Below are 89,040 nucleotides of genomic sequence, written 5' to 3' on the forward strand. Positions count from 1 at the left end.
CTCCGTCGCCCCTGGCCAGGCAACATCAACCATGCTTCACTAACATTCGATCTGGAGCCGCCATTGGGGGCCGGTCACCGCCTCCAAATACACATACTTTTTGAATGGTTTTGACTATTTAACACACACAGGGGGGGGGTAATCAAAGAACAACTATTGCGAATGAACCGCAATATAATTTCGCATAGCTCTAAATCGTCGGATTTGTCCGCATTTGCTATTCGCCAACTACAGCACCTCAACCGCAGCTCTCATCATCTGGTCGTTAACCTTCAAGTGGCGATCTCGCCGACGAGCATTCCAGCTTATAAGCTGAACATCACGGCGATGCGCGTGCATCTCTGCCTTGGTCTGGAAATGACAGCAAAAATCTTTTAGAGTTTATGCAAATCGATGGCCACAGAGCGGGCATTTTTGTGCCCAGCAATTTTTCGAGGGCGGTAAATGAATACGGTAAAGACTGCGGTGATTGTTGACGACAATCCGCCCACACGCACTTTGATTTTCGAGGTCCTTAATGGCATCGGCATCAAGGATATCGTCCAGGCGATTAATGGTGAAGATGCGATTGCCAAGATCCGTGAAACGTCTCCTCACTTAGTCATTATGGACTGGAAGATGGACGTGATGGATGGGCTTGAATGCACTCAACGCATTCGCTCAGGGATTGATGGCATTGATCAAAAAATTCCAATCGTCCTACTGACTGGGATGGTGGGCGCAGATGCGGAAAAAAAGGCATACGAGGCAGGTGTGGACTTGTTCTTGGAAAAGCCATTTTCGATCAAAAAGCTTCATTCTGGGATAATCAAAATTCTTGGGCCAGCTTGACCGAAAGCAGGTCGCATACATTCGTATTTGTTTTCCGTTCATCACGGTGGCGCATATGTCTGAAAACATAGAACAGGATAAGGTACCCGATGGATGGTCGGCTGACTTGTCCGTTGGCGTGGACATCATTGACGAGGACCATCAAGCCTTCTTTAGGCTGGCAGGGCTGCTCCGCGATGTTATAGAAGGCCCAGAGGAAGGGAATGACTACCTAATCGAAACGGCGATTAATGTACTTGAAGAATACGTTGAAGGCCATTTCCTGCGCGAAGAGATGGCAATGGCCGCCGTGAACTATCCCTATTTGGCCGAACATCTTGCTGCACATGAAGCTTTTGCCGCGAAGGCGCATCAAATCGCTCAAGATTATAGAAATGGAAATAAAGATATTGCGGCAACAATGAGCGGCCTCGTCGAGCGATGGCTCGTGGGACATATTCAAACTATTGACAAACAATACAGTGGCTATCTGACAAACGACAACGTAGACAGCCGCCCTTTAATTTATCTATCTGATGAGGATGGCAATGAACTTGAGGTTTAACCTCTATGCCAGCTACAACACCTCCACGGCAGCTTTCATCATCTGGTCGTTGACCTCGATATAACGCTGCGTGGTGGACAAGTGGCGATGGCCTGCCAGCGTCATGATGACCTTCGCGGAAACGCCGCTGTGGGCCAATTGCGTGATAAACCATCGCCGACCGCTGTGGCTGCTCGCGCCATCAATTCCGGCTAGTGCGCAGATCTGGCCGAATAACTGGCAGAGCGTGTTGGCCCAAATGACCGTCGCCTTTGACCACCAGCATCCCCGTCTTACCCCCATCGGCCACCCCACGATTCCCCTCAGCCAACATGGCGGCATAGACACACAGCCCTTGGGTCTTCCCGGTTCCCGTGGGTGGCTGAAGGACTCTCCAGGTCGTCTCGTCGTCAGTCCCATGGGCACCGATGGCTTGACCAAACGCCTCCGCCAGTTGCCGCCAGATGGCCCTGAGCTTCTCACTCGACGCATTCCCCAGGGTCTCGACCCAGTGCTTCTCCATCCTGTCCATGAAGGCGTTGGGCGATACTGTCGGTGAAGCAGAAGCTGGTCCTGGGGCAGCCATCGGGTTTCCTCTCAGGGATTAAATAGGGGGGTGAACGCTCTATAGGAGAGAATGAGAAGTCCATCCCCCTATTAATCCTCCCACAAGATCCACGCCCCGTCACCTGGGACAGGAGCGGACAGGACCACCGAAAGGGAACCGATGGGGAGCCCCTCGGAGACCTCAAGGTGCCCCTTGGGTCCCTGATTATTCTGGAACAAAAATCTCAGCCCCATATCGCACCTGGGGTCCCAGCTCATGTCCCCCGTGGCGAGGCATCTGGGACTCGCTTAGCCCGAAGATGACCCTGGGTAGCCTCAGGACCATTCCGCCTGTCAGTGAGTCTCCCAGGGCGCCCTAGGGGCATCCTGGAGGGTAGACCAAACGGTAGACCAGAAGTGCCTCTGGACATCGAACCTGGAGATACCTAGACTCTTGAAATCGTTGGAATCAGGGGCCTGTAGGGTGCCTGTGGTGGGAAATGACCCTGAACCTGAGATGGCCTGGGGCACCATTTTTCCTAGAGTCACCCATGGTAACCCCATGATTTCCAACGGTTTCGTCAAGATTCCGTCTGGAGCGGTAGACCTCCAGGCTCAGACGATCATCTCCATCCACTTGTGCAGAACCTGGATCGGGTAGCCTTTGCCATAGGTTTCGCCGATACCATCCACGGTCCAGCCGCCAAGCCGATCAACGATATCCCTAGGGCATTCAACGGCTCGCAGGCGATCCCGAAGGCTGTGCCGGAATGAGTGGACGACGCCCCCCTTGGACACTCTCGGAGACATCCACTTGTTTAGGGCTGCACTGGCCGAGTTGGCCTTGCATTCCTGGTCATTGCAGTACTTCGGGAACAGAAATCCGTTGGTCGAGGCTGAAACAGCCCTTTGGGCGGCCCACAGTGACACGCCCACCAGTGGTATGATCCTGGCGCTGCCTTGGGTCTTCAGAGAACGCCAGGGGTGTGGCCTCAGCTTGATGTGGGGATGTTTGTCATCAAGGACGACATCCTCCGTGACCAACCCAGCCGCCTCCGCAAGACGCATCCCGCTGTCGCTGATCAGGCCTATCAACCATCTTGGCTGATCGTCAAGTTCCCGGCAGAGGACTTGGATGGTCTTGAGTTCAGAATCCCCGAAGGACGACCGCTTGGCTTTCGCCTCGGCTTCATCCTCACCGAAGTAGATAGAGGAGAAGGTCCGTATCTCATCCAGGCCAACTTCCCTCGCTACGAAGTTCACCATGGCCCTGATGACATTGAAGGCTCGCTTGATCGACGCCGTAGTAAGGCCCTTGGCCCGGAAAGCATTGCGCAGGGCGTTCGCTTCTTCACGGGTGAAGGTGTCGATGGGTTTGTCACCCGCCACCGCAATCATGCGTGATACGACCCGATCCACCGCCTGATGAAAGGTCTGGGGGCGGCCTTTGCCTTTTTCCTCGACATAAACCTTGGCCGCTTCCGACAGCGTAGGGGCGCTGGATACCAGCTTGGCGGCGACGACTCGATCCGACAGGAACCTGGAGAACTGATCTTCCTTGCTCTGCCAGCGGAGGGAAAGCCAATCCTGGTCAAGCTTACCTCCCAGGGCCGCAGCTCGTGCCTGGGCTGCTCGCAGAGATTTGGTTCTCAGGGAAATGGTGATCCGGTCGCACCGATAGTGCCCTGCGAGGTCAGCAGGGATGCGCCGCGAGAAATAGAAGATGCCTCTCTTGGTGAAGAGGAATGGTGCCGCTTTGGTCTTCCACATGGTCTACCGCTCCAGACGGAATCTTGACGAAACCGTTGGAAATCATGGGGTTACCATGGGTGACTCTAGGAAAAATGGTGCCCCAGGCCGGACTCGAACCAGCACGCCGTTGCCGGCAACAGATTTTGAGTCTGCCGCGTCTACCATTCCGCCACTGGGGCACCGCAAGAATGGTGGCGGGATCATAGCGAAGGCGGGAGGCGGGTCAATCGGAAATGGAGGGGCGGAGCCCCTCCATGCCCAATGAGATCAGCGGTCGGCGCGCAACGGCGAATATTCCAGCGGCACCCAGGCGAAAGCCTTGCCCTCGGCGCGGATATGGCCGATGCCGGGGAAGGGCAGATGGGCGCCCGCCACCCACAGCTTTTGCCGGGCGGCGTCGGCGAACACCGCCTTGCGGGTCTTCACCGCCTGGGCCTTGTCGCTGTCATATTCAAAAGCGGCCTCGGGGCGGGCGAACTGGACGGCGTGATTGTGGATCAGGTCGCCCAGCACCAGCAGGCTCTGCCCCTGCGAGGTCAGCAGATACGAGGTGTGGCCGGGGGTATGGCCGTGGGTGTCCACCGCCGCGATCCCGGCGGGCAGGCCGACCTGGCCGGTGAAGGCATGGAACCTGCCCGCCGACTTGTAGGGCGCCACCGCGTCGCGGGCCATCTTGAAGAACACCTGGGCCGATTGCGGCGCCTTGGCGGCGATGGCTTCGTCCAGCCAGAAATCGGCCTCGGCCTTGGCGGCCCAGACCTCGGCATTGGGAAAGGCGGCGGTGCCATCGGCGGTCAGCAGGCCCGCCGCATGGTCGGGGTGCAGATGGGTCAGCAGCACCGTATCCACCTGGGCGGGGTCGTAGCCCGCCGCCTTGATGTTGGCCAGGATAAAGCCCAGCGTCGGGCCGAAGGCCTTGGCGGTGCCCGCATCCACCAGCACCAGCCGGGTGCCGGTATGGACCAGATAGGCGTTGACGGCGGTCTGCATCCCCTTGCCGTAATCCACGAACATGCGCCGGAGCAGGCTTTCTACCGTCTTGCCCTCGATATTGAGCAGGGTCTTGCGGTCGAGGTCGATATAGCCGTCATAGAGCGCCGTGACCTCGAACCCGCCCAGCTTGAAGCGGTGCCAGCCGCCCACCTGATCGGCGCGCTGGGCAGGCGGATCGGCCAGGACCGGCGGGGCGGCGGCCAGGGTGAGGGCCATACCCAGCAGGGCGGCCTTGACGAGAGAGGACAGGGACATGGGCGGCTCCTCGGTTGGGATAGGCCGCCATCTCAACGGTTGCGGCGGGGGAGGTCAAAGGAATTCCTTTCACCTCCCCGTGACGGTTTAGACGCTGAAATACTTGGCCTGGGGATGGATGGTGACGATGGCCGAGGTGCTTTGCTCGGGCTCCAACTGGAATTCATCCGACAGGGTCACGCCGATGCGATCGGCGCCCAGCAGGCTCAGCAGGGCCGCCTGGTCCTCGATGCGGGGGCAGGCGGGATAGCCGAACGAGAAGCGCGAGCCGCGATAGCTCTGCTTCAACAGCTTGTCCATGTCGGCGGCATCCTCGGCGGCGAAGCCCAGTTCCGAGCGGATGCGCTTGTGGACGTATTCGGCCATGGCTTCCGCCATCTCCACCGACAAGCCGTGGAGATAGAGATAGTCCTGGTACTTGTCGGCCTTGAACCACTCGGCGGCCACCTCGGTGGCACGCTTGCCCATGGTCACCACCTGCAGGCCGATGACGTCGCGCACCGGGTCCGAGACCGGGCGGAAGAAGTCGGCGATGCTTAAGCCCCCGTCCTTGGCCTGGCGCGGGAAGGGGAAGCGGGCCGCCTCGGTGGTGCCGTCTTCCTGGAACAGCACCACGGAATCGCCGTCCGACGCCGCCTTCCAGTAGCCATAGGCGGCCTGGGGCCGCAAAATCTCTTCCTTGGCACAGCGCTTGAGCATGTCCAGCGCGATGGGTTTCAACTCGGTCTTGGCCCACTCCTTGAACTCGGCGATGGATTTGCCCTGCTTCCGATAGCCCCAGTGGAACTGGTAGAGCATGGTCTCGTTGAGGAAGGGGATCAGGTTCTGCAGCGGCGATGATTCGATGACCCGGGCGCCCCAGAACGGCGGCGTGGGGACCGGAACCTCGCGGTGCAGCTCGGCGCGGCGTAGATTGATCTCGTCCCAGTCCACCGGCCGGATGGCGGCATCGCCGGGCTGGCCCAGGGTGCGCGACGGCGAGCCGGGACGGTGGGGCGCGGCGGCCTTGGCCGCCACATGGGCGTCGAAGTCACCCGCTGCCACCTTGGCCATGAGGTCGAGGCCGTCGAAGGCGTCCCGCGCATAGGCGACGCGGCCCGAGCCATAGGCGGCGCGGCAATCCTCCTCGACATATTTGCGGGTCAGGGCGGCGCCGCCCAGCAGCACGGGGATATCGAGCCCGGCTTCGGTCATCTCCGCCAGGTTCTCCTTCATGATCACCGTGGACTTGACCAGCAGGCCCGACATGCCGACGGCGTCGGCCTTGTGCTCCTTGGCGGCCTTGATGATCTCGGCCACCGGCTGCTTGATGCCGATATTGACCACCTTGTAGCCGTTGTTGGTCAGGATGATGTCCACCAGATTCTTGCCGATGTCGTGGACGTCGCCCTTGACGGTGGCCAGCACCATCACCGCCTTGGCCTGGCCCTCGGCCTTTTCCATATGGGGTTCGAGGAAGGCCACGGCGGCCTTCATGGTCTCGGCCGACTGCAGCACGAAGGGAAGCTGCATCTTGCCCGAGCCGAACAACTCGCCCACCACCTTCATGCCGTCCAGCAGCAGATTGTTGATGATGTCGAGCGGCTTCCAGCCCTCGTTCATGGCGGCGGCCAGATCGTCGTCGAGGCCGGTGCGGTCGCCATCGATGATGCGCTGTTTCAGGCGATCCTCGGTCTTGGCGGGCAGGGCCGCCTTGACCTCGGCGGCCTTGCGGTCGCCGAACAGGGCGATGAAGCGGGCCAGGGCTTCGGGGGCGCGATCGAAGATCAGGTCCTCGGCGGCCTTGACCTCGTCCTCGGGCAGGGTGTGCAGCGCCAGGATCTTGGAGACATGGACGATGGCGCCGGTCATGCCCGCCTGCATGGCATGGTGCAGGAACACCGAATTGAGGATCTGGCGCGCGGCGGGCTTCAGCCCGAACGAGACGTTGGACAGGCCCAGCACGATGCCGCAATCGGGCATCTCGGCGCGGATGGTCCGGATGGCGTCCAGGGTCTCCATGGCCAGCTTGCGGTCGTCCTCGTTGCCGGTGCAGATGGTGAAGGTCAGCGGGTCGAACAACAGATCCGAGGCGGGCAGGCCGTGGGTGTTGACGGCGAAGTCGTAGAGCCGCCGGGCGATGCGCAGCTTGGCCGCCGCGTCCTTGGCCATGCCGTCCTCGTCGATGGTCAGGGCCACCACGGCGGCACCGAACTTGCGGGCCAGCTTCAGGCGGTCGGCGGCATCCTTCTCGCCATTCTCGAAATTGATGGAATTGAGGATGGCCTTGCCGCCATAGAGCTTCAGGCCAGCCTCCAGCACCGGCAATTCGGTGGAATCGATCACCAGCGGCGTGGTGACGGCACCCCGCAGGCGGGTGAGCACCTCGGTCATGTCGCGCACCTCGTCGCGGCCGACGAAGGCGGTGCAGACGTCCAGGGTGTGGCTGCCTTCCTTGACCTGTTCGCGGGCCATGGCGGTGATGCCGTCCCAGTCCTCGGCGTCCTGCAGGTCGCGGAACTTCTTCGAGCCGTTGGCGTTGCAGCGCTCGCCGATGGCCAGGAAGGCGTTCTCCTGCCGCAGCGGCACCTGGGAATAGAGCGAGGCCACCGCCGGAACCCAATGCACGTTGCGCTTGACCGGGGCCGGGCGATATCCGGCGCCGATGCGCTTCAGCATCTCGTTGGTGGCGCTGATATGGGGCGGCGTGGTGCCGCAGCAGCCGCCCAGCAGGTTGGCGCCTTGGGCCACGAAGCGCTCATGCCACACCGCCAGCTCGTCGGGAGCCAAGGGATAGCGGGTCTTGCCGTCCACCAGTTCCGGCAGACCGGCATTGGGCTGGATGGAGACGAAGCCGGTCCAGTTGTCGATCAGCCACTTGAAATGCTCGCCCATTTCCTGCGGTCCGGCGGCGCAGTTCAGCCCCATCAGCGGCACCTTCAGCGACTGCACCACCGTGGCGGCGGCGGCGATGTCGGCGCCGACCAGCAGGGTGCCGGTGGTTTCCACCGTCACCTGGACGAAGATGGGGATGTCCTTGTTGGCTTCGGCGCAGGCGATCTTGCAGCCGTTGACGGCGGCCTTGATCTGCAGCGGGTCCTGGCAGGTCTCCACCAGGAAGGCCGAGACATGGCCCGCGATCTGGCCTCGGGCCTGGACCAGATAGGCGGCTTCCAGCTCGTCATAGCCGATATGGCCCAATGTGGGCAGCTTGGTGCCCGGGCCGATGGCGCCCAGGACGAAGCGGGTGCGGCCGTCGCCCTTGAAGCGTTCGGCGGCTTCCCAGCCCAGCTCGATGGCCAGCCGGTTGAGTTCCTCCGCCTGATCCGCGATGCCGAATTCGGCCAGGGTGATGGGCGAGGCGCCGAAAGTGTCGGCCTCCACCATGTCGGCCCCGGCCTCGAAATAGCGTTCATGGATGCCCCGGATCACGTCGGGGCGCGACTTGACCAGGATCTCGGTGCAGTTCTCCAGCCCGAGGAAATCCTTGTCCACCGACAGGTTCATGGCCTGGACCAGGGCGCCGGTGCCACCGTCGCACAACAGAACCCGCTGGGAGAGATGATCGAGAATATTGGTCATGATCGCTTTCCGTATCCGTCATTCTCCCCCTCGCCCGCTTGCGGGAGAGGGGGTGGGGGGTGAGGGCCTGGATGCCAGAGTGGCCAAAATCGTTTCCAGGACCCCGCTCATGTTTTCCGTCACGTCGTTATTCCAGAACCGCAGGACAACGTATCCCTGGTCCTTCAAATATCTCGTTCGCCTCTCGTCATGAGCGATCCGAGTCTGGTCGGCGTGCTGGCCGCCGTCCAGTTCAATCACCAGCTTGGCCTCGAGGCAGACGAAGTCGAGGAAATAGGGACCCGCGGGATGTTGGCGTCGAAATTTAGCCCCGCCGATCTGTCCCGCCCTCAGTCTTTGCCACAATAGCCTTTCAACGTCGGTGGCGCGTTCCGTCCGAAGATTGCGAGCCCTGGCGATAACCGTTTTCGGCTTCCACGTCACCATTGCGGCTCTCACCCTCCCCGGCCCTCCCTCTCCCGCAAGCGGGCGAGGGAGGGAGTTCACGCCCTCGGCCGAACCCCCAGGATATGGGAGATGGCATAGGCGAGGTCGGCGCGATTCAGGGTATAGAAATGGAAGTTGTCCACGCCCTCGGCGGCGAGGATGCGGCACTGCTCGGCGGCGACGGTGGCGGCCACCAGGCGGCGCGTCTCGGGGTCGTCGTCCAGCCCGGCGAACAGATCGGCCATCCATTCGGGAACGCTGGCGCCGCAGGCGGCCGAGAACTTCTGCACCTGGGCGAAATTGGTCACCGGCAGGATGCCGGGCAGGACCGGCACGGTGATGCCCGCCTTGGCGCAGCGCTCGCGGAAGGCCAGGAACACCGAGGGATCGAAGAAATACTGGCTGATGGCGCGCGAGGCACCGGCGTCGATCTTGCGCTTGAGATTGTCCAGGTCGAAACCGGCGTCGGGGGCGTCGGGGTGCTTCTCGGGATAGGCGGCCACCGAGATTTCAAAGTCGGCGATGCGCTTCAGGCCCGCCACCAGGTCGACGGCGTAGGCATAGCCATCGGGATGGGCGGCATAGGGGGCGCCGTCGGGCATGTCGCCGCGCAGGGCGACGATATGGCGGATGCCCTCATCCCAATAGCGCCGGGCGATGTCGTCCACCTCGCCCCTGGAATGGCCGACGCAGGTTAGGTGGGCGGCGGGCTTCAGCTTGGTCTCGCGGGCGATGCGCACCACGGTGTCGTGGGTGCGCTCGCGGGTAGTGCCGCCCGCGCCATAGGTCACCGAGACGAAGAGCGGCGCCAAAGGCTCCAGGCGCTGGACGCAGTCCCACAGCGCCTGCTGCATCTTCTCGGTCTTGGGCGGGAAGAATTCGAACGAGACGCTGACCGGCCGCTTGGAAGCGGCGGCGATGGGCAGTTCGGAAGTCACGTCTGGGGGCTCCTTGAGGCGGGTTTGTCCGCCGCCCACACCACGACGGTGAGCGGCTTGCCCGGCAGATGGGCGGCCGGGAGGGGGGCAAGTCCAGCGGCCCGCAGCCACCCTTCCACCTCGGCATCGGCAAAGCCAAGGCGGCGATGGGCGTGCTGGTCGCGCAGGTTTTCCTGATCGTGGGGTGCGAAATCGACCATGGCGAGGCGGCCGCCGGGTTCCAGCACCCGGGCGGCCTCGGCCACCAGCTGGGCGGGCTCGGCGGCATAATGAAGCACCTGATGGATGGTCACGGCGTCGGCGCAGGCGGCGGGCAGCGGCAGATGGGTGATGTCGCCCTGGCGGACCATGCAGTGGCGCAGTCCGGCCCGTTCGAGATTGGCACGGGCAACGCTCAGCATCTCGCGCGACAGGTCGATGCCGACGGCGCGCTCCGCCTGGGGGGCCAGCAGTTCCAGCATGCGGCCGGTGCCGGTGCCCATGTCCACCAGATCATGCAGGCCGCGCCCGGCAAAGATGTCCAGCAGGGTCTTCTCCACCTCGGTCTGGTCCACATGCAGCGAGCGGATACTGTCCCAGCGCTGCGCGTTCTCGCTGAAATAGCTTTGCGCCCGCTCGGCGCGACCCGCCCGCACCGCTTCCAGACGCTGCTGGTCGGTGGCCAGGGTCTGGTCGTCGGCGGGCAGCAGGTCCAGCAGATGGCGGGCCAGGCTGGCGCCGCGACCCTTGGCGGCCAGGCGGTAGAACACCCAGGCGCCCTCGGGGAAGCGGTCCAGCAGCCCGGCATCGCACATCAGCTTGAGATGGCGCGAGACGCGGGGCTGGCTCTGGCCCAGGATGTGGGTCAGTTCGGTCACGGTCAGGTCGCCCTGGGCCAGCAGATGCAGCAGCCTGAGCCTGGTCGGCTCGGCGGCGGCCCGCAATCCCGTCAGCACCGATTCCACGCGTTACGCCTCCAACAACATATAAACATATCTTTATACGAAGTTTCGGCCCGACGCCATAGGGTCTTATCCCCATGATGCCGATTTGCAACAGGCTGGGGATGGGTGTGTGGCAAATCGGACTCAGGCCTAGCCTTTCCGTGCGGACTGTGTTACCTCGAAAGTTAGGGATTTCGCGGCTCCGAAGGGCTTGGACCCGGCTAGCCGCCAGGTGGAACATTAGGGTGCCAGAGCTATGACCGTGATTCATGCAAGCCGCTATGCCGTCACCCGCGTCATCGGGTCGCTGATGGCCCTCGCCCTGGTCGCTGGGTGCGCCACGCCGCCGCCCGCCGACGACAAGGAGGCCGTGGCCGAGTGGGAGCAGATCAACGATCCGCTGGAGCCCTTCAATCGCGGCGTGTTCGACTTCAATCTGGCCGCCGACAAATACGCCTTCAAGCCCGCGGCGCAGGCCTATCGCTACGTGATGCCGAAATTCGGCCGCGACCGTGTCCACAACGTGCTGACCAATCTGAACAGCCCGTTGATCTTCGCCAACGACCTGCTGCAGGGAGAGGCCGACCGGGCGGTGCAGACCCTGTTCCGCGCCATGATCAACACCTCGTTCGGCCTGCTGGGCTATGCTGACGTGGCCGCCGAGGCCGGCATTCCCCCGCATGAGGAGGATTTCGGTCAGACCCTGGCGGTGTGGGGTGTCGGCGAGGGGCCGTTCCTGATGCTGCCGGTGTTCGGGCCCAGCAATCCCCGCGACGGCATCGGCCTGGTTGCCGAATTCTTCGCCGATCCCTTCGACATCGCCATGGCCAATGCGGGCAAGGAGTGGATTTCCTATACCCGCTTCGGCTTCACCGGATTGGACAAGCGGGAAGGCCTGCTCGACACCCTGGATGAGATCGAGCGGACCTCGCTGGACTTCTACGCCTCGCTGCGCTCGCTCTATCGCCAGCACCGCGCCTCCGAGATCAAGAACGGCCGTGGCGGTCCCGCCAAGGTGCCCTCGCCCGGGATGACCGGCAGCGCGTCTCCGTCCCGCAATGCCGAACTGTCCCAGAAGGCCCAGTGATCCCATGATGCTTCGCAGGACTTTTCTGGCGGCACTGACCGGTCTGATGCTGTGCCTGGGCCATAGCCCGTCCTCGGCCTCGGCCGCCGAGCAGGACCCCAAGGTTTTCGTGACCGACCTCGCCGCCAAGGCCATGGAGACCATGACCGCCAAGGGGCTGTCCGATCATGATCGGGCGATGCGGTTCCGCTCCCTGTTCACCACCGAGGTGGATGTCCACGAGATCGCCAAATTCGTTCTGGGGCGCTATTGGCGCGCCGCCAGTCCCGAACAGCAGCAGGAATTCCTGAAGCGGTTCGAGGATATCGTGGTCCTGACCTGGTCGACCCGGTTCAAGGATTACGGCGGGGATCTCCGCCATACTGTTGGTGCCGTCGCCCAGGAAGGCGAGCGCGATATCGTCGTCGCGTCCAAGGTCGAGCGGCAGAACCAGCCTCCCATCGCCCTGCAATGGCGCCTGCGCCAGGGCGAGACCGGCCTGCGCGTGGTCGACCTGTTCGTCGAGGGGTCGTCCATGTCCATCACCTATCGCTCGGAATACGCATCGGTGATCCAGTCCAATGGTGGCAAGGTGGATGGGTTGTTGGCCGCCATGCGGACCAAGATCGCCCAGTTGAAGGCGGAACCGGCCAACAAGGGCAACTGAGCTACTCCAGCCGTCCGTTCACCAGCCGCACCTGACGCGTCGCCAGCCGCTCGCGCACCTCGCCGTCGTGGGACACCACCACCATGGCCAGCGGCAGCGAGTCCAGGATTGCCAGCAGCCGCTCCCGTGTCGCCTCGTCCAGGGCGTTGGTGGGCTCGTCCAGCAACAGCGCCCGGGGCCGCATGGCCAGCACGGCGGCCAGCGATACCAGCCGACGCTGCCCGCCCGAGAGCTTGTGGGTGACCCGCTGCTCCAACTCCTCCAGCCCCAGGGCGGCCAGGGTCTCGTGGACGATGGCGCGGGCCTCGGCCCGGCTCTTGCCCTGGTTCAGCGGCCCGAAGGCCACGTCCTCGGCCACGGTGGGGCAGAACAGCTGATCGTCGGCATCCTGGAACAGCAGTCCGGCCTGGGCCCGCACCTCGACGAAATCGGCTTCGCTGCGGCGTTCACGGCCAAAGGCGACAATGCGGCCGGACCCGGGCCGCACCAGCCCCACCATCAGATGCAGAACCGTGGTCTTGCCCGCGCCGTTGGCGCCGTTCAGCACCACCCGCTCGCCCTCGGCCAGATGGAAATCCAGCCGCTCCAGCACCGGGTGGGCGGGCTCGTAGGCGAAGGTGACGGCCTCCAGGCGGATCACAGGCCCAGGCCCACCACCAGGAGCAGCGCGGCGGTGGAGGCGGCGCCGACGCCCAAGTCCAGGGCGCCCGGCCGCTCCGGCCCGTGGTCGTCCAGCAGATGGAAGCGGCCGGTAAAGCCACGGCAGCGCATGGCGGCGTCGATGCGTTCGGCCCGCTCCAGCGACCGCACCAGCAGCATGCCGAACAGATGGCCCAGCGAGGTCCAGCAATGCAGGCCGGGGCCGGGGCGGAAGGCGCGCGCCCGCATGGCCAGGCGCAGACGGCCGTATTCCTGTTCCAGCACCCCGATATAGCGCACGGTGAACAGGAACAGATGCACCAGCCGCGACGGCGCGCCCAGCCGCGCCAGGGCACGGCCCAGGGCCACCACCTCCAGGCTGCCCAGCAGGGCGGCCAGGGCCACCGCCACCGCATTGGCGCGCAGGGCGATCTGTGCCGCCTGGCGCAGGCCCTCGGCGCTGAGGCCGAAGCCCAGCGGCTCGGCCAGGATACGGCCGGGAACGGTGAAGGGCAGCAGCGCCAGCACCACCAGCATGAAGCCTTCCAGGGCCAGCAGGCGGCGGAGGGTCAGGCGCCAGGGCAGCCGGGCCAGCAGGGCGAGACCGATGGCCACCCCCAGGGCGATGGACAGGGCCGACAGGCTCTCGGCCAGCACCACCGCCCCGGTGAAGGCGACGGCCAGCAGCACCCGGCTGCGGGGATCGAGGCGGGCCACCAACGCCCGCCCCTCGCCAGCTCGGGCGGCGTCGAGGGCGGAACCGCGGGCGCGGGCGGCGGGGATCACGCTCATGGGCTCCTCCTCCTGGCCGACAGCCAGGCCATGATGCCGAACAGGCCGAAAATGGTGCCGATGCCGCCCAGCAGGTCGTGCAGCCGCACCCGTTCCTCATAGGCGTCGATCTGACGGCGCAGCGGCGCGATCTGGCGCGCCACCGCCGCCTCCACCGCTTCCAGCTCGGCGGGGGCGGCGATTCCCGGCGGCGGCACCGTCCGGCGGGCGGCGCCTTGGGGCAGGGATGCGGGCAGATCCTCGGCGGCGATGGTCAGGCTGGCGGCATGGCCGTCGCCTGACTCCACGGTGATGAGATGGTCCATACGGGAACGGGCCTCGACGCGGAAGCCGCCATCCTCGCCGGTGACGAAGCGCGCCAGCTCGGCGCCATCGGGACCCTGGACCACGCCCGGAACGCCAACGGCCTTGGCGCCGCCGACGAAATAGACGCTGCCGCTGATCACGGCGCCGTCACTGGAGGCGAACAGCTTCAGCTTGTGCGCCTGGGCGGGGGCGGCGGCCAGCAACAGGCCGAGGATGAGGAGCGCCGGGCGGATCATGTCGGCCTCGCCAGCATGTCCGGCTTGACCCGGGCCAGCAGCGAGACCACGGCGGCGGTGAACACCGCCTCGATCCCCGCCACCGGCAGATGGGTCGCCACCACCAGCTTGGCCGCCGTCTCGAATTCGCGGCCCGACAGGGCCATGACGGCGGCGACCATGACGGCGGTCAGCAGCACCGATCCGGCGGCGCAGGCGCCTCCCAGCAGGGCGGCGCGGCGCGGCGCGCCCTGGTTCCAGCCCAGTCGGAACAGGCTTGCCGCCAGCAGGGCGGGCACCGCCATGTCCATGGTGTTGACTCCCAGCACCGCCAGGCCGCCGAAGCCGAACAGCACCGCCTGCAGCAGCAGCGCCACCAGCAGGGCGGGAAAGGCGGCCCAGCCCAGGATGATCCCGGCCAGGCCGTTGAGCAGCAGATGCACCGAAGCCAGACCGGCGGGGAAATGCACCAGCGAGGCCACGAACAGCACCGCCGACAGCACAGCCACCCGGGGTGTCCGCGTCGGGTCGAGCCCCCGCAGCCCCAGGCCGACGCCCACGACACTGACCGCGCCGCCGACGGCGAGCACGGGCAGGGACAGGACTCCGTCGGGGATATGGGCCAAGCGGGATGCTCCTATTTCATATCGACGGTGCGCAGCCAGATCAGGCCGCCCAGTTCGGCCTTGGCGGGCTTGCCCTCGGGCGACTTGACCGGCTTGTCGCCGTCCACCAGGGCGGCGAAGCCCCACCATCCGGCGCGCGGCATGGCATAGGCGAACTGGCCCTGGGCGTCGGCCTTGATCACCTGGGTCACGAAGGGATCGGCGGGGGCGGTGACCGAGCCGTCATTGCGCCATTCCACCTCGACGGTGGCGAAGGGCACCGGCTTGCCCGCCTTGCGCACGATGCCCCGGAATAGATTGCCGGTCCACAGCCCGTAGGGCCGCGCCAGCGGCTCGATCTCCACCGGTAGCCCCACCAGCCGGTCCCAACCCTCGCCCGAGGCGAAATCCACCACCACCTTGGTGTAATGGGTGATCCACTTGCCCTCGCCCGCCTCCCAATAGGGGGCGGGTTCGACGAAGAAGACGTAGTCGCCGGGGGCATCGGGGGTGAAGGCGGCCTCGAAGGCGGTCTTGTCGCCCAGCTTGCGCGGCTTCAGCGTGGATTTGAGGTCGCGGGTCTTGCCGTCCGCCACCACGCCGAAGCGCACCGGCGGCGCCATCTCCATCACCGGGCCGCGCTCCATGGGATGGGTGAAGGCCAGGTCCAGCCGAACCGCGCGGTTGCCCTCGGCGCCGACGATGTCGGCGGACGGAATCAGTTCCAGGAAATGCGCCCGCGCCGGGGTGGGGGCCAGCAGTGCGAGTGCCACGGCCAGGCTCGCGGCGGCGGCCCTCGGCCCGGGGGAAAGTTTATGCGACAGCGTCATAGAGCGTCCCGGCATGCAAATTTATGCGACTTTGTCTGACAGACACCCGGAGAATACCCCCAGCCGAGCGGCGAGACCAAGCGCAAAGCGCGACGCCGAGCTATTTTTCCAACCGCCGCCATACCGTGGCCAGCCAGGGCTGTTGGGCCGGTGGCAGGCCCGGCGGGCGGAAATAGTGTTCCAGTTCCTCGAATCCGGCGGCACCGACCAGGCGGCGCCAACCCTCCAGGTCGTGATAGCTGCCGAAGCGCTCGCCCTGCCATCCCTCGGTGTTGTCGCCGCGCGGATTGGAGCTGAACAGCACCCCGCCGGGCTTGAGCGCGGCCCGCAACTGCCCCAGCACCCGGGGCGTCTCGGCCAGGGGGACATGGAACAGCGAGGCATTGGCGAAGATGCCGTCGAAGGTGGCCTCGGGCAGGTCGAGGGCGAGGAAATCCTGGTGCCAGACCTCGCAGCCGCTATGGGCGCGGGCCATGGCGACGAAGGCCTCGGTGCCGTCCAGGCCGATGGCGCGATGCCCCTGGCTGGTGAAGCTGACCAGATCACGCCCCGGCCCGCAGCCGAAATCCAGCACGAGGAACGGCGGCTCGGCATGGATATGGCGCAACAGGGCGCCGATGTTCTGGCTGACGTCGTGGTCGCGGGTTCCCGCCCAGAAATCCGCCGCCCGGCGGCCGTAATGGGCCAGGGTGCGGGCGGAGGTCTCCGGAATCTCTCCTGAACGGGTGAAAAGGTGGTGAGAACGGGGTTGCACGGTCTTTTTCCCTCGTGTAGGTTCTCGCCCTTCGCAGGCCCCTTATACCACGGGCGGACTGTGTTGCGGAGGGGTGGCCGAGCGGTTGAAGGCGCACGCCTGGAAAGTGTGTATACGGTGTTGAGCCGTATCGAGGGTTCGAATCCCTCTCCCTCCGCCATTTATTCAATCTAAGGCATTGTTATTGCTTGTATTGTGGCGGGGTGGCGGCTCTCAACCCACAAATGAGCCCACAAACCCATCTCGGATTTAGGCGGATATCACGGGACATTGCAGGACTCAATCGGTTCTTTCCCGCACCGTCTTGACGGATTCTCGGCATTCCTGGATCAGCGTCCTCAACTCCCGGCGCTCAGCTATTGCCTCGGCAGTGTAATAGCCGTGACGGTAGTTCCCATTGGCTTTGCCCTTGGGTGCCCCGGTAGATTTCCCCCCGTGCAGCTTACAGCGTCCGTTTGCCATGCCGGGTTGCTGGCACGGCGCACCGCTCCTTGTCTTCGCCCCGCATCGGGGAGACTGGTGCATGGGTAATGGACTGGACATGGGCTTGATCTCCGATTTCCAGGGTAACCCCTCCCCCATCCCCGTTGGGGGCGTTGATGCCGATCACCGCCTTGTCGGCACTGATTCCGACATGCTGGTGTTGGACGATCACCTGCTGTTTGCCCCCGTGGCGGTACCGGCCCAGCGCTTCCACCTGAGCGGTATAGGTCCGCAACAGCTTGGCCGCCCGACTGACGATCCCATCGCAGACCTGGGCTGAGGGCTGATCCAGCATCGCCCGCTTGAGCATTTCCATGGCCACGTTGTGGGTGGCGATCATCTGCACCGCCAGCATGGATTCCACCTCATCACGGGGAGCGATACCGGCAACCCCGGCCAGAATTCCATTCAGAACATCGACTTTTGGGGCAGGATCATCACCCTTGATGCTGGCTTGGACGGCATGGTTGATCTGGACGCTGGCGAAGGCATGATGTGTGGCTCCGAAGGCCGCCGTGGTGGTTAATGCCCAGGTGCCGATATGGGGATGGATAGGATCGACGCTGACGTGTTTTCCTTCCCTCACGACCTTCATCCGAGGGGCTGGGATGGCGGCTTCCTCCTTGGCCAAATACTCCGACAAGACGACCCGTTCTCGCTCGGTCGGCATGTAGGGAGGCTTCTGGGCGTCCTTTGCCTTGTCGGATTTCTTCATGGCAGCATTTCCCAAAGAGGGATCTGCCCCGGCTGATCCGGGGCCCGATAGATGGTCAGGCGATGTCCGTCACGGCCCTGAATGGAAACCGAAGTCGAGGTAATTGCGACAATCCGGCGGCCATTGATCTGTGGAACGATGCCCTTGTAGTCCTGGCGCCTTTCCGAAGCATGAGGGTGGACCCCAAACACTCCCAAGGTCGTCCACTCCAGCGCGGCCAAGTTACCCGCCCAGTCAGCCATCAGCCGCTCAGCGTCGTCGATGATCCGGTTCCATCGGCTCTGGCTATACAGGCTGGGGGCCGCCAGAGAACAGAGGCGCTCAAAGCCGACAGCCCATTCCGCCGGGACTGACAGAACGACGGCAGCGGGAGACGTCACTTCTGCCAAAATCACGTTTCCGGCGGGAGGGCTGCTAATCTCGCTAAAGCTGCTAAAGCTCGGGACGCTGTCGCCCCGCCCCAAGCAATAGGTCGGAACAAACGGGGTGAAGGCGATGGCAGCCATTTCTCAGCCCTCCCTCACGATCTTCCAGGCATCCTTGCGGCGCTGATTGCCGATCAGTGCACCACCGGGAATCGGGATCAGCCAGCCGTGACCCTCAAGAATGGTGACCAGTTTGCGGGCCGTGCCCTGATCACGAACATGGTTCGGCCCAAGCTGGTAAACGTCGGGCAGAGAAATCGCGTCCCCATGCCACTTGGTCTGGAGCCAGGTCAGCAGTCGAGCGGCGCTCATCAGATCGGAATTAATCCGACTGGCGCTGAACAGGCGCAACGCCTCGGAGAGATAGTGCTGGGCGATGACGATGCCCGCCCCCATATGATGGCCCGACACCTCGGTGGCCTCGATATTGTCCACCAGTTGCAGGACAGCGGCGATGCGAGCGGCATGCTCGGGCAATTTGTTCGCCAAGCCCCTGACCGGTGCCAAATCGCCATCGGGGCCGATCTGGCGCTCGATGCAGTCGACGAACTTGGTCCAATCCCGGCGGGCGGTCTGAGACAGGGGAAGGATGCGGGGCTGCAATTCGTTGGTCTTGCCCTGCATCAAGGGAAGCGGAGCCTCGTAAATTGTCAGCAACCGGGCTCCATACCGGCGAATAGCGGCATCGGCCTGTTCCGGGGCCTCCTTCCACAGGCGCATTCCCGCCGTGGACATGGGATAGGTGACCAGCAGTCTGGACAGCATGCCCTGGTCTTCCAAAACCCGATCCGATAGCATCACGGTGGCAACATCGGGCTGCGCCATCAGGTGCATGGCAAGGCGACGACCGGGAAGAATGGTGGCGCCATCTCCAACCCTGACGCGCCGAATGGGTGAGCCGTCCCACATTTGCGAAAGCCCGGCAATGGTCCGCAACTTGTTGTCATCGGCCATGCCATGGCCTCCGATGAACTGGCCGCCTTCCGCGCTGAACACGCCAACGCTGGGCTGCCCTCCGGCCAGCATGCGGGCAAGGCCCTCGATGGTCGGCTCGTCGCAGGTCAGCATCGGAATCAGCGGCGCAGCAGGCGGCGGCCCCAACTCGTCCAACGCGGCCTTGATGGCGTTGCGGCATCCCTTGCCGCGCTTGATCGCCGCCTGACGGGCGCGATCCCAGGCTTCCTGGTCGTTGACGTAACCGGGATGACCCCGGTCGTACTGTTCGCGCAAAGTCCGTTCGCGGGTCCTGGTGGGCCAATTGGCCTCGGAATCCACCGCCGACTTGCGCTCACCAGTCGCGCCGACGGTGACAAAGAAATTGGACAGAGGACGGGCGTGCCCGGTGGGCAGTTCCACATCGGCATGAGCCTGGGTGGCAAGAGTGGCCACCGCCAATACGGACTGGGCGCACATGGCGACAGGCGCCTGGATTTTGCCCTGAATGCCCATGGCGGCGTCGGACAGGATCGTTCCCAGGGTTTCAACCGGAAACGGCTGCGCATCCGGCATCGCGCGGATCAAGGGACGGGGCGGTTCCGGCGCATGCTCCTTGGCATCCGTGAAGGCTGACCTGACGTTTTCGGCAGACATCAGTGAGCCTCCATCAGCAGATCGTTGAAATCAGTATCCGGCTTGGGGGGCATGGCGATCTGAACCGCACGGCCTTCATGAGCCAAGCGGTCGGCACAGTTGGACGCCGCCCGCTGGCCGACACCGTTGGCATCATTGTCGGCAGCGATGAAAACCTGCTGAGCGAAAGGAAGGGGAGGCAGAACGACGGATTCCAATCCTCCAGCGGAGATGCAAGCCCAGGCCGGGTCGCCGGTTGCCTGCATGACGCTCAGCGCCGTCTCGATGCCCTCGGCAAGGATCAGTCGGTCGCCGACATCACCCAGCCTGATAGCGCCACGGGCAATGGGGCCTAGTGTCATCTTGGCTGGGGTGATGCTGGCTTTCCCGACCCCATTGGCTGCGATATAGGTGCGGTGGACGGCCACCACCTTATCCGACAGCCCCACCGTCACCGCCGCGATCATGGCTGGATGGGCGGTATTGGTCTGGTTGTGGGGGCAATGCCTGAGAAACCGCAAAGATGCGGGAATCGGAATGGTGATCGCCCGAGACCGCAAATAGGTCTCGACCAGGGTACCCGTGGCGGCGAAGGCGCGGTCCCACAGTAGCGCGGGAAACACCGTGTCTTTAGCAGTCTTAGCAGCTTTAGCGGGGGGCAAACCCGAGAATTGATTTTCGCGGTTATCACCCCAGAGGCCCCGGTTCCGAAGCGCATCCAGAACTGCATTTTGATCACGACAGCAGGCGCACCAGACCAGGGTCTTTCCATCCGTCTCGCTGACCGAGAACGCACCCTTGTACCCACAAGAAGGGCAGGCACCAACGTAGCGCTGTCCGGTGCGGCGCAGCCCCAACGTCAGACCAATGGCGGCGGCGTCCATGGCTACAAGGCCTTGGTGGCAAGGGTCGAGCGTGAGGAGAACTTCGCCAGCCCGGCGGCCCAGCGCTCGGCGGATTCGCGGGTGATATAGGTGCGGCTGCCGACCTTGACAGCCTCGATCTCACCGCGCGCCAGCATAATGTAGGTCTGGCTGCGCGAGGGACCGAACTCGCTCCGGAATATGGACAGGGAAAGAAGACGGGGTGACATGGCAACCTCCACCGATGGACATGGGTGGAAGGTCTGCCAAACCCACTGCCTAAAATAGGCGTCACGAATTATCGGTGGTTCGAATCACTATTCGGACGACTTCTTCTTTGGGCCGGTCTTGATCCACGGCGCGGCCAGTTCTGGACCGACATCGGCCAGTGCATTGCCCCAGGCCCGGTCAAAGGCCCGTTTGCCGATTCCGAAATCCTTCTGGTAGTCGGCCTTAGGCTTCTCGGGCGGGCCATTCCGCATAAGTGTGGCGAGCTTTTTTCTGCACGCATTCTCGGCAGCGATAGTCGTCTTGCCGCCAATGCTAAGCGGCGCTTCATCCGACTCAGCCAAAACCGATAACGGGTCCGGCCATTCCGCGAGCACTTCCGCCTTCAAGAATCTTAGGCCGGTCCATTTAAAGCTGAACCTGCGCTCGATGTCTTGCGGGGCGGCGTAAATGGCCTCGTGACGGTCTTCATAAAACCCTAGATCGCACCACTGGACGGGGTCGATCAGCCGCAGTTCATCGCTACCGTCCCGGATACCCCAGGCCCGTATGCGTCCCGCCTGCAAGGCTTCCAGGATCGCAGCCTTAGCCTCGTCAAAAGACTGTGATGCCCCAAATAGCGCGGCAGCCACAGCCAGCCTGGACAATCCAGGCTTTCCCAATGTTCGCTCGACCCACGTGTACTCACCATTGGTGAATTTGTGCCGCTCAAAGAAGGTCCGAAGCTCGTGGCTGCCATCAGAGGCGATCAGCACGGAATGCCGGTCTCCCCGGTAGACCCAAGCGAAAAGCTGAGCAGCGTTCCAGTAGGTGATGACGAACGGATCAACCTGCCGTGCCATGCGCCCCCTCCTCCAGGAGTTTACTGACCATCTCATCCATCACCGAGGCCCAATCCCCCAGCTTAGGTTGACGGAATAGCCGGGCGTTTGGATACCAGGGCGAGTCGGTGCGACCCTGGAGCCAGCGCCAGTCGGCGGTGGCTGACAGCATCATCCACAGTGGCACGCCGAGGCCTCCGGCCAGATGAGCGGGAGCGGTGCAGGAACTGATGACCAGATCGAGGTTGGTCATGATGGCGGCGGTATCCTCGAAATCCCTGATCTCAGGCCCCAGATCGACAAATGAAGCAGGCAGGGTTAGCCCATCCAGATCGGCACGGGCGTCACCCTTCTGGAGCCCGAACACCGTGACGTTGGGCACCTGCATCAAGGGCAGGGTCTGAACCAGTCCTGGCGAACGCCATGTATCGCCATGAAAATCTCGCCGTCCGCCCCAGATCAATCCAACCGCCTTGGTGGTGCCTGCCCTGCGGCGGATGATCTTGCCCCAACGCCCCACCAGATCACGCCTGGGGGTAAGGTAGGGGATCGTGGCGGGAATGGTGTCGAGACGGGTCTTGAACGCCCTGGGCAGCGACAACAGCGGACATTGCACATGGATGGGCTCGGCGGGCTGCTCCTCGCGGGTGATCAGCACGTCCCAGCCCGGCACTCGTGACGCGATGCCCTTCAAGTCCCGGATCACCTGGAAGATCACCCGTGCCCCCCTGGCCTTGACCAAGGGCAGATAACGGATGAATTCCAAGGTGTCGCCAAAGCCCTGCTCATCATGGATCAGGATGGTCTTGCCCCGAATGTCCTCTCCGTCCCACTGGGGCGCATCGACAAAAGTCCGTTTCAGCACCTTGGTGCGGGGCAGGTCATAGCGGCATTCATAGAGGCCCCAGCCCTTGTCGTACTCACCGTTCTCCAGCAGGCTCTCGGCGTGCAGCAGGACGGTATCCACGTTGGACGGATTATCCTTCGCCGCCCTGGCGATCTCGCGCCGCCACTCGGCCCAGCGGCCAGAGGCGCGCAGCATCAGGGCATAGTTGGCGCGGCAATCGGCGTGGTCGGGCAGGAGGCGCAGGCCCTCGGCATAGGCGTCACAAGCCTCTTCGACTCGCACCTGATTGCGAAGCGCATTGCCCAGATTGATCCACACCGCCCCGAAGCCGGGCTCAATAGCGATGGCCTTGCGGCATTGGGCCTCGGCCTCCGGGTGCCGTTTGAGGCCGTTGAGCGCCGCCCCGTGATGGCTGAGATAGGATGGATCGTCACCACGCAGCGACAAGGCCGTCTCGATCTTCTCGGCGGCGATCTCCCACTTCTCCACCTGGAGGGCGATGACCCCCAAAAGGTGATGGGCGTCAGCGTTGTCGGGTTCGCATTGGACGACGCGGGTATAAATCCATTCCGCACCGCCCAGATCGCCCTGGTGGTGCATCTTCTGGCCCAAGGCCAGGGCCTCGGCGGAGGAGAAGCTGACCGCCATTACTTGATCGCTCCCAGACCCTCGGCCAAGCCGTTCACTGACACCGGCATCTGCAACACCTCTGTCCGCCCGAACGGCACGATACCGATCACCATGCCCTTAGCCAACGTCATGGCCTTGAGCGCAGTATCGTCCAAGCCCGCCGCCATGCGGCAGCCATCGGGCGTACAGGTCAGCGGGCGCAGATTGACCTGGGGGCCGGGATCAATCTTGGCCGCTGCCCCCAGGGTAAGGTCGAGGCCCAGCGGCACCTCGGCGACGATCATGGGCTCGGCCTTTGGCCCCAGCTTGCCGATGCGGACCAGCAGCAGGCGCTGACCACCCTGCACCATCTGGTTCTGGAATAGGTGACACGCCTGTCCCTTGGCCTCGGGGCGGGGCTCGCAGGCCACCCGCCAGTCGCCATACGCCTTGCCTTCCTCGGCGGCGATGGCGGCCCAGGGAGCGGCGGCAAGCAGCAGGGCAAGGGCGAGACGGCGCATGGTCACGGGCTCCGGCAGATGGGAATGGGGGCAGGCCAAACGCTCTCCCAGCCGTCATCGTGGCTGGCTTTGGGCAGACGGGTGATGGTGACGCAGCGTTTGTCCCCCAGGCGAGAAACAAAGTCCTCGGCGATGAAGGGCGGCACCACCTTGTCATCACCTCCCACCAAATGGGTCTGGGGCAGATGGGCGAGGCGTGGCGCCACGTCGATGGGATTGAGGGAGGCGGGCATGGCCGAGACGCCGTGATGGCGGTTGATGCCCTCACTGTCCAGATTGCCCGCCACACTGCGTAGGGAAAGAACGTCGGAACGCCGCGCCGCCGCCAAGGCCGCCACCGCCGCGCCGCCGGAATAGCCCACCAGGTGGAAGCCGCCCGTGGCTTTGAGCTGATCCAGCGCCGTGCTGGTGGCGGCGATGACCTCCTCGGCAAAGCGGCGGTCGGTCCAGTAGGCCACCTTGCAGGCCGACCCCCAACTGTACTGGCAGGGCCGCGCCAGATAGGCCACGTTCGGGGATCGGTCGAGGCCTGCCAGCCTGAGGCCCATGGGGTGGCGCGGCGTCGGGTCCTGCGACGGCTCCGAGCGTGACCGCCACGCGGCCCCATCGCCCTCCACGTAGACCACCACAGGCTGAGCCGGATCACGGACCCGGACATAGGCGGTGAGATCGAACGGCCCGGTCTTGATCACCACGCGGCGCAGGCCCGCCGTGGCGGCGATGGACTCGGCCGTGGCGGAGCGGTCCTGCGCGGCACAGGCCGTTAGAGAGGCCGCAAGGGTGGCGAGGACGAGGATATGCAGGCGCGTGGTCACGCTCAGTAGCTTAACCGCACTTCCAGCTTTCCGGTATGGCCCACATAGTCCGGCTTGACCTCGGCATCGTAATTGCCCGCCAGCGATACGTCATTCTTGCTCAGGAAGGTGAGTCCCACGCCGATATTGGCGCCATCCTTGGTGGGCTTGACGCCGGTGCTGGTGAAGCTGGACCCGCCCACCGCATAGGACGAAGTGGTGCTGGAGGCCTTAGTGTCCATGTATTCGTGCAGCCACTGGGCGCGCAATTCCGGGGTCAGCTTGCCGAACTCAAAGGTGATCGGATGGGTGATCTTGGCACCCAGGCCGCTTCGCAGCGAATTGGTGCGACTGGACGGATTGGTCAGATTGGACCCGCCGCCCCCGGTCTCGGTATAACCGTTTTGATTCAGGCGGCTATAGGTCACGGAGGCGATGGGCGTCACCACCGTGTCGGTGGGCAGCACCAGGGGATAGCCGCCATCCAGCTTGGCCACGTATTGGTTGGCGGCCCAGTCACCCTTGGGATTGGCGTAGTAGTTGGTGAAGGAGACGATACGGCTGGCATTGTAGAGGTGGCGGGTATAGCCCAGCGCCGCGCCGAGATACCAGGGCGAGCCCTCATAGCTGCCATACAGGGTGCCGCCATAAGAATTGACGCGGGTGCCATTGCCCGCGCTGGCGTCGGATTCATCCACCCGCGTATTGGCATAGGACAGCGCCAAACCGACGCGGGCGGCGTCCAGCACCTGGACATCGGCGCCGAAAGCGGCGCCCGATGTATCCGAGCGATAGCCGTCGGTATCCTTGCGCCGTCCCTGCATGGCGGTGCCCGCGAAGCCCTGGACCCAGACATCCAGGCCCTTCATGGCCTCGCCGGTGGCGACACCCGTACCGCCGCTTTGCGCCAGACGGATGGAATCGACCCGCAATCCCACCGCCCCCAGGACCCGGTTCAGGGCCGCCATGGCCGCCTTGGTGTTGGCCCCGGTGACACTGGGCGCCAGCTTCTTCGCCGCCGCGTTGATGAGTGTGGCATCGCTCAGGTTGTTCAGTGCCGTCTGCAAGCTCAACATGCCCGCATCCGTCCCAGAATAGTTGCTGGGGCCATCCACCACCGTGGATGCGGTGCCTGAAACGCCGGAGACGTTGTTGGCGCCGACACTGGCGGTGATATAGATGTCGCCCGCCCCGATGCTGGACACCCCATAGGCGTCGGTCACCGCACCCGTGGCAACCGAGGCCGTCCATCGCGTCGATCCAGATGTGGTGACGCTGATGGTGCCGCTGTTGGTGGTGGTGCTGGAGGCATGGGCATTCAGGACCAGGAACTTGTCATTGTTCTTCACCGTATAGCCCGACACCGTGGGCGTGACGGTCAGGGTGCCGGTGTTGATGGTGTTGTTGACGTTGGTCGAACTGAAATCGATCTTGCCGTTGGACGAAGCGCCGATGGTGAACTTCACCGTCGAACTGGCCGCCTGATAGAAGCCGCCACCGTTCACGGTGGTGCCCTGGCCGGTCAGGGTATAGGCCCCCACATCCAGGGTGCCGCCATTGAGGTACAGGCCCTGGGCGGTGTTGGAGGCCATGGTGACATTGGTGGACAGCGCGGTGGTGCCACCGTTGAGGCGCATCTGGTTGGTATAGAGGTTGTGGCCGACATTGACGGTGCCTGCCGTTACCGTGGTGGTGGCAAGGTAGCCCGAGGCACTGTCGGCGCCAATGTCGCCGCCGGTGGTGAAACTATTGCCCGAACCGGGATTGAAGGTGAGGTTGGTCTTGTTGCCCGTCGCTGTAGTGATCTTGCCCGTGATGGAGCCGCCGGTGATGTTGATGGTGCTGCCACCGGTGCCGCCCTTGAAGGCGATGGCGGTGCCTGTGGATGAGCCACCGGTAATGGTTCCGCCGGAGATACTGACGGATTCGATTTGGGATGCTATCCCGTTGCTGCCAAATTCTATTGCTGCAGATGTGCCCGTTTGCCCGATCACGCCATCAGATACACTAACAGATATGGTTGGCGCTACCGCGCCTCCAAAGTATATTCCAGAAGAGTTCCCGCCACCGCCAATTATTGTTCCGCCTGAATTACTTACAGTAATGACCGGCCTTGTTCCAGAGTTTATCCCAACACTAATTCCGTGACCAGAGGACGATCCGCCTATTATTGTTCCAGCATTATTATTAACAATTCCCATATTGTTGTTTGTAGCGTCCTCATACGCCAATCCAGAGCCACTTCCAGATCCAATTATATTTCCAGTATTTACAAGACTAAATACAGCAGACTGAGATCCTGCAGGAGTAAATGAAATTGCTGATACGCCAGTACTGCTAATAACGCCGCTGTTATTTACAATAATATTTGTTGCGCCAGTATTATTTAATTGAATTGCCGTGACAGCGTAACCTGATCCGGTGATTGTTCCCGAGTTCACAATTGATAATGTGCCGTTGTCAAACGTATCGCCAACTCTAATTCCGACCCCAGTGCCTGTAATTGTACTTTGATTGTCAATTGTTGCTGTGAAGCCGCCCGTACTTATGCTGTATGCAGGGTTACCGGAATTAGCCGACGAGACCGTCGTCGTCCCCGCCGAATTGATCGTAACCGTCGCCGCCTGCGCACTCGCCACGGCTGTGAGCAGCGCCAGGGCCGAGACCGAGCCCGCCAGCGCCAAACGCTTCGATACCGACATGCCCATCCCCCGCTTTCGTTCCTTCAACCGACGCGCCGCCGCACCTTAACGAGAGCAGCAACGCCGAGCGTCACCCATTTGGATGATGTCGGGCGAAATACCACCAAATGCGCAGCCCTCATCCTATGCCCTCATATGAGGTGTCGGACGCTGCCGATTTTGGGTAATACAACCAGGGGGGGGGTGTCAATTGATGATCTGGCTAATTCCATAAAAATACAGGGGCATTATCAATCATGGAGGTCATTGTTGACCGGCTTGACCGCCCGAGTTTGCCTCAATCATAATGATCAGTATGATTTATGGAGGCGCCGATGATCACCGAGACCAATGCCGTCACCTTCCGCCAGAACCTGGGCGAGATGATCAATCAGGTCCAATACCGCCACGACAGCATCGTCATCAACAAGGACGGCAAACCCGTCGCCGCGCTGATCGATGCCCGCCTCTTCGGTCGTATTCGGCGGATGCAGGACCGGTTTGATACCCTGGCCACCCGCATGGCCGATGCCTTCGCCACCATCCCCGTCGAAGAGGGCATGGCCGAGATCGACAGGATCGTCGCCGAAGGTCGGAAGCGCTGATCGTGCCCACCTTGCGCGTGGTTCTGGACACCAATGTCCTGGTGTCTGGCCTAGCCTATCCCAACAGTGTGCCGGGTCGGATCGTGACAGCGTGGCGGCAGGGCGGTTTGGACGTGGTTCTGTCCCGATATATCCTCGACGAGTTGGCCCGAGTCCTGCCGCGCCTGAACCACCGTCTGAACTGGACGGACGCCGACTTCGCCGATCTCATGGACATCCTGGCTTTGACCGCTGATCTGGTGGAACCGGATACTGGAACAGATGCCCGCCTTCGTGATCATGCCGATCAGCCTGTGCTGGGCACCCTGGTCGCCGCCAAGGCGGATTATCTCGTCACCGGGGACCGCGATCTGCTCGCCCTGGCTGAGCACTACCCGATCATCAGCCCTGTGGCTTTCTGGGAACGGCATGGCTAGGAGCCGCTGGAAGTCTCCTGCCTTTGTCGGGAGGTCTGCCCCCGCGCCATCACGCCCCAAACGCCAAGATAAAGATCATGCCGCCAACCCTGGTCCACTGAGTCCTTGAAGTTGGTGGCCTTGATGGCGCGCACCGCATCGGCCATCACCTGGGCGACATGTTCGCGGTCAACGAGGGCACGGAAGCGATAATCGGTCCCCGCTCCCTCGGTCACCTTGGCCTCGGGGAAAGCCTTCTCGATGTCGCCGGGGAATCGCCCCCGGACCTTGAGGACATCCGGCCTTCCTTTCTCGGCCACCACGGACAGGAATGCGTTGTTCAAGAAAATCCACATGCGGCTCCGTTCTCCTTGATGAAGGTCGCCAGATCGGCGGCGATGGTCCGATCAACCGGCTTGTTGAGAAATTCTCCCAGCCGATCCAGGGGGACCAGTTTGACCGCCATGCTCTCCCATCCGAAGGTGGCAGGGCTTCCCCCGATCCGGCGGGCGATGTAATAGCGCCCGACGCTGGTATCACGCTGATAATCCCCAAGCAGGGCCAGTAACCCGACCCGAAGGCCGGATTCCTCGAAACCCTCCTTGATCGCCGTGGCCTGGAGGGAAAGGCCAGGTTCCCTGGTGCCCTTGGGGAAGGTGTGTTGGTAGCCGCCAAAATGGCCGCTGGGTTCCACGATCCAGACTCGCCGATCCGGTTCGACGATAACCACTCCAGCCGATTGGGTCTTGCCCGGAGGTACATTCATGACCGGCTCCACCAAGTCTGACCGCTGACCCTCGACAAGCGCCCAGGCGGCTGGAGCACTCGGGCGACCAACCCACGGGCCAAACGGAATCCCGTTGAGCGATCTGGGGACTGTTGCATCCCTGGTAAAGATCAGGATTTCGGAATTGGGGTTGTCATCCACGGGTCACTTTGCCTTCTTGATGGGATGAACGTTGCCCTTCTTTACGGGCATGGCGCAGAAATTCCCCCAGTCCTGCATCAGGCGGGTTCTTTTCTCGAACAAGTCACCACGGCGATAGGCGGCTTCGACCTTGTTGCCAATGGTGTGGGCCAGGGCCATCTCCTCGACATCGCGGGGATAAGCGGTCTGTTCGGCGCACCAGTCCCGAAAGGTGGAGCGGAATCCGTGCGCCGTGAGGTCGCCTCTATTCATCCGCTTGAGCAATTGCAGGAAAGCCATCCCGGAGAGGGGACGATTGTCTTTCATGCCGGGAAAGACATAGTCGGAAACCTTAATCGTCTTCATGGCCTCGATGATGGCCATGGCGGCGGAGGAAAGCGGCACCCGGTGTTCCCGGCCAGCCTTCATCCGCTCACCGGGGATGGTCCACACCTTCTTATCGGCATCGATTTCCGACCATTTGGCACCGTAGGCCTCACCCGGTCTGGCCGCCGTCAGAATCTGAAATTCCAGTCCCCGTGCGCCAACGCTGTCTTGTGCGCGCAAGGCCTTCATGAAGGCGCCCATCTCCTCATAGGGTAGGGCGGCATGGTGCTGCACCTTCTGAACCTTGCTGCGTGGGGGCAGAAGCTTGTCCAGATGCCCCCGCCAACGCGCTGGGTTCTCCCCACGCCGGAGCCCCCTGGCAGTAGCCCAGTCCAAGATCGACTCGACCCGTCCCCTGACCCGGCTGGCGGTCTCCGTCTTGGTCTGCCAGATCGGCTCCAGAACCTTGAGCACCAAACCGGTATCGACGGACTTTACCGCCAACGAGCCGAAAACCGGATACACATAGGTTTCCAGTGTCGAGCCCCATTGGGCTTTGTGCTTGGCATTCTTCCAGCCAGTCTTGTGGGCATCGATATAGGCTTCGGCACACTGCCGGAATGTCATCGCCTTGGCGGCGTCCAGGGCTGCCTCAAGTTGCCGCGCTTTCCTCTCTTCAATGGGGTCTTTTCGGTCCCGTAGCTGGCGACGGCATTGCTCGGCCTCCTCCCTGGCATTGGCCAACGGAACCGTGTCAACCGACCCCAGCCCCATCTCTCGGGCTTTGCCATCCAGCATGAAGCGGAACAGCCACGACTTGGTCCCGACCTTGGACACCTGGAGGTAGAGGCCGCCACCGTCGGCGTAGCGTCCGGCCTCTTTCATCTTGGAAACTTGTAGCGCCGTGAGCTTTCCAGCAGCCATCCGCCAACATCCTCAACCCACAAATATACCCACAAACATGCCATGGATTTTCCGGTGCAGCAATGGACGGCCTTGGATAAGCGATCGGAATAATCACTATATATCAGCTACATTTATGGGCGATTGGAGATGCTTATGGATATAATATTGGCGGACTCTCCCTCCGCCATTACTTCTAAAGAATAGATTCTCTGACGCACAGAGCCTTGGGCTAAAGCCCAAGGCTCTGCGGCGTTTCAAGTATGTAGCTGTTGACCTTCTGGTCTTGTGACAGCGCATTTTTAAACAATTTTCTCTTCTCTCCCGCCCTGTTTCTCTGGAAGCTGTTGACTGCCGCCAAACGGTACGGATTTAAAAGTTGCAAGTTATTCAAAGAGTTGCGGGGCCAAAAGCTGTTGACCTTTTCGCAGTTTTTGCTGGCGCCGGAAAGAGTCTGGGAGTGGAATGGGCGGTCAACAGCTTCTCGTCCTGGCTGATGTGGAGGCCGCCATTCAAGTCTCGGCCATCGGGGGCCTCCTGTCTGTAGGGTGGTTGGGAAACCAATCCTGTCAGACCGGAGCCTTCGACGTCACTTCACACACCAATATCGCTGTAGCGGTTTTGTTCAATCCCGAATCTCAACAGATCCTAAAACACCCCTCGCTCGTTCAGGAATTCCCCATATCGCCGGTCTTCGATCAGGATGTGCTTTACGATCCAGCCATGAAGGAAGGCCAAAATTTCATCAGCTGGAATTGATGCTCCTCCAGCAATCCGGCTCTGTAATTCCTCAACCTGCGCCACCAGTCCAGCGTGGGCCCTTGAATGCCCAAGCTCAGCCGGGTACTGGTATCCATGAAGCAACTCCTCTTCAGCTTGGAAGTGATAGCGCGTGTAATCCACCAGCTTGGAGAGCGCCTCGGCCACTTCGCCGACTTCGGTCTTTCGCTCCACTGCGTCCAGAACGCGATTGGCGGAGGCAAAGAGACGCCGATGCTGCATATCGATCCATTGGATATGGACCGAATACTCGTCATGCCATTTGAGAAGGTTCCGGCCATCCAATTGACACGCCGAAGGCTCTACACTTGTCCGTCGGCCGAATGTTTCAAACAGCTTCCACCGCACATTGGGGATTTCCCCCAGCTGGCTGGTGGGTAGCTGATACAGCACAACCTCGGTATCGCACTTGAACGACGCGATCACCGGCACATCGAACACAGCCCTCTCCTCTCCAAAGAAATCTCCGGGTCCGAGACTTTCCAGAAGCTTTTCTCCCAGGATGCGAGATATGCGGCCAGTTTCGATCAGGTATACGGCAGGGGCGGCTTGGTCGATCTGCATGCCTGCAGCAACTCGGATGGTCTTAGCATTCTTGGCGATAGCATTTAGCGTCCCCGTTGATACCACGTCGCCCAACAGCCACGTCCTACTGAGGAATTCCCGCGTTTCAAAAAGGCGCGATATCCCGGCGAATAAGTCATGACGCATAATGAAGGCGCGGTACAGATCCGCAGGAAGTGCCAATGCCTGAACGAAACTTAAGGCCCGGATAGTTTCTAAGGCTGGCATGTCCTGAAGGCCCGACATTTCCCCCAAGAACGCCCCTGCCGACAACTCAGCACGAAAATCCGACTCTTCGTCTAGGAGTTCGACCAATCCCGTCAGCAGCAGATAGATACGATCATGCTGGTTGCCGCCACGTAGAAGGATGCTCTCAGGATTGAAGGTAACAACAGGTCCATTGAGAAGGCCTCCCAATTCAGGAGCAGGCACTCCGGATAGATGATCCGCCAAGAAATGGAATGCGGCACGGCTCAGAAAATCACGATGGCTGGGGATCAGAACGTCAACGGAACCGAATGACGACCCGGAACCGATCCGCTTCTGCTCCCGGGTTAATGGTAATGATGTGTGAGCGAGAATGATCCGACTGGAGTGATCTGAAGTGAAGTCAGTCGCCTCTCCATGGATCATACCGCCGCCAATATCGATCTTCTTGATGTCCGAGGGTTCTGCGTAATCGGCAACGATCTGATCATACAAGGAGCGATCAAGGCCGGGCTTCGACGGATCGTCGGTGATCATCCCGGCCAATGTCTTCAAACCCACCACATCAGCAAAATGGGCATAACTCCGATAGCCACCTTCGGCCAACGCCCGGAAATGGAAAATGGTGGTCTCCACCGGATGCGGCGAGAAAACAGGTTTTACCTCCATGCCATCAAGGTTGTTCCATTCGCCGAGCCGAAGATCGACCACATTAAAGTAGCTGGAAAAGTCGCGTTCCTCGATATCCAGCAGTGCCGCGAGCTTCTTGGTCACGGCCGCCCGCACCATCGGCACGGCAAAGAATTTGACCCGCCGATCCGCCCGCATCAGCGTTGTCAGGCCGGCGATATGGTCGTCGTGGGAATGCGTGACGAAAACGCCTTCAATTTCATTGACGCCCACACCTAGGGCACGCAAAGACGCGGACAAATTCGGCCCCGCATCGACCAGATTGATCTTTCCTTGATAAACGACAATTGACCCCATGGTGGCTCGACGGATATCCCATCCATCCCCCTCGCCAAGATGAACGACGGCGAAATACTCACGGGGAAACTGCGTTGCGCCCAAGGAGTAAGGACACTCATAAGTCTGGAACGCGCCAAGATTGAGATCGACCTCTAGAGCCTCTTGCCCAGCGCGAAATTCAAAGACATTTGGCCGCAGGCGACGAAGCTCGACCCCCGGTCGGATCTCGACGGATCCCTCGCCCAGCGCCACCCCATCCAGCAAATCGCGGGGATGGGCAATCCGGCCAAAGGCGAAGCGGAGCTTGAGCCGCATCATTTGGTGCGCCTGGTTCGCAGGCACTCCAGCTGCCAGAATCTCCTCCTCCGATATCAGGCCGTAATTGCCTCGGAAGATGTACTGCATCTGGGCCTCGACCCGTTCCCGCCCACCGATCAGCATGGGCTTTATGCCGGTGTTGTTAGGGTGACCTGGCAGCAACATCCCTTGGCGATAGAACATCTGCAGCACCGGGAATTCCGCCAGATTGGCAAAATCTCCGCCCTGGACCATCACATCGGACAGTAGAATGGCATTGGGACCGGTTTCACAGGCGACGCCCTTGACCACGGTTGGCCGAACAAGGCCGCGCCGGATCAGATGCTTGATCGTATCCGCCGGACACCCGCATAGAATTCGCAGGTCAGCCTCGGGGATTTCAACCCAGGCGACTCCTGGTGTCACATCAATCTTGAACATCGATCAACCTCCGGTGAAGCCCCTTGAGGAATACAGCCCAACTTTTCAGCTTTCTGCGTTCCAGGCCGAACCTGCCGAGGCATAATGGGAGCATACTTCCGCCTTAGCCTCTAGGCATATTTGGAATTCCACCCGTGTGGCGCAATAGCGGTTTCGCCCACTCTGCTTGACACCCTAGACTGCGCTTCAATCCGTTGCGCCCTAACTACCTTAGATGTAGGGTTTGTTCCTGAATTCTCTCGGGAGCCCCCCATGCCTAACAAGATCGAGTGGTCGGAAGAACTCCTCGTAAACGTCACCGCCATCGACTGCGATCACCAGAAACTTTTTGTCCTAATGAATGATATTTTTTCAACAGCACATCACGGCGCGGCAGCCATCAATACTGCCATCGGGGCACTGTGCAGCTATACCAAGGAACATTTCGCTCGTGAGCAGGAAAGTATGCGCCGGGCAGATTACCCGGCTTTATCTGCCCATACATACGAGCACGAACACCTTGTTTTCCAACTCGAGTCCATGATTAATCGCCTCATGGAAGTGGGGCCCGATGCAGTTGATGAGGCGCTTGCTTCCTTTCTCGAGGAATGGCTCACCAGCCATATTCTTAAGTTTGATATGGAATACGCTGCATATTTGCGAAAATCCGGTCAGAAGGGCTGATGTCGGCCAGCGGAATAGAAAGTTTTACTAGGACGCCATGGTCAAGCGATTGCGACCGGATTCCTTGGAAACATAGAGCTGCGCATCAGCTGCCTCGATCATCTGCTTAGGCGTCGTTCCCTCGTTGGGAATAAGGGATACGCCGCCGATGCTCAGCGTGATGATGTCGATGGCTTTGGAAAAAGCGTGGGGAATGGCTAGGCCCCGAACTGCATCTAGGATGGCATTGCCAACCGCTTCGACACCACTGTCATCGGTATCGGGCAGGATGCAGACCAGTTCCTCGCCGCCGTAGCGGGCAGTCAGATCGGGGGGGCGCTTAACGATGGACTGCACCTCTTGGGCCACCGCCCGCAAGCAGTCATCGCCTGCCGAATGGCCGTAATTGTCATTGAACAGCTTGAAGCAATCGATATCCATCAGAAGCAGGCCTACACGGGTTTTTGACCTGACGGCGCGGGCCAGTTCCTGAGCCAAGGACTCGTCGAACCAGCGACGGTTGGCGATGCCCGTTAGGCCGTCGGTGCGCGACATGGCGAGCACGGCGGCGTGGGCCACGGCAAGTTGGCGCTCAGAGCGTACAAACTGCTCCACCAGTTCGGTCAGCAGGTTCTGGTTGATCCGTTGATCGGCAAGTTGCGCCTGCTGCTCTAATACCTTTGACATCAGAGTGCCAACCGAATGACCGACGGTGGTTTCAAGTGTGAAGTCGATCCCGCTTAGTTTGGCCATAGCCTGTCCTCACTCCGGAACCGAAGCTGCATCGGCAATACCATCAATACCTATGTCATTCATGCTTTGAAGGCGAATGATGGCCGCCTTGATATCTTCGGCCCGATACAGGATAGAACCATGTTGGGGAGCTACCATGGTCGCGCCGATAGAGTTGATCACATTCATGGCATGCCTGAGTTGCCGGTTGCCTGGCATCACCTTGCGATGAAAATAGTGCATGCCGCTCCAAGGACAGGGGGTGCCGGTATCCTCGCAGGGTTCATCGGGACGATCTGGCCAAGCCACCTCGCAGGCTAGACACTTATGATCGAAGTCGGCGAATAGTCGCCAATTGCTGAAGGCCCCCGAACTACCAAATAGATCGCTAGTGAAGAGGATGCCGCTGGTCTCGTCATATGTGATGAAGCTACCAGCAGAATGTGCGTATGGCGTGTGGAAGAACCGAAGCGTCCGCCCGGATCGCGTTGTCAACTTCCGCTCCATCCGGTCGATGCACAGGAGTGGAGACTGAACAGAATAGTGCTGGATGAAAGGATTGTTCTCAGCATGAGAAATTATTTTCAGATCGGTTGAGTCAATGAGGCTTTCGAGATTGGGGATAGAGCCGCACAAGTCGGGGTCATAGTGTTGGTAGATCAGGTGGCTGATCTGCTTGGGAGATATCCCAGTCTGGAGGACCTTGCGCATCACTGTGCTGAAGTCGGGTCGGGACCCGCCGTCGATCAGAATAGCCTCATCACCATCGACGACCAGATAGGGATTGCACTGCAAGCGCCCTTCTAGATCGGCGAAACCAACCCAGAAGATTCCCTCTGCCAGCTTTACCGGCCTGTCATAATCGATGTTCTGGTCAAGAATGCTCATTCCGTTTTCACCCCACATCTGGATAGAGCTTCACACTGGGAGTATAGCCCAAAGGTTATGAGCATCCCATGCCGATAGTACATGCGCTTACAAGTATGACGCAAAGAGGTTATTGCCATTAATCTCGAGCATGGCCAGGGACAAGCCAATGCCGCACGGTCCGATTTTGTCGGATGGCGCCAAAATCTGTTGACCTTTTCGCAGTTTTTGCTGGTGCAGGAAAGAGTCCGGGCGTGAGACAGACGGTCAACAGCTGGTACGGGAGTGGTCGCCGACCTGCCCGTGTCACCATTTCCCCAGCAAAAATTCCACATCGTTTTCGCCGATGTCGAGGGTGCTTCCTGCCTCTGGATCGAATAGATCGTCGGCCAGCGCCTGCTTGCGGGTTTTCAGTTCGGCCATGTGCGGCATCGCCTTCATCGTGGTGATGGCTGCGTATGCCATCTTGGAAAGCCAGCGGCGTACAGATCGCCAGCTTCTGCGAGAGATGCATCAGTGGATCAAGGACAATTGCTGCTATTGCGACATTTGCCGAGCGGCAGAAACTGCATAATTGGACACCGCATGCGGCCAAGATATGGTCCCAGTTTCTGGATTCGATGGTCAACATCGTCACCAATGAAATCCCCGCCTAGCTGCGCCACGTTGGGGGCGAGAAAGTTGATCCCGTTGCTCCGCACCGTCATCGGCTGGATGCACGAAATCTTGGCCGTCGCCAACGAGATCACCGGCTGGCGTCGGAGAAGATATTAGCGCGATTCCATCGCCACGGCTTCGAACAGGGAACGACACGCGATCGGCGACGAGACGAGGAGTTCGAACAACGACGTCCCGGCATCGGGTTCGTCCGCGAAGGATGCGGCGCCACGGCTCCGGACCCCCATGGTCCATCCCGCGAACAGGCGCCGGATCAATTTCCCTTCGCACACCAGCGTCACGCCGGTGTGCCGCGGGTCCTGACGGATCATGGCGTAAAGACGCCGGATGTCGACTTCCCCTCCCTCCAGATACTGCAGGAAGGTGCCGTCGAAATGGATGAGATGGCCGCTGATCCCGTTCAGTTGGTTGAAATCCCGCGCTTCGGCGACGATGGCTTCGAGAAGGAACGGCGTCACCTTGGCGGCTGGACGGCTGACGTAAATCAGGAACCGAAGGTTGCCGCTGGCACGTCCCTTGGCACGGCGGGAATTGGCCGCCGCGGTCAGCAATTCGTCAGCGGGCATGGGACGATAGAACAGATAGCCCTGGATGGAGTCGCATCCGAACGCACGAAGGGCATTCCGCTGATCTTGGGTCTCCACGCCCTCGGCCACTACGCTGAGGTTGAGGGATTTCGACATCCGGCACAAGGCAGAGACGATGGTGCCGCTATCCGGATCGGTGTCGATGCCTTGGATGAATTCCTTGTCGATCTTGAGGACGTCGACGTTGAGGCGCAGCAATTGCGATAAGGACGAATAGCCGGTGCCGAAATCGTCTACGGCGATGCGCATCCCCAACCCAGCCATCTTGTCGATGATTTCGCGGTTCGTGTTGGTGTCGGCCATCAGGGAGGTTTCGGTGATCTCCAGCAGCAGGCGGCGGGGGTCAGCCCCGGTTTCCTCGATGATTGAGGCGAAGCGCTCCACAAGCTTCGGGTCCGCCATCTGGCGCGTCGACATGTTGAATGAGACGTAAGGCGCGTCGTGGCCCGCCTGCGCGTGCCAGCGGCGCTCGGTGCGGCAAGCTTCCTTGAAAGTCCAATAGCCGATGTCGACGATGGAGCCGTTCATTTCGGCGACGGGGATGAAGGTTGCCGGAGAAACCTCTCCGGCGACCGAACGCCACCTCAGCAGCAATTCGGCGCCGACTACCACCGACGACCGCGTGTCGACGATGGGTTGGAATACGGTATAGAACTCGTCCTTTTCCAAAGCCGAGCGCAAGCCGATGGAGATCGACAAGCGAAGATGGGCTTCTTCCTGTAGTCCTTCGTTGAAGAAGCGCCATCCCGCACGTCCCGATTCCTTGACGGAATACATCGCAGTGTCGGCCGCCCGGATTAGGTCGTCGGCGGCGTGGGTCGAGCCGTGTCCGGCGGCAATGCCGATGCTGGCGGTAACGAACATCTTGTCGGTCCCGTAGAGGACCGGTTGCTTGGCGGCGGCGAGTATTCTTTCCGCCAAGGACGATAGCATGGCCGGAGAATCCACATGTTCGCACAGGATGACGAATTCGTCGCCGGCCAGCCGGCCGACAGTATCGCCAGGGCGCACCACATTGATGAACCGCTGAGAAATCTCCTTGAGCAATTGGTCTCCGGCTTCGTGGCCGAACTTGTCGTTGACCGCCTTGAAGCCGTCCAAATCGATGAACAGGATCGCGATGTTGTCACCGCGGGTCTTCGAGCGATGCAGGGCCTTTTCGAGGCGCTCATGGATGAGGGCGCGGTTCGGGAGACCGGTAAGAGTGTCGTGTGTGGCGCGGCGGGTCAGCTCTGCCTCAACCTCTTTCACCGCCGTCAGGTCGCGCATGGTGGTGACCAACACCCAGGTCCCGTCTGCGCCGAACTTGGCGATGGACGCTTCCAGGGGGAAGAAGGTGCCGTCCTTGCGGTATCCGGTGATTTCTCCGCGCTGGCCCATCCGCCGTTCGGTTTCGTGGCTTGCCAGGAAACGGGCCAGATGTTCCTGATGAAGGCTGCGGATGTGCGGCGGGACCAAAAGATTGACCGACAGACCGATCAATTCGCCTTCCATGTAGCCAAACATCTCGCTTACGGTGCGATTGGCGTCGGTGATGAAGCCGTCCTGGTCGGTGGCCAGAATAGCCATGTCCGCGTGGGACAGGATTTGCTTCGCCGTTCCAATTTTCCGGTAGGCGTCCGCAGCCTCGGATGCCAAGCGAGCCGCCACCTGAGGATTGGATGGCGATTCGGTGAAGTGCGGATTGTCGGGAGGTGACCGATACCGTGCCGGGATCACTGGCGGGATCGGGCCGAATGCCCTGACGACCTCGAAGGTGCCGTCTTCCCGGCAACGGGTTAGATAGGAATTGACCGTTGCATGATGGGTCAGGGAATCCATCGAAACCAAGCCTTGCGGACTGGAGACTTGCATCGTCTCAAGTGCTTGCGCAAGGGCTTCCGGCTCCAGGCTGCCGGCCATGCGCACGGCTTCGGCGAAAGCCTTGACGCAGACATAGGTGCCTTCGCCAAAATTGGTCAGCACGCCGTTTCCGTTGGGCCACAATCCCGAGACATCCGGCAATTCACGTAAATGCGAGAGGTATGCCCGCGATTCCGGCGTGTCGACGGACATGAAGTAGGTGTTGCTGGAATAGAGTCCCTCTCGGGCTTTAGGTGCCAGGCGACCGGCGATGATCTCGTCGAAATGTCCCATCGCCACCGCCATGCGATCCTTGATGCCCATTTCGGCGAACCGGGACAGCAGGGTGATCTGGTCCGCCCCGGCGAAGTAAGGAACAAAGACGTCGGCACCGGAGCGGGCCACCCGCTCCAGCAAGAGATCGATCTCTTCGGTGCGAACACCGAGGGGCAGATACTCCTCGCCGACGATCTCGCCGTTCAGAGCTGCGAGAGAACGTTTACAGGCGTCGATCGATCCTCTTGGCCATTCATAATTGTTGCCGGCGAAAAACATCTTTAGGCCGTAGCGCTCGGCCATGAACGGGATCATCTTGTCAATCTGCTGGTTGGGCAGAGCGGCAAAGTGAAAGAACCAGCGCGACGAGATGCTGCCTTCGTAGAAGGAGAAGTTCAGGTAGGGAATGCCCAAGGGATCGGCGACCTTGGCCGCCACGTCGATTCGCGCGTTCGAGAGCAGGTTGCCGATGATGGCGCTGCACTTGTGCTGCTCGACAAGCCGCCGCGCTGCCGGGACCGCCGTCAACGGCAGGCTGCCGTCGTCTTCGACGATCAATTCCAAGGGCACCCCCAGGACGCCGCCGTTTTCATTGATCTCCGCACAAGCAATCGTTGCCGCCCAGACAATCTCCTGGCCGTACATGTCGACCAAGCCGGACAGTGGGGGCATCAAGCCAAGGCGGATGGAAGGACTCGTCATATCTGATCATACAACTGGGGTTGGTTCAAGGCGGTACATCGGCTCCTGATTGAGGCCAGAATAGCCTAATCCTGGCCCGCCTGGAAGGTGGAGCGGCAGGGCAGCGCGTGGGCCGCAGCGTACCCGCCTCGTCGGTCGGGAGGGGCCACCGATTGCCGAAACCGCGCCGTCAGGGTTTGGCGGTTGTTCTTGCCGGTCCGGCTGTCGGCCAGTATCTGCCCTGCTATCTCGGTCACGCCAAGAATGTTATCAAGTTCCCGAAAAGCAAGTAGTCCAACGTCGGCGGTGACCTTCGTGCCATGGAACTCCAGCATGAGGCGGCGGTAGGAAGCGACCCGCAAAAAGCCCGATTCCGCTTTACCCACCGCCATCTCCAACTAGGCGCCTATACCGCATTAATTCCTATAGCAGAGTTTCCATATCTCCTGACGAAATGGCTCGGGCATATGGAAAATCCGGGCTTAAAATCCGAGCTTCTCCCGCTGCTGGTTCCATTCCACCGGCATGTCGTCCATCAGGTCGGCCAGCTGCACGGCCCGCATCTGCCGGTCGCCGAGCATGGCTTAGACCCCGGCCGCCTTTACGCCGCGCGGCCGAGACGCTGCCTGACTTCCTTGACGAGGGTCCGCACATGATCGACGGAAAGGCGATCCCGCACCAGAAAGGCATGCATGGTTGGATCGTCGAGGAGATCGTCCAGCGACGGCTCCCATATCCACCGATCAAGCCCGAAGTCTTGCGCCCGCATTTGCCCCTCCCAAGGTCTGCTATTCTCGACGACGGCTGATGTCTACACCGCATCCGCCCGCTCGTCCGTGAACATTTGCACACAATTACTACCCAGCCGCCGAAGGCAGAATGGTCAATCACAATTCAGTTTTCGGCCTTCGGCACGGACCCCAGACGCTGCAGAAATTCAGGCTCGTCGTAATCGCCCATTTCAGGGTCGGCGGTCTGACGGACAACGTCCACGCCGGCAACGCTGCCACCCTCCATCATGCGGCTGGCACGTTGCAGGGCCTGTGGCTCGGTCTTGTAAGAAATGGGTGGTTGGGGCTTCAGCCCTCCCCTTTTGCCGAGGATGTACGGCTGGCAGATGAACAAGGTTTCCAGGGCCATGGCGGGATTCCTGCGGCAAGGTCGACTACCGCAGAATGTTCCCATTTCGTTCTTTTGTCAATATGCGTGGTCCCGCCGCCATTCGCGCTCCCGGTCACCGCGCAGTAATCCCGAATCTTTCCCGCTGCCGGTGCCATTCCACCGGCATGTCGTCCATCAGGTCGGCAAGTTGGAGTGTCCGCGGCTGGCGTCCGTCGAGGATGGTTTCGACGATGTCGGGGGCCAGCAAGGTCAGGCGGTAGATTCGGGTCATGTAGGATGGGCTGATCTTCTCGGCGTCAGACAACTCGTTCAGGGATGCCACCTGCCCGGATTCCAGCATGCGCTTCCAGCGATGGGCGCGGGCCAGCGCCTTCAGCAGGGTATCGTCGGGGGTGGGCTTGGCACGCACCGGGACGCCCTCGGGCACGATCACCAGCTTGCGGCCGCCATATCGCCGCAGGGTCAGTGGCACGCGGACGGTGAAGGTGTCGATGCTGACCCCGCTCATGCCGCGCTCCTGTCGCCGGTCTGGGCGGTGATGTCGGCGATGACGCTGGCCAGTCCCTCGGCGCGCAACCGGACCTCGGCGCAGTCTGGGGCGATGGCCACTTTCTCGACCAGAAGCTGGAGGATACGGGCCTGCTCGGCGGGGAACAGTTCGTCCCAGAGTGCCTCGAAGCGATCGAGGGCGGCATGCAGATCGGCCGGCGACATGGTTGGCGCCCTCCGTTCGGCCCGCGCCCGGATCTCGGGGGCGCGCAGCAATGCCCGGACCTGTCCGATGACGGCCGCCTCGATCTCACCGGCGGCGATGCTGCGCACTGGGCAGGACTCGTGGCCGGAATGGATCGCCTTCATGCAGGTATAGTACCGGTACAGCCGACCCTTCTTTCGGGTCGAAGTTGGCGTCATAGCCCGGCCACAATTGGCGCAGACGATCAGCCCCTTCAGCGGCGCCGGGGTCGATGACCGCACCGCATTGGCCCGCTTCCTGGGCGCATTGTCGGTCTTCACCGCCACCACCTTGTCCCAGGTGACGCGGTCGATGATGGCGGGATGCTCGCCGGCATGGGCTTCGCCCTTGTGGACGGCCTCACCGAGATAGACCCGGTTGTCGAGCAGCTTGTAGAGGAAGTTCTTGGTGATGGGCGCGCCGTCGCGGTGCTTGCCGTCTTGGGTGGTCCAGGACTTGGTATGGTGACCGGCGGCGTTGAGTTCCTTCACCAGCAGGGTGGCGGAGCCGACCTTGAGGAAGCGGTCGAAGATGTGGCGGACCAGATCGGCCTCGGGCTGGTTGACCACCAGCTTGCGGGCGACCACATCGTAGCCCAAGGGCGGGACGCCGCCCATCCACATGCCCTTGCGCCGGGAGGCGGCGAATTTGTCGCGGATGCGCTCGCCGATCACTTCCCGCTCGAACTGGGCGAAGGACAGCAGGATGTTGAGCGTGAGGCGCCCCATGCTGGTCGTCGTGTTGAACGATTGGGTCACCGACACGAAGGTGACGGCGTTGCGGTCGAACACCTCGACCAGCTTGGAGAAATCCATCAGCGAGCGCGACAGGCGGTCGATCTTGTAGACCACCACCACATCGATCAACCCGGCCTCGATGTCGGCCAGCAGGCGCTTCAGGGCGGGACGCTCCAGGTTGCCGCCGGAGAAGCCGCCATCATCGTAATGGTCCGGCACCGGCACCCAGCCCTCGGCCCGCTGGCTGGTGATGTAGGCCTCGCAGGATTCTCGTTGGGCGTCGAGGCTGTTGAATTCCATCTCCAGGCCCTCTTCCGAGGACTTGCGGGTATAGATGGCGCAGCGAACCTTGCGGATCGGCTTGGGCGAGTTCATCGGCTGGCCTCCAGCTTGCCATGCTTGCGCAGCCCGAAGAACAGCGGCCCATTCCAGCGGGTGCCGGTGATGGCGCGGGCCACCGCCGACAGGCTCTGGTAGCGGCGGCCCTGCCATTCGAAGCCGTCGGCCAGCGCCGTCACTTCCTGCATCACCCCCTGCCATTCCCGGATCAGCTTGGTGCCGACGATCGGGGCGGTCATGTCCTTGGGTTTCGGCTTCTTCTTGCCGTCCAACTCGTCGACCAGATCGTCGAGGCGGCGTTCGGCCTGGACCGACAGGCCGCCGAAGGCCAGTTCCTGAATCCGGTAGGCCAGTCGCTTGACCAGGAAGGTGCGGTTGTAGGGCGGCGGCTCGGTGCCGGTCAGCTCCCGCCACATCGCCTTCAACTTGGGCGTCGGCAGGGTCGGCAATTCAGCCACCTGGGAAAGGATCGCGGTTGTCATTTACGGGGTCTCCTGCAATTGCGGTCGGACCCATGGACGCTCTGGTGACCAGTGAAGTCGACGGAACAGTCTCCGGCGTCGGCAGATAAACGAGTGGACTTCCGCGCCATCAGGCGCATGGCCCCGGTCACCAGGATCTCGGCGATTTCGTCGAGGCGCTCGGCGGCGGTCATATGGTCGGGATGGAGGGCGAGGGACATGGGAGAAAACCTGATTGTGTTGCCTATGACTCCCTGTACCGGCGCATCCTCCATTCCGTCCCAAGAGGGGCCTATGCGACGCTCTGGCTGGCCAGCCCCAACGCCTTCCACAACTTGGACACCTTCTTCTTGACCGTACTCTCGTCGGGCACGGCGGCGCCCTTGTCATCGAACCAGCCGAGCAGGTTCAGAACCATTTCTTTCTGTGTGGACGGAGGGCCATCGTCGTGAAGACGGCGGCAGGTTTCGATCCAGAAACTTTCCCAATCATATTTCGGGGGCGCACCTGGTCCGCCACGGCTGAGAGATGGGGCGGAGACATCCCTGGGCGCCGGTGCATTGTTCGCCTCGAAACGCTCGACCTCTTCCCGACGGATAAGGAGATCATCCGGAGCGACGACAAATTCGGGAAGGTCTTCTTGGCGGCGGATTTCGATGTAGCCGTCAGGCTCAACAGGCATCACGGAGTCGATGACCCGAGGCCCGTGCTTTATAATGCTCCAAGCGTCGTTGCGTTTAAGGTCGAAGATCCCAGTGAGGTACTGCCATCCCTCCGGCAACCGCTGCCACTCATCGATATCGACTTTCTGCCATTCGCCAACTTCCGCCCGCACACCTGAAAGACCGATGGATAGGACGAGCTTTTGGTCAAGAGCCAGAGCGCCGATATGCGGCGGTTTTACGCCCCAGCGGTCGCACAGATCCGCCAGGGTCAAGAAAGAAATGTTGGGCATGGCCATGATCATCAGCCTCCCTCGACGGCGCGCAGGCGGCGGTAGGCGCGCACCACCTTGGCGACATCGCGCTGCATGTCAGGCGGGAATCGCTCGGCGGCGACAAACAGGTCGTCGAGACGAACCCCCAGCACGGCGGCGGCCTTCTCGATCAAATCGTCGCGGGGCGGCTTCTCGCATTCCCGTTCAATGCGCGACCAATAGGCGGGGGAAACCCCGAGGCGGCTGGCGAAATCATTGAGGCCAATGCCCAATTCGTTGCGGCGGACGCGGATATAGGATCCGAACGGCATCATGCCCTCCCTTGGCCGGTGACGAGACGGTACTTGCGCAAGCGGACCCAGATGAAGGATGGGGACACCCCGAAAATTCCAGCGAGATCGTCGAGCAGCGCATCCTGCTCGGCCATGCCCCACCGCCGGCCATCAATCACCGGGTAGCCAGGTTTGCCGGCATGGTCGGAGCCGTTGACCAGGGTGACGCCGAATTCACCAGCGCGCATCACCATGGTGCGATGAAGCAAGTCTGGCGGCGCCAGCAATCCACCCATGAACTCGTTGGCCCGATACTCCGACCAATATTCCTCGTTCTTCGGGCCAGCGGCGTCGAAATGCGCCTCGTCGGGGGTGACGTGGCGGGATTTGCTCCGGCAGGCGATGACCGAGGCCGGGCCATCGAATATGGCGTGTCCTAATTCATGGGCGGCGGTGCTGGCGGCGAGATCGGACCGATCCCCGATCACGGCGGGATTGAGGCTGAGATAGATGTTTTGGGGGCTGTCGGAATCGTATTCGCAGGCCCCGGCCACAGGCCGCCCCAGTTCATCGTGAACCTCGTTCCCGCAGTCCCAGACCGGCTCGAAGCGAATACCGTTGATCACCAGCAATTCCACCCGGCGGATCAGGGTGTCGGCCGGAAGCGGCTTTGGCCACAGGCCGCCGCAAATCTGACGGCGGACATCGCGGGCGATCGACCAGATGGCGCTGGCGGCCAGGGGGCGCGCCTCGCCGGTGGGCGAGACGCTGGGGAAGGTTGCGGTCACGACGGCCATCGCTGGCTCCTTGGCTGCAAACCGTGACCTAATCAGTCAACGGTATTGTTCGCATATTGTTCCTTAAGGCTGGCTTTGTCGAGTCATTCCGGTGGGGCGGAACTGTTGACGAGCGATCGCCGCCGTGGCCGTCAAAATAGGCCTGAAACGCCTTGTTTTCTGAGGCATTTGTGAGGGGCGGAAAGGGGGTTTATTCCCCTTTATTCCCCTTTCCGCCTCTCCACCCCTTCGATTGTCGTGCTTCTGTGGCATCCGAAATGAACGCCACCCAGAACGAGATCAATCATGGGAATGCAACAGCAAATCAGCGACAAGGACATCACCGGCATTGGCTTGGCCACCGCGGATCGGTGTGCCCGCCGGATCGGCCGCACTCTGCGTCTGCCGGCGGCTGATATCGGCGATGTCCGCCAGGATCTGCTGCTGGAACTGGTGCGCCGAGCCCCCCGATTCGACGGTCAGGCCGGCTGGCCGACCTTCGCCAGGCTGGTCATCCGCCACGCCGGGCAGGACGTGGCCGACCGCCTCATCCGTGATCGCCGCCGACATGGTGGATCAATCGACGATACCGAGCAGACCAGCGAAGACGACGGCCTTGCCGCCTGGTGGGCAGGCGGCGTCACCGGAGCGGGCGCCATCCACCTGCGTCTCGACCTGCAACGGTTCTTGGACGGCCTGCCCCATCGGTTGCAGCACCTCTGTCGCCTTCTGACCGAAGAGGACCGCGCCACGGCCCTGGTCGAGTCCGGTTTCTCGCGCAGCGAGTTCTTTCGCCAGATCCATGAGCTTCGCATGCGCCTTCGCGCCCATGGCCTCACCCCCTTGGGACGATCCGGCCAGTGCGTCGGTACATAGCCAATAACCCGAAAAACAGGACGACGACGATGACCGCAATTTCCCCCCACCCTGATTTCCCTGCCCGTTCCCTGCCGGTGGACGAGAACGGTATCTGCGACTGGCTGGCCGACGCCACTCCGGGGGCCACCCTGATCTATTACCGCGGCCATCTCGGCCATGACCGGATGCCCAGCACCAAGGTGCTGCCGGAAGTGCTGCGCCGCCAGGTTGTCGATGTTGCCACCCGCATTCAGCAGGCGGCCGAGGCCGAGCGCGTCTTCCTGCTCCAGCGCCGCAATGGCGATGACGATTTCAGCTATCTGGCCATCAAGGCGGCCGGGCACCCGCGTTCCTCGATCACCAGAGGTGGTCGGCGGTGAGTTTGTTCTTTCAACCATCCAAGGAGATCCAATAATGGCGATATCCCTCGCATCGCTGAAGCGCAGTTCCGCGCTGTCATCGCCCCGTATCCTGGTTCATGGCGTGGCCGGGGTGGGCAAGAGCACCTTCGCTTCGGCGGCCCCCAATCCGGTGTTCATCCTCACCGAGGATGGCCTGGGCACTCTCGACATCCCCCATTTCCCGCTGGCCCGCAGCTTCGACGAGGTGATGGAGGCGCTGGCCGCCCTCTATTCCGAGGACAACGACTTCCGCACCGTGGTGATCGACAGCGTCGACTGGCTGGAGCCGCTGATCTGGGCGCGGGCATGCAAGGACAATGGCTGGAAATCCATCGAGGACCCCGGCTACGGCAAGGGCTACGTCGCCGCGCTGGACCTGTGGCGTCAGTATATCGACGGTCTCAACGCGCTCCGCGATGAGAAGGGCCTGACGATCATCCAGATCGCCCATACCGAGATCAAGCGCTTCGACAGCCCCGAGCACGATCCCTACGACCGCTACATCATCAAGCTGCATGCCCGAGCCGCGGCCCTGCTGCAGGAGCATTCCGACGCGGTGCTGTTCGCCAATTACCGGATCAGCACGGTCAAGAGCGATGTCGGCTTCAACAAGAAGGTGACCCGCGCTCTCGGCTCCGGCGAGCGGGTGCTCTACTCCGCCGAACGTCCCGCCTTCCTCGCCAAAAACCGCTACGGCCTGCCCGATGTGCTGCCGCTGTCGTGGGACGCCTTCGCGTCCGCGATGCCCCAATTCCAAGCTCAATCCTAACCGACAAGGAACCATCATGGCCAATCTCGGAAATTTCGACGCCACCACCGTCGATCCCGCCAAATCCGCCGACGTGCTGCCTCCCGGCAAATACGTGGTGCAGATCGTCGCCAGCGAAATGCGGGTCACCAAGGACGGCATGGGCCAGTACCTGTGGCTGGAACTCGACGTGCTGGAAGGCGATTCCCTGGGGCGCAAGCTGTTCGACCGCCTCAATCTGGTCAACAACAACCCCAGCACGGTGGAAATGGCCCAGCGCACCCTGTCGGCCATCTGCCATGCCACGGGTCGGATGCAGGTCCAGGACAGCGAAGAACTCCACCTGATCCCCATGCTGGCCGATGTGCGGGTGCAGCCGCCGAAGAACGGCTACGGCGAATCCAACACCATTCGCTATCAGCCGCTCGACCAAGCCGCCGCTCCGGCGCCGGCCACCCGTCCCGCTACGGTCACCCCGTCGGCCAAACCTGCGACGCAATCCGCCCAACCCCGCCCGGCCACCGCGCCGTGGCGCCGGAGCGCGTGAGCATCAACAGGAACGATGCCGCCGTCGTCAGGTCGCCAAACATGAGCGGCGGCGGCATCTCCACCCAGGACATTGGAGAACATCCATGGATGACAGGATCATAGAGGCGGAGGCACCCCCGAGCAATCCGCCCACCACCAGGGAAGAGTGCCGGCAGCGTCTGGCCCAACTTCAGAACGACATCACCGCGATTCGCACTGAGATCGCTGCCGCCGACATGGACCGCCAAGCCGGTCGTCGGCGAATGGACGCCCGCTGGTACCACCGCGCCCGCACCGCGTTGCGCCACCGCCAGCGCGAGGTGGCCGAGGTCGCCGCCCTGATGGCTCGCCTGCCGGGCCGCAAGGATGCCTTGAAGGACCTGCTGATCGAGGTGGTGCGGGCCGATTACGACGAGACCGGCTGGCACAGGGTGATGGACGAGGCCCACCGGCGTCTCGATGCGCGGGGAGCCGCAATATGACCGCGCTGCCGCCCCCTCCCAGCCCCACCATCGAAGCGATCTACGCCGCCTATGAGGCCAGTGCCGAGGACGGCTTTCGCCTTCATCTCGGCGCATCGCTGATCGGCAAGGAGTGCCTGCGCGCCCTGTGGTGCGACTTTCGCTGGACCACGCGGGCTGGCTTTCCCGGCCGGGTGCTGCGGCTGTTCGAGACCGGGCAGTTGGAGGAGGCCCGCATCGTGCGCGACCTGCGCCGCACCGGCGCCACCGTGCTGGAGGTCGATCCCGAATCCGGGCGTCAATGGCGGGTCGAAGCCCATGGCGGGCATTTCGGCGGCTCGCTCGACGGCGTGGCCCTGGGCCTGCTGGAGGCGCCCAAGACCTGGCATGTGCTGGAATTCAAGACCCACTCGGCCAAGTCCTTCGCCGATCTGAAGCGCCAAGGCGTGCGGGGGTCCAAGCCGCGCCACTTCGCCCAGATGCAGGTCTATCTCCACCTCACCGGCATGACGCGGGCCATGTATGTGGCGGTGTGCAAGGATACCGACGAGATTTACGTCGAGCGCATCCCGGCCGACAGGGCCGTGGGCGGAACCCTGGTGGCCATTGCCGGTCGCGTCATCAATGCCGCCCGTCCGCCGGAACGGCTGTCCGCCGATCCGGCATGGTGGCAATGTCGGTGGTGCGAACACCATCCCCTCTGCCATGAGGCGGGCGCCGCCGAGCGCAATTGCCGCACCTGCCTGCATTCGACTCCGGTGGAGGGTGGTTGGCACTGCGCCCGCCACGACCGTGGCCTCTCCTCCGCCGACCAGCGGCGAGGCTGCGAGCTTCATCTCTACATTCCCGATCTGGTGCCGGGCGAGCCCATGGATGCCGGAGACGATCATGTGGTCTACCGCATGAAGACCGGCGCCACCTGGATCGACGGGAGGGCGCCATGCTGACGCTCCGCCCTTACCAACAGGCGGCCATCACCGCCATCTACGACTATTTCGGCCGGAAATCCGGGCACCCGCTGATCGTCATTCCGACAGCCGGCGGCAAGGCTCTGGTGTTGTCGGCCTTCATCAAGGAGGTGCTGGAGAACTGGCCAGATCAGCGCATCCTGGTGGTCACCCATGTCCGCGAACTGATCGCCCAGAACTATGCCGAGCTGATCGGCCTGTGGCCCGACGCCCCCGCCGGCATCTATTCCGCCGGACTGGGCAAGCGTGACCTCGGCGCCCGCATCCTGTTCGCCGGCATCCAGTCGATCCACAAGCGGGCCTACGACATCCAGCAATGCGATCTGGTCCTGATCGACGAGGCCCATCTGATCCCCTGCGCCTCGGACACCATGTACCGGCGCTTCCTCGACACCCTGGCCAGGATCAATCCCCATCTCAAGGTGATCGGCTTTACCGCCACGCCCTATCGCCTCGACAGCGGCATGCTGCACGAGGGCGGTGGCGCCCTGTTCACCGACATCGCCTACGAGGTGTCGGTGCGCGATCTGATTGATGCGGGATTTCTCTGCCCGCTGGTCAGCAAATCCGCCGCGACGAAGTTGGACGTCACCGGTGTCGGCAGCCGAGGCGGCGAATTCATCCCCAGCCAGCTTCAGGCGGCGGTCGACAAGGACTCTATCACCCGTGCCGCCATTGACGAGGTGGTGGCCTATGGCCAGGACCGTCGCTCCTGGCTGGCGTTCTGCTCCGGGGTCGAGCATGCCGAGCATGTGGCCCAAGCCATTCGGGATCGCGGGTTTTCCTGCGCCACTATCTTCGGCGACACCCCCAAGGGGGAGCGCGACCGGATCATCGTCGCCTTCAAACGCGGTGAAATCCGCGCCCTGGCCTCAATGGGGGTGCTGACCACCGGCTTCAACGCCCCCGCCGTCGACCTGATCGCCATGCTGCGTCCGACCAAATCGGCGGGCCTCTATGTCCAGATGGCCGGACGCGGCACTCGGCTGTCACCCGGTAAATCAAACTGCCTGGTGCTGGACTTCGCCGGCAATGTCGCCCTGCACGGCCCCATCGATGCGGTAATGCCCTCGGCCCCCGGCAAGGGAGACGGCGAGCCGCCGACCAAGGTGTGTCCCGGCTGCGACAGTATTCTCGCGGCGGCCATGCGCAAATGCCCCGATTGCGGCCATGACTTCCCCCCGCCGGAACTCAAGATCGAGGCTACCGCCAGCACGCTGGAGGTGCTGTCCACCGGCCAGCCGCAATGGGTGTCGGTGTCCGACATCTCCTACGATTTGCACGAGAAGCCCGGCAAGCCCCCCAGCATGCTGGTCAGCTATCTCTGCGGCATGGTCCGCCACCGCGAATGGGTGTGCATCGAGCATGACGGCTATGCCCGCCAGAAGGCGGTGCAGTGGTGGCAGAAGCGGGCGCCCGGCTTGCAGGTGCCCACCACCGTCGAGCAGGCGCTGATGCAAGCCGACAGCCTGAGGGTGCCGATCGAGATCGCGGTGCGCCCCAGCGGCCGGTTCACCGAGGTGGCCGGCGCGAGATTCACATGATCTGCGCCGTCTGCAACCGCGAGGGACGCGGCTTCGGCTTTATCCCGCGTCTCGCTCGGCTGCGTGGCCCGCCCGAAGCCGCTTGCTCCATGACCTGTCTCGACACCATCGCCCGCTGGAGAAGAACCATGATCGATCCTACCCCCAACGAGATCACCGCCATGGAGCATGGCGGACAGATGGGCGGCGAGTATCTGGACAGCATCGCCAAGACCAATCTGGCGGCATTGTCGCCGGAGCAATGGCAGACCTTCGTCGAGGCGGTGATCACCGGCTATTGCGACCATCTGCGTGATCTCGCAGGCCGCGACCGGGGACGTCTCGACGGCATGGCTGGGGAGGTGCCGTTCTGATGGAGGCCGCCCAAGACTTCATGGCCCGTTTCGGGGCACGGCTGGTGGATAACGGCTATCCGGCGATACCCATCTGGCCGGGCTCCAAGAAGCCGGGACGCTTCCAGGCTGGCGCCTGGTGCGATTACCCGGCCTGGACCCGCCATTGCGACCGTCCGACCACCCTGATCGAGGTCGAGACCTGGGCCACTTGGCCCGATGCCGCCATCGGGCTGGCCTGCGGCACCCTGGTCGGCATTGATATCGACGTGCTCGATCCCGACATCGCCCACCGGTTGGAGCGGCTGGCCCGCGACATGCTGGGCGACACGCCCTTGCTCAGGATCGGCAAGGCCCCCAAGCGGCTGCTGGTGTATCGGGCTGATGTGCCATTCTCCGGCCCCAAGCGGGCGCCGCTGGAGATCCTGGCCCATGGGCGGCAATTCGTCGCCTTCGCCATCCACCCGGATACCGGCCAGCCCTATGTGTGGCCGGAGGATTCGCCGCTCACCGTGGCGCTCGACGATCTGCCGGTGGTCACCGAGGACTCGGTGCGCGCCTGGCTGGATGCCGCCATCGCCCTGCTGCCACCCGAACTGCGCCCAGCCACCTTGGAATCGCCGCCCGCCTTGATGCTGTCCACCAGCCCCCAGCGCGGCACCCTGGCAGCGGTGCGATCCGCGCTCGCCCATATCCCCAACGCCGATCTCGACTACGATTCCTGGGTGCGGATCGGCATGGCGGTAAAGGGAGCCATCGGCGAAGACGGGGCATCGCTGTTTGCATCCTGGTCGGCAATGTCGGCCAAGGACGTCCCCGCCGCCACCGCCAAGGCCTGGGCCAGTTTCCGCCCCACCACCATCGGCGCCGGCACCATCTACCATTTTGCCATGGAGCGCGGCTGGCAGCCCGACCCTGTCCTGGTGCTGGACGGCAGCACGCCCCAGGACGAGGTCCATCCCGCCGCCGGTCTGCTGGCCAAGCTCGCGGCCACTCCCGCCGAACCGACACCGACGGTGCAGACCGTTCCATTCCCGCCACAGGATTTCTTCGCCGTGGACGGAGCACTGAAGCTGATGGTCGATTACATCGTCACCACCGCCATTCGCCCCCAGCCGGTTTTGGCCATAGGAGCCGCCCTGTGTGCGTTGGGAGTCCTGATGGGCAGGCGATACCGCACCCCCTCCAACCTGCGCAGCAATCTCTACGTGGTCGGCATGGCCGCCAGCGGTGGTGGCAAGGACCATGCCCGCAACGCTATCAAGGAGGCGTTCCTGGCGGCAGGGGTCGATGCCTATCTCGGTGGTAACCGACTGGCCTCCGGTGCCGGTCTGCTCACCGCCTTGCATCGTCAGCCCGCATCCCTGTTCCAGATCGACGAGTTCGGCCACTTCCTCTCCTCGGTCGTCGACAAGCGCCGCGCTCCCAAGCATTTGGCCGAGATCTGGGAGCTTCTCACCGAACTGTCCACCAGCGCGGGCGGTACGTTCTTCGGCGCCGAATACGCCGACCAGAAACTGCGCCCGCGCCAGGATATCATCCAGCCCTGCTGCGCGCTCCATGCCACCACTGTTCCCGAGACCTTCTGGGCGGCCTTGGGCAACGGCTCGCTGGGAGACGGCAGCCTTGCTCGCTTCCTGATCTTCCAGAGCGACAACGACATTCCCGATCGGGTCAAGCACCCTGCAGCCCTCGACAAGGTGCCGCCCCAATTGATCAAAGCCCTCAAGGCGATCGCCGCTGGGGTCCCCGGCCACGCCAGCGGCAACATTGCCGCCGCCGCCACCGGATCGATGATCAAGCCGACCCTCTATACCGTGCCCATGACCCTCGACGCAGAGGCGTTGTTCGATGACTTGGACGCCGACATCACCCGGCGTCAACGGCAGGCGGCACATTCCGGCCACGGCGCCGTGCTGGCCCGCGTTTGGGAGAACACCGCCAAGATCGCTCTGATCCGTGCCGTGTCCGCCGATCCACAGCGACCCGTCATCTCCCTGGCCCACGCAGATTGGGCCTGCATCGTGGTGGAGCACTGCACCAGGACCCTGCTGATCGAAGCCGAGCGGCACATCGCCGATAATGAGGCCGATGCGTTGCACAAGAAGGTGGTTCGGATTATCGAGGCGGCCGGCGACAACGGCCTGACCCGGAGTGAGCTGTACCACAAGACCCACTTCCTGGGCGACCGCCGCAACGCCGTGTTTGGGGCGCTGATCGAGGCCGAAGAGATCGAGATGTCCATAACGACAACCCGAACCAAGCCCAGGACGGTGTATCGGCGAAAAAGGTAAGAAAAATGTCCAAATATTGAAGGTGAAGAACGCCCCGTAACCCTCTGATACATCCATATAATATATAATAATATAAATAATGTAATAATATATAAGGAGATCAGGAAGAGGGTGGTGTCGGGTAGGTTATGGGTAGGGTCCAGGGAGGATGGTATGTCTCTAATGCAAAATTACATTTTTACACTGTTCCCGGAACCTCGCGATTTCCTTGGCTTTGAGGGCTGAGAATTGTGTTGGCGCCGGATCTGACATTTTCAATTTTCCCACGGCAACAGGAGGTGGCCATGTCGGTAGAGTGCGGTGATTGCAGGTTCTGGGAGGTTGAGGACATCGCAGCAAACGCTGTGGGGGATCGAGGCTTATGTCGTCGCCACGCGCCTTCGGCAGTAGCCGTGATCAAAGGGGCTGAATTCGAAGCCCGTTGGCCGTCTACCGATGATTTTGAATGGTGTGGTGAGCACCAGCCGCAACCGAACAAGACCGATTCTCTCCCAGCGGCAAAACCCTCCGCTTCCATGCCTCTCTGACCCAAAAGTCGTTCCTGACGTAGCCGTACCCGCTCATTGGATCTCGAGCGACACCACCGCCATCGGCCCGGCCGTGCTGTCGCACCTCCAAGCTCAAACCTGGAGGAAAACATGACAGCTTTGACCAAACCCCAGCCAAACCATGACGCCGATGCTTCCGGCGCCGTACTGGCCCTCGACCTGGGCACCACCACCGGCTGGGCCATGCGCCTGGCCGACGAAACCATCGTCTCCGGCACCATGGAGTTCCGCCCTGGTCGCTTCGAAGGCGGCGGAATGCGCTACCTGCGTTTCCGCTCCTGGCTCGATCACCTGCTGGGCGGCGCCAAGGGCATCAGCGCGGTATATTTCGAGGAAGTCCGCCGCCATGCCGGAACCGATGCAGCCCACATTTTCGGCGGCTTCCTGGCCCATCTCACCGCTTGGTGCGAACTCAACCACATCCCCTATCAGGGCGTGCCGGTCGGCACCATCAAGCGCCACGCCACCGGTAAGGGCAATGCCGGCAAGGACGCGGTAATCGCCGCGATGAAGGCGCGCGGGTTCAATCCCGAGGACGATAACGAGGCTGACGCCCTGGCCATCCTGTCCTGGGCCATCGACACCCAGGGAGGTGTGCGATGAAGTGGCATCCCCCTGGATTCGGTGGCAACCGCCGCGACCCCGAGCTGGTCAAGCAGGATGGCTGGAAGGAGCGCGGCGTCCTGGTCATCGCCGAGGACGACCATCGTCTCACCTGGCCCGAGCGTGAATTGATCCGTCAGCTTGGGCAAAAGCTCTATGGCAAGCGCCCTGGACAGGAGGCGTCCCATGGCTGAATTCAAACTCACCCCCAGCGAGGTGGAGGACCGCATCACCGAGGCAGCTGATGTTCTTGGGCGTTTGCCCAACACCACCATCCAGGGTTACGTCAACACCTGGCCGCCGATGGTGCGCGAGTACTGGGAATCCTATGGCGTGGCCGAGGTGAAGTTGCGGCGGCCACCGCCATCGGCCGCCGCCATCACTCGCATGGACCAGTCACTCGAATGGCTGCGGTGGCTCGACCCAATCGACGCCCAGATCGTCTGGCATCGAGCCAACAATGATCGCTGGAAGGCCATCTGCGGAAAAGTCGGCCTGTCCCGAGCCACCGTTCATAGGCACTGGATGTACGCGCTGTGCGTCATCGCCTGGAGGCTGAACGGGAACAAGGTGCCTGGGAAACGAGCGCGCGGTCACCTTGTCGAGCGTGTCAACGCTCTGCGGCAGAAAAATGAAAATGAGACATTTCTGGCCAGGACGGATTCACCGGCCGAGTGATAAATTCTGGGCACGATGACGGAAGTCGCGAGCGGGCGGCGGGGTGGCAGGAATGCCCCCCACCAGCCTCTCGGACGAAGAAACGAGAAAGTGAAAAGTGAGACATTTTTGGTCGGGACCTTGGCCATGGCGATGAGCTAGACTCCTTCCTGAGATTGAACGGGTCCTCCCTGGAGCACACGCTATGCGGGGGGCATCAGCGCCCGATTTCGCTAGCGACAGCCGAAAATTCTGGGTTTCCACTTAGGTTTCCAGTTTCCACCCCACGAGGCGCGCAAGGCCATGGCCAGCGCGCCTTTCGCATTTCCGGGGGGCTGGAAACCAGGGTGGAACCCTAGCCGCTGTTAACTACCCAAGTCCAACCCTAACGGGTCGTTTCCATGGAAACTGCCCGAACGGGTAGGTTTCCACTCCCAAGAGATCGCCCCATGCAGCTTGCTCATTCCGAGCCGGTCCCGCCGGCCATCGGCGTGATATCGCGCGCCTTGGCCGCCGAAGGGCTGGTCTATGGCAGCGTGTGCAGTGGGATCGAGGCGGCGACGGTGGCGTGGGAGCCGCTGGGCTGGCGGCCCGCTTTCTTCGCCGAGATCGAGCCCTTTCCGTCCGCCGTGCTGGCCCACCATTACCCCTATGTTCCCAACCTGGGTGACATGACCGCCATCGACGGTCGGGCATGGCGGGGCAAGATCGACGTGCTGGTGGGCGGCACGCCCTGCCAGGCGTTCTCGGTGGCGGGCCTGCGCAAGTCGCTCAACGACGCGCGCGGCAACCTTGCCCTTAAATTCGTGGACCTCGCCAATGCCATCGACCCAGCCTACACAATTTGGGAAAACGTGCCGGGTGCCTTGTCCACCCGCGATAACGCCTTCGGATGCTTTCTGGGCGGATTGGCCGGCGAAGATGGTCCGTTGCTCCCGCCAGGGGGCAAATGGACGGACGCTGGTGTTGTCGTTGGACCCACGCGCACAGTCGCGTGGCGGGTGCTCGACGCCCAATATTTCGGCTTGGCCCAACGCCGCCGCCGTGTGTTCGTTGTGGCAGGTCCTCGAGACCGGGCCGATCCCGTCGCGGTACTTTCTGAGCGCCAAGGCGTGCGCCGGGATCATCCGCCGAGCCGAGAAGCGGGGCAAGGCATTGCCCCGACAATTAGCGCACGCACTCGCGGCGGTGGCGGGCTCGGCACCGATTTTGACATCGACGGGGGACTGATCGCCGAGGCCTTCGGCGGCAACAACACCTCCGGTCCCATCGAGGTGGCCACCGCGCTGAATGCCTGCGCGTCGGCCAGCGGACGGATGGATTTCGAGAGCGAGACCTTCGTTGCCACCACCTTGCGGGCTCGCGACCTGTCCCGTGGTGTCGATAGCGACTGCACCGACACGCTGATTGCCCATTCCCTTCGCGGCGAAGGCTTCGACGCCTCGGAAGACGGCACCGGACGCGGCACGCCGCTGGTGCCGGTGACCTTCAATTTGCGCGGCCGGGACGGCGGGGCGCAGGCCGAGATCGATGCCGACAACCTTGCCAGCCTCCGGGCGGCCAGCGGCGGATCAAGCCGCAGCTACGTGGCCTTCGCCCAGAATCAGCGGGACGAGGTTCGCCCTCTGGACGTTGCCGGTGCCCTGGCCGCCGAGCCTGGGACCAAACAGCAGACCTATGTCGCCTTCGATTGTAAGGCTGGCACCGGGTTCCAGACGGTCGAGGCCGATGGCGTCACCCCGACCTTGCGGGCGATGAATGCCCTGGGGCGTGACAATGCCGGTGGCCAGTTGGCGGTCCAGCACGGCATGGCGGTGCGCCGATTGACGCCCCGCGAATGCGAGCGGCTACAGGGATTTCCCGACGATTACACCCTCATCCCTTGGCGCGGCAAGCCGGCGGACAGGTGCCCCGACGGCCCCCGCTATCGGGGCCTGGGGAATTCCATGGCTGTTCCGGTGATGTCCTGGATCGGCAGCCGCATCCAGGCCGCAGGAAAATGACAATGGCCCATCCGTTTCCCGATACCGTCGAGCATTGGAGCATCGACCGGCTGATCCCCTATGGCCGCAATGCGCGGACCCATTCGGACGGCCAGGTCGCCCAGATCGCTGCCAGCATGGTGGAGTTCGGCTGGACCAACCCGGTGCTGGCCGACAGCAAGGGCAACGTCATCGCCGGGCATGGCCGACTGGCCGCCGCCAAATCCCTCGGCCTGGATACGGTGCCGGTGGTGATCCTCGACCATCTGACCGAGGCCCAGCGCCGCGCCTATATTTTGGCTGACAACAAGCTTGCTCTCAATGCGGGATGGGATGAAGAAACCCTGGCGGCGGAGCTGCACGCGCTGAACGGCGATGGCTACGATCTCGGCGTCATCGGCTTCTCCGACGAGGAGTTGGACGCCCTGATGGCTCCCCTTGATGACGAGGGCGACGGCCAGGGTGATGAAACCGGTGAGGACGAGGTGCCGGAACCGCCCGCCGATCCGGTGACGCGGCCGGGTGATCTGTGGATCTTGGGCCAACATCGCCTGCTTTGCGGCGACAGCACCATCCTGGCCGATGTGGAGAAGGTGCTGGGTGGCCCCCCCGCTAACATGTGTTTCACCGACAGCCCGTACAACGTTGATTACGGCGCACCGGGCAAGGGAGGCAAAGGCCGTCGCATCCTCAACGATGCCCTGGGCGGCGGGTTCAAGCAGTTCCTGTACGACGTCTGCGTTAACATCCTGGCCGTGACCAAGGGTGCGGTCTACATGTGCATGTCGTCGTCGGAGTTGCACACCTTACAAAGCGCCTTCCTGGAGGCTGGCGGGCACTGGTCGACGTTCATCATCTGGGCCAAGAACACCTTCACCCTGGGGCGCTCGGATTATCAGCGCCAATATGAACCGATCCTGTACGGCTGGAAGGAAGGTGGCGGCCATTACTGGTGCGGCGCCCGCGACCAGGGGGACGTCTGGTCGATCAACAAACCGGCCCGGAACGACCTCCATCCGACCATGAAGCCGGTGGAACTGGTGGAACGGGCTATCGGTAATTCATCGCGGGAGAACGAGATCATCCTCGATCCGTTCGGCGGTTCCGGCACCACCCTGATCGCCTGCGAACGCATGGGGCGGCAGGCTCGGCTGCTGGAACTCGACCCCAAATACGTCGATGTCATCGTCCTGCGTTGGCAGGAGCAGACTGGCGAAGCAGCCATTCTGGATGGTGATGGCCGCTGCTTCGACGACATCGCCGCCGGGAAGGCGGTCAGCGCCGGGTGATCCGGCGCAGGGAATGCTGGTATTTGGCGTCGGAAGGTTTCCAGTTAAGCGGCTTGCAGCCGAGTCGTAGATCACGGTTCCAGAATTCCAGGATCTGCTGGTTGGAATAGCCCCGGCCCCGGAAGTACTCGAAATCGGTCTGCGACCATTGAGGATGGGCCTTCAGGGCCGCGGTGGGGCGGACGGTCAACCGGGCCGCCATGGTCACTTCGCCTCCTGGCCAGCGGTAAATGCGGCTTCCAGGGCCTTCTTGATCTGCCAAACCGACAACTCGTGGAAGTCGAGGCGGTCGCTGTTGCGGGTGTCCAGGGTTTCCAGGTTCAGGATCTGGGTGGCGATCTCGGTCAGGGCTTGGTCTCGGGTTTTCATGCTCTTGGCCTTCCGTTGTGGTGGGGCCAGTACCGCTCTATGTCGCCGACAGATCAAGTCGATTAAGCGTGCAATTTCAATAAGGTGATCGATTGCATCAATCTCGCCGCATGTCCATGGTTGAGGCCGCCGCCAACGTGGTGATCGGTTACGGCATCGCGGTCGCCACCCAGGTGCTGGTGTTCCCGATCTTCGGCATTCACATCACCATGGCCGATGATCTGGCGATCGGCTTGGTGTTCGCCGTGGTGTCTTTGGCTCGGGGCTTCATGCTGAGGCGGGTCTTTGAACGGCTCCGGTGACAAATTGGCGACATGCCCTTAATCTTCTTCCGGGATTCTTGTCCGGGAAGGAAAAACAGCATGAGCAAGACCGCGATTTCCAAAGCCATTCGCACCGCCACCGGCTGCACCGCCGCCCAGGCCGACGAAGCTGTCGATGCCTTGGTGGCCACCATTCTGGATGGCGTGAAGTCCGAAGGCCGCTTCCGGATGATTGGATTTGGGACCTTCTCGAAGTCCGAGCGCCCGGCCCGGCAGGGCCGCAATCCCCAGACCGGCAAGACCATTGAGATCGCGGCGTCCTCGACCATCAAGTTCAAAGCGTCGTCGTCGCTGAAGAAGTAGGCTGAAGAATGGCGGTTGATCCCGAGCAGGTGGCGCGCAGCGCGGACGATCTGATCGATCACTACGGTCAAACCGCTCTCGAAGTAGCCCGCCAGCAGGCTGAACGTGCGTCGAGGACAGGTGATCATCCTGCCCTCGATCTCGCCCTGATGGTTTTGACGGAAATCGAGCGCCGTCAGACTGCAGAATCCAATTTGTAAACCCGGCCCCGGCCTTCGATCTTCTCGCTGGTGACGTCCAGGCCGAGCTTCTTCTTTAAGGCCCCGGCGATGGCTCCCCTCGCAGTGTGGGCCAACCACCCGAACTCGGCGGTGATTTCGGCGATGCTGCTGCCCTCGGGCCGCTTCAGCATGGCGATCAGCGCCTCTTGCTTGGTGCCTTCGCGGGGCTTGCGGGCCGGTTTCGCGACGTGGGCGTCCGTGGGCGGGGATTCTGCCTCGTCGGCCATGTCAGTCGCCGGTTCTTCTTCCGGCGCCGTGTCCGCGCCCGTGTCGGCGACAATGCCCAACGCCGTGTAGGCGGCGGCCGTGGCAACTAGCGTTAGCGGGGTTCTGTCGTCGTCTTCGCGCCAGACCGGGGCACCGGCTTCAACCGGTATCGCCTCGATCAAGCCCTTCTTGATCATGCTGGTCAGCACCATGTCGACTGCGCCGCCCTTCAAGGATGTGGTGATCGGCAGGACCAGCCCGCCCTCGCGGGCGCAGGCAGCGGACAGGATGACGGACTGGGTATCGGAAAGTTGAATCGTGGTCATGGTGGTTCCTCTCGGGTGCGGCGCGGTCAATCCGCGCCCTGTACCACCCCGAGCCCAACCGGGCGGACCCGGTCGAGCGATGCGGGAACCAAGGACGTCAGGCGGCCATGTTGGCCAGAAGGCGTCGGGCTTCGTAAATGGCCGTCCACATGGCGCGGTCATCGGCTGGCCCGTCGGTTGTTTCGATCTCGGTGGCTGCGCGGTCGATGGCCCGCAGCGTTTTCACCATGGCGGCATTATCAGTGCGCAGGCGGTCGAGTTCGGCGGAGTCGGTCATCTATGTCTCCTTATCTTGACGGTGCTGCCGACGAGGCCCGACGTCAGGCTGCCGCGTCGGCCATGACCTCGAAATGGGTGACGAAGCCGGTGAGGTAGGGCAGCCCGTGCGGGATTCCGGTTTCCCGCGCCGTTCGGCGGCTGATGGTCCAGGCCATCCAGCGGGCCTCCGCCGCATCGATCGCCGCCGCCAGCCCGAGACCGCGAAACAATCCGTTCGCGACGTCGTCGGCGAAGTGGCGGCCTTGGGTGCTGTCGAGGAAATCGCGTACCGCCGTGTCGGGGCAGCCGGTGACGAGTTGGATCGCTGGCATCGCCAGTTCCCAGGCTTCGGTCGGGTCGGCGTGGTCGTGGATCGTTCCGAAGAATCCAAAATCAATATTGGCGGTGGGGAGGATGGTGTTGGGCATGCTGGTCTCCTCTGTTCGTGGAACCATCCATCGCTCTGTCGGCCCGGCACATCAACTGGAATAGCGGATCATTTCCTTTCGTTTTAAGGCTTCGATCATGGGGGTGTCCGTTCGCGAATATGCCCGCAGGCGTGGTGTCAGCCATACCGCCGTGCGCAAGGCGGTTCAGACGGGCCGGATTCCACAGGAGCCCCATGGCACCATCGACCCGGTAAAGGCCGACGCCGCCTGGGATTCCCAGACCGACCCGGCCCGTAAGGCGGCAGCACCGCCGCCCTCAATGCCATCCCCCACCCCGAAGCCATCCTCGTCGCCATCACTCCAGCGCGAGACCGTTCCGCCATTGCCCAGCACCTCCGGCGCCACCTTCAACCAAGCCCGCACGGCCCATGAAGTCGCCAAGGCCCAGAAAGCCCGTATCCAGGTGGACCGCCTCAAGGAAGAGGTGGTCGATCGGGCGCGGGCCACCGCCCTGGTGTTCAAGTTGGCCCGGCAGGAACGCGATTCCTGGATCACCTGGCCGGCGCGGGTCGCCGGGCAGATGGCCGCGGAGATCGGCATCGACCCGCATGTGATGCAGACCCTGCTGGAAGCCCATGTCCACGCCCATCTCGACGAACTCGCCGCCATCGAGCCGAACTTCCGATGACGCGCTTGGGTTCCGTGGGGCCGATGCTGTGCTGCTGGCATGGCAGGACGGGATGCGTCCTGATCCCCGCCTGACCGTTTCCCAATGGGCCGATCAGCACCGCATGCTGTCCAGCCGGGCCTCGGCGGAACCGGGCCGGTACCGCACGGCCCGTACCCCTTACATGCGCGACATCATGGACGCGCTGTCGCCTACCAATCCGGTACAGCGGGTGGTGTTCATGAAGGCGGCCCAGGTGGGGGCGACCGAAGCCGGGTGCTGCTTCATCGGCTTCGTCATCCACCATGCGCCGGGGCCGATGCTCTGCGTCCAGCCGACGGTGGAGATGGCGAAACGGGCGTCCCGCCAGCGCATCGACCCGCTGATCGAGGAAAGCCCGGCCATCCGGGAACGGGTCAAACCGGCCCGCTCGCGCGACGCCGGCAATACCATGCTATCGAAGGACTTTCCCGGCGGCACCCTGGTGCTGACCGGCGCCAATAGCGCGGTGGGCCTTCGCTCCATGCCGGCCCGGTACCTGTTTCTCGACGAGGTCGACGCCTATCCGGCTTCCGCCGACGACGAAGGCGATCCGGTGGGGTTGGCCGAGGCGCGGTCTCTGACCTTCGCCCATCGCCGAAAGGTGTTCCTGGCCTCGACGCCGACCATCCGGGGCATGTCGCGGATCGAGCGGGAATACGAGGCCAGCGACCAGCGCCGGTTCTTCGTGCCGTGCCCCCATTGCGGGACCATGCAGTGGCTGAAATTCGAGCGGCTGCGCTGGGACAAGGGCCGCCCCGAGACGGTGCGCTATCACTGCGAAGCCTGCGAGCAGGAGATCGCCGAGCACCACAAAGGCGCCATGCTGGCGGCAGGCGTTTGGCGGGCGACGGCCACGGGCACTGATCCCGGTACCATCGGCTTTCACATCTCGGCGCTGTATTCGCCGCCGGGCTGGCAGTCGTGGCGGGACATCGTCCGCCTGTGGGAAGCGGCGCAAGGAAATGACGATGCCCTGCGGGTGTTCAAGAACACCGTGCTGGGCGAAACCTGGACCGAATCCGGCGAGGCCCCAGACTGGCAGCGGCTCTATGACCGCCGCGAAACCTGGGCCAATGGCAGTGTGCCGGAAGGCGGGTTGTTCCTCACCGCCGGGGCCGATGTCCAGAAGGACCGCGTCGAGATCGATGTCTGGGCCTGGGGCCGCAACCTGGAAAGCTGGCTGGTAGACCACATCGTCATCGACGGCGGTCCCGAGAAGGCCGAGACATGGACGAGCCTGGAACAGGTGTTGGCGAAGACTTGGACCCATGCGAGCAGCGCGGCCCTGAAGATCGCCCGTCTCGCCATCGACTCTGGCTACGAGTCCTCGGCGGTCTACACCTGGGGCCGCAGGATGGGCGTTGGCCAAGTCTCGCCGATCAAGGGCGTCGAGGGCTTCAACCGCTCCAGCCCGGTGTCGGGGCCGACCTTTGTGGACGCTACCGAGGGCGGCAAGAAGGTGCGCCGTGGTGCCCGCCTCTGGACGGTGGCGGTGTCCACCTTCAAGTCGGAGACCTACCGGTACTTGCGCCTGGAGCGGCCCACCGACGAGGAACTGGCCGAGGGAATCCGTTTCCCGGCCGGAACGGTGCATCTGCCATCGTGGGCAGACTCGGAGTGGTGCAAGCAGTTCGTCGCCGAGCAGTTGGTGACGGTCAAGAACCGGCGCGGCTTCACCAAACTGGAATGGCAGAAGCTGCGCGAGCGCAACGAGGCGCTGGATTGCCGGGTTTATGCCCGCGCCGCCGTCTGGATCGTCGGCGCCGACCGCTGGTCAGAGGCCAAATGGCGGGATCTCGAGAAGCAGGTGGCGATGAACGACCGGCTTCCCGCCAGTGACCCGGAGGCGGGCCAGATCCGCCGCACCGTTCGTCGCCCCCGGCGGATCATCAAGTTCAGCGGAATGCACTGATCATGACTCTCGACGAGATGAAGGCTGAGCGCGAGCGGGTGCTGGCGCGACGCAACTCACTGGTGGCTCGCGTCACGGTTGGCGACCGCACCGTCCAATACGACCTGACCCAGGCCAACCATGTTCTGTCCGATCTCGACCGCCGCATCGCCGTGCTGGAGGGCAGGAAGCCCCGCCGCCGGATTCTCGCCGTCGCCACCAAGGGGCTGTGACCATGCTGGGGAGTTTCCGCCGTCGCCTCGGGGCCCTGATCGGCGGCTTCGAGGCCGCCCAGGGCAGCCGCCGACTCAAGGGATTCCAGCCCAGCCGCGCCCACGTCAACACCCTGGTGGCGGCCAGCGGCCCCGAGATCATTGCCCGCGCCCGCTATCTGGTCCGCAACAATGGTTACGCCCTCAACGCCACGGAAAGCTGGACCGGCAATTCGGTGGGTACCGGCATCAAGCCGTCATCGCTGATTGCCGACGCGGCGCTGAAAACCACGGTGCAGAAGCTGTGGCTGGCCTGGACCGACGAATCCGACGCCGAGGCGCTGACCGACTTCTATGGCCAGCAGCGCCGGGCCGCCAGGGAAGCGTTCATTGCCGGCGAGGTGTTCTTCCGCTTCCGCCCACGCCGGCCGGAGGACGGCCTGTCGGTGCCGCTGCAATTGCAGATGCTGCCGTCGGAAATGCTGCCACTGACCCGCAATGAGACCCTGCCCAGTGGCAACGTCATCCGCCAGGGCATCGAGTTCGACCGCATCGGTCGGCGGGCGGCCTATTGGTTCCTGCGTCGCCATCCCGGCGACAGCACCGATCCCGGCATGATGGGCGAAACCGCCCGTGTTCCGGCCTCGGAGATCATCCACGTCATCGACCCGGTGGAATCCGGCCAGCTTCGCGGGGTGTCGCGACTGGCCCCGGCCATCGTCAAGCTGGCGCTGCTCGACCAATACGATGACGCCGAGCTGGAGCGCAAAAAGATCGCGGCCATGTACGCGATGTTCGTGACGTCTCCAGCTCCCGCCGACGTCATCGACGCGGTTCCGGGCGAAGGGGGCGATGCCATCGTCGAAGTGCAGCCTGGCCAGGTGGTGCCGCTGGAACCGGGCGAGCAGATCCAGACCTCGGCTCCCGCCGATGTGGGCGGTTCCTATGAGCCGTTCCAGTACCGCACCATTCTGCAGATATCGGCCGCCACGGGGGTGCCTTACGCCTATCTCAGCAACGACATGCTGAAGGCCAACTATTCCAACTCCCGACTGGCTCTGCTGGAATTCCGCCGCCGGGTCGAGGCGTGGCAGCACGCGGTGATGGTCCACCAGCTATGCCGGGTGGTGTGGCAACGCTGGATGGATGTGGCGGTGCTGTCCGGGGCGCTCGACATCGCCGGCTACGAACGCCAGCGAGCCGGCTTCGTTGCCTGTTCCTGGCTGCCGCCGAAATGGGACTGGGTCGATCCTCTGAAGGACACCAAGGCCGAGCGGGAACAGATTGATGCCAAGCTCAAAAGCCGCACCCAGGCATTGGCCGAGCGCGGCTATGACGCCGAGCAGGTGGATGCCGAGATCGCCGCCGACCGCGAGCGGGAACACCGCTTGGGGCTGAACAGCGATCCGTCCACCGACCCCGCCCAACCAGCCTGAAGGTACCCAGCGATGCACGATTTGCCCCATCTGGCGGCCCGTCTCTACGGGACGCCGCTGCTGGTCGCCCGCAGCAAGCTGGATGTGATCCTCGGTGCCCTTGGCCCCCGGCTGGCCGGGCAGCCCATTTCCTTCGACGGTGACGCAGCTTCGACCGGCGATGTCGTGGTCACCGCCGACGGCATCGCCATCGTGCCGGTGATCGGCACCCTGGTGGCGCGGTCGGGATACCTGGGGGCGGCCAGCGGCCTGACAGCCTATTCGGACATCGCCGAGTCTATTGAGGCGGCGGCCACCGATCCCGGCATCCGCGCCATCCTGTTGGACGTGGATTCTTCCGGTGGCGAGGTCGGCGGGTTGTTCGATCTGGTCGACCACATCCAGGCCATCCGCAGCCAGTGTGGCAAGCCCATCTGGGCGGTAGCCGATGAAGCGGCGCTGTCGGCGGCCTATGCCATCGCCTGCACCGCCGACCGGCTTTATGTCACCCAGACCGGCGAGGTCGGCTCCATCGGCGTGGTCGCCGTCCACCGCGACGAATCGGGGGCCGATGCCCAGGCGGGGCTGGCCTGGACCTTCGTCCATGCCGGGGCCAGCAAGGTGGACGGGAACCCCCACCAGCCGCTGTCCGACTCTGCCCGTGCCGGTCTGCAGGCTGACGTCGATGCCCTTTATGGTCGCTTCGTCGCTCTGGTGGCCCGGTGCCGCAAGCAGCCGCCGGAGGCGATCCGCGCCACCGAGGCTGCGGTCTATCGCGGTGACCAGGCGGTGGCCGCCGGTCTGGCCGACAAGGTCGGCACGCTCCGCGTTGCCCTGGCCGATCTCGGCGCCACCCTGGCGCGCCCGTCTATCCGTTCCCCCGTCCTGTCCAAACCCAAGGAGACCACCATGTCCGAGCAAACGGGGGACATCCCCGTCATCGAAGCCGAGCGCCCCACTCCAGCAGCCACTGTTCCGGTGCCCGGCGCAGTAACCGCCCAGGTGGAACAGCGTCTGCGGGCCGAATATTCCGAAATCAGCGCCATCGCCGCCCAGGCCGCCCGACTGGGCGTCACCATCGATCCCGCCGAGGCCATGGCCAAGGGCATCCGCCCCGAGGCGCTGCGTCGCACCGTGCTGGAGCAACTGGCCGAGCGCTCCGAGGCCACCGACGTGGTGGCCGCCGCTCCGGCGGGAGCCGCCCCCAAGTCCGAAACCGAAAGCCCCATCATCCGGCGTGCCCGCGAAGCCGCCGCCCGGAAATAACGGAGATCACCCATGTCCGTGCTGACCATGGCGCCCACCCTGGGCGATCTGCTGAAGTTTGAACTGAACGCCAGCTACACCCGCGAGACCGTCACCCTGAAGGCGGGAACCAGTTATCCCCTGGGTTCCGTGCTGGGCCGCATCACCGCCAGCGGCGAATTCCGTCTATCCCCCGCCGCCGAGGTGGTGGGGGACGAAGGGGCGGAAACCGCCATCGGCGTGCTGCTGGAAGCCGTTGATGCCACCGATGCCGCCGTCACCGGCCTGATCGCCGCCCGCGGCCCCGTCATCCTGGCCGATGCCGCCCTGGTGTTCGACGCCTCGGTCGATCAGCCGACCGAACGAGCAGCCAAGATTATCCAGCTTGCCACCGTGGGGCTGGTTGCCCGCGCCACCGTCTGATCGGAGCCTTTCCCATGACCCAGATCATCAATCCCTTCGACGTGGGCGGCTACTCGCTCGCCGAAATGACCCAAGCCATCAACATCCTGCCCAACCTGTACACCCGGTTGGGCCAGATGGGACTGTTCCGCTTCGAAGGCGTCACCCAGCGCAGCGTCATCATCGAGCAGGCCGAGGGTGTCCTCAACCTGCTGCCCACCGTTCCCCTGGGCGGCCCGGCCACCGTCGCGAACCGCGATGCCCGGAGCATGCGGTCGTTCACCGTGCCGTGGATTCCGCACGATGATTCCATCACCCCCCAGGACGTCCAGGGCGTGCGTGGCTTTGGCGTCGCCGATGCCGCCGATCCGCTGGCCACCGTCATGGAGCGCAAGCTGACCCGCATGCGCTCGAAGCACGCCCAGACCCGTGAATTCATGGAGGTCAACGCGCTCCGCGGCATCATCCGTGACGGCTCCGGGGCCACCCTCTACGACTACTTCAGCGAGTTCGCCCTGTCCCGCCAGCAGGTGGATTTCACCCTGGGCACCGCCACCACCAACGTCCAGAGCAAGATCCGTGATGTCCTGCGCAAGGTGGAGGTCGAGTTGAAGGGAGAGACCATGACCAGCGTGCTGGCCCTGGTCAGCCCGGAATTCTTCGACAAGCTGATCGGCCATGCCAAGGTCGAGCAGGCCTACCAGTACTTCTCCTCCACCGGCGCTCAGCCGCTCCGGGAAGACGTGCGCCGCCGCTTCCCCTTCGCCGGCATGGTGTTCGAGGAATACAGCGCTACCGTCACCCTCTCCACCGGGGCGACGGAAACCCTGATCCCGGCGGGCGAGGGCATCGCCTTCCCGCTCGGCACCATGGACACCTTCGTCACCTATGGCGCCCCGGCCAATTTGATCGAGACCGTCAACACCCTGGGCGTTCCCATGTATGCCCGGCAATTGGCCCGGCAGGACGGCAGCGCCATCGACGTCAAGACCGAGGCGTCCATCCTGCCGGTCAACAAGCGGCCCCGGCTGGCGGTGCGGTTGTTCTCGGGCAACTGATGAGCGCCTTCGCCGACGCCTTTGACGACCTGTTCGCCGATCCGAACATGGCCGTCACCGTCAGTTACCAGGGCCGCCCCGTGCGTGCCCTGGTGCGGCGGCCCGACCGTGAGATGGAATTCTCGGACATCACCTTCCATACCAGCACGGCGATGCTCGAGATCCGGCGACGGGATGTTCCGGCACCTCAGGCGGGGGACATCATCATCCATGACGGCGACAGCTTCGTCGTCCAGGGCGAACCCCGCCTGGACGCCGAGCGGCTGATCTGGACCTTGGACACGAGACCGGCATGAAACTGGCGGCGGCCCTTTCCGGTGATCTGCGCAAGATCATGGCCGAGGAGGTCAAGGATGCCGAAGACGCCGTCACCGCCGCCATGCGTCAAGCTGCCGATGGGCTGAAAGCGGAGCTTCGCCGCCAGATTACCGAGGCTGGCATGGGCCAGCGCCTCGCCAACACCTGGCGGGCCGAGCTTTATCCCAAGGGGCGTAAAAGCATCAAGGCGGCGGGCTTCATCTTCACCAGGGCTCCCACCATCATCCGCGCCTTCGACCAGGGTGCCGTGATCAAATCCAAGCACGGCTTCTGGTTGGCGATCCCCACGCCCGCCGCTGGCACCGGTGCCCGAGGCAAGCGCATGACGCCCGGCCTATGGGAACAGATGCACGGGAGCCGCCTGCGGTTCATCTATCGCCGGGGCGTGCCCTCGCTGCTGGTGGCCGAGAACATGCGGGCCCGCACCGGCAAGCGGGGGGGCTTCGCCAAGGGCAGCGCCTCGGCGCTCCGCACCGGACGCGGAATGACCACTGTGGTGATGTTTATCCTGGTGCCGCAGGTCTCGTTGCGAAAGCGACTGGACGTCAACGCCGCCGCCGAGCGTTGGGTTTCGGCGCTGCCGGAGCTGATTGTCAGGAATTGGCGGAATTAGGGTCCGTAACCGGCAGCATCCCGGCCACGCTATAGCTGGTGCGTTTGCTGCCGCCCGGATTGCGGACCAGAATGCCCCGTTCCAGCAGGTCATTGATGTCGCGTTGGGCGGTATCGACCGAGCATTTGCCGATGGCGGCCCACTTCTTGGCGGAAAGGTTGCCCTCGAATCCGTCCATGAAGCGATTGAGGACGGCCTTCTGCCGGGCCGACATCGGTTCGGAGGTGAAGCGCCGCCAGAATTCGGCTTTGCCCAGCACACCCTGGGCCGCCACTTCGGCGGCATCGATGGCTCGGCCATAGCATTGGACGAACCAGGACAGCCACGCGGTGATGTCGAGGCTGCCGCGCTGGGTCCGCTCCAGGATTTCGTAGTAGTGGCTGCGCTCCCGCTGGATCTGCGCCGACATGCTGTAGAAGCGCTGGCCGGTGCCCTCCATCTGGGCCAATGCGAGATCGGCGATGGTGCGGGCAATGCGGCCATTGCCGTCGTCGAACGGGTGGATAGTCACGAACCACAGATGGGCGACGGCGCTGCGCAGCAGGCCGTCCATTGGCGGGGTTTGATTGAACCAAGCCAGGAACTTCGCGATTTCGCTCCCGACCTGATTGGCTGGTGGGGCTTCATAATGGACCTTGGGGCGTTCAATCGGGCCGGACACCACCTGCATGGGGCCGGCACTGTCGGTGCGCCAGTCGCCAATGGTGATCTTGTGCAGCCCGGACCACCCGGTCGGGAAGAGCGCGGCATGCCACCCGAAGAGGCGTTGCTGTGCCAGGGGAATCGCATGGTTGCGTAGGGCATCGAGCATCATCTCGACGATGCCGTCGATTTTGCGATCCGGGGGCAGCAGGCCGCCGTCCGGCAGCCCTAAACGCCGGGCTACAGAAGAGCGGACGCTGGCCATATCCAGCCTCTCGCCCTCGATCTCCGAGGTCTTGATCACGTCTTCGGTGGTGGCCCGGAGTTCCGCCTCGCACTGAAGGTCGAAACCGAGACGCTGCATCTGGCCAAGCAGATGCCCCTGCTTGTGTCGGGCTTCCGCCAGGGGCATCAGCAACGCTTGGGCATCCCAGCGGAATTGGGGCCAGTCGTCTTCTCTCCAGATGTACACGGCATTTCTCCGCAGAAGTTACGGAGAATATGGCGTCATTCGCTGCAGGCAGCAACGCAATTCACCGCACATGTTGCGGAGAATTTTGAGTTATTCGCCGCATGAGCAGTTATTCGAGATCGGGAAAGCATGCCGAGCATCCGCGAGAAAATTCTGTCCGCCCTGCTGGCGCGGCTGGAAACTGTCCCTGCCGCCACGGTGAAGCGTGAGGCGCCGCTGCCGGAAACAGTCCCCGCCGGTGGCCGGATCATCCTGCGCGACGGCGATCCCGGCGACCCGGAGGTGATCCTGTCGCCCGTCACCTATCTCTGGGAACACCAGAGCGAGATAGAAATCATCCTCCAGCGCGGCCAGGACGACGACAGTGCGGCATTGGACAACCTGCTGATGGCGGTGAGCGTCGCCCTGGCCGCCGACCGTTCCCTCGGTGGTCTGGCGGAATGGCTGGTTTGGGGCGCACCCAAGACTTCCGGCCTCGCCATCGATGGGGCCGCATCCTTACGTGGTGCCACGGTGCCGGTCACCATCCATTACGCCAGCGACGATCCGCTGGGCTGATTTCCAATCCATCAAGGACTCTGATCATGGCAAAGACTCGGGCCTATGGCGCCGATTGCATGCTGCTGGCTGCCTTCGAGACGGTTTACGGCACCCTGCCTGCTGACGGTTATGGACGGCTGTCGTTCAAGGAATCCAGCCTGGGGGCCGAGCGTCCTCTCGGCTACGACCCGCTGCTGGGCCAGGGCCGCGACGCCCAGGACCCGTTCTATGAGGCGATCAAGGACGAGGGCGATATCGGCGTGCCGCTGGATGTGCGTGCGCTGGGGTTCTGGCTGAAGGGCCTGTTCGGCACCCCCGCCACCGCCGATAATGGCGACACTACCTTCAACCATGTCTTCACCTCGGGCGGCACCCTGCCCAGCCTCGCCATCGAGATCGGCCATGCCCAACTGGCGGTGCCGAAGTTCTTCCGCCATGGCGGCGCCAAGCTGGACAAGTTGTCATTCGACATGGCCCGCAGCGGGGCGGCCAATGCCAGCATCGGTGTGATCGCTCAGGGCGAGACCGAAGCCGCCGCTACCATTGATGCCACCCCGACGACCTTCGCCCTGAAGCGGTTCAGCCAGGGCAGCGGCACCATCCGGGTCGGCGGTGGCCAACTCGCCAACGTCACCGGCGGCAAGTTGTCCTTTTCCAACAATCTGGAGCGGGTCGAGACCATCCGCGCCGACGGGTTGATCGACGGCGTGGACGAAACCGAAGCCACCGCCGAAGGTTCGGTGGACATCCGCTTCGGCACCGATACCACCCTGACCTCAGCCATCGCCGCCGAAAGCCCGGTGGAGATGGAATACGGCTTCACCATCCCCGGTTCGTCCTTCGCGCTGACCTTCCATCTACCCCGCGTGTTCCTGCCCAAGAAGAAGCAGGAGATCAAAGGACCCGGCGGCATCCAGGCCAGCTACGACTGGCGCGCCGCCCGCGATCCGGTGGCGGGGTATCTGCTCCGCGTCACCCTGGTCAACGACGTGACGGGGTATTGATCATGATCCGCCTGACTATCCCCAAGGAACCCTACTGGATCGATCTGCCCCATGGTGTGCGGGTGTTCGTCCGCCCCCTGACCACGGCGGTCTATGAGGCCGCCCGTGCCCGAGGCTGGCGCATGGCCCGTGCCATCGCCGCCGAGCATGCCGATCTGAAAGCCGCCGGGGCCGATATTACCGGCCTGCCGGACCTATCCGACGAGGACGCCCTGTCCGGGCTGTCGCAGATGCTGTTCGCCCAAGGTCTGGCTCGTTCCTCCATCACCAAATGGGAGGGCGTGCTGGACGCCGATGATCGGCCCGCCGAGGTCACCGATACCGCCATCGCCGAGCTGATGCAGCTTCCCCGCATGGCCGAGTCTTTCGTCGTCCAGTACACCGAAACCCATGAAGCGGTCATCGCCGAGGGAAACGTCTCCAGGCCCGCGCCGAATGGCACTTCGGCGGCGGGCCTGACTACTGCCGAGGCTGCGGTGGAAACTGCGACTGTCCCTATGACCGCAACGCCCCCCTGACCGAGGCGGGCTGGCAAGCCTGGGAATTGCTGACCGGGGCAATCGGCGCCATCCGCATCGGCCCGCGTGGCGGCATCACCGGGCTCGACCTTCCCGCCTTGCTGATCCAGGCCGAGGCACTGGGTTACGACCGGCCTTTGCTGGTTCGGCTGCTGCCTTTCGTCGAGCGGGGAATGGTGGCCGGTTCCGCCAAGGTTCAAACCGAGACCTGATCCATGGCAACCAAATCCGTCTCCATCCGTCTGTCCCTGCAGGACGGCGAAACCGTTCGGCGGAGCCTGATCCAACTGGGTAACGACGGCCAGAAGGCGCTGGCCCGGATCGAGGGCGCGGCGCAACCGGCGTCGAAGTCGCTGCTGGCGATGAATGCCGCCAGCCAGGATATCCAGGGCGGCATGGCGGGGTTCGCCTCGCGGCTTGGCCCCATCGGCTCGGTGATGATGGCGCTGGGACCGGCGGGGCTGGCGGCTGGGGCGGCCATCGGCTTCTTCGGCAAGGCCATGGTGGAGTCCACCATCAAGGTGGAAAGCCTGGAGGCCCGGCTGAAGGGTCTGGTCGGCGCCGCAGCCCTGACGGAGACCACCAGCTATCTCTACACCCAGGCCCAGAAGACCGGCACGGCGCTGGAGACGGTGGTCGGGGCCTATTCGCGGCTGGCGGCGTTGCAGAAGGCCGGGATCATCACCACCGGGGAGTCCCGTGCCCTGCTGGAGGGCTTCCAGTCCACCGCCATCGCGCTGGGGGCCTCATCCGAACAGTTGGAGCAATCCCTGTTCGGTCTGGCCCAGGGGCTGTCATCGGGCACGCTGCGCGCCGAGGAATTGAACCAGATCGTCGAGCCCATGCCTGGGCTGCTGCAGGCTCTCGACCGGGCCGCCGCTTTGCCCTCGGGCGGGTTCCGCCAGATGGTCACCCAGGGCAAGGTGACGGCGGATTTCTTTCGCGACACCTTGATCAAGGCGCTGCGGGGCTTTGACGAAGCCGCCAAGGAAAGCGCCGACACCGCCGAGCGGTCCTTCACCCGCATGGCCAATGCCTGGCAGGGCTTCACCAACGCCCCCTGGCTGCGCAAGGTTCTGTCGGGCGGCGCCAATGCCGGGGCGGCGACGCTGGAATCGCTGACGCCGGGCGAATCCACGGTCAAGTCGCGGCTGGCCGATCTGGATCGGCGCATCGCCGCCCTGGGGGGCGAGCAGGCGCTCGACAAGCCATTGCCAGCGGGCACCCATTCCGTGGTGGTGATGGCGGTCAGGGAGGAAAACGAGGAACTGCGCCGCCTGCTGGCCGAACGTCAGGATGTCGCCGCCGATCTCGACGAGATCACCCGCAAGCGGGCGGGCATGGAAGCCCAGGCCAAGATGGAGCGCGACCGGGTCCGGGCCGAGCAGCGCGAGCCGACCTATATCGAGAAGCTGTCGGATCTCAAATTCGAGGTGGAATGGCAGGAGAAGCTGAATGCGGCCCGCGCCGCCGGCAACGCCGAATTCTCCCGCACCAAGGCCCAATATGAGGCGGCCAAGGGCTTCCGCCAGATTGAGAAGGAGCTGTTCCAGCAAGGCGGCGTCTATCGCACCCAGCCCAAGGAGCAGGAGATCAAGGATCTGCTGGCCCGCGAGGCCGAAGCCAAGGGCAATGGCGAGATGTCCGCCCAGGCCCAGGCCGAGGTGCTGGGCTTAAACCTCCAGGCCCGTGGCCAGGAGCGTCTGGCCGAAGCCGCCCGCACCGGGGGACAGGCCCAGATCGACGCGGCGCGATCCGCCAAGGTGCTGGAGTTCGCCTTCAAGAATAACGGCGCGGCGGTAGCCGAATACGACAGGGCGCTGCGCCGGATCGATGCCGCCAAGCTGCTGGAGCAAAAGAACGGCCTGATCCGCTCGCTGGAGCAGGAAGTCGCCGCCAATGATCGCCTCGCCGATTCCGCCAAGGGATCTGTGGCCGACACCATCCTGGCGGAGCGCACCAACTGGCTGGCCGAGCAGGCGGCCAAGGGGCTGACCGATGCCAATGGCGACTTGGCGGCCTCCTACGCCCAGGTGCAGAAATCCCGCGCCAACAGCGAGGCCGCTCGCGCCGTCGCCGACCTGGAGCGCGAGATCGACGCCCAGATGCGATTGGCCGAGGCGGTGCGCAGCAGTGATCGCACCAAAGTCCGTGACGTCACCATCGACAATGACGTCGCCAAATTCGCCCGCGGCCACAAGCTGGCCGAGGACGATCCCAAGGTCGATGAGTACCGGGCCGCCCGGTCCCGTCAATATGCCGAAGCGGTCAAGGACGAGGCCCGCCAGACCACTCTGGCCTATGACGCCACCCTACGGTTTGCCGAGGAACTGGCCAAGCTCAACGAGCAGCGGGCCAGCGGCACCTTGTCGGAAGAAGCTTACACCCGCCGTTATCGGGAGCTGGAGCAGGATAAGCTGGCCGCCAGCCGTGATTGGCAGGACGGCGCCATCCGGGCGGTGCGGGCCTATGCCGACGAAGCGGCCAATGCTGCCGTATCAGCCGAACGGGCCATGTCGGGGGCCTTGCGGGCCAGCGAGGATGCCTTCGTCAAATGGGCCATGACCGGCAAGCTGGCCGGGCAGGATCTGTTCAACAGCCTGGCCGAGGAGGCTTTGCGCGCCGCTTGGCGCATGTCGGTGGTGGCGCCACTGTTCGGCGGGGCCGGTGGCGGTATCTTCGGCGGCATGATCGCCAGCATCGGCAGTTTCTTTTCCGGGACCGCTTCCGGCGGCGCCAGTTCCGGCGGCGCGGCGCCGGTGCCCGATACCGGTAATTTCGCCATCGCCCATACCGGCGGCCTGATCGGTCTCGACCGGCTGGAGACCCGGTCATACAGCGCGTCGATTTTCGCCAATGCGCCGAAATTCCACGGCGGCGGTCTGGTGGCTGGAGAGCGCCCCATCGTTGCCCGCGTCGGTGAGGGCGTTTTCACGCCCCGGCAGATGGACAATGCCGACCGCATCCTGAATGCCGCCTTGTCGCAGCCGATGGCGGTGGGCGTGGTGGTGACGGTCAACAACAACGCTTCAGGTACCCAGGCTCGCGCCGAGCAATCCCTGGGGGCCGATGGCCGCATCCATCTCGACATCATCGTCGAGGAGATCGAGGGCCGCATGAGCCACCGCATCGGTCGCGGCGAGGGCATGGCCCCGATGCTGGAGCATCGCTATGGGCTGAACCCGGCGGCAGGGACCTATCGATGACCGGTCAGTGCGGCTCCGATTCAATGTGTCGAGCCATATCCATGCTGTCGTGCAGAATGCGCACAACCTGCACCCCTTCCTCGAATCTGTGCGGGTCGGCGCGAAACACGATGATATGACGCGCTTTACGTCCCGTTCGGGCGGTATGAAGCGTGAAAAAGCCAGCAGACAGGCTATCACAAGCCTTGACGCCGATAGTCGTCGGCCATTCCGCCAAGGAATTGATCGTATCCACAAGGGTTGCGGCATAAGTCTCAGCCTGCTGCCTACCGAATTGCTCGGCGGTCCACTCCATTATCCCATCAAAGTCGGTAGTGGCTGCGGACGTAAGATTGACCGTCCATCGCTTTCGAGGCGGGTTCACGGACGACCTTCGCGTCGACTCAATCCTCTCTCGATTGCGGAAGCCGCTATGCCCTCCAGATGACGACGTAGAGAGGCTTCATCCTTGAAGCTCTGGTATCGCCCAGCCTCGATATCGTCGATCCCCACCTGTACGGCGGCGCGCAGCGCATCAAGACGGGCTTCTTCCTCGACATCCCGGCGCTCGATCAGGCGCAGCCCTTCGCGCAGCACTTCGCTGGCGTTCTGGTAGCGGCCCGAGGCCACCAGCCGCTCGATCAGATCGGATTGATGATCCGTCAGGACGACATTGCGGGTGGGCATGATCCATTCTCCATGGCGTTCCGTTCTTGGCAGAATATGCCATTGCTGTCGGCGCGTGCAAGGCTATCCGCGTCGGACAAGGATACGGCCATCCCATGACCACCACCATCTCCTGGCCCACCCGGTTGCCGCTGCCGACCTATGACGGTTATGCCCTGGAACCGGAATCGGCCGTCACCCGCACCGACATGGAATCCGGCCCCGCCCGGCAGCGGCGGCGGTTCACGCAAACGCCCACCCGCATCCCGGTGCGATGGCGGATGTCGGCGGTGGATTTCGCCACCTTCGAGGCATGGTTTCGCCTGAAGCTGGACGATGGCGGCGATTGGTTCGGCATCTCCCTGCTGGGCGGGATCGGGATCGCCGCCCACGAGGCCCGTTTCGTCGGCCAGGGCAACGCCCCCTACAAGGCGGTGCCCAGCCGGGGCGGGGCTTGGATCGTCACCTCGGTGTTGGAAATCCGTGAGCGCCCCATGCTCGACGCGGGGGCACTGGAAATCCTGCTGGCCGAGGATGTGGTCGTTCTCTTTTCCAACATCCAGACCCTCCATTCCACCCTGCATGTCGGCTTGCCCGTCAGCATTCGCTGGTGATCGACCATGACCCTGCAAACCGATCTCGCTGCTGCCGTCGCCCAGGTGACGGCGGACAGTACCCTGCTGCACCAGGTGGTGCATGGCCCGGCCAGCGGGACCGAGTCCCAGGTCGTCACCGAGGGTGGGCCGGTCAAGACGGTGGCCAAGGCCATCGCCGATATCGACACCCGGCTTCAATCCGGTCTGGAAACCCTGGACCAGAAGGTTGCGGCGGCGGCGGCCAGCGCGGCGCTTGCCGTTCAAGGCGCCGAAGCGGTGGAGACGAGCGAGGCGGCTATCGCGGCAAACGCCCAGGCCGCGCGCCTGTCGGAAACGCATGCCGCCGCCAGCGCATCATCCGCGTCCGGCAATGCCGCTGCGGCCAATGCCAGCGCGGTCGCGGCACAGGCATCCCGGCAAGCGGCAGAGAATGCCGCGATCCTCGCGGAACAGTCCAAGACGGCCTCGGTGGCGGCGAAGGCCGTCGCCGCACAGGCGGTAATCGATGCAGGAGCTTTGGCATCTGCAGCCAACGCCTCGGCCATCGCGGCCAGTACCAGCGAAGCCACCGCCCAGGCGAGCGCGGAAGCGGCTGGTCTGTCCGAGCAGCGGGCAGCGGCATCCTCGGCTTTGGCGGTCAATGCCGACGCCAGTGCCACCGCGTCGGCGGCCCAGGCTCGCGCCTCGGAATCCGCCGCTGCTGGCTCGGCCACGGTCGCAGCCCAGGCCGAAACCGACGGCGCCTTCTGGGCCGGACAGGCCGAGAGCTTCGCTGTTGCGGCCGAAGCGGCGGCCACCATCGTCGCCGATGCCACCGGGCTTGATCTGCAAACCCTGATCGTTTCCGCCCGCAGGGGCTCGGACTACCGGACGCTCGGCATCGAGTTGTTCTGAGAGGAAAGCTCATGACCACGCTTGCCCATTACCTGACGGTCAAATCCGCCCAGGACAACGCCTTCGCCACCATCTCGGCCAAGCTCGACGAGCCCAATCTGCGGATGGACGACTTCGCCCTGATGGTGAAGGCCATCGAACTGATCGAGACCATCCAGGACACCGATGCCTACGACGCCCTGCTGCGCAAGGTGGCGGCCAAGGCCGCCGGGCTTTACGCCCCGGACTTAAGCGGCGAGGACATCCTCATGCTCACTCGGGCTTCCAGGCTGGGCGACATCCCCCATGGCGGGGAGGAGCGGTGGATGCTGCTCAATCGCGATGAACGGAACATGGATGTCACCGGCGCCGTGGTGGTCGGCGAGCGCACCCTGGAATCGTTCGGCGACCGTGTCCTTGAAACCTTCTACGCGGAGACCTGATCCCATGCCCCTGACCATCCCCCCGATCCCCAATGCCGCTCCCTTCGCGGCGTTCTCCGACAATGTCGGCATCTTCAGCAATTCCAAGGCCCGCGAAATCCCGACCCGGCTCAATGCCATCGCGCAAGGACTGAAGGATCACATCAACACGCTCTGGCTGGCCACGGCCACCGGCTTCATTAACGGCACGGTGATCGCCGGTCTGAACGCCGCCCTTGCCAAGATCGAGACCTTCTCCAACGGGATCGAAACCCGCATCAACAATCAGATGGCCGAGTTTCAGGTCAATCTCGCCAATTACCTCGGAACCAATGCCGGGTATTCGGTCAGTGCCGCCAATGCTGCCCTGTTCACGGGCGGCATCGTCGCGGGCGACGTCGTCTACGACGTTGCGGGAAGGGCGGTTTCGATCCGCCAGGGGCCGCGTCTGATCAACGGCATCACCTACAACGACGACGGAACCATGGCGGGCTATGCCGAGAAGCTGACCCTCGGCGGCATCACCTACACCCGCGCCTACAGCTTCACCTATACGCCCGACGGGCAGATTGCCGCCATTACGGAGGTTTGACGATGGACATCCTGACGTTCAACGCGATGAAACAGTACCAGCGCCGTATTGACAGCGATCTGCTCGATCCCTGGAAGCGCCCGGCCTTCGCCGTGGTCACCATGAGCAGCTCGGCCCCCTGGGGCACGGTGGTCTACAACCACTATCTCCAGGAGCTTTACCGCCAGCACTACAATGACAGTGGCTACATGCAGGGCAGCACCAGCAGTCTGGGCACCGAATTCTTCAACAACTGGTATTCCTACGGCCAGACCAACTCGAACATCTCGTCGACCGACACCTCCTATGGCGACGGCACGGCGCGGTGTGGGCATCTCGGCCATATCGCCCTCGGCATCGGCCCCGACGGCTCAATGATCGGCCGCCCCAGCCCCTATGCCGGTACGGCGCTCCGGAATGTCGGTGTCTGGGTCAACAACAAGACCAACAAGAACCTCGCCCTGTTCATGGAGAACCAGTACGCGGGCGTGGCGCCGCGGGCCATCGCCCCCGGCCGCCTGACCGGCACCGAGGGTTGGCATCTGGCCTGGACCAACACCAAGTTCTACGCCCAGAACAATTTCGGCACGTACAACAAGTACGGGATGATCGGCTACAACGAGAAAACCGGCACGCTGGTCATCAATGAGAACAAGAACGGCGGCACCTCTATGCGGCTGCACGTCTATTCCAACGTCCCACCGTTCGACATTTCCGCCAGCAACCGCCGCGCCTGGTTCAACAATCTCGATGAGACCAAGCACATCTTCTACGACTGGACGGCCAATTCGGCCGGGTATGCCGAGAGCCTCTATCGCGGCATCGTCATTCCCTGCGACGACGGCAAGATCCTCGTCGTGCGGATGGAACCCAGCAATTACTGCATGCTGGACCGGTTCACGCCGAACGGTTCCGGGGGCTACACCAAGGAAGCCACACACACGCTGAGCACGACCACCACCTACGGCATGGAATCCGCCGACCGCAACGGCATCCGCTTCCAGATCTCCAACGACGGCAAATACGTCATCTGCTACCAGCCCTATTACTACTATGGGGCCGGGGCCGAGGTGTTCCTGATCCGGGTGTCGGACGGGAAGTACGCCTTCCTGCAATACCAGGATTCCAGCTATGGGCGGTCGTTCGCGCCCATTCGCGACAGCGACTTCATGGTCTCCTACAGCCCGAATTCCGACAGCGGTTACGGCATCTACATGTCGCACATCGACACCCGCACGGTGTTCCAGGCCATCGCCGACAAGGGCGACATGAGCTCCAAGGTGCCGGGCTTCAACGTCTACATCTTCGACAGCGCCTATCACTCGACCAACTACCCCTACATCGTCCCGATCATCGGAGGCATCTGATCATGGCCGGCAAAATCAGCTTCCCCCATGGCAATGACTGGGGCGTCATTGGTCCCGAGGGCGACCACGATCTGCCGGTGGACTCGACCCTGGGTCACCGGTTCCATCTCGTCGACGGCGAGGTCATCGACCGCTATGACGGCGTCACCGACGATGAGGTCCGCAGGCTTGATGCCGAGCGCGTCGTCGAGCGGCAGGCCGAGGAACTCCAGGCGGCCAGAACCGCCCTGGTTCGTCGGGTCAAAGCCGAAGCGGCGGGGCGCATCGCCACTCTCGACTGGAAGGTCGAACGCGCCCGTGAGCGGGATGCCCTGAACGGCACCAAGACTCTCCAGGATGTCTATGCCGAGCGAGAGGTCATTCGGCGGGCGAGCAACGAGGCCGAAGCCGCTATCGCCAAGCTCGCCTCCCAGGAAGAGATCCTGGCCTTCTCCTGGTAGCCCCTTCCACCGACCCGGAATTCAATGCCATGACCGAACAATCCCCGGAAATCTGGGCGGGCGTCGCCACCCAGTATGTGGGCGCGTGGGGGCAAGCAGCCCCCATGGTCCAGATCGCCGCCATCACCGCCACGGTGATCATCATTGCCATCATCGCCTGGGCATGGTCGCGGAAGCAGGGGGCGCCGGATGCGTCTGGTGTCCCCGTTGAAGCTTTCGCCCATGTGGTCGAGGAACAGGCCCGCCAGACCGAGGCCCTTCGCTCCGCGGTCGAGGGACTGAGCGAGATCGTCCACGAGATGCGCAAGCTGCTGGCGGCCAGGACCTTCTGCCCGTTCCCGTCGCCCATGTGCGCTCCCGGCAAGGACAACCATGCCTGATTCGGCGTTGTCGCAGGCGCTGAAGGAGGCGTTTGCATCGGCCCCGGCCGGAACGGTGATTCTCGATACGTTGGAGATCTGGCATCCAACCTTTGACGAGCCGATCCGGGTGGTCCGCGACCACGCCGATCTCACCGCCCGACTGGAGGCCGGCGCCCCCCGCGATGGCGGCAAACGGGTGACCTTCGCAGCACTTGCCTTCGAGTTCTCGCCGCCGCCGGTGGATACCGCCCCGGTGCCGGAAATCACCGTCACCCTCGACAATGTCGGCAGCGACATCACCGACGCCCTGGAAGGGGCCGCCATCAGCCAGCAGGTGATCGAGATCACCTGGCGGCCCTACCTCTCCACCGACCTCAACGGCCCTCATATGGACCCGCCCATCACCATGACCCTGACCGAGGTCGAAGCCGACACCATGAGGGTCACGGGGCGCGCCCGCATGCTGGATGCGGGGAACAAGTCCTTTCCGTCCATCACCTATACCGCTCGGCGCTTTCCCGGTCTGGCGCGGTGATGACGGCTATGCTTCCCAGGGATTGAGGATATCGACACCGGCCGCCGCGAAATCGGCGACGTTGCGGGTCACCACGGTAAGACGATGCTTCAGGGCGGTGGCGGCGATCAGGCTGTCGATAGCCGGTAGCGGCTGTTTGATCCGCGCGGTCAGGCGGCCCCATTCGTCGGCGACAGCGGCATCGACCGGTAGCACGCGGCTTTCGAACCAGTCGGGCAGTTCGATTTCCAGCCAGGCGATGATCCGGCCGCGCCGCCGCCCATCCGCCAGTTTCTCGGCACCCCGGCGGATTTCGCCTAGGGTCAGGGCGCTGATGAACAAGGCTTCCTGCGGCGCCGTCTCGAACCACCCCACCACCTGCGGCGCCGGGACGGGCCGGATCAGCTCGGACAGGGCGCAGGTATCGACCAGATAGCTCACAACTCGATGTCCCGCGACGGCGAGCGGTCGCGCTCGATATCGAGGTCCACGCCGGACAGCGGCGAAGCCCGCAGGAATTCCACCAGCGACGGCTTGCGCCCCTTCAGCCGTTCGTACTCGTCCTGGGACATTACCACCGCCGTGGTGCGGCCGCGAACGGTGATCGCCTGCGGACCTTCGGCTGCGGCGCTGCGCAGCAGTTCGCTGAACCGGGCCTTGGCGTCCTGAACCTGCCACGCGTGCATGGGCGTCTCCTGACCATTCTGACCAGATGAGGATAGCGACAATGACCCGCGAATGCCAGTCCCCGGTTGGAGCCCCCCATTGGGCCATCGCCTTGATCGGCCTGCCGTGGTCTGTCCACGGCAGCGGGCCGGACTCGTTCAATTGCTGGGAATTCGTCCGCATGGTCCAAGCCGAGCATTTCGGCCGTCTGCTGCCCGAGATCGGCAATCCCGAAGATATGCTGGTCATGGGCCGGACCTTCCGCGACCACCCCGAGCGTCGGCGTTGGGCCAAGGTTGGATTGCCAGCGGAAGGCGATTGCGTCCTGTTGCGCCGATCCCGCCATCCCATCCATGTCGGCGTCTGGCTCGAAGTGGATGGTGGCGGCGTCCTGCATTGCGCCGAGGGTGCCGGGGTGGTGTTCCAGCGTTCGGACGCGCTCGCGCTCAACGGCTGGGCCATCGAAGGTTTCTACCGGTTTTCGCCATGACCGCCTCCATCGTTATAGTCACCAATCCCTTCGAGCCGGTGGCCAGCCGCTCGGTTCATGCGGTGGAATCCGGGATCACGCTGGGCGGCCTGTTGCAGGCTTGCGGCATTGCCGAGGATTGCTGGTCCGACGGGCCGGAAATCCTGATCGGCGGCATGGCGGTGCCGGTCGGCATCTATGCCGTCCGGGCCATCGGCGACGGCGAGGTCGTCACCGTCATTCGCTGGCCCCAGGGCGGCGGGGGCGGTGGTGGGGGCGGCAAGAACCCCATGCGGATCGTGTTGACCATCGCGGTGATGGTGGCCGCCATCTATCTGGGCCCCATGGCGGCGGTGGCCATGGGCTATACCGCCGCCAGCAGCGCTGCCGCCATGGCCACCGCCGGCATCGCCCTGGCCGGCTCGATGCTGATCAATACGGTGATCCCGGCCCCCAAGCCCTCCATGCCGTCGCTCAACTGGGGCGGCAGCGGCAGCGCGCCGGCCCCCAGCCCGACCTATTCAATCCAGGCTCAGGGCAACCAGGGCCGATTGGGCCAGCCGATCCCGGTGATCTATGGCCGCCACCTGATCTATCCCGACCTCGCCTCGGAGCCCTACCAGGATTACGTCGGCGGCGAGCAGTACCTGTATCAGCTTCACGTCATCGGCCAGGGGGAATATGCGGTCGAGCAGATCCGCATCGAGGACACCCCCATCTCCTCGTTCGAGGAGGTCCAGACCGAAACCGTTCCGCCCGGCAGCCGGGTCACCCTGTTCGAGCCGGATGTGGTCACAGCCGCCGAGGTGGCGGGCCAGGAACTGGTGGCGCCCAATCTGGTGCAATCGGGCGACGACGGGTATATCGGCCCGTTCACCGCCAATCCGGTCGACACCTCGGCGGGGGCGCTGGGCATCGACGTGATCATGCCTCGCGGCCTCTACTATGCCAATGACGGTGGCAGCCTCGATAGCCGCACCGTCCAGTGGCAGGTGGAGGCGCGAGCCGTCGATACCGAGGGGGGAGCCATTGGCGGCTGGGCGATTCTGGCGCAGCCGTCCCATACCGCCGCCACCAACAGCACCATCCGTCTGTCCTTCCGCTATGCGGTGACGCCGGGCCGCTATGAGGTTCGCCTCAAGCGTCTCGACACCAAGGACACCGCCGAACGCGCCGGCCATGAAATCCGCTGGGGCGCTCTGCGTGCCTATTTGACCGGCCAGCCCGATTTCGGGGCCGTCACCCTGCTGGCAGTCAAGATGCGGGCCACCGACAACTTGTCGCAGCGCTCCAGCCGCATGATCAACGTCATTGCCACCCGCAAGTTGCGGGTGTGGTCGGCGGCAGGCGGTTGGTCGGCCCCGCAGCCGACCCGTTCCATCGCCTGGGCCTTCGCCGATGCCTGCAAGGCCGAGTATGGGGCGAAGCTGGCCGACAGCCGCATCGACCTCAAGACGCTGGCCGCCCTGGATGCCGTGTGGGCCGCCCGTGGCGACAGCTTCGACGCGGTGTTCGACACCAGCATGACGGTGTGGGAGGCCCTGACCCGCATCGCCCGCTGCGGCCGGGCGGTGCCCATCCAGCAGGGCGGCATCGTCCGGATCATCCGTGATGCGCCCCAGACCATGCCGGTGGCCATGTTCGGGCCGCGCAACATCGTCAAGGGCTCGTTCAAGATCAAATACGTCATGCCCGGCGACGACACCGCCGACGCGGTGACGGTGGAGTATTTCTCGTCGCGCACCTGGAAGCCCGACGAAACCACCGCCAAGCTGGCCGACAGCCAAGGCGACAATCCCGCCAAGGTCAATCTGTTCGGCTGCACCGCCAAGGACCATGCTCAACGGGAAGGTCTCTACATCGCCGCCAACAACCGCTATCGCCGCCGCATGGTCACCTTCCGCACCGAGCTGGAGGGCATGATCCCCACCTATGGCGATCTGGTCGCCATCACCCATGACATGCCCCGCTGGGGCCAGGGCGGCGAGGTGATCGACTGGCGGGCCGAATCCGCCAAGCCGCCTTGGATTGGGGCGGTGCTGGTGCTGTCCGAGCCGCTGACCTGGACCGAGGGCGCCAGCCATTACCTGGCGCTGCGCCGCCGAGACGGAAGTCTGGCGGGGCCGTTCCGGGTCGAGCCGGTGGCCGATGCGCCCACCATGGTGCGTCTCGTCGAGCCGCTGACCGTCACGCCTTATACCGGCGGCTCGGAGGAGCGGACGTATTTCAGCTTCGGCCCCGGCCAAGCCTGGGCACAGACCGCCCGCATCCTGGCCATCCGTCCCCGCGCCGAGCAGGTGGAGATCACCGCCGTCGCCGAGGATGCGAGGGTGCATGTGAACTGATTGCGGGGCGCTGCCCCGTTCCCCGCCAAGGGCCGAGAGGTCCTTGGAACCCGATCCTTGTCTGGCCGCCCATCCGGGCGGCTTTTTCATTGGAGGTTCCCCATGACCAAGGACGCTGTCGTGCCGCGTGGCATTCGCCTCAACAATCCCGGCAATATCAAGGAATCCCCCGGCGACAAGACCCAGTGGCAGGGCGAGCGGGCCACCGATGACGATCCGGTGTTCGAGGAATTCGTCAGCCCCGAGGCCGGTATCCGTGCCCTGGCCCGCATCCTACTCGGCTATCAACGCCGCCATGGTCTCAACACCGTGACGGGGATCATTAATCGCTGGGCGCCGGGCTGCGAGAACGACACCGGCTCCTATATCGCCCATGTCGCCTCCCGCCTGGGGGTAACGCCCGACCAGGCTATCGACCTGACCAAGGCCGGCACCATGGTTGGAATGGTCGAAGCCATCATCCGCCATGAAAACGGCCAGCAGCCTTACGCCAGAGAGGTGATCCTGGCCGGAATTGGCATGGGGCTGGGGAGTGCCTGACCATGACCCTGCTCGATCTCCTCGGCGATGCCGCCGCCATCGCAGCCAATCCAATCGCGGGGCTGGCCAAGGTGGCCCTCGACGTCGCCCCCGACATCGCCAGCCTGTTCGGCGACGATGCCGAGAAGGCCGTCGGCAAGCTGGCCGACACCGTCCGCGCCATCACCGGCACCGACGATCCCGACAAGGCTCGCGAGATGCTGGCAGACCCTAATCTGGTGTTCCAACTGCGCTCCCAGGCCCAAGCTTTCGCCCACGAGGAGCGCATGCAGCAGATGGCCGGTGCCCTCACCACCCTGACCGCCACCCTGGCCGACCGCCAGAACGCCCGTGCCAGGGACAGCGAGTTCATCAAGGCGGGCCGCAGCAACACCCGCGCCAATGTCCTGCTGGTCACCGCCGGACTCGGCATCATCGGCGGCATCGGCTTCATGGTGTTCGGCCACGTCGATGGCAACACCGCCGTTGGTGGCTGCATCATCTCGGTGGTGACCCTGCTGGCGGGTAAATTCGCCACCGCCTTCGATTTCGAGTTCGGTGGATCGGCGGATTCCGAGCAGACCCGCACCCTGCTGGCGCAGGCGCCGCCTATCGGGAAATAACCGCCAACCATATTTATCTGATCCAGCCGACCGAGGGAGCAATTCCCCCGGTCGGCTTTTTTGTGTTTGTGGCCTGCGATAAGGCAGACCAGTGGTGGGCTCAGGTCAGGGTCGCTGCCGTCCCCACCGCCGATCTTGATCCGCACCTCGTACGGCGTCTCCATCGGTCCCCGCGATTCAAGGGTCCGGGTCCCCTGATCAACTTGCTTTATCGATCCAGCATTCGTGCGTCGCCGCCGACCGCGTCGATGATGCTTCGCATCTCGAACGCCAATTCGGGGGGGTGACGATCCAGGAAATCAGAAATCGCCTCGTTGCGAAACAGCTTCGAGACATACCCCCTGGTCACCACCAAAGCCAGCATGGTGTTGCCCAGGCTCCCTTCAACCGCCCGGTAATCCTGGTGCAGCCTCTCCATCTCCCGTTCCATCCTTGCGATGTCTTCCGCTGATACCCCATCCAGCTCGATGCCCTTGAGATGACCAATGTTTATGACAATATATGTCGAGCGGCTTGGGTCGGCTCATGGGGAAAGCTTTGGATAATCTGGCTAAGTTCGATTCCAACAACGTCTGCATACTAGTCATTGATGATGACGTAACCACCCGGACGCTGCTTAAAAAGCTTCTAGCCGCAATGGGGGCGGCAAGAATTTGGGAGGCAGCAGATGGGATTGAGGGGCTGGAAATTGCCTTTGGAGATCTCACCCCTGATTTAATCTTGTGTGACTTGGGTATGGAGCCTATTGACGGTTTGGCGGTGATTGGGGCAATCAGAGCGACCGGAAAGACGCATCTCTCCAAAGTCCCCTTGGTTGTTTTCACTGGATCTCACGAAAAAGCAATTTTAGATGGAGCATTAAATGCTGGTGCCACCGGGGTCATTCCCAAACCTCATACTCCAAGAGATTTGGCCAAATACCTTTGTGGGCTTGTGAGTAGGACAAAGCCATCATCGGATGACCTGAAGGAGTTCCGAGACGCGGCTAAACAGGATTCCGATGAACCTAAGCCGTAATAGGGCCACTTGTGAATGATCCTGGGTTTATTCGTCATATCGTCTATCGCTGTCACGGTGGCATTCTACGTCAAAGGGCCGCTTCCTTGGGCTTGTGGGAAATCGAAGCGGTGTGCCATGTACAAGCGGCCCATTTGCCTCGTTGCCAACGGGAAGTGGAAGGTTCGGAAGTCCAATGACTGCCCGTACTTCACGCAACAGCTGGTTATGGTTCCGGCAGATAAGCCTTGATCCTCACTTTAGGCCGAGTCGGCATTGAGCATGACCAGCCTCTCGCCCATTGGGCATCCATCTTCATTCTTGATGTCGAGAAAGGAGATGGCGCTCCACTTTTGAGTGTTGCCAACAGTTTTGGTCGGCGAACTTCACGCCTTCTCTCTTTTGCAGAAAATTGGCATCATCACCGCCATGTCGAAAAGCCAGCTCCATCTCTTTGAACAGCGAGCCCCATCGGCGAAGCCTTCATCGCGGGCCGATGGCCGCGCGCCTGCCGATCTCAGCTCGTTACCAGATCAAGAATTGGTGGCAGGAATCGCAACCGCTGGGATTGCGGAAATCTTCGCCCGGATGACCGAATGTGGGCGGCGTAAGTTGACGGCGGCTGTGCCAGCCCTTGAGGGTATCTGCAAGAGATTCTCCGGCTTTGGCCTCGATACCTTGATCCGCGAGCAAGCCGTGGCACTCGAAACCTTGGTTAAAATCGGTAGCCCAGAGGCGGCGACTGCGGTGGAGCGGATCATCACACGAGATATGGTTCAGGGGCCTGGGTTGGTACTGGCTGTTGCCGCAGCAGCTCGAACCGGCGTCACCCTGCCTGCCGCCGTGACGATGCGGTTGCTGCGCCATGACGAACCCGATGTCCGTGCCGATGCCTGTCGCAGCGCACGCTTAGATCCTGATGTTGTCGCTATCTTGTTGGATCTTCAAGATGATCTGCACCCCAGCGTTCGCATTGCCGCGGCCTGCGCCCTTGGGCGATTTGGGAAGGTTGATGCCCTAGAGGCGCTGAGCGAAGCGTTAGAATCGGCGCCCAACCACGAAGTAATCGATGCCTTAGCCGACATTGCCGACGACGACGCCGTCGTGCTGCTTGGTCGGGTGGCACAAGATCGGCCCGACTTGGCCGAAGCAGTGTTATCGGCTCTTGATGAGTGTGGCTCAGCGTTGTCCGCAAAGGTGTCCGATCGGGTTCGGAGATTGTCGAGAGCTACAACCGCCATGATTGGCCCGCACGATATTGTCGTTGAGATCGATGAAATCCCCTATATCGGCAGATGCGAGTTGAAAGGGGAGACGGTGGTGGTTACCTCCGAGTTTGGCTCCAAGGCGCTGGAGGTTGGCGAATTACCGCCTGACGTCGTGGCCAAGCGCCTGCTGGCTGCACTCGTTCGTGAGGCCGAGGGCCATGTCTGACCTCCGGCCCCGTCCCTCCCGTGTTCTTCAGCGGCGCGCCCGCCGTGCGCGGCTGATCCTGATGGCGATCCTCGTCATTGGGCTCGGCGTGGCCTACTATGTTGGAGCGGTCGTGCTCGGTTAATGTCGTCGTCGTCACTCGGTTCCCTTCAATCGAAACCAGCAGTGCTGGGGATAGGTCACAACCTTCCGCGGCACGAAAGGCGAGCGGGACAGACAGTGGAAAGATTGCCCCATGTGCGCCGATTACACTCCGCCCACACACTCAAGCAGCCGACGAAGCTGGGAGGATCTCCGCACACTCGAGCGTGACTATTTTCTGCTGGCGGCATTCGGCGGCCCGTCCGAATGGCAGCCCGTCATGGAAAACCTTGGTCTTGACCGGGTAGAGGCTGCTCGCATCGCCAATGCCATGTCTCCCCTAGCCCAGCCACCGAAGTCAATTGAGGAGCGCAGTCAGCGAGAGCAAGACGCGTTGACATTCCTAGCCAATCGCCCTTTGGGCTCTGCATTGAAGGAGGCCATTGGGCGGCGTGACGGAAGTCTGGATATGCCCATAGAAGAGCCTGCGGCACAGTTCCGGGCGAGAGATGGGGCGCCACCTGATGTTCGAACAGGTGTTTTCTATCACCCCACCAATGAGATGCGGCCTCGATACGGACATGAAGGCCAGAGTCCGCGCGGCGGCGTCATGGCGACCTTGGGAGCGGTACTTAAATCCGCACGAAATACCAGCTATCACATGTTACGCGCCCTTTCCGGGATTTCGAAAAGACATCTCCTGCCTCGCATCAAAGCTATTGGCGGTGCCATTCGGACGGGCGCTGGGGAAACGTTCAGCGCCGTAGCGACCCGCATGGGAATCACGAGGTCGATCCCGCTCACGAGTATGGCTGCCGAGAACAGCGACGGCATTACGCCCACTTCAGATCAAGATCTACGGGAAGCATCGGTCGAACGCTGGCGCCAAATGGGAGAAACCATTAAGGCCATGACCGTTGCTTCTGCTCTCCGCGGCTACCCACCCGCTCTCGAATTCATCCGGATCATCGCACCGGACATAGGGCCTTTCGATGATTCGAAGATACG

The 89,040-nt window shown here is 63.1% G+C and carries 104 protein-coding genes, 2 tRNA genes and 2 pseudogenes; 54 read left to right on the forward strand and 54 right to left on the reverse strand.

The window, feature by feature from the left end; translation table 11 throughout:
- Window positions 1-444 precede the first annotated feature (444 nt).
- Together A6A04_RS04655 and A6A04_RS04660 are read left to right on the forward strand one after the other, a co-directional pair.
- Window positions 445-831, forward strand: coding sequence for a response regulator (locus A6A04_RS04655; protein ID WP_082914701.1), 387 nt, complete (start codon window positions 445-447; stop codon window positions 829-831).
- A complete protein-coding gene (locus A6A04_RS04660; protein WP_236686383.1) occupies window positions 818-1,375 on the forward strand; it encodes a bacteriohemerythrin in 558 nt (185 codons plus the stop codon). Before A6A04_RS04655 ends, A6A04_RS04660 begins: the two co-directional genes overlap by 14 nt.
- A gap of 12 nt (window positions 1,376-1,387) precedes the next feature.
- Here A6A04_RS04660 and A6A04_RS04665 read toward each other — a convergent pair.
- The 8 genes and pseudogenes from A6A04_RS04665 to A6A04_RS04700 form a co-directional block, all read right to left on the reverse strand.
- Window positions 1,388-1,627: pseudogene (locus A6A04_RS04665) on the reverse strand (tyrosine-type recombinase/integrase); the annotation flags it as partial.
- A gap of 888 nt (window positions 1,628-2,515) precedes the next feature.
- Window positions 2,516-3,670: a DUF6538 domain-containing protein gene (locus A6A04_RS04670; protein ID WP_068490407.1), complete on the reverse strand. Its 1,155-nt coding sequence runs from the start codon at window positions 3,668-3,670 to the stop codon at window positions 2,516-2,518.
- 75 nt (window positions 3,671-3,745) lie between these two features.
- Window positions 3,746-3,831: transfer RNA gene (locus A6A04_RS04675), tRNA-Leu, on the reverse strand.
- 88 nt (window positions 3,832-3,919) lie between these two features.
- On the reverse strand, window positions 3,920-4,900 hold the full coding sequence (locus tag A6A04_RS04680; protein ID WP_156612474.1) for an MBL fold metallo-hydrolase: 981 nt from the start codon (window positions 4,898-4,900) through the stop codon (window positions 3,920-3,922).
- Between the two features lie 87 nt (window positions 4,901-4,987).
- Entirely contained in the window at window positions 4,988-8,461 is a 3,474-nt protein-coding gene (metH, locus tag A6A04_RS04685) for a methionine synthase (RefSeq protein ID WP_068490409.1), read from the reverse strand.
- 18 nt (window positions 8,462-8,479) lie between these two features.
- Window positions 8,480-8,887, reverse strand: a complete 408-nt coding sequence (locus A6A04_RS04690) for an endonuclease domain-containing protein (protein WP_068490410.1) — start codon at window positions 8,885-8,887, stop codon at window positions 8,480-8,482.
- Between the two features lie 56 nt (window positions 8,888-8,943).
- On the reverse strand, window positions 8,944-9,825 hold the full coding sequence (metF, locus tag A6A04_RS04695) for a methylenetetrahydrofolate reductase (protein ID WP_068490412.1): 882 nt from the start codon (window positions 9,823-9,825) through the stop codon (window positions 8,944-8,946).
- The gene (locus A6A04_RS04700) at window positions 9,822-10,769 is read right to left on the reverse strand and encodes an ArsR/SmtB family transcription factor (protein WP_068490414.1); all 948 of its coding nucleotides are present in this window, start codon (window positions 10,767-10,769) and stop codon (window positions 9,822-9,824) included. Before A6A04_RS04700 ends, metF begins: the two co-directional genes overlap by 4 nt.
- Window positions 10,770-11,004: 235 nt before the next feature.
- Here A6A04_RS04700 and A6A04_RS04705 point away from each other — a divergent pair, with 235 nt between their 5' ends.
- Window positions 11,005-11,835 carry an MlaA family lipoprotein gene (locus A6A04_RS04705; RefSeq protein WP_245651074.1) on the forward strand — a complete coding sequence of 277 codons (831 nt, stop codon included), beginning with the start codon at window positions 11,005-11,007 and terminating at the stop codon, window positions 11,833-11,835.
- A gap of 4 nt (window positions 11,836-11,839) precedes the next feature.
- Complete coding sequence (locus A6A04_RS04710) at window positions 11,840-12,481, forward strand: MlaC/ttg2D family ABC transporter substrate-binding protein (RefSeq protein WP_068490416.1); 642 nt, start codon at window positions 11,840-11,842, stop codon at window positions 12,479-12,481.
- Between the two features lies 1 nt (window position 12,482).
- Here A6A04_RS04710 and A6A04_RS04715 read toward each other — a convergent pair whose 3' ends face one another.
- From A6A04_RS04715 to A6A04_RS04740, 6 genes are all read right to left on the reverse strand, one after another.
- Window positions 12,483-13,121 carry an energy-coupling factor ABC transporter ATP-binding protein gene (locus tag A6A04_RS04715; RefSeq protein WP_068490418.1) on the reverse strand — a complete coding sequence of 213 codons (639 nt, stop codon included), beginning with the start codon at window positions 13,119-13,121 and terminating at the stop codon, window positions 12,483-12,485.
- Window positions 13,118-13,912: a cobalt ECF transporter T component CbiQ gene (gene cbiQ / locus A6A04_RS04720; protein ID WP_082914703.1), complete on the reverse strand. Its 795-nt coding sequence runs from the start codon at window positions 13,910-13,912 to the stop codon at window positions 13,118-13,120. Before cbiQ ends, A6A04_RS04715 begins: the two co-directional genes overlap by 4 nt.
- Window positions 13,909-14,454 carry a hypothetical protein gene (locus tag A6A04_RS04725; RefSeq protein ID WP_068490420.1) on the reverse strand — a complete coding sequence of 182 codons (546 nt, stop codon included), beginning with the start codon at window positions 14,452-14,454 and terminating at the stop codon, window positions 13,909-13,911. The genes cbiQ and A6A04_RS04725 overlap by 4 nt, the downstream gene beginning before the upstream one ends.
- Complete coding sequence (cbiM, locus tag A6A04_RS04730) at window positions 14,451-15,059, reverse strand: cobalt transporter CbiM (RefSeq protein ID WP_068490422.1); 609 nt, start codon at window positions 15,057-15,059, stop codon at window positions 14,451-14,453. The genes A6A04_RS04725 and cbiM overlap by 4 nt, the downstream gene beginning before the upstream one ends.
- An 11-nt stretch (window positions 15,060-15,070) precedes the next feature.
- Window positions 15,071-15,811 (reverse strand): DUF4198 domain-containing protein, encoded by a 741-nt coding sequence (locus A6A04_RS04735; RefSeq protein WP_245651075.1) that lies wholly within the window; start codon window positions 15,809-15,811, stop codon window positions 15,071-15,073.
- Between the two features lie 157 nt (window positions 15,812-15,968).
- Entirely contained in the window at window positions 15,969-16,622 is a 654-nt protein-coding gene (locus tag A6A04_RS04740) for a class I SAM-dependent methyltransferase (protein ID WP_068490426.1), read from the reverse strand.
- Window positions 16,623-16,689: 67 nt separating this feature from the next.
- On the opposite strand from A6A04_RS04740, the gene A6A04_RS04745 reads away from it, so the two are divergent.
- Window positions 16,690-16,782: transfer RNA gene (locus A6A04_RS04745), tRNA-Ser, on the forward strand.
- Between the two features lie 119 nt (window positions 16,783-16,901).
- Here A6A04_RS04745 and A6A04_RS23380 read toward each other — a convergent pair.
- From A6A04_RS23380 to A6A04_RS04795, 11 genes are all read right to left on the reverse strand, one after another.
- On the reverse strand, window positions 16,902-17,165 hold the full coding sequence (locus A6A04_RS23380; protein ID WP_322096788.1) for an HGGxSTG domain-containing protein: 264 nt from the start codon (window positions 17,163-17,165) through the stop codon (window positions 16,902-16,904).
- The gene (locus tag A6A04_RS04750; RefSeq protein ID WP_068490428.1) at window positions 17,065-17,820 is read right to left on the reverse strand and encodes a hypothetical protein; all 756 of its coding nucleotides are present in this window, start codon (window positions 17,818-17,820) and stop codon (window positions 17,065-17,067) included. Before A6A04_RS04750 ends, A6A04_RS23380 begins: the two co-directional genes overlap by 101 nt.
- A complete protein-coding gene (locus A6A04_RS04755; protein ID WP_068490429.1) occupies window positions 17,817-18,326 on the reverse strand; it encodes a hypothetical protein in 510 nt (169 codons plus the stop codon). Before A6A04_RS04755 ends, A6A04_RS04750 begins: the two co-directional genes overlap by 4 nt.
- Before the next feature lie 3 nt (window positions 18,327-18,329).
- Window positions 18,330-19,835: a YfjI family protein gene (locus A6A04_RS04760; protein WP_068490431.1), complete on the reverse strand. Its 1,506-nt coding sequence runs from the start codon at window positions 19,833-19,835 to the stop codon at window positions 18,330-18,332.
- Complete coding sequence (locus A6A04_RS04765; protein ID WP_082914705.1) at window positions 19,835-20,698, reverse strand: DUF7146 domain-containing protein; 864 nt, start codon at window positions 20,696-20,698, stop codon at window positions 19,835-19,837. Before A6A04_RS04765 ends, A6A04_RS04760 begins: the two co-directional genes overlap by 1 nt.
- Window positions 20,699-20,700: 2 nt before the next feature.
- Entirely contained in the window at window positions 20,701-20,907 is a 207-nt protein-coding gene (locus tag A6A04_RS04770) for a hypothetical protein (RefSeq protein ID WP_068490434.1), read from the reverse strand.
- A gap of 87 nt (window positions 20,908-20,994) precedes the next feature.
- The gene (locus A6A04_RS04775) at window positions 20,995-21,747 is read right to left on the reverse strand and encodes a hypothetical protein (protein WP_068490436.1); all 753 of its coding nucleotides are present in this window, start codon (window positions 21,745-21,747) and stop codon (window positions 20,995-20,997) included.
- A complete protein-coding gene (locus tag A6A04_RS04780) occupies window positions 21,731-23,221 on the reverse strand; it encodes a tetratricopeptide repeat protein (RefSeq protein ID WP_068490438.1) in 1,491 nt (496 codons plus the stop codon). The genes A6A04_RS04775 and A6A04_RS04780 overlap by 17 nt, the downstream gene beginning before the upstream one ends.
- Window positions 23,221-23,703 carry an invasion associated locus B family protein gene (locus A6A04_RS04785; protein WP_156612475.1) on the reverse strand — a complete coding sequence of 161 codons (483 nt, stop codon included), beginning with the start codon at window positions 23,701-23,703 and terminating at the stop codon, window positions 23,221-23,223. The genes A6A04_RS04780 and A6A04_RS04785 overlap by 1 nt, the downstream gene beginning before the upstream one ends.
- A 2-nt stretch (window positions 23,704-23,705) precedes the next feature.
- Window positions 23,706-24,518, reverse strand: a complete 813-nt coding sequence (locus A6A04_RS04790) for an alpha/beta fold hydrolase (RefSeq protein WP_245651076.1) — start codon at window positions 24,516-24,518, stop codon at window positions 23,706-23,708.
- 2 nt (window positions 24,519-24,520) lie between these two features.
- A complete protein-coding gene (locus A6A04_RS04795; protein ID WP_068490443.1) occupies window positions 24,521-26,491 on the reverse strand; it encodes an autotransporter family protein in 1,971 nt (656 codons plus the stop codon).
- A 1,022-nt stretch (window positions 26,492-27,513) separates the two neighbouring features.
- On the opposite strand from A6A04_RS04795, the gene A6A04_RS04805 reads away from it, so the two are divergent.
- Both A6A04_RS04805 and A6A04_RS04810 read left to right on the forward strand, forming a co-directional pair.
- Window positions 27,514-27,783: a type II toxin-antitoxin system prevent-host-death family antitoxin gene (locus tag A6A04_RS04805; protein ID WP_068490580.1), complete on the forward strand. Its 270-nt coding sequence runs from the start codon at window positions 27,514-27,516 to the stop codon at window positions 27,781-27,783.
- A 2-nt stretch (window positions 27,784-27,785) separates the two neighbouring features.
- A complete protein-coding gene (locus tag A6A04_RS04810) occupies window positions 27,786-28,199 on the forward strand; it encodes a putative toxin-antitoxin system toxin component, PIN family (protein ID WP_068490447.1) in 414 nt (137 codons plus the stop codon).
- Here the strand turns inward: A6A04_RS04810 and A6A04_RS04815 are convergent.
- The 4 genes from A6A04_RS04815 to A6A04_RS04830 all read right to left on the reverse strand — a co-directional run bounded on the left by A6A04_RS04815 (window position 28,196) and on the right by A6A04_RS04830 (window position 33,573).
- Entirely contained in the window at window positions 28,196-28,534 is a 339-nt protein-coding gene (locus A6A04_RS04815; protein ID WP_068490448.1) for a hypothetical protein, read from the reverse strand. The two genes, A6A04_RS04810 and A6A04_RS04815, sit on opposite strands and share 4 nt — an antisense overlap.
- Complete coding sequence (locus tag A6A04_RS04820) at window positions 28,519-29,106, reverse strand: NUDIX hydrolase (protein WP_068490450.1); 588 nt, start codon at window positions 29,104-29,106, stop codon at window positions 28,519-28,521. Before A6A04_RS04820 ends, A6A04_RS04815 begins: the two co-directional genes overlap by 16 nt.
- Window positions 29,107-29,109: 3 nt before the next feature.
- Window positions 29,110-30,336: a tyrosine-type recombinase/integrase gene (locus tag A6A04_RS04825; protein ID WP_068490452.1), complete on the reverse strand. Its 1,227-nt coding sequence runs from the start codon at window positions 30,334-30,336 to the stop codon at window positions 29,110-29,112.
- 627 nt (window positions 30,337-30,963) lie between these two features.
- Window positions 30,964-33,573 (reverse strand): bacteriohemerythrin, encoded by a 2,610-nt coding sequence (locus A6A04_RS04830; RefSeq protein ID WP_068490454.1) that lies wholly within the window; start codon window positions 33,571-33,573, stop codon window positions 30,964-30,966.
- A gap of 252 nt (window positions 33,574-33,825) precedes the next feature.
- On the opposite strand from A6A04_RS04830, the gene A6A04_RS04835 reads away from it, so the two are divergent.
- Window positions 33,826-34,236, forward strand: coding sequence for a bacteriohemerythrin (locus A6A04_RS04835; protein ID WP_068490456.1), 411 nt, complete (start codon window positions 33,826-33,828; stop codon window positions 34,234-34,236).
- A 27-nt stretch (window positions 34,237-34,263) separates the two neighbouring features.
- Here the strand turns inward: A6A04_RS04835 and A6A04_RS04840 are convergent, their stop codons facing one another.
- From A6A04_RS04840 to A6A04_RS04895, 14 genes and pseudogenes are all read right to left on the reverse strand, one after another.
- A complete protein-coding gene (locus A6A04_RS04840; protein ID WP_068490458.1) occupies window positions 34,264-34,968 on the reverse strand; it encodes a diguanylate cyclase in 705 nt (234 codons plus the stop codon).
- A gap of 9 nt (window positions 34,969-34,977) precedes the next feature.
- Complete coding sequence (locus A6A04_RS04845; RefSeq protein ID WP_068490460.1) at window positions 34,978-35,835, reverse strand: oxygen-binding di-iron domain-containing protein; 858 nt, start codon at window positions 35,833-35,835, stop codon at window positions 34,978-34,980.
- A 285-nt stretch (window positions 35,836-36,120) separates the two neighbouring features.
- Window positions 36,121-36,279: a hypothetical protein gene (locus A6A04_RS22180; protein WP_156612477.1), complete on the reverse strand. Its 159-nt coding sequence runs from the start codon at window positions 36,277-36,279 to the stop codon at window positions 36,121-36,123.
- A gap of 305 nt (window positions 36,280-36,584) precedes the next feature.
- Window positions 36,585-39,899, reverse strand: coding sequence for an EAL domain-containing protein (locus A6A04_RS04850; RefSeq protein ID WP_082914708.1), 3,315 nt, complete (start codon window positions 39,897-39,899; stop codon window positions 36,585-36,587).
- Between the two features lie 146 nt (window positions 39,900-40,045).
- A pseudogene (locus tag A6A04_RS04855) lies at window positions 40,046-40,276 on the reverse strand (IS1380 family transposase); the annotation flags it as partial.
- 203 nt (window positions 40,277-40,479) lie between these two features.
- Complete coding sequence (locus A6A04_RS22185; RefSeq protein WP_156612478.1) at window positions 40,480-40,647, reverse strand: hypothetical protein; 168 nt, start codon at window positions 40,645-40,647, stop codon at window positions 40,480-40,482.
- 125 nt (window positions 40,648-40,772) lie between these two features.
- Window positions 40,773-41,018, reverse strand: coding sequence for a hypothetical protein (locus tag A6A04_RS04860; RefSeq protein ID WP_008615258.1), 246 nt, complete (start codon window positions 41,016-41,018; stop codon window positions 40,773-40,775).
- A gap of 94 nt (window positions 41,019-41,112) precedes the next feature.
- Window positions 41,113-41,508, reverse strand: coding sequence for a hypothetical protein (locus tag A6A04_RS04865; RefSeq protein WP_068490466.1), 396 nt, complete (start codon window positions 41,506-41,508; stop codon window positions 41,113-41,115).
- Window positions 41,505-42,845, reverse strand: a complete 1,341-nt coding sequence (locus A6A04_RS04870; protein ID WP_068490467.1) for a recombinase family protein — start codon at window positions 42,843-42,845, stop codon at window positions 41,505-41,507. Before A6A04_RS04870 ends, A6A04_RS04865 begins: the two co-directional genes overlap by 4 nt.
- Window positions 42,842-43,291, reverse strand: coding sequence for a DUF2924 domain-containing protein (locus A6A04_RS04875; protein ID WP_068490469.1), 450 nt, complete (start codon window positions 43,289-43,291; stop codon window positions 42,842-42,844). Before A6A04_RS04875 ends, A6A04_RS04870 begins: the two co-directional genes overlap by 4 nt.
- Window positions 43,288-43,491: a hypothetical protein gene (locus tag A6A04_RS04880; RefSeq protein WP_156612479.1), complete on the reverse strand. Its 204-nt coding sequence runs from the start codon at window positions 43,489-43,491 to the stop codon at window positions 43,288-43,290. Before A6A04_RS04880 ends, A6A04_RS04875 begins: the two co-directional genes overlap by 4 nt.
- Before the next feature lie 71 nt (window positions 43,492-43,562).
- Complete coding sequence (locus tag A6A04_RS04885) at window positions 43,563-44,231, reverse strand: hypothetical protein (RefSeq protein WP_156612480.1); 669 nt, start codon at window positions 44,229-44,231, stop codon at window positions 43,563-43,565.
- A gap of 5 nt (window positions 44,232-44,236) precedes the next feature.
- Window positions 44,237-44,521: a helix-turn-helix domain-containing protein gene (locus A6A04_RS04890; RefSeq protein WP_231848945.1), complete on the reverse strand. Its 285-nt coding sequence runs from the start codon at window positions 44,519-44,521 to the stop codon at window positions 44,237-44,239.
- The gene (locus A6A04_RS04895) at window positions 44,518-45,276 is read right to left on the reverse strand and encodes an ImmA/IrrE family metallo-endopeptidase (protein ID WP_068490474.1); all 759 of its coding nucleotides are present in this window, start codon (window positions 45,274-45,276) and stop codon (window positions 44,518-44,520) included. Before A6A04_RS04895 ends, A6A04_RS04890 begins: the two co-directional genes overlap by 4 nt.
- Window positions 45,277-45,561: 285 nt before the next feature.
- On the opposite strand from A6A04_RS04895, the gene A6A04_RS04900 reads away from it, so the two are divergent.
- The 14 genes from A6A04_RS04900 to A6A04_RS04965 all read left to right on the forward strand — a co-directional run bounded on the left by A6A04_RS04900 (window position 45,562) and on the right by A6A04_RS04965 (window position 58,468).
- The gene (locus A6A04_RS04900; protein WP_156612481.1) at window positions 45,562-46,131 is read left to right on the forward strand and encodes a sigma-70 RNA polymerase sigma factor region 4 domain-containing protein; all 570 of its coding nucleotides are present in this window, start codon (window positions 45,562-45,564) and stop codon (window positions 46,129-46,131) included.
- A 29-nt stretch (window positions 46,132-46,160) separates the two neighbouring features.
- On the forward strand, window positions 46,161-46,493 hold the full coding sequence (locus tag A6A04_RS04905) for a hypothetical protein (RefSeq protein ID WP_106003512.1): 333 nt from the start codon (window positions 46,161-46,163) through the stop codon (window positions 46,491-46,493).
- A 34-nt stretch (window positions 46,494-46,527) separates the two neighbouring features.
- On the forward strand, window positions 46,528-47,283 hold the full coding sequence (locus tag A6A04_RS04910; protein ID WP_068490481.1) for an ATP-binding protein: 756 nt from the start codon (window positions 46,528-46,530) through the stop codon (window positions 47,281-47,283).
- 16 nt (window positions 47,284-47,299) lie between these two features.
- The gene (locus A6A04_RS04915; RefSeq protein WP_068490483.1) at window positions 47,300-47,809 is read left to right on the forward strand and encodes a DUF669 domain-containing protein; all 510 of its coding nucleotides are present in this window, start codon (window positions 47,300-47,302) and stop codon (window positions 47,807-47,809) included.
- An 85-nt stretch (window positions 47,810-47,894) separates the two neighbouring features.
- Window positions 47,895-48,272 carry a hypothetical protein gene (locus A6A04_RS04920; protein WP_068490484.1) on the forward strand — a complete coding sequence of 126 codons (378 nt, stop codon included), beginning with the start codon at window positions 47,895-47,897 and terminating at the stop codon, window positions 48,270-48,272.
- Entirely contained in the window at window positions 48,269-49,198 is a 930-nt protein-coding gene (locus A6A04_RS04925; protein ID WP_068490486.1) for a PD-(D/E)XK nuclease family protein, read from the forward strand. Before A6A04_RS04920 ends, A6A04_RS04925 begins: the two co-directional genes overlap by 4 nt.
- Window positions 49,192-50,763 (forward strand): DEAD/DEAH box helicase, encoded by a 1,572-nt coding sequence (locus tag A6A04_RS04930; RefSeq protein ID WP_068490488.1) that lies wholly within the window; start codon window positions 49,192-49,194, stop codon window positions 50,761-50,763. The genes A6A04_RS04925 and A6A04_RS04930 overlap by 7 nt, the downstream gene beginning before the upstream one ends.
- Window positions 50,760-51,116, forward strand: a complete 357-nt coding sequence (locus tag A6A04_RS22190; RefSeq protein ID WP_106003508.1) for a DUF6511 domain-containing protein — start codon at window positions 50,760-50,762, stop codon at window positions 51,114-51,116. The genes A6A04_RS04930 and A6A04_RS22190 overlap by 4 nt, the downstream gene beginning before the upstream one ends.
- Window positions 51,116-53,389 (forward strand): PriCT-2 domain-containing protein, encoded by a 2,274-nt coding sequence (locus tag A6A04_RS04940; RefSeq protein WP_068490492.1) that lies wholly within the window; start codon window positions 51,116-51,118, stop codon window positions 53,387-53,389. Before A6A04_RS22190 ends, A6A04_RS04940 begins: the two co-directional genes overlap by 1 nt.
- 638 nt (window positions 53,390-54,027) lie before the next feature.
- Entirely contained in the window at window positions 54,028-54,540 is a 513-nt protein-coding gene (locus A6A04_RS04945; protein ID WP_068490494.1) for a crossover junction endodeoxyribonuclease RuvC, read from the forward strand.
- The gene (locus A6A04_RS04950) at window positions 54,537-54,734 is read left to right on the forward strand and encodes a hypothetical protein (RefSeq protein WP_068490496.1); all 198 of its coding nucleotides are present in this window, start codon (window positions 54,537-54,539) and stop codon (window positions 54,732-54,734) included. Before A6A04_RS04945 ends, A6A04_RS04950 begins: the two co-directional genes overlap by 4 nt.
- Window positions 54,727-55,218: a DUF6362 family protein gene (locus A6A04_RS04955; RefSeq protein ID WP_068490498.1), complete on the forward strand. Its 492-nt coding sequence runs from the start codon at window positions 54,727-54,729 to the stop codon at window positions 55,216-55,218. Before A6A04_RS04950 ends, A6A04_RS04955 begins: the two co-directional genes overlap by 8 nt.
- Window positions 55,219-55,646: 428 nt before the next feature.
- Window positions 55,647-57,200, forward strand: coding sequence for a DNA cytosine methyltransferase (locus A6A04_RS04960; RefSeq protein ID WP_082914709.1), 1,554 nt, complete (start codon window positions 55,647-55,649; stop codon window positions 57,198-57,200).
- Window positions 57,201-57,202: 2 nt separating this feature from the next.
- Complete coding sequence (locus A6A04_RS04965) at window positions 57,203-58,468, forward strand: site-specific DNA-methyltransferase (protein ID WP_216636079.1); 1,266 nt, start codon at window positions 57,203-57,205, stop codon at window positions 58,466-58,468.
- On the opposite strand, the gene A6A04_RS04970 is transcribed toward A6A04_RS04965, so the two are convergent.
- Window positions 58,455-58,670 (reverse strand): hypothetical protein, encoded by a 216-nt coding sequence (locus A6A04_RS04970; protein WP_024080778.1) that lies wholly within the window; start codon window positions 58,668-58,670, stop codon window positions 58,455-58,457. The two genes, A6A04_RS04965 and A6A04_RS04970, sit on opposite strands and share 14 nt — an antisense overlap.
- A 2-nt stretch (window positions 58,671-58,672) precedes the next feature.
- A complete protein-coding gene (locus A6A04_RS22655; protein ID WP_172822733.1) occupies window positions 58,673-58,837 on the reverse strand; it encodes a DUF6900 domain-containing protein in 165 nt (54 codons plus the stop codon).
- Between the two features lie 110 nt (window positions 58,838-58,947).
- Between A6A04_RS22655 and A6A04_RS04975 the strand changes: the two genes are divergently transcribed.
- From A6A04_RS04975 to A6A04_RS22195, 3 genes are read left to right on the forward strand one after another with little or no spacing between them, the layout of a single operon-like run.
- On the forward strand, window positions 58,948-59,139 hold the full coding sequence (locus A6A04_RS04975) for a DUF7220 family protein (protein ID WP_245651077.1): 192 nt from the start codon (window positions 58,948-58,950) through the stop codon (window positions 59,137-59,139).
- A 60-nt stretch (window positions 59,140-59,199) separates the two neighbouring features.
- On the forward strand, window positions 59,200-59,463 hold the full coding sequence (locus tag A6A04_RS04980) for an HU family DNA-binding protein (RefSeq protein ID WP_024080781.1): 264 nt from the start codon (window positions 59,200-59,202) through the stop codon (window positions 59,461-59,463).
- Between the two features lie 8 nt (window positions 59,464-59,471).
- Complete coding sequence (locus tag A6A04_RS22195; RefSeq protein ID WP_156612482.1) at window positions 59,472-59,663, forward strand: hypothetical protein; 192 nt, start codon at window positions 59,472-59,474, stop codon at window positions 59,661-59,663.
- On the opposite strand, the gene A6A04_RS04985 is transcribed toward A6A04_RS22195, so the two are convergent.
- From A6A04_RS04985 to A6A04_RS04995, 3 genes are all read right to left on the reverse strand, one after another.
- The gene (locus A6A04_RS04985; RefSeq protein ID WP_068490504.1) at window positions 59,639-60,217 is read right to left on the reverse strand and encodes a DUF3489 domain-containing protein; all 579 of its coding nucleotides are present in this window, start codon (window positions 60,215-60,217) and stop codon (window positions 59,639-59,641) included. The genes A6A04_RS22195 and A6A04_RS04985 overlap by 25 nt on opposite strands.
- A 97-nt stretch (window positions 60,218-60,314) precedes the next feature.
- A complete protein-coding gene (locus A6A04_RS04990; protein WP_068490506.1) occupies window positions 60,315-60,494 on the reverse strand; it encodes a hypothetical protein in 180 nt (59 codons plus the stop codon).
- A gap of 43 nt (window positions 60,495-60,537) precedes the next feature.
- Complete coding sequence (locus A6A04_RS04995; protein ID WP_068490508.1) at window positions 60,538-60,903, reverse strand: hypothetical protein; 366 nt, start codon at window positions 60,901-60,903, stop codon at window positions 60,538-60,540.
- A gap of 97 nt (window positions 60,904-61,000) precedes the next feature.
- Between A6A04_RS04995 and A6A04_RS05000 the strand changes: the two genes are divergently transcribed.
- The 9 genes from A6A04_RS05000 to A6A04_RS05040 are packed head-to-tail and all read left to right on the forward strand — an operon-like array spanning window position 61,001 to window position 68,727.
- Window positions 61,001-61,552, forward strand: a complete 552-nt coding sequence (locus A6A04_RS05000; protein ID WP_068490510.1) for an elements of external origin — start codon at window positions 61,001-61,003, stop codon at window positions 61,550-61,552.
- Window positions 61,553-61,604: 52 nt separating this feature from the next.
- Window positions 61,605-63,485: a phage terminase large subunit family protein gene (locus A6A04_RS05005; RefSeq protein WP_216636080.1), complete on the forward strand. Its 1,881-nt coding sequence runs from the start codon at window positions 61,605-61,607 to the stop codon at window positions 63,483-63,485.
- Window positions 63,486-63,487: 2 nt separating this feature from the next.
- Window positions 63,488-63,697, forward strand: coding sequence for a hypothetical protein (locus tag A6A04_RS05010; protein WP_068490515.1), 210 nt, complete (start codon window positions 63,488-63,490; stop codon window positions 63,695-63,697).
- Window positions 63,698-63,699: 2 nt separating this feature from the next.
- Window positions 63,700-65,112 carry a phage portal protein gene (locus A6A04_RS05015; protein WP_068490516.1) on the forward strand — a complete coding sequence of 471 codons (1,413 nt, stop codon included), beginning with the start codon at window positions 63,700-63,702 and terminating at the stop codon, window positions 65,110-65,112.
- A gap of 12 nt (window positions 65,113-65,124) precedes the next feature.
- Window positions 65,125-66,357: a S49 family peptidase gene (locus A6A04_RS05020; RefSeq protein ID WP_068490518.1), complete on the forward strand. Its 1,233-nt coding sequence runs from the start codon at window positions 65,125-65,127 to the stop codon at window positions 66,355-66,357.
- 12 nt (window positions 66,358-66,369) lie between these two features.
- Window positions 66,370-66,759, forward strand: a complete 390-nt coding sequence (locus A6A04_RS05025) for a head decoration protein (protein WP_068490520.1) — start codon at window positions 66,370-66,372, stop codon at window positions 66,757-66,759.
- A gap of 14 nt (window positions 66,760-66,773) precedes the next feature.
- Window positions 66,774-67,796, forward strand: a complete 1,023-nt coding sequence (locus tag A6A04_RS05030) for a major capsid protein (protein WP_068490521.1) — start codon at window positions 66,774-66,776, stop codon at window positions 67,794-67,796.
- Entirely contained in the window at window positions 67,796-68,092 is a 297-nt protein-coding gene (locus tag A6A04_RS05035) for a head-tail joining protein (RefSeq protein WP_068490523.1), read from the forward strand. Before A6A04_RS05030 ends, A6A04_RS05035 begins: the two co-directional genes overlap by 1 nt.
- Window positions 68,089-68,727 (forward strand): DUF6441 family protein, encoded by a 639-nt coding sequence (locus tag A6A04_RS05040; RefSeq protein WP_068490525.1) that lies wholly within the window; start codon window positions 68,089-68,091, stop codon window positions 68,725-68,727. The genes A6A04_RS05035 and A6A04_RS05040 overlap by 4 nt, the downstream gene beginning before the upstream one ends.
- Here A6A04_RS05040 and A6A04_RS05045 read toward each other — a convergent pair.
- On the reverse strand, window positions 68,708-69,841 hold the full coding sequence (locus A6A04_RS05045) for a Fic family protein (RefSeq protein ID WP_068490527.1): 1,134 nt from the start codon (window positions 69,839-69,841) through the stop codon (window positions 68,708-68,710). The two genes, A6A04_RS05040 and A6A04_RS05045, sit on opposite strands and share 20 nt — an antisense overlap.
- A gap of 129 nt (window positions 69,842-69,970) precedes the next feature.
- Here A6A04_RS05045 and A6A04_RS05050 point away from each other — a divergent pair, with 129 nt between their 5' ends.
- Genes A6A04_RS05050 through A6A04_RS05070 form a run of 5 tightly spaced genes read left to right on the forward strand, consistent with a single transcriptional unit; the run spans window position 69,971 to window position 75,109 of the window.
- The gene (locus A6A04_RS05050; protein WP_068490528.1) at window positions 69,971-70,399 is read left to right on the forward strand and encodes an acyl-CoA transferase; all 429 of its coding nucleotides are present in this window, start codon (window positions 69,971-69,973) and stop codon (window positions 70,397-70,399) included.
- Window positions 70,400-70,425: 26 nt separating this feature from the next.
- Window positions 70,426-71,385 carry a phage tail tube protein gene (locus A6A04_RS05055; protein ID WP_068490530.1) on the forward strand — a complete coding sequence of 320 codons (960 nt, stop codon included), beginning with the start codon at window positions 70,426-70,428 and terminating at the stop codon, window positions 71,383-71,385.
- A 2-nt stretch (window positions 71,386-71,387) separates the two neighbouring features.
- On the forward strand, window positions 71,388-71,903 hold the full coding sequence (locus A6A04_RS05060; RefSeq protein WP_068490532.1) for a hypothetical protein: 516 nt from the start codon (window positions 71,388-71,390) through the stop codon (window positions 71,901-71,903).
- 26 nt (window positions 71,904-71,929) lie between these two features.
- Entirely contained in the window at window positions 71,930-72,115 is a 186-nt protein-coding gene (locus A6A04_RS05065; protein WP_011382828.1) for a DUF7697 family protein, read from the forward strand.
- Between the two features lie 3 nt (window positions 72,116-72,118).
- A complete protein-coding gene (locus A6A04_RS05070; RefSeq protein WP_068490534.1) occupies window positions 72,119-75,109 on the forward strand; it encodes a tape measure protein in 2,991 nt (996 codons plus the stop codon).
- A 4-nt stretch (window positions 75,110-75,113) separates the two neighbouring features.
- Here the strand turns inward: A6A04_RS05070 and A6A04_RS05075 are convergent, their stop codons facing one another.
- Window positions 75,114-75,473 carry a type II toxin-antitoxin system RelE/ParE family toxin gene (locus A6A04_RS05075; RefSeq protein ID WP_068490536.1) on the reverse strand — a complete coding sequence of 120 codons (360 nt, stop codon included), beginning with the start codon at window positions 75,471-75,473 and terminating at the stop codon, window positions 75,114-75,116.
- A complete protein-coding gene (locus A6A04_RS05080; protein WP_068490538.1) occupies window positions 75,470-75,775 on the reverse strand; it encodes a type II toxin-antitoxin system ParD family antitoxin in 306 nt (101 codons plus the stop codon). The genes A6A04_RS05075 and A6A04_RS05080 overlap by 4 nt, the downstream gene beginning before the upstream one ends.
- Before the next feature lie 95 nt (window positions 75,776-75,870).
- On the opposite strand from A6A04_RS05080, the gene A6A04_RS05085 reads away from it, so the two are divergent.
- Genes A6A04_RS05085 through A6A04_RS05120 form a run of 8 tightly spaced genes read left to right on the forward strand, consistent with a single transcriptional unit; the run spans window position 75,871 to window position 80,920 of the window.
- Window positions 75,871-76,368, forward strand: a complete 498-nt coding sequence (locus tag A6A04_RS05085) for a hypothetical protein (protein ID WP_068490540.1) — start codon at window positions 75,871-75,873, stop codon at window positions 76,366-76,368.
- A gap of 6 nt (window positions 76,369-76,374) precedes the next feature.
- Window positions 76,375-77,244: a hypothetical protein gene (locus A6A04_RS05090; RefSeq protein WP_068490541.1), complete on the forward strand. Its 870-nt coding sequence runs from the start codon at window positions 76,375-76,377 to the stop codon at window positions 77,242-77,244.
- Between the two features lie 11 nt (window positions 77,245-77,255).
- Window positions 77,256-77,666: a hypothetical protein gene (locus A6A04_RS05095; protein ID WP_068490543.1), complete on the forward strand. Its 411-nt coding sequence runs from the start codon at window positions 77,256-77,258 to the stop codon at window positions 77,664-77,666.
- Window positions 77,667-77,670: 4 nt separating this feature from the next.
- Window positions 77,671-78,237 carry a hypothetical protein gene (locus tag A6A04_RS05100; protein WP_068490545.1) on the forward strand — a complete coding sequence of 189 codons (567 nt, stop codon included), beginning with the start codon at window positions 77,671-77,673 and terminating at the stop codon, window positions 78,235-78,237.
- Window positions 78,238-78,239: 2 nt separating this feature from the next.
- A complete protein-coding gene (locus tag A6A04_RS05105; protein WP_068490547.1) occupies window positions 78,240-79,583 on the forward strand; it encodes a hypothetical protein in 1,344 nt (447 codons plus the stop codon).
- 2 nt (window positions 79,584-79,585) lie between these two features.
- Window positions 79,586-80,023, forward strand: coding sequence for a hypothetical protein (locus tag A6A04_RS05110; RefSeq protein WP_068490549.1), 438 nt, complete (start codon window positions 79,586-79,588; stop codon window positions 80,021-80,023).
- 29 nt (window positions 80,024-80,052) lie between these two features.
- Window positions 80,053-80,403: a hypothetical protein gene (locus A6A04_RS05115; protein WP_068490551.1), complete on the forward strand. Its 351-nt coding sequence runs from the start codon at window positions 80,053-80,055 to the stop codon at window positions 80,401-80,403.
- The gene (locus tag A6A04_RS05120; RefSeq protein ID WP_068490553.1) at window positions 80,396-80,920 is read left to right on the forward strand and encodes a DUF1833 family protein; all 525 of its coding nucleotides are present in this window, start codon (window positions 80,396-80,398) and stop codon (window positions 80,918-80,920) included. Before A6A04_RS05115 ends, A6A04_RS05120 begins: the two co-directional genes overlap by 8 nt.
- A gap of 6 nt (window positions 80,921-80,926) precedes the next feature.
- Here A6A04_RS05120 and A6A04_RS05125 read toward each other — a convergent pair whose 3' ends face one another.
- Window positions 80,927-81,340, reverse strand: a complete 414-nt coding sequence (locus A6A04_RS05125) for a type II toxin-antitoxin system VapC family toxin (protein ID WP_068490555.1) — start codon at window positions 81,338-81,340, stop codon at window positions 80,927-80,929.
- Window positions 81,337-81,585: a type II toxin-antitoxin system Phd/YefM family antitoxin gene (locus A6A04_RS05130; protein ID WP_068490561.1), complete on the reverse strand. Its 249-nt coding sequence runs from the start codon at window positions 81,583-81,585 to the stop codon at window positions 81,337-81,339. Before A6A04_RS05130 ends, A6A04_RS05125 begins: the two co-directional genes overlap by 4 nt.
- A 41-nt stretch (window positions 81,586-81,626) precedes the next feature.
- Here A6A04_RS05130 and A6A04_RS05135 point away from each other — a divergent pair, with 41 nt between their 5' ends.
- From A6A04_RS05135 to A6A04_RS05150, 4 genes are all read left to right on the forward strand, one after another.
- The gene (locus A6A04_RS05135; protein ID WP_068490562.1) at window positions 81,627-82,055 is read left to right on the forward strand and encodes an NlpC/P60 family protein; all 429 of its coding nucleotides are present in this window, start codon (window positions 81,627-81,629) and stop codon (window positions 82,053-82,055) included.
- Window positions 82,052-84,379 (forward strand): host specificity factor TipJ family phage tail protein, encoded by a 2,328-nt coding sequence (locus A6A04_RS05140; RefSeq protein ID WP_068490563.1) that lies wholly within the window; start codon window positions 82,052-82,054, stop codon window positions 84,377-84,379. Before A6A04_RS05135 ends, A6A04_RS05140 begins: the two co-directional genes overlap by 4 nt.
- Before the next feature lie 102 nt (window positions 84,380-84,481).
- On the forward strand, window positions 84,482-84,919 hold the full coding sequence (locus A6A04_RS05145) for a structural protein (protein ID WP_068490564.1): 438 nt from the start codon (window positions 84,482-84,484) through the stop codon (window positions 84,917-84,919).
- Between the two features lie 2 nt (window positions 84,920-84,921).
- A complete protein-coding gene (locus A6A04_RS05150; protein WP_068490565.1) occupies window positions 84,922-85,521 on the forward strand; it encodes a hypothetical protein in 600 nt (199 codons plus the stop codon).
- Window positions 85,522-85,729: 208 nt separating this feature from the next.
- Here A6A04_RS05150 and A6A04_RS05155 read toward each other — a convergent pair whose 3' ends face one another.
- Window positions 85,730-86,020, reverse strand: coding sequence for a plasmid partitioning protein RepB C-terminal domain-containing protein (locus A6A04_RS05155; RefSeq protein WP_322096792.1), 291 nt, complete (start codon window positions 86,018-86,020; stop codon window positions 85,730-85,732).
- A gap of 26 nt (window positions 86,021-86,046) precedes the next feature.
- Between A6A04_RS05155 and A6A04_RS21530 the strand changes: the two genes are divergently transcribed.
- The 3 genes from A6A04_RS21530 to A6A04_RS22200 form a co-directional block, all read left to right on the forward strand.
- A complete protein-coding gene (locus A6A04_RS21530; RefSeq protein ID WP_172822734.1) occupies window positions 86,047-86,538 on the forward strand; it encodes a response regulator in 492 nt (163 codons plus the stop codon).
- Window positions 86,539-86,889: 351 nt separating this feature from the next.
- Window positions 86,890-87,951: a HEAT repeat domain-containing protein gene (locus tag A6A04_RS05160; protein ID WP_068490569.1), complete on the forward strand. Its 1,062-nt coding sequence runs from the start codon at window positions 86,890-86,892 to the stop codon at window positions 87,949-87,951.
- A 235-nt stretch (window positions 87,952-88,186) separates the two neighbouring features.
- A partial coding sequence (locus A6A04_RS22200) for a hypothetical protein (RefSeq protein WP_156612484.1) occupies window positions 88,187-89,040 on the forward strand: 854 nt, incomplete at its 3' end.

This window comes from Paramagnetospirillum marisnigri (assembly GCF_001650715.1).
In the GTDB taxonomy this organism is placed as follows: domain Bacteria; phylum Pseudomonadota; class Alphaproteobacteria; order Rhodospirillales; family Magnetospirillaceae; genus Phaeospirillum; species Phaeospirillum marisnigri.

What these genes read in the sequence shown, in the direction of transcription:
- A6A04_RS04655 (WP_082914701.1), top strand. Translation starts at nt 445, where the DNA reads ATGAATACGGTAAAGACTGCGGTGATTGTTGACGACAATCCGCCCACA.
- A6A04_RS04670 (WP_068490407.1), bottom strand. Translation starts at nt 3,670, where the DNA reads ATGTGGAAGACCAAAGCGGCACCATTCCTCTTCACCAAGAGAGGCATC.
- A6A04_RS04680 (WP_156612474.1), bottom strand. Translation starts at nt 4,900, where the DNA reads ATGTCCCTGTCCTCTCTCGTCAAGGCCGCCCTGCTGGGTATGGCCCTC.
- metH (WP_068490409.1), bottom strand. Translation starts at nt 8,461, where the DNA reads ATGACCAATATTCTCGATCATCTCTCCCAGCGGGTTCTGTTGTGCGAC.
- A6A04_RS04690 (WP_068490410.1), bottom strand. Translation starts at nt 8,887, where the DNA reads ATGGTGACGTGGAAGCCGAAAACGGTTATCGCCAGGGCTCGCAATCTT.
- A6A04_RS04705 (WP_245651074.1), top strand. Translation starts at nt 11,005, where the DNA reads ATGACCGTGATTCATGCAAGCCGCTATGCCGTCACCCGCGTCATCGGG.
- A6A04_RS04710 (WP_068490416.1), top strand. Translation starts at nt 11,840, where the DNA reads ATGATGCTTCGCAGGACTTTTCTGGCGGCACTGACCGGTCTGATGCTG.
- cbiQ (WP_082914703.1), bottom strand. Translation starts at nt 13,912, where the DNA reads ATGAGCGTGATCCCCGCCGCCCGCGCCCGCGGTTCCGCCCTCGACGCC.
- A6A04_RS04725 (WP_068490420.1), bottom strand. Translation starts at nt 14,454, where the DNA reads ATGATCCGCCCGGCGCTCCTCATCCTCGGCCTGTTGCTGGCCGCCGCC.
- A6A04_RS23380 (WP_322096788.1), bottom strand. Translation starts at nt 17,165, where the DNA reads ATGTCCAGTCCATTACCCATGCACCAGTCTCCCCGATGCGGGGCGAAG.
- A6A04_RS04750 (WP_068490428.1), bottom strand. Translation starts at nt 17,820, where the DNA reads ATGAAGAAATCCGACAAGGCAAAGGACGCCCAGAAGCCTCCCTACATG.
- A6A04_RS04755 (WP_068490429.1), bottom strand. Translation starts at nt 18,326, where the DNA reads ATGGCTGCCATCGCCTTCACCCCGTTTGTTCCGACCTATTGCTTGGGG.
- A6A04_RS04760 (WP_068490431.1), bottom strand. Translation starts at nt 19,835, where the DNA reads ATGTCTGCCGAAAACGTCAGGTCAGCCTTCACGGATGCCAAGGAGCAT.
- A6A04_RS04765 (WP_082914705.1), bottom strand. Translation starts at nt 20,698, where the DNA reads ATGGACGCCGCCGCCATTGGTCTGACGTTGGGGCTGCGCCGCACCGGA.
- A6A04_RS04770 (WP_068490434.1), bottom strand. Translation starts at nt 20,907, where the DNA reads ATGTCACCCCGTCTTCTTTCCCTGTCCATATTCCGGAGCGAGTTCGGT.
- A6A04_RS04775 (WP_068490436.1), bottom strand. Translation starts at nt 21,747, where the DNA reads ATGGCACGGCAGGTTGATCCGTTCGTCATCACCTACTGGAACGCTGCT.
- A6A04_RS04780 (WP_068490438.1), bottom strand. Translation starts at nt 23,221, where the DNA reads ATGGCGGTCAGCTTCTCCTCCGCCGAGGCCCTGGCCTTGGGCCAGAAG.
- A6A04_RS04785 (WP_156612475.1), bottom strand. Translation starts at nt 23,703, where the DNA reads ATGCGCCGTCTCGCCCTTGCCCTGCTGCTTGCCGCCGCTCCCTGGGCC.
- A6A04_RS04805 (WP_068490580.1), top strand. Translation starts at nt 27,514, where the DNA reads ATGATCACCGAGACCAATGCCGTCACCTTCCGCCAGAACCTGGGCGAG.
- A6A04_RS04815 (WP_068490448.1), bottom strand. Translation starts at nt 28,534, where the DNA reads ATGTGGATTTTCTTGAACAACGCATTCCTGTCCGTGGTGGCCGAGAAA.
- A6A04_RS04825 (WP_068490452.1), bottom strand. Translation starts at nt 30,336, where the DNA reads ATGGCTGCTGGAAAGCTCACGGCGCTACAAGTTTCCAAGATGAAAGAG.
- A6A04_RS04830 (WP_068490454.1), bottom strand. Translation starts at nt 33,573, where the DNA reads ATGTTCAAGATTGATGTGACACCAGGAGTCGCCTGGGTTGAAATCCCC.
- A6A04_RS04835 (WP_068490456.1), top strand. Translation starts at nt 33,826, where the DNA reads ATGCCTAACAAGATCGAGTGGTCGGAAGAACTCCTCGTAAACGTCACC.
- A6A04_RS04840 (WP_068490458.1), bottom strand. Translation starts at nt 34,968, where the DNA reads ATGGCCAAACTAAGCGGGATCGACTTCACACTTGAAACCACCGTCGGT.
- A6A04_RS04845 (WP_068490460.1), bottom strand. Translation starts at nt 35,835, where the DNA reads ATGAGCATTCTTGACCAGAACATCGATTATGACAGGCCGGTAAAGCTG.
- A6A04_RS22180 (WP_156612477.1), bottom strand. Translation starts at nt 36,279, where the DNA reads ATGGCATACGCAGCCATCACCACGATGAAGGCGATGCCGCACATGGCC.
- A6A04_RS04850 (WP_082914708.1), bottom strand. Translation starts at nt 39,899, where the DNA reads ATGACGAGTCCTTCCATCCGCCTTGGCTTGATGCCCCCACTGTCCGGC.
- A6A04_RS22185 (WP_156612478.1), bottom strand. Translation starts at nt 40,647, where the DNA reads ATGCGGGCGCAAGACTTCGGGCTTGATCGGTGGATATGGGAGCCGTCG.
- A6A04_RS04860 (WP_008615258.1), bottom strand. Translation starts at nt 41,018, where the DNA reads ATGGCCCTGGAAACCTTGTTCATCTGCCAGCCGTACATCCTCGGCAAA.
- A6A04_RS04865 (WP_068490466.1), bottom strand. Translation starts at nt 41,508, where the DNA reads ATGAGCGGGGTCAGCATCGACACCTTCACCGTCCGCGTGCCACTGACC.
- A6A04_RS04870 (WP_068490467.1), bottom strand. Translation starts at nt 42,845, where the DNA reads ATGAACTCGCCCAAGCCGATCCGCAAGGTTCGCTGCGCCATCTATACC.
- A6A04_RS04875 (WP_068490469.1), bottom strand. Translation starts at nt 43,291, where the DNA reads ATGACAACCGCGATCCTTTCCCAGGTGGCTGAATTGCCGACCCTGCCG.
- A6A04_RS04880 (WP_156612479.1), bottom strand. Translation starts at nt 43,491, where the DNA reads ATGTCCCTCGCCCTCCATCCCGACCATATGACCGCCGCCGAGCGCCTC.
- A6A04_RS04885 (WP_156612480.1), bottom strand. Translation starts at nt 44,231, where the DNA reads ATGGCCATGCCCAACATTTCTTTCTTGACCCTGGCGGATCTGTGCGAC.
- A6A04_RS04890 (WP_231848945.1), bottom strand. Translation starts at nt 44,521, where the DNA reads ATGATGCCGTTCGGATCCTATATCCGCGTCCGCCGCAACGAATTGGGC.
- A6A04_RS04895 (WP_068490474.1), bottom strand. Translation starts at nt 45,276, where the DNA reads ATGGCCGTCGTGACCGCAACCTTCCCCAGCGTCTCGCCCACCGGCGAG.
- A6A04_RS04900 (WP_156612481.1), top strand. Translation starts at nt 45,562, where the DNA reads ATGGGAATGCAACAGCAAATCAGCGACAAGGACATCACCGGCATTGGC.
- A6A04_RS04905 (WP_106003512.1), top strand. Translation starts at nt 46,161, where the DNA reads ATGACCGCAATTTCCCCCCACCCTGATTTCCCTGCCCGTTCCCTGCCG.
- A6A04_RS04910 (WP_068490481.1), top strand. Translation starts at nt 46,528, where the DNA reads ATGGCGATATCCCTCGCATCGCTGAAGCGCAGTTCCGCGCTGTCATCG.
- A6A04_RS04915 (WP_068490483.1), top strand. Translation starts at nt 47,300, where the DNA reads ATGGCCAATCTCGGAAATTTCGACGCCACCACCGTCGATCCCGCCAAA.
- A6A04_RS04920 (WP_068490484.1), top strand. Translation starts at nt 47,895, where the DNA reads ATGGATGACAGGATCATAGAGGCGGAGGCACCCCCGAGCAATCCGCCC.
- A6A04_RS04925 (WP_068490486.1), top strand. Translation starts at nt 48,269, where the DNA reads ATGACCGCGCTGCCGCCCCCTCCCAGCCCCACCATCGAAGCGATCTAC.
- A6A04_RS04930 (WP_068490488.1), top strand. Translation starts at nt 49,192, where the DNA reads ATGCTGACGCTCCGCCCTTACCAACAGGCGGCCATCACCGCCATCTAC.
- A6A04_RS22190 (WP_106003508.1), top strand. Translation starts at nt 50,760, where the DNA reads ATGATCTGCGCCGTCTGCAACCGCGAGGGACGCGGCTTCGGCTTTATC.
- A6A04_RS04940 (WP_068490492.1), top strand. Translation starts at nt 51,116, where the DNA reads ATGGAGGCCGCCCAAGACTTCATGGCCCGTTTCGGGGCACGGCTGGTG.
- A6A04_RS04945 (WP_068490494.1), top strand. Translation starts at nt 54,028, where the DNA reads ATGACAGCTTTGACCAAACCCCAGCCAAACCATGACGCCGATGCTTCC.
- A6A04_RS04950 (WP_068490496.1), top strand. Translation starts at nt 54,537, where the DNA reads ATGAAGTGGCATCCCCCTGGATTCGGTGGCAACCGCCGCGACCCCGAG.
- A6A04_RS04955 (WP_068490498.1), top strand. Translation starts at nt 54,727, where the DNA reads ATGGCTGAATTCAAACTCACCCCCAGCGAGGTGGAGGACCGCATCACC.
- A6A04_RS04960 (WP_082914709.1), top strand. Translation starts at nt 55,647, where the DNA reads ATGCAGCTTGCTCATTCCGAGCCGGTCCCGCCGGCCATCGGCGTGATA.
- A6A04_RS04965 (WP_216636079.1), top strand. Translation starts at nt 57,203, where the DNA reads ATGGCCCATCCGTTTCCCGATACCGTCGAGCATTGGAGCATCGACCGG.
- A6A04_RS04970 (WP_024080778.1), bottom strand. Translation starts at nt 58,670, where the DNA reads ATGGCGGCCCGGTTGACCGTCCGCCCCACCGCGGCCCTGAAGGCCCAT.
- A6A04_RS22655 (WP_172822733.1), bottom strand. Translation starts at nt 58,837, where the DNA reads ATGAAAACCCGAGACCAAGCCCTGACCGAGATCGCCACCCAGATCCTG.
- A6A04_RS04975 (WP_245651077.1), top strand. Translation starts at nt 58,948, where the DNA reads ATGTCCATGGTTGAGGCCGCCGCCAACGTGGTGATCGGTTACGGCATC.
- A6A04_RS04980 (WP_024080781.1), top strand. Translation starts at nt 59,200, where the DNA reads ATGAGCAAGACCGCGATTTCCAAAGCCATTCGCACCGCCACCGGCTGC.
- A6A04_RS22195 (WP_156612482.1), top strand. Translation starts at nt 59,472, where the DNA reads ATGGCGGTTGATCCCGAGCAGGTGGCGCGCAGCGCGGACGATCTGATC.
- A6A04_RS04985 (WP_068490504.1), bottom strand. Translation starts at nt 60,217, where the DNA reads ATGACCACGATTCAACTTTCCGATACCCAGTCCGTCATCCTGTCCGCT.
- A6A04_RS04990 (WP_068490506.1), bottom strand. Translation starts at nt 60,494, where the DNA reads ATGACCGACTCCGCCGAACTCGACCGCCTGCGCACTGATAATGCCGCC.
- A6A04_RS04995 (WP_068490508.1), bottom strand. Translation starts at nt 60,903, where the DNA reads ATGCCCAACACCATCCTCCCCACCGCCAATATTGATTTTGGATTCTTC.
- A6A04_RS05000 (WP_068490510.1), top strand. Translation starts at nt 61,001, where the DNA reads ATGGGGGTGTCCGTTCGCGAATATGCCCGCAGGCGTGGTGTCAGCCAT.
- A6A04_RS05005 (WP_216636080.1), top strand. Translation starts at nt 61,605, where the DNA reads ATGCGTCCTGATCCCCGCCTGACCGTTTCCCAATGGGCCGATCAGCAC.
- A6A04_RS05010 (WP_068490515.1), top strand. Translation starts at nt 63,488, where the DNA reads ATGACTCTCGACGAGATGAAGGCTGAGCGCGAGCGGGTGCTGGCGCGA.
- A6A04_RS05015 (WP_068490516.1), top strand. Translation starts at nt 63,700, where the DNA reads ATGCTGGGGAGTTTCCGCCGTCGCCTCGGGGCCCTGATCGGCGGCTTC.
- A6A04_RS05020 (WP_068490518.1), top strand. Translation starts at nt 65,125, where the DNA reads ATGCACGATTTGCCCCATCTGGCGGCCCGTCTCTACGGGACGCCGCTG.
- A6A04_RS05025 (WP_068490520.1), top strand. Translation starts at nt 66,370, where the DNA reads ATGTCCGTGCTGACCATGGCGCCCACCCTGGGCGATCTGCTGAAGTTT.
- A6A04_RS05030 (WP_068490521.1), top strand. Translation starts at nt 66,774, where the DNA reads ATGACCCAGATCATCAATCCCTTCGACGTGGGCGGCTACTCGCTCGCC.
- A6A04_RS05035 (WP_068490523.1), top strand. Translation starts at nt 67,796, where the DNA reads ATGAGCGCCTTCGCCGACGCCTTTGACGACCTGTTCGCCGATCCGAAC.
- A6A04_RS05040 (WP_068490525.1), top strand. Translation starts at nt 68,089, where the DNA reads ATGAAACTGGCGGCGGCCCTTTCCGGTGATCTGCGCAAGATCATGGCC.
- A6A04_RS05050 (WP_068490528.1), top strand. Translation starts at nt 69,971, where the DNA reads ATGCCGAGCATCCGCGAGAAAATTCTGTCCGCCCTGCTGGCGCGGCTG.
- A6A04_RS05055 (WP_068490530.1), top strand. Translation starts at nt 70,426, where the DNA reads ATGGCAAAGACTCGGGCCTATGGCGCCGATTGCATGCTGCTGGCTGCC.
- A6A04_RS05060 (WP_068490532.1), top strand. Translation starts at nt 71,388, where the DNA reads ATGATCCGCCTGACTATCCCCAAGGAACCCTACTGGATCGATCTGCCC.
- A6A04_RS05070 (WP_068490534.1), top strand. Translation starts at nt 72,119, where the DNA reads ATGGCAACCAAATCCGTCTCCATCCGTCTGTCCCTGCAGGACGGCGAA.
- A6A04_RS05080 (WP_068490538.1), bottom strand. Translation starts at nt 75,775, where the DNA reads ATGCCCACCCGCAATGTCGTCCTGACGGATCATCAATCCGATCTGATC.
- A6A04_RS05085 (WP_068490540.1), top strand. Translation starts at nt 75,871, where the DNA reads ATGACCACCACCATCTCCTGGCCCACCCGGTTGCCGCTGCCGACCTAT.
- A6A04_RS05090 (WP_068490541.1), top strand. Translation starts at nt 76,375, where the DNA reads ATGACCCTGCAAACCGATCTCGCTGCTGCCGTCGCCCAGGTGACGGCG.
- A6A04_RS05095 (WP_068490543.1), top strand. Translation starts at nt 77,256, where the DNA reads ATGACCACGCTTGCCCATTACCTGACGGTCAAATCCGCCCAGGACAAC.
- A6A04_RS05100 (WP_068490545.1), top strand. Translation starts at nt 77,671, where the DNA reads ATGCCCCTGACCATCCCCCCGATCCCCAATGCCGCTCCCTTCGCGGCG.
- A6A04_RS05105 (WP_068490547.1), top strand. Translation starts at nt 78,240, where the DNA reads ATGGACATCCTGACGTTCAACGCGATGAAACAGTACCAGCGCCGTATT.
- A6A04_RS05110 (WP_068490549.1), top strand. Translation starts at nt 79,586, where the DNA reads ATGGCCGGCAAAATCAGCTTCCCCCATGGCAATGACTGGGGCGTCATT.
- A6A04_RS05115 (WP_068490551.1), top strand. Translation starts at nt 80,053, where the DNA reads ATGACCGAACAATCCCCGGAAATCTGGGCGGGCGTCGCCACCCAGTAT.
- A6A04_RS05120 (WP_068490553.1), top strand. Translation starts at nt 80,396, where the DNA reads ATGCCTGATTCGGCGTTGTCGCAGGCGCTGAAGGAGGCGTTTGCATCG.
- A6A04_RS05130 (WP_068490561.1), bottom strand. Translation starts at nt 81,585, where the DNA reads ATGCACGCGTGGCAGGTTCAGGACGCCAAGGCCCGGTTCAGCGAACTG.
- A6A04_RS05135 (WP_068490562.1), top strand. Translation starts at nt 81,627, where the DNA reads ATGACCCGCGAATGCCAGTCCCCGGTTGGAGCCCCCCATTGGGCCATC.
- A6A04_RS05140 (WP_068490563.1), top strand. Translation starts at nt 82,052, where the DNA reads ATGACCGCCTCCATCGTTATAGTCACCAATCCCTTCGAGCCGGTGGCC.
- A6A04_RS05145 (WP_068490564.1), top strand. Translation starts at nt 84,482, where the DNA reads ATGACCAAGGACGCTGTCGTGCCGCGTGGCATTCGCCTCAACAATCCC.
- A6A04_RS05150 (WP_068490565.1), top strand. Translation starts at nt 84,922, where the DNA reads ATGACCCTGCTCGATCTCCTCGGCGATGCCGCCGCCATCGCAGCCAAT.
- A6A04_RS21530 (WP_172822734.1), top strand. Translation starts at nt 86,047, where the DNA reads ATGGGGAAAGCTTTGGATAATCTGGCTAAGTTCGATTCCAACAACGTC.